The organism is Pseudomonas sp. FME51, assembly GCF_014897305.1.
Window position 1 is genome coordinate 115343 of record NZ_JABUYN010000002.1, and the last position, 115343, is coordinate 230685.

General features: G+C 59.4%; 99 protein-coding genes, 1 tRNA gene, 2 pseudogenes and 1 riboswitch (2 of these 103 running past the window's edge). Of the genes and pseudogenes, 59 read left to right on the forward strand and 43 right to left on the reverse strand.

From position 1 onward, the window contains the following. Together INT39_RS04970 and INT39_RS04975 are read left to right on the forward strand one after the other, a co-directional pair. Positions 1-2441 carry the 3' portion of a transglycosylase domain-containing protein gene (locus INT39_RS04970; RefSeq protein WP_193072236.1) on the forward strand. 532 nt of this gene lie to the left of the window's left edge, so only the last 2441 of its 2973 coding nucleotides appear in the window; its start codon lies off the left edge, out of view; the stop codon is at positions 2439-2441. Between the two features lie 176 nt (positions 2442-2617). Beyond that, on the forward strand, positions 2618-3763 hold the full coding sequence (locus tag INT39_RS04975) for a CBS domain-containing protein (protein ID WP_226944560.1): 1146 nt from the start codon (positions 2618-2620) through the stop codon (positions 3761-3763). 16 nt (positions 3764-3779) lie between these two features. On the opposite strand, the gene INT39_RS04980 is transcribed toward INT39_RS04975, so the two are convergent. Together INT39_RS04980 and INT39_RS04985 are read right to left on the reverse strand one after the other, a co-directional pair. Next, positions 3780-4643 (reverse strand): LysR family transcriptional regulator, encoded by an 864-nt coding sequence (locus tag INT39_RS04980; RefSeq protein WP_193072238.1) that lies wholly within the window; start codon positions 4641-4643, stop codon positions 3780-3782. A 136-nt stretch (positions 4644-4779) separates the two neighbouring features. Beyond that, positions 4780-6138 (reverse strand): DUF1329 domain-containing protein, encoded by a 1359-nt coding sequence (locus INT39_RS04985; protein ID WP_193073027.1) that lies wholly within the window; start codon positions 6136-6138, stop codon positions 4780-4782. A gap of 226 nt (positions 6139-6364) precedes the next feature. On the opposite strand from INT39_RS04985, the gene INT39_RS04990 reads away from it, so the two are divergent. Beyond that, positions 6365-8158, forward strand: coding sequence for an arylsulfatase (locus INT39_RS04990; protein WP_193072242.1), 1794 nt, complete (start codon positions 6365-6367; stop codon positions 8156-8158). On the opposite strand, the gene INT39_RS04995 is transcribed toward INT39_RS04990, so the two are convergent. From INT39_RS04995 to INT39_RS05020, 6 genes are all read right to left on the reverse strand, one after another. Then, positions 8139-8810, reverse strand: a complete 672-nt coding sequence (locus INT39_RS04995; RefSeq protein WP_193072244.1) for a TetR/AcrR family transcriptional regulator — start codon at positions 8808-8810, stop codon at positions 8139-8141. The two genes, INT39_RS04990 and INT39_RS04995, sit on opposite strands and share 20 nt — an antisense overlap. Before the next feature lie 96 nt (positions 8811-8906). Then, a complete protein-coding gene (locus INT39_RS05000) occupies positions 8907-10871 on the reverse strand; it encodes an alkyl/aryl-sulfatase (protein ID WP_193072250.1) in 1965 nt (654 codons plus the stop codon). A 28-nt stretch (positions 10872-10899) separates the two neighbouring features. Then, positions 10900-12489, reverse strand: coding sequence for a GMC family oxidoreductase (locus INT39_RS05005; protein ID WP_193072252.1), 1590 nt, complete (start codon positions 12487-12489; stop codon positions 10900-10902). Between the two features lie 15 nt (positions 12490-12504). Then, a complete protein-coding gene (locus tag INT39_RS05010) occupies positions 12505-13050 on the reverse strand; it encodes a twin-arginine translocation pathway signal protein (RefSeq protein ID WP_193072253.1) in 546 nt (181 codons plus the stop codon). 27 nt (positions 13051-13077) lie between these two features. Beyond that, positions 13078-14496, reverse strand: coding sequence for a coniferyl aldehyde dehydrogenase (locus INT39_RS05015; RefSeq protein WP_193072254.1), 1419 nt, complete (start codon positions 14494-14496; stop codon positions 13078-13080). 304 nt (positions 14497-14800) lie between these two features. Continuing rightward, a tRNA-Met gene (locus tag INT39_RS05020) sits at positions 14801-14877 on the reverse strand. A 215-nt stretch (positions 14878-15092) separates the two neighbouring features. Between INT39_RS05020 and INT39_RS05025 the strand changes: the two genes are divergently transcribed. Further along, entirely contained in the window at positions 15093-16271 is a 1179-nt protein-coding gene (locus INT39_RS05025) for a GGDEF domain-containing protein (RefSeq protein ID WP_193072255.1), read from the forward strand. Between the two features lie 37 nt (positions 16272-16308). Then, on the forward strand, positions 16309-17361 hold the full coding sequence (gene dinB, locus INT39_RS05030; protein WP_193072266.1) for a DNA polymerase IV: 1053 nt from the start codon (positions 16309-16311) through the stop codon (positions 17359-17361). Positions 17362-17366: 5 nt separating this feature from the next. On the opposite strand, the gene INT39_RS05035 is transcribed toward dinB, so the two are convergent. Further along, on the reverse strand, positions 17367-17801 hold the full coding sequence (locus tag INT39_RS05035) for a hypothetical protein (protein ID WP_193072268.1): 435 nt from the start codon (positions 17799-17801) through the stop codon (positions 17367-17369). A 140-nt stretch (positions 17802-17941) separates the two neighbouring features. On the opposite strand from INT39_RS05035, the gene INT39_RS05040 reads away from it, so the two are divergent. Continuing rightward, positions 17942-18724 carry an SDR family oxidoreductase gene (locus tag INT39_RS05040; RefSeq protein WP_193072272.1) on the forward strand — a complete coding sequence of 261 codons (783 nt, stop codon included), beginning with the start codon at positions 17942-17944 and terminating at the stop codon, positions 18722-18724. A 3-nt stretch (positions 18725-18727) separates the two neighbouring features. Here the strand turns inward: INT39_RS05040 and INT39_RS05045 are convergent, their stop codons facing one another. Continuing rightward, positions 18728-19192, reverse strand: a complete 465-nt coding sequence (locus tag INT39_RS05045) for a DUF2489 domain-containing protein (protein WP_193072276.1) — start codon at positions 19190-19192, stop codon at positions 18728-18730. A gap of 1 nt (position 19193) precedes the next feature. After that, a complete protein-coding gene (locus tag INT39_RS05050; RefSeq protein WP_193072287.1) occupies positions 19194-19670 on the reverse strand; it encodes an LEA type 2 family protein in 477 nt (158 codons plus the stop codon). 108 nt (positions 19671-19778) lie between these two features. Between INT39_RS05050 and INT39_RS05055 the strand changes: the two genes are divergently transcribed. Further along, positions 19779-20327: a hypothetical protein gene (locus tag INT39_RS05055; RefSeq protein WP_193072291.1), complete on the forward strand. Its 549-nt coding sequence runs from the start codon at positions 19779-19781 to the stop codon at positions 20325-20327. Positions 20328-20334: 7 nt separating this feature from the next. On the opposite strand, the gene INT39_RS05060 is transcribed toward INT39_RS05055, so the two are convergent. Continuing rightward, positions 20335-20811: a YchJ family protein gene (locus tag INT39_RS05060; RefSeq protein WP_193072295.1), complete on the reverse strand. Its 477-nt coding sequence runs from the start codon at positions 20809-20811 to the stop codon at positions 20335-20337. Positions 20812-20895: 84 nt separating this feature from the next. On the opposite strand from INT39_RS05060, the gene dinG reads away from it, so the two are divergent. From dinG to pdxH, 3 genes are all read left to right on the forward strand, one after another. Beyond that, positions 20896-23028, forward strand: a complete 2133-nt coding sequence (gene dinG / locus INT39_RS05065) for an ATP-dependent DNA helicase DinG (protein WP_193072305.1) — start codon at positions 20896-20898, stop codon at positions 23026-23028. 41 nt (positions 23029-23069) lie between these two features. Next, positions 23070-24242 (forward strand): serine hydrolase domain-containing protein, encoded by a 1173-nt coding sequence (locus INT39_RS05070; protein WP_193072306.1) that lies wholly within the window; start codon positions 23070-23072, stop codon positions 24240-24242. A gap of 77 nt (positions 24243-24319) precedes the next feature. Next, positions 24320-24961, forward strand: a complete 642-nt coding sequence (pdxH, locus tag INT39_RS05075; RefSeq protein ID WP_193072308.1) for a pyridoxamine 5'-phosphate oxidase — start codon at positions 24320-24322, stop codon at positions 24959-24961. Positions 24962-25031: 70 nt separating this feature from the next. Here pdxH and aceF read toward each other — a convergent pair whose 3' ends face one another. Beyond that, on the reverse strand, positions 25032-27011 hold the full coding sequence (aceF, locus tag INT39_RS05080) for a dihydrolipoyllysine-residue acetyltransferase (RefSeq protein ID WP_193072310.1): 1980 nt from the start codon (positions 27009-27011) through the stop codon (positions 25032-25034). 11 nt (positions 27012-27022) lie between these two features. Then, positions 27023-29674, reverse strand: coding sequence for a pyruvate dehydrogenase (acetyl-transferring), homodimeric type (gene aceE, locus INT39_RS05085; RefSeq protein ID WP_193072318.1), 2652 nt, complete (start codon positions 29672-29674; stop codon positions 27023-27025). A 248-nt stretch (positions 29675-29922) separates the two neighbouring features. Here aceE and glnE point away from each other — a divergent pair, with 248 nt between their 5' ends. The 4 genes from glnE (at position 29923) to waaC (ending at position 36159) form a co-directional block, all read left to right on the forward strand. Beyond that, on the forward strand, positions 29923-32865 hold the full coding sequence (gene glnE, locus INT39_RS05090) for a bifunctional [glutamate--ammonia ligase]-adenylyl-L-tyrosine phosphorylase/[glutamate--ammonia-ligase] adenylyltransferase (protein WP_193072320.1): 2943 nt from the start codon (positions 29923-29925) through the stop codon (positions 32863-32865). A gap of 132 nt (positions 32866-32997) precedes the next feature. Further along, the gene (locus tag INT39_RS05095) at positions 32998-33921 is read left to right on the forward strand and encodes a branched-chain amino acid transaminase (RefSeq protein ID WP_193072322.1); all 924 of its coding nucleotides are present in this window, start codon (positions 32998-33000) and stop codon (positions 33919-33921) included. A 112-nt stretch (positions 33922-34033) separates the two neighbouring features. Further along, positions 34034-35080: a lipopolysaccharide heptosyltransferase II gene (waaF, locus tag INT39_RS05100; protein WP_193072325.1), complete on the forward strand. Its 1047-nt coding sequence runs from the start codon at positions 34034-34036 to the stop codon at positions 35078-35080. Between the two features lie 2 nt (positions 35081-35082). Further along, complete coding sequence (waaC, locus tag INT39_RS05105) at positions 35083-36159, forward strand: lipopolysaccharide heptosyltransferase I (protein WP_193072337.1); 1077 nt, start codon at positions 35083-35085, stop codon at positions 36157-36159. Positions 36160-36233: 74 nt separating this feature from the next. Here waaC and INT39_RS05110 read toward each other — a convergent pair whose 3' ends face one another. Beyond that, positions 36234-37490, reverse strand: coding sequence for a TIGR03862 family flavoprotein (locus tag INT39_RS05110; protein ID WP_193072341.1), 1257 nt, complete (start codon positions 37488-37490; stop codon positions 36234-36236). Positions 37491-37667: 177 nt separating this feature from the next. Between INT39_RS05110 and tesB the strand changes: the two genes are divergently transcribed. The 3 genes from tesB to INT39_RS05125 are packed head-to-tail and all read left to right on the forward strand — an operon-like array spanning position 37668 to position 41228. Beyond that, entirely contained in the window at positions 37668-38531 is an 864-nt protein-coding gene (gene tesB, locus INT39_RS05115; RefSeq protein ID WP_193072344.1) for an acyl-CoA thioesterase II, read from the forward strand. Position 38532: 1 nt separating this feature from the next. Further along, the gene (locus INT39_RS05120) at positions 38533-39132 is read left to right on the forward strand and encodes an HAD family hydrolase (protein ID WP_193072346.1); all 600 of its coding nucleotides are present in this window, start codon (positions 38533-38535) and stop codon (positions 39130-39132) included. Between the two features lie 59 nt (positions 39133-39191). Then, positions 39192-41228, forward strand: coding sequence for an LTA synthase family protein (locus INT39_RS05125; protein WP_193072348.1), 2037 nt, complete (start codon positions 39192-39194; stop codon positions 41226-41228). Positions 41229-41297: 69 nt separating this feature from the next. On the opposite strand, the gene nadC is transcribed toward INT39_RS05125, so the two are convergent. Next, positions 41298-42146, reverse strand: coding sequence for a carboxylating nicotinate-nucleotide diphosphorylase (gene nadC, locus INT39_RS05130; RefSeq protein WP_193072352.1), 849 nt, complete (start codon positions 42144-42146; stop codon positions 41298-41300). Positions 42147-42302: 156 nt separating this feature from the next. After that, on the reverse strand, positions 42303-43670 hold the full coding sequence (locus INT39_RS05135; protein WP_193072356.1) for an alanine/glycine:cation symporter family protein: 1368 nt from the start codon (positions 43668-43670) through the stop codon (positions 42303-42305). Between the two features lie 197 nt (positions 43671-43867). Here INT39_RS05135 and INT39_RS05140 point away from each other — a divergent pair, with 197 nt between their 5' ends. From INT39_RS05140 to INT39_RS22955, 5 genes and pseudogenes are all read left to right on the forward strand, one after another. Next, positions 43868-46195 (forward strand): DUF1631 domain-containing protein, encoded by a 2328-nt coding sequence (locus INT39_RS05140; RefSeq protein ID WP_193072357.1) that lies wholly within the window; start codon positions 43868-43870, stop codon positions 46193-46195. 79 nt (positions 46196-46274) lie between these two features. After that, on the forward strand, positions 46275-46850 hold the full coding sequence (gene ampD, locus INT39_RS05145; protein ID WP_193072358.1) for a 1,6-anhydro-N-acetylmuramyl-L-alanine amidase AmpD: 576 nt from the start codon (positions 46275-46277) through the stop codon (positions 46848-46850). Next, positions 46851-47669, forward strand: a complete 819-nt coding sequence (ampE, locus tag INT39_RS05150; RefSeq protein WP_193072359.1) for a regulatory signaling modulator protein AmpE — start codon at positions 46851-46853, stop codon at positions 47667-47669. A gap of 1091 nt (positions 47670-48760) precedes the next feature. Continuing rightward, a pseudogene (locus tag INT39_RS22950) lies at positions 48761-48958 on the forward strand (HAMP domain-containing protein); the annotation flags it as partial. A 153-nt stretch (positions 48959-49111) separates the two neighbouring features. After that, positions 49112-49816, forward strand: a complete 705-nt coding sequence (locus tag INT39_RS22955; protein WP_413468904.1) for a methyl-accepting chemotaxis protein — start codon at positions 49112-49114, stop codon at positions 49814-49816. A 135-nt stretch (positions 49817-49951) separates the two neighbouring features. Here INT39_RS22955 and INT39_RS05160 read toward each other — a convergent pair whose 3' ends face one another. From INT39_RS05160 to INT39_RS05170, 3 genes are all read right to left on the reverse strand, one after another. Then, positions 49952-50518 (reverse strand): cob(I)yrinic acid a,c-diamide adenosyltransferase, encoded by a 567-nt coding sequence (locus INT39_RS05160; RefSeq protein WP_193072370.1) that lies wholly within the window; start codon positions 50516-50518, stop codon positions 49952-49954. Positions 50519-50595: 77 nt separating this feature from the next. Then, the gene (locus INT39_RS05165; protein ID WP_319021323.1) at positions 50596-51522 is read right to left on the reverse strand and encodes a 2-dehydropantoate 2-reductase; all 927 of its coding nucleotides are present in this window, start codon (positions 51520-51522) and stop codon (positions 50596-50598) included. Continuing rightward, positions 51515-52480, reverse strand: a complete 966-nt coding sequence (locus tag INT39_RS05170; protein WP_193072377.1) for a diguanylate cyclase domain-containing protein — start codon at positions 52478-52480, stop codon at positions 51515-51517. The genes INT39_RS05165 and INT39_RS05170 overlap by 8 nt, the downstream gene beginning before the upstream one ends. Before the next feature lie 111 nt (positions 52481-52591). Here INT39_RS05170 and INT39_RS05175 point away from each other — a divergent pair, with 111 nt between their 5' ends. Together INT39_RS05175 and INT39_RS05180 are read left to right on the forward strand one after the other, a co-directional pair. Further along, positions 52592-53077, forward strand: coding sequence for a YajQ family cyclic di-GMP-binding protein (locus INT39_RS05175; protein ID WP_193072380.1), 486 nt, complete (start codon positions 52592-52594; stop codon positions 53075-53077). A 14-nt stretch (positions 53078-53091) separates the two neighbouring features. After that, the gene (locus INT39_RS05180; RefSeq protein WP_193073031.1) at positions 53092-53925 is read left to right on the forward strand and encodes a mechanosensitive ion channel family protein; all 834 of its coding nucleotides are present in this window, start codon (positions 53092-53094) and stop codon (positions 53923-53925) included. Between the two features lie 3 nt (positions 53926-53928). Here the strand turns inward: INT39_RS05180 and INT39_RS05185 are convergent, their stop codons facing one another. Then, a complete protein-coding gene (locus INT39_RS05185; RefSeq protein WP_193072383.1) occupies positions 53929-55290 on the reverse strand; it encodes an AmpG family muropeptide MFS transporter in 1362 nt (453 codons plus the stop codon). Positions 55291-55297: 7 nt separating this feature from the next. Then, positions 55298-55603 carry an MGMT family protein gene (locus tag INT39_RS05190; RefSeq protein ID WP_413468905.1) on the reverse strand — a complete coding sequence of 102 codons (306 nt, stop codon included), beginning with the start codon at positions 55601-55603 and terminating at the stop codon, positions 55298-55300. Between the two features lie 106 nt (positions 55604-55709). On the opposite strand from INT39_RS05190, the gene INT39_RS05195 reads away from it, so the two are divergent. From INT39_RS05195 to groL, 4 genes are all read left to right on the forward strand, one after another. Then, the gene (locus INT39_RS05195) at positions 55710-56720 is read left to right on the forward strand and encodes a DUF481 domain-containing protein (RefSeq protein ID WP_193072385.1); all 1011 of its coding nucleotides are present in this window, start codon (positions 55710-55712) and stop codon (positions 56718-56720) included. A gap of 69 nt (positions 56721-56789) precedes the next feature. Next, entirely contained in the window at positions 56790-57242 is a 453-nt protein-coding gene (locus INT39_RS05200; RefSeq protein WP_193072387.1) for an FxsA family protein, read from the forward strand. A gap of 192 nt (positions 57243-57434) precedes the next feature. Then, positions 57435-57728: a co-chaperone GroES gene (locus INT39_RS05205; RefSeq protein ID WP_036988527.1), complete on the forward strand. Its 294-nt coding sequence runs from the start codon at positions 57435-57437 to the stop codon at positions 57726-57728. A 48-nt stretch (positions 57729-57776) separates the two neighbouring features. After that, a complete protein-coding gene (gene groL / locus INT39_RS05210; protein WP_193072390.1) occupies positions 57777-59420 on the forward strand; it encodes a chaperonin GroEL in 1644 nt (547 codons plus the stop codon). A 260-nt stretch (positions 59421-59680) separates the two neighbouring features. Here the strand turns inward: groL and INT39_RS05215 are convergent, their stop codons facing one another. From INT39_RS05215 to epmB, 3 genes are all read right to left on the reverse strand, one after another. Continuing rightward, the gene (locus tag INT39_RS05215; RefSeq protein WP_193072394.1) at positions 59681-61747 is read right to left on the reverse strand and encodes an EAL domain-containing protein; all 2067 of its coding nucleotides are present in this window, start codon (positions 61745-61747) and stop codon (positions 59681-59683) included. 53 nt (positions 61748-61800) lie between these two features. Beyond that, entirely contained in the window at positions 61801-63582 is a 1782-nt protein-coding gene (locus tag INT39_RS05220; protein ID WP_193072398.1) for a molecular chaperone, read from the reverse strand. Between the two features lie 140 nt (positions 63583-63722). Next, positions 63723-64748: an EF-P beta-lysylation protein EpmB gene (epmB, locus tag INT39_RS05225; protein ID WP_193072404.1), complete on the reverse strand. Its 1026-nt coding sequence runs from the start codon at positions 64746-64748 to the stop codon at positions 63723-63725. 118 nt (positions 64749-64866) lie between these two features. Here epmB and efp point away from each other — a divergent pair, with 118 nt between their 5' ends. The 9 genes from efp to INT39_RS05270 all read left to right on the forward strand — a co-directional run bounded on the left by efp (position 64867) and on the right by INT39_RS05270 (position 74211). Next, positions 64867-65433 (forward strand): elongation factor P, encoded by a 567-nt coding sequence (gene efp, locus INT39_RS05230; protein WP_193072406.1) that lies wholly within the window; start codon positions 64867-64869, stop codon positions 65431-65433. Between the two features lie 319 nt (positions 65434-65752). Then, entirely contained in the window at positions 65753-68476 is a 2724-nt protein-coding gene (gene mbhE / locus INT39_RS05235; RefSeq protein WP_193072417.1) for a hydrogen gas-evolving membrane-bound hydrogenase subunit E, read from the forward strand. Next, positions 68476-68877, forward strand: coding sequence for a sodium:proton antiporter (locus INT39_RS05240; RefSeq protein WP_193072418.1), 402 nt, complete (start codon positions 68476-68478; stop codon positions 68875-68877). The genes mbhE and INT39_RS05240 overlap by 1 nt, the downstream gene beginning before the upstream one ends. Continuing rightward, positions 68874-70364 (forward strand): proton-conducting transporter membrane subunit, encoded by a 1491-nt coding sequence (locus INT39_RS05245; protein ID WP_193072420.1) that lies wholly within the window; start codon positions 68874-68876, stop codon positions 70362-70364. The genes INT39_RS05240 and INT39_RS05245 overlap by 4 nt, the downstream gene beginning before the upstream one ends. Continuing rightward, complete coding sequence (locus INT39_RS05250; protein ID WP_193072423.1) at positions 70361-70849, forward strand: Na+/H+ antiporter subunit E; 489 nt, start codon at positions 70361-70363, stop codon at positions 70847-70849. Before INT39_RS05245 ends, INT39_RS05250 begins: the two co-directional genes overlap by 4 nt. Beyond that, positions 70846-71178: a monovalent cation/H+ antiporter complex subunit F gene (locus INT39_RS05255; protein ID WP_193072427.1), complete on the forward strand. Its 333-nt coding sequence runs from the start codon at positions 70846-70848 to the stop codon at positions 71176-71178. The genes INT39_RS05250 and INT39_RS05255 overlap by 4 nt, the downstream gene beginning before the upstream one ends. Then, positions 71175-71522 carry a monovalent cation/H(+) antiporter subunit G gene (gene mnhG, locus INT39_RS05260; RefSeq protein ID WP_193072437.1) on the forward strand — a complete coding sequence of 116 codons (348 nt, stop codon included), beginning with the start codon at positions 71175-71177 and terminating at the stop codon, positions 71520-71522. The genes INT39_RS05255 and mnhG overlap by 4 nt, the downstream gene beginning before the upstream one ends. Before the next feature lie 145 nt (positions 71523-71667). Continuing rightward, complete coding sequence (gene epmA, locus INT39_RS05265) at positions 71668-72627, forward strand: elongation factor P--(R)-beta-lysine ligase (protein WP_193072448.1); 960 nt, start codon at positions 71668-71670, stop codon at positions 72625-72627. A 111-nt stretch (positions 72628-72738) separates the two neighbouring features. Further along, complete coding sequence (locus tag INT39_RS05270; protein ID WP_193072453.1) at positions 72739-74211, forward strand: DUF3360 family protein; 1473 nt, start codon at positions 72739-72741, stop codon at positions 74209-74211. 48 nt (positions 74212-74259) lie between these two features. Here the strand turns inward: INT39_RS05270 and asd are convergent, their stop codons facing one another. Next, the gene (gene asd / locus INT39_RS05275) at positions 74260-75120 is read right to left on the reverse strand and encodes an archaetidylserine decarboxylase (RefSeq protein ID WP_193072456.1); all 861 of its coding nucleotides are present in this window, start codon (positions 75118-75120) and stop codon (positions 74260-74262) included. Positions 75121-75132: 12 nt separating this feature from the next. Then, on the reverse strand, positions 75133-75942 hold the full coding sequence (locus INT39_RS05280) for a rhodanese-like domain-containing protein (RefSeq protein ID WP_193072458.1): 810 nt from the start codon (positions 75940-75942) through the stop codon (positions 75133-75135). 275 nt (positions 75943-76217) lie between these two features. Here INT39_RS05280 and motA point away from each other — a divergent pair, with 275 nt between their 5' ends. Together motA and motB are read left to right on the forward strand one after the other, a co-directional pair. Continuing rightward, positions 76218-77072: a flagellar motor stator protein MotA gene (gene motA, locus INT39_RS05285; RefSeq protein WP_193072460.1), complete on the forward strand. Its 855-nt coding sequence runs from the start codon at positions 76218-76220 to the stop codon at positions 77070-77072. 3 nt (positions 77073-77075) lie between these two features. Then, a complete protein-coding gene (gene motB / locus INT39_RS05290; RefSeq protein WP_193072470.1) occupies positions 77076-78107 on the forward strand; it encodes a flagellar motor protein MotB in 1032 nt (343 codons plus the stop codon). A gap of 1 nt (position 78108) precedes the next feature. On the opposite strand, the gene rsgA is transcribed toward motB, so the two are convergent. Continuing rightward, positions 78109-79134: a small ribosomal subunit biogenesis GTPase RsgA gene (gene rsgA / locus INT39_RS05295; RefSeq protein WP_193072478.1), complete on the reverse strand. Its 1026-nt coding sequence runs from the start codon at positions 79132-79134 to the stop codon at positions 78109-78111. Between the two features lie 104 nt (positions 79135-79238). Between rsgA and orn the strand changes: the two genes are divergently transcribed. Then, on the forward strand, positions 79239-79781 hold the full coding sequence (gene orn / locus INT39_RS05300; RefSeq protein WP_193072481.1) for an oligoribonuclease: 543 nt from the start codon (positions 79239-79241) through the stop codon (positions 79779-79781). On the opposite strand, the gene queG is transcribed toward orn, so the two are convergent. Further along, a complete protein-coding gene (queG, locus tag INT39_RS05305) occupies positions 79771-80844 on the reverse strand; it encodes a tRNA epoxyqueuosine(34) reductase QueG (protein ID WP_193072483.1) in 1074 nt (357 codons plus the stop codon). The two genes, orn and queG, sit on opposite strands and share 11 nt — an antisense overlap. Positions 80845-80861: 17 nt before the next feature. Here queG and INT39_RS05310 point away from each other — a divergent pair, with 17 nt between their 5' ends. From INT39_RS05310 to INT39_RS05365, 12 genes are all read left to right on the forward strand, one after another. Next, the gene (locus tag INT39_RS05310; protein ID WP_193072485.1) at positions 80862-81776 is read left to right on the forward strand and encodes an NAD(P)H-hydrate dehydratase; all 915 of its coding nucleotides are present in this window, start codon (positions 80862-80864) and stop codon (positions 81774-81776) included. Next, positions 81773-82255: a tRNA (adenosine(37)-N6)-threonylcarbamoyltransferase complex ATPase subunit type 1 TsaE gene (gene tsaE / locus INT39_RS05315; RefSeq protein ID WP_413468900.1), complete on the forward strand. Its 483-nt coding sequence runs from the start codon at positions 81773-81775 to the stop codon at positions 82253-82255. The genes INT39_RS05310 and tsaE overlap by 4 nt, the downstream gene beginning before the upstream one ends. 20 nt (positions 82256-82275) lie before the next feature. After that, positions 82276-83667 carry an N-acetylmuramoyl-L-alanine amidase gene (locus tag INT39_RS05320; RefSeq protein WP_193073034.1) on the forward strand — a complete coding sequence of 464 codons (1392 nt, stop codon included), beginning with the start codon at positions 82276-82278 and terminating at the stop codon, positions 83665-83667. Between the two features lie 20 nt (positions 83668-83687). Continuing rightward, positions 83688-85547 (forward strand): DNA mismatch repair endonuclease MutL, encoded by a 1860-nt coding sequence (mutL, locus tag INT39_RS05325; protein ID WP_193072505.1) that lies wholly within the window; start codon positions 83688-83690, stop codon positions 85545-85547. Then, on the forward strand, positions 85548-86522 hold the full coding sequence (gene miaA, locus INT39_RS05330; RefSeq protein ID WP_193072515.1) for a tRNA (adenosine(37)-N6)-dimethylallyltransferase MiaA: 975 nt from the start codon (positions 85548-85550) through the stop codon (positions 86520-86522). Between the two features lie 62 nt (positions 86523-86584). Further along, positions 86585-86833: an RNA chaperone Hfq gene (gene hfq / locus INT39_RS05335; RefSeq protein WP_193072527.1), complete on the forward strand. Its 249-nt coding sequence runs from the start codon at positions 86585-86587 to the stop codon at positions 86831-86833. 17 nt (positions 86834-86850) lie between these two features. Further along, complete coding sequence (gene hflX / locus INT39_RS05340; protein ID WP_193072540.1) at positions 86851-88152, forward strand: ribosome rescue GTPase HflX; 1302 nt, start codon at positions 86851-86853, stop codon at positions 88150-88152. Positions 88153-88270: 118 nt separating this feature from the next. After that, the gene (gene hflK, locus INT39_RS05345; protein WP_193072547.1) at positions 88271-89473 is read left to right on the forward strand and encodes an FtsH protease activity modulator HflK; all 1203 of its coding nucleotides are present in this window, start codon (positions 88271-88273) and stop codon (positions 89471-89473) included. Further along, positions 89473-90345 (forward strand): protease modulator HflC, encoded by an 873-nt coding sequence (hflC, locus tag INT39_RS05350; RefSeq protein ID WP_193072549.1) that lies wholly within the window; start codon positions 89473-89475, stop codon positions 90343-90345. Before hflK ends, hflC begins: the two co-directional genes overlap by 1 nt. Before the next feature lie 122 nt (positions 90346-90467). After that, positions 90468-90653: a DUF2065 domain-containing protein gene (locus tag INT39_RS05355; RefSeq protein ID WP_193072551.1), complete on the forward strand. Its 186-nt coding sequence runs from the start codon at positions 90468-90470 to the stop codon at positions 90651-90653. Positions 90654-90668: 15 nt separating this feature from the next. Further along, positions 90669-91862 carry an ATP phosphoribosyltransferase regulatory subunit gene (locus INT39_RS05360; RefSeq protein ID WP_193072553.1) on the forward strand — a complete coding sequence of 398 codons (1194 nt, stop codon included), beginning with the start codon at positions 90669-90671 and terminating at the stop codon, positions 91860-91862. A gap of 34 nt (positions 91863-91896) precedes the next feature. Beyond that, positions 91897-93186, forward strand: a complete 1290-nt coding sequence (locus INT39_RS05365; RefSeq protein ID WP_193072555.1) for an adenylosuccinate synthase — start codon at positions 91897-91899, stop codon at positions 93184-93186. Between the two features lie 81 nt (positions 93187-93267). Here the strand turns inward: INT39_RS05365 and INT39_RS05370 are convergent, their stop codons facing one another. The 6 genes and pseudogenes from INT39_RS05370 to INT39_RS05395 all read right to left on the reverse strand — a co-directional run bounded on the left by INT39_RS05370 (position 93268) and on the right by INT39_RS05395 (position 101354). Then, positions 93268-93816, reverse strand: coding sequence for an NADPH-dependent FMN reductase (locus INT39_RS05370; protein ID WP_193072557.1), 549 nt, complete (start codon positions 93814-93816; stop codon positions 93268-93270). Between the two features lie 159 nt (positions 93817-93975). Beyond that, positions 93976-95163 carry a YbfB/YjiJ family MFS transporter gene (locus INT39_RS05375; RefSeq protein WP_193072558.1) on the reverse strand — a complete coding sequence of 396 codons (1188 nt, stop codon included), beginning with the start codon at positions 95161-95163 and terminating at the stop codon, positions 93976-93978. A gap of 218 nt (positions 95164-95381) precedes the next feature. Further along, positions 95382-97406, reverse strand: coding sequence for a carboxylesterase/lipase family protein (locus INT39_RS05380; protein WP_193072560.1), 2025 nt, complete (start codon positions 97404-97406; stop codon positions 95382-95384). Positions 97407-97445: 39 nt separating this feature from the next. Further along, positions 97446-99440: a carboxylesterase/lipase family protein gene (locus tag INT39_RS05385; protein WP_193072561.1), complete on the reverse strand. Its 1995-nt coding sequence runs from the start codon at positions 99438-99440 to the stop codon at positions 97446-97448. 474 nt (positions 99441-99914) lie between these two features. Then, positions 99915-100006: pseudogene (locus INT39_RS22960) on the reverse strand (acyloxyacyl hydrolase); the annotation flags it as partial. Positions 100007-100022: 16 nt separating this feature from the next. After that, complete coding sequence (locus tag INT39_RS05395; protein ID WP_193072574.1) at positions 100023-101354, reverse strand: ferric reductase-like transmembrane domain-containing protein; 1332 nt, start codon at positions 101352-101354, stop codon at positions 100023-100025. Positions 101355-101464: 110 nt separating this feature from the next. Between INT39_RS05395 and INT39_RS05400 the strand changes: the two genes are divergently transcribed. Together INT39_RS05400 and INT39_RS05405 are read left to right on the forward strand one after the other, a co-directional pair. Further along, entirely contained in the window at positions 101465-101977 is a 513-nt protein-coding gene (locus tag INT39_RS05400) for a gluconokinase (protein ID WP_193072577.1), read from the forward strand. Positions 101978-102152: 175 nt separating this feature from the next. Continuing rightward, the gene (locus INT39_RS05405; RefSeq protein WP_193072580.1) at positions 102153-102935 is read left to right on the forward strand and encodes an enoyl-CoA hydratase; all 783 of its coding nucleotides are present in this window, start codon (positions 102153-102155) and stop codon (positions 102933-102935) included. Here the strand turns inward: INT39_RS05405 and INT39_RS05410 are convergent. Next, entirely contained in the window at positions 102932-103639 is a 708-nt protein-coding gene (locus INT39_RS05410) for a succinate dehydrogenase iron-sulfur subunit (protein WP_193072583.1), read from the reverse strand. The two genes, INT39_RS05405 and INT39_RS05410, sit on opposite strands and share 4 nt — an antisense overlap. 115 nt (positions 103640-103754) lie before the next feature. Continuing rightward, positions 103755-104477, reverse strand: a complete 723-nt coding sequence (locus INT39_RS05415) for a tellurite resistance TerB family protein (protein WP_193072586.1) — start codon at positions 104475-104477, stop codon at positions 103755-103757. A 139-nt stretch (positions 104478-104616) separates the two neighbouring features. On the opposite strand from INT39_RS05415, the gene INT39_RS05420 reads away from it, so the two are divergent. Further along, positions 104617-105153 (forward strand): peroxiredoxin, encoded by a 537-nt coding sequence (locus INT39_RS05420; RefSeq protein ID WP_193072590.1) that lies wholly within the window; start codon positions 104617-104619, stop codon positions 105151-105153. A gap of 11 nt (positions 105154-105164) precedes the next feature. Here the strand turns inward: INT39_RS05420 and INT39_RS05425 are convergent, their stop codons facing one another. The 3 genes from INT39_RS05425 to INT39_RS05435 all read right to left on the reverse strand — a co-directional run bounded on the left by INT39_RS05425 (position 105165) and on the right by INT39_RS05435 (position 108651). Continuing rightward, positions 105165-105851: a spermidine synthase gene (locus INT39_RS05425; RefSeq protein WP_193072594.1), complete on the reverse strand. Its 687-nt coding sequence runs from the start codon at positions 105849-105851 to the stop codon at positions 105165-105167. Between the two features lie 40 nt (positions 105852-105891). Then, the gene (locus tag INT39_RS05430) at positions 105892-107091 is read right to left on the reverse strand and encodes a sugar transporter (RefSeq protein ID WP_193072597.1); all 1200 of its coding nucleotides are present in this window, start codon (positions 107089-107091) and stop codon (positions 105892-105894) included. Between the two features lie 204 nt (positions 107092-107295). After that, positions 107296-108651 carry an MFS transporter gene (locus INT39_RS05435; RefSeq protein ID WP_193072600.1) on the reverse strand — a complete coding sequence of 452 codons (1356 nt, stop codon included), beginning with the start codon at positions 108649-108651 and terminating at the stop codon, positions 107296-107298. Positions 108652-108839: 188 nt separating this feature from the next. On the opposite strand from INT39_RS05435, the gene INT39_RS05440 reads away from it, so the two are divergent. Beyond that, positions 108840-109343 carry an acyl-CoA thioesterase gene (locus tag INT39_RS05440; RefSeq protein ID WP_193072602.1) on the forward strand — a complete coding sequence of 168 codons (504 nt, stop codon included), beginning with the start codon at positions 108840-108842 and terminating at the stop codon, positions 109341-109343. Further along, entirely contained in the window at positions 109340-109672 is a 333-nt protein-coding gene (locus INT39_RS05445) for a YnfA family protein (protein WP_193072606.1), read from the forward strand. The genes INT39_RS05440 and INT39_RS05445 overlap by 4 nt, the downstream gene beginning before the upstream one ends. A gap of 68 nt (positions 109673-109740) precedes the next feature. Here INT39_RS05445 and INT39_RS05450 read toward each other — a convergent pair whose 3' ends face one another. From INT39_RS05450 to INT39_RS05460, 3 genes are all read right to left on the reverse strand, one after another. After that, positions 109741-110994 (reverse strand): D-amino acid dehydrogenase, encoded by a 1254-nt coding sequence (locus INT39_RS05450; RefSeq protein ID WP_193072610.1) that lies wholly within the window; start codon positions 110992-110994, stop codon positions 109741-109743. Between the two features lie 160 nt (positions 110995-111154). After that, a riboswitch (glycine riboswitch) is annotated at positions 111155-111250 on the reverse strand. A 145-nt stretch (positions 111251-111395) separates the two neighbouring features. Continuing rightward, on the reverse strand, positions 111396-111923 hold the full coding sequence (gene ppa, locus INT39_RS05455; RefSeq protein WP_193072614.1) for an inorganic diphosphatase: 528 nt from the start codon (positions 111921-111923) through the stop codon (positions 111396-111398). Between the two features lie 171 nt (positions 111924-112094). Further along, the gene (locus tag INT39_RS05460; protein WP_193072616.1) at positions 112095-113354 is read right to left on the reverse strand and encodes a 6-phosphofructokinase; all 1260 of its coding nucleotides are present in this window, start codon (positions 113352-113354) and stop codon (positions 112095-112097) included. 260 nt (positions 113355-113614) lie between these two features. Here INT39_RS05460 and mpl point away from each other — a divergent pair, with 260 nt between their 5' ends. Further along, positions 113615-114976: a UDP-N-acetylmuramate:L-alanyl-gamma-D-glutamyl-meso-diaminopimelate ligase gene (gene mpl, locus INT39_RS05465; protein WP_193072618.1), complete on the forward strand. Its 1362-nt coding sequence runs from the start codon at positions 113615-113617 to the stop codon at positions 114974-114976. Continuing rightward, on the forward strand, positions 114969-115343 hold the 5' portion of the coding sequence (locus tag INT39_RS05470) for a flavin prenyltransferase UbiX (protein WP_193072623.1). It continues 231 nt past the right edge of the window; the window shows 375 of its 606 coding nt (coding positions 1-375); the start codon lies at positions 114969-114971; its stop codon lies beyond the right edge, outside the window. The genes mpl and INT39_RS05470 overlap by 8 nt, the downstream gene beginning before the upstream one ends.

Below are 115343 nucleotides of genomic sequence, written 5' to 3' on the forward strand. Positions count from 1 at the left end.
TGGCCATGGTGGTCGGTTCACTGGGCGGCGATGGCGCCAGCCATGGGGCCAGTACGCTTGCGACCCAGATAGAGAAATATCGGCACTCTTTCGAAGGTCGCACCCAGACGCCGATGGATAAGTTGCGGCAGATGGCATCAGCCAGTGTGCGGGCTTATAACAACGGCCCGCAGACGCTGGAGGTGCGTCGACAGCTGGTGTTGGACTATCTTAATAGCGTACCCCTGACAGCGGCCCCCGGCCATGGTGAAGTGCATGGTTTTGGTGATGCACTGTGGGTTTGGTTTGCCGAGGATGTCGACAATTTTCGCGCCGGTCTCAATGGTGACCGGGGCCTGGACGCTCAGGCTGTAGCCTTGCGCCAGACATTGTCGCTGATCATTGCGCAGCGCCGACCCAGCTGGTACCTGTTGGACGGGCGCGCCGAGTTGGCGGAGCTGGTTGATAGCCATATTCGGCTGCTCATTGGAGATCGGCGTATCGACGACGAATTGGCCGAGGCGGCACTGTCCGAAGCGGTGTCGTTTCGTGATTGGCAAACTCAGCCGCTGCACGAGCAGATCGAGGTGAACAAGGCCGTGCGGGTTACCCGAAACCAACTGGCATCCATGCTCGGCCGCTCACTCTATGATCTGGACCGACTCGACATGAGTGCCAGCAGCAGTCTGGACGCAGGGTTACAACGGGCCGTTAGTGATTTTCTCCAAGGGCTGGCTGACGAAGATACAGCCCGTCAGTTCGGGCTGTTGGGGGAAACCCTGTTGTCCGGTAAGCAAGCCGCGGAGGTGCGTTACAGTTTCACCCTGATGGAGAGAACGGCGACCGGTAACCAGGTCCGAGTGCAAACGGATACCACGGGTCTGCCATTCGATCTCAACCAGGGCAGCAAGTTGGAACTGGGATCTACTGCCAAGCTGCGGGTGTTGACCAGTTATCTTGAAATAATTGCGGAGCTGCATGATGCGTTGGCCAACGTTGATGCTGACACGTTGCGCACCGCTAGGTCAGAGGGGAGTGATCCACTTACCCGCTGGGCCGTGGGCTATCTGAGCGCCAACCCGGGAGCGGACCTGCCGGCGTTGCTCGACGCTGCGTTGCAGCGGCGTTACTCCGCCTCACCCTGGGAAGGTTTTGCCACCGGAGGAGGCGTGCAGCGCTTCGATAACTTCCGCAAGGAAGATAATCGGCGCCGGCCGACAGTACAACAAGCGCTGCAGGAATCCATCAATCTGCCATTTGTACGACTGCTGCGTGATGTCATTCGATATTCCTTGCATGAACGCGTGGAAGATGCCGACAGCCTGCTCACCAACGACCGTGATCCACGCCGCGAAGCCTGGCTGCAGACATTCGCCGATCGTGAGGGTCGGGTCTATCTGCAACGCTTCTGGCGACGTTATGCGGGTATGGACGAGCAGCAGCGGTTTGAGCAATTAATGGATCAACTGCAGCCTATTGCAGCGCGCTTGTCGGTGGTATATCGCAACCTTTATCCGCAGGCAGACTTTGAAACCTTCAGTACATTCCTGGTAAATCGGGTGCGGGTGCCGCAAAAACCGGAGCGCATCGAACGGCTATATGAAGCCTATCGTCCAGGCAAATACAATCTGACTGATCAGGGTTATATTGCTCAGATCCATCCGCTGGAACTATGGCTGCTGGGTTATCTCAAGCGTAACCCTCAGGCGACGCTGAACGAGGTGTTGTCCGCCAGTGCGGTTGAGCGTCAGGAAGTCTACACCTGGCTATTCCGTACGCGTCACGCCAGCGCACGGAATGTCAGAATTCGTACCATGCTGGAGCGCGAGGCGTTTGATTCCCTGCACCAGCGGTGGCAGCGGGTCGGCTATCCATTTCCTCATCTGGTGCCCTCGCTGGGTACGGCTCTGGGGAGCTCCGGTGATCGACCGAGCGCGTTGGCTGAATTGATGGGGATTATTCTCAATGAGGGGCGACGGCTGAAGGTGCGACGCATCAACAGCCTGCACTTCGCCGCCGCTACGCCCTGGGAAACCCGTTTCGAGCCGTTGCCACTTGAGGAAAAACAGGTGCTGCATCCCGAAGTCGCAACAGCGCTGCACAGCGCGCTTTCGGCTGTTGTGCTCGACGGAACCGGGCGCCGATTACAGGGGGTGTTCATGACCGCTGATGGCCAGCCGCTGACGGTTGGTGGGAAAACCGGCACCGGAGACAACCGTATTCATACCATGGCTGCGGGTGGCAGAATCATTTCCAGTGAGGTTATGAATCGCACGGCAACGTTTGTGTTTTTCCTCGGACCCAATCATTTCGGTACCTTGACGGCATTCGTACCGGGCGCCGATGCGGCAGAGTTTCACTTTACTTCGGCGCTGCCAGCGCAGGTGTTGAAAAGCATGGCCCCAGTGCTGACTCCTTACCTCATTACCCCGATCACAACGGTAGCTCAGCGCAAGGATTGATTGGGCAGTGGACTAGGTACTGTCATAAATATAAGTGCACTAAAGCTTAATTATTATTGAATTGTCTATCGCTATGTCGATGGGCAGAATAGCTGACCCTTCTTCCCCTCTTAATTGGTAAATTCCGGTTTCTGATGTGCTCTTGGCCGTCACCTACTGCCGGCAGGAGCATGACGATGTCTGGTCAATTGATGACCCTATCCCGACGCTTGTTCGGTTGGTTACCCCGCACTTTTCAGACCCGCCCTGGGGAATGGCTGCGTGCCGCGGCGGGCGTGGGTGTAGCAGTGGGCTGTACCTTCTGGTTATCAACGCTGCTGTATGGCAGCGACACTGCGATGATTCTGCTGGGGCCGGCAGGTGCATCGGCGGTGCTCCTGTTTGTGGTCTCCTCCGGCGCACTGGCCCAGCCCTGGCCGGTATTGGGCAGTTATCTGCTGGCAGGTCTGGTGGGTATCGCGGCGCTCCATCTGCCTCTGCCGCCGTTGCCACCCGGTGGGCTCTTGGTGGGCGCGGGGAGCAGTGTGGTGCTGGGCATGTCGGTGTTGCGTTGTCTGCATCCGCCCGCCTGCGCCATGGTGCTGGTCATAGTGCTTGCCGGTGACTTGTTGGCGCCGCTGGGAGGATGGCTGCTGCTGCCGGTCATGCTCAATGCCTGCTGTCTGCTGTTCTGCGCGACGCTATATAACAATCTGACCGGCGTGCGTTATCCGAAACAGGCCCCACGTGTCGATCTGCACCAGACTCGCGACATCCTGCCCGGCCAGCGGGTGGGCTTCACCGAAGAGGATCTGGATCGGGCGCTGGATCAGTTCGGTTCTTTTGTCGATATTACCCGTCACGATCTGGAGCAGATCATCCGCGATACCGAAAGCTCCGCGCTCCGGCGCAAGATGGGTGATATCCGCGCCGAACAGATCATGTCTCGGGACATTCGCACCGTAGGACCGGACACCACGGTGATGCAGGCCATCCGACTGTTCCGTCATCATCATGTGAAAACCCTGCCAGTGGTGGATAGCGAAGGGGTGGTACAGGGCATCACCAGCCTGGGTGATCTGCTGGCGCAACTGGATCTGCCGATGGGGAGAATGCTGCCCCCGCGTATCAACCTGTGGCGCGACCAACCGCTACACAAGGTCATGACCACGCCGGTGGTCACCGTAGACGGGCAAACCCATGTGGTTGATATGATTCCGCTGATGTCGAATCAGGGGCTGCATTGCCTGCCGGTGCTGGATAACGGGCAACTGGTTGGCCTGGTGACCCAGACTGATGTGATTGCAGCGCTGCACCGCGATCTGGTCAGCCATCTGGCCTGACCGGACAGGCGCCTATTCAGATCATCGGGTCCCAGCGCTGGGACCAGTCTTGCGGGGTATGGGCCAGTTCGCGCAGTAGCTTCAAGGCCTGATCGAGCATCGCCGATTCGCGCTGGCGCGAATACACCAGATAGGTCGGAAAGCTGAACTCCGGCGCCATGTGTACCGCCTCCAGCAATCCATTATCCAGATAGCTCTGTACCACGCGGCTGCGAAAATAGCCTGTCCCGCCGGCCTCCAATATGTACTGCAAGGCCAGCGGACCAAGGTTGAAACTGACCGAGGCGCGGGCCTTGTCGGGCAGGGCGGCGTCATGTTGGCGTCTGAAGTTCTCGCCCCAATCGATGTATACATAAGGCTCCCGCTGACCGGGCAGGCAGACCTGAACCAGTTTTTCTTCCAGCAGTTCTTCGACCTGCAGGCCGGGCAGATACTCGGGCTGATAAACCAGTGCCGCATCCAGTGAGCCCTGCTCGACACGTTGCATCAGCGTGCTGCTGTCACCGATCTCGGCGCGTACCGAATGCTCGGGGATCTCGCGGCGCAGGGCGCGGACCCAGTCAAGGATCAGCGGGGTACACAGGCTGGCTTCGCCACCGATATGCAGCACATCGCTGAAGCCCTTGAGCAGCGGCAGATCGCGTTGGGCATTGTCCCAGGCCTGGATCATCTGAGTGGCGTGAGTGATGAACGCCTCGCCATCGGCTGTCAGCCGGGCACCGGAGCGGTTGCGGATGAACAGGGTGCAGTTCAGCTGGCTTTCCAGACTCTGGATGCGCGAGGTAATGGCGGCCTGGGTGACATGCAGCCGATCAGCCGCGGCGACGAAGCTGCCGCAGCGGACGATCTCCAGAAAGGTGCGAGCCAGACTGATATCCATATGACCAATTCTCAGGGAGGAAAAGGCCATTCTAGCAAGTCGGGGGAGGGTGGGGTCTATGTTGTCTGGATACGGGCCGGGTCTTCAAGGGGTAGGGAAGCACCTTGAAGACCGGAGCGAGGGAGCGGTTGCTGAATCAGCGCACACCCGCCGCTCTCAAGGCAGCCGGAGTGAACTGGCTGTAGGTAGGCGGAGGACCGTCGAACTGAGGCGCGGAGTTTTCTTCGGTGTACATGCCCAGGGCGATGTAGCGGCCGGCAAAAACGTCATATAACGTTTCCAGCGCATAGCCGGGGATCTGGTATCGGTAGTTGAAGTTCAGGTGCCCTTCGGCTATCCGCCAGAGCGCGCCCCGACCGTCATAATGGTCGGCCAGACTGATCATCCAGGAGTCCTCGTCGATAAAGAAGTTGCGCTGGCTGTAGATATGCCGCTGGCCGTCCTTCACGTTCCCTTGCACTTCCCATACGCGATGCAGTTCGAAGCGGGTATGTTCCGGATTGACGTGTCCGGCCTTGAGCACGTCGGCGTACTTCAGGCCGGGCGTGGTCAACTTGGCGGAATTGTACGGGATATAGACTTCCTTCTTGCCGACCAACTTCCAGTTGTACCGGTCAGGCGCGCCGTTATACATGGAGAAGTTGTCCACGGTCCGCATGCCATCGGAGGCACTGCCCGGGCCGTCGTAGGACACCTGCGGAGCGCGGCGTACACGTCGTTGCCCGGCATTGTAGACCCAGGCCATGCGTGGTTCTTTCAGCTGATCCAGAGTGTCGTGAACCAGCAACACGTTGCCAGCCAGTCGCGCGGGGGCGTTGACCTGCTGTTTGAAGAACAACAGGGTGTTGGGCATGGTGGTCGGGTCGATGTCGGGCATCAATTCCGGGTAGCCGATGACTTCCTCGAACTTGATCAGGGTGTATGAGCCGTTGGTCTGCGGCATGGCCTGCATATACCAGCGATGGGCGTTCAACCGGTAGCGGGTCATGTGGTTCCAGATCACCTCACTGCCGGACTTGGGTATGGGGAATATAAAGGACGAGCCCGGTGTGACGTTCTCGACGCCGTCGCCGCCATTGAGGACTCTGGCCTGACCGGCGGTGTCCTTGACCTGATCATAGACCGATTGCGGATAACCCACGGTGCGCCGGGACTGATAGATGGGCATGCGGAAGGTGTCCGGGTACCGCTCGAACAGGGCCACCTGACCGGGTGTCAGCTTGTCCTTATATTGCTGGTAGTTGTTGGCGGTAATCTCGAATTCGGGTTGTTCATTCCGGAAGGGGTTTTCCAGAAAGTGGTTGGGTAGAGGTTGGCCGGCATCGGTCGGTAACCCGCCGCTCCATTGTGGGATGCTGCCGTCAGCATTCCCGGCTTTCTCCGCGCCTATGGGCGTAAGGTCAGCGCCCAGCTGGTCGATCTCCGCCTGGCTGAGCCCTTGGGCTACTGCGCCCGTAGCCGCGAGACTCAATGCCAGACCGTGGACAAGCGCCATCCACTTCCAGGACTGGTTACTTCTTATCGGGCTGCGGACCTGATTATTCAGGAGGGTATCGTATGGATGCATTTTTCTTCTCCATTTGTTGTTTTTACACACGTGCGTTGGAGCTTTGCAAGAAAGGGCAATTACCCGGTTTCTTTACAAAGTAGAGTAATTGCTCTATACAGTCAACAAAGGCGATTCTTGCTGAGAACAACAACGACAAACGGGATTGCATACCATGCTCCGATTTCCTCTCCTGGCCCGGTTGCTGGGCACTCTGGCGCTGCTGGTGCCATTATCCGGCCAAGCTGACCCGCGCCCCAATATCCTGCTGATCGTCGCCGATGACATGGGATTTTCCGATCCCGGCGTTTATGGCGGGGAGATCAGCACGCCGAACATCGATGCGCTGGCCGCCGAGGGGCTGCAGTTCAGCAACTTCAATGTGGCCGCGACCTGTTCGCCGACCCGAGCGATGCTGCTGACCGGGGTGACCAGTCACAAGGTCGGCATGGGTAATATGAAGGAGATCATGGCCGACAACCAGAAGGGCCAGCCCGGCTATGAAACCTGGCTCAACGATCAGGCCGTGACCTTGCCGACCCTGCTGCAGGATGCTGGCTACCGTACCTATATGGCTGGTAAATGGCACCTGGGCGGTCGCCCGGAAAGCTTACCTAACGCCCGCGGGTTCGACCGTTCGGTGGCGCTGCTGGAAAGCGGGGCAGACAACTGGGAAGCCAAGCACTACCTGCCGGCCGGTACCGCGACCTGGGTGGAGGATGGTCAGCCCATCACACTGCCGGAGGATTTCTATTCGTCGTTCTTTTATGCCGACAAGCTGATCGAGTATCTGGGCAGTGAGCCGGACAGCGACCAGCCCTTCTTCGCCTATCTGGCCTTCCAGGCAGTGCACGCCCCGCACCAAGCACCGGAAGCTTATGTTGAGCAATATGCCGACGCGTATCAGGAGGGATGGGACGTTATCCGCCAGCGCCGCTATGAGCGGCTGACCGAACTTGGCGTATTGCCGCGCACCGCAGAGTCGGTGGTCAGCAGCGATTGGGGTACCTTCTATGATACGCCGACCATCGACTGGGCCAGCCTCATCGATGAAGAACGCGGCTACCGCGCCCGGCAGATGGCGGTGTATGCGGGCATGGCGCAGGCCATGGATGAGAATATCGGGCGGGTTATCAACCACCTCAAGGCCAATGGCGAGTATGACAACACGCTGGTGATCTTCATGAGCGACAACGGCGCCGAGTCCACGGTGCTGACCGAGATCGCGCCGCTGTTTTATCGCCTGCGTTACGACCAGGCCCAGACCGATCTGGGTCGCCCCGGCAGCTGGAGCGAATACGGGCCGGGCTGGGCCTATGCATCCAACTCGCCGTTCTATTCCTACAAGGGTTCACCGTTCAATGGCGGGCTGCGGGTGCCCTTGATCATGCGCTTGCCGGGTGTGATCGAGCCGGGCAAGCGCACCGCCGCCTTTGGCTATGTGACCGATATCGCGCCGACGCTGTTGGAACTGGCCAATACGCGGGCGCCGGAGGGCAAGTACCAAGGCCGCAAGGTGCATAGCATCATGGGTACCAGCATGGCGCCGCTGCTCCGGGGCGAGCGCGAGCGCATCCATGCCGAGGATGAGGTTGTCGTCTATGAACTGGCCGGCGGTATGGCCATCTGGCAGGGCGACTACAAATTGGTGGTATCGAACTCGAGCGCCATTACTTCGCGCTCCGGCAAGTTGCTGTTCAACATGCGCGACGATCCATTGGAGCGCCAGGATCTGGCCGCGCAGCAACCTGAGCGCGTAGCCGAGCTGATGCAGGCCTACCACAGCTTTGTGGCCGAACACGGGTTGGTTGAAGTGCCGGGCGATTACAACGCCTGGAAACAGCTGAACAGCAATGCCAAGGAGCAGTTTCTCGCCCGCCACGGTCTCCAGTTGCTGGTGGGCGCTGTCATTCTGGTGTTGCTGATTGGCTGGGCGCTGCGTGCGTGGCTCAGGCGTCGTCGGCGCTGATATCGTCCAGCGGTACATAAAGCTGGCTGAACAGGGAGGTGACCGCCTCCCGGTACGCCGGGGCTATATAGCCTTCCTCCAGAACGAGTATCTGATAGATACCTCGGCGCAACAGCTGCTCGCTCAGGTTCGCCTGGACACCCCGGGTCGTGCTGAGAAACTGCATCCACGAACTCAGCACAATCCAGACGTTGATGCTCAGGGTCTCCGCCTGTTCTGCGTTGAGCTGCAGAATCCCTGCGTCGGCAAAGGCCAGATAGATTTTCTGGGTGTTGCGCAGGCTGCGTTGGGAAAACTGCCGATAGCGGGCGGCCAGCTCGGGGTCGGATTCGAGCAGATATTCCAGCCCTTGATGCATGAAACGATACTGCCAGAGGATAGCCAGCAGGCTTTCCAGATAGTGGGCCTTGTCTTCCAGATTGACGCTGGCCTGTTCGGGCAGAGTGAAAAAGACCTCCATCTTCCCTTCGAACTCGGTGAAAAGCTCGGCGACTATCGTGGGTTTGTTACGGAAGTGGTAATAGAGGTTGCCGGGTGAAATGCCCAGGTGGCTGGCGATGTGGTTGGTGGTGATGTTGCGCTCGCCCTGGGTGTTGAACAGCTCCAGGCTGGCTTGCAGGATACGCTCTCGGGTGCTTGGCTTTGCAGCCATAGGTTGATCTCTCATTGTCATGCTGGGTACGGGTAACTGCTGTTTGCTTCTCTGGTATCTCCCGGCTCGTTCGGTGGAACGAGCCGGGGTTGCCGCTTATTCTTCGATCGGCTCGATCAGTGCAAAGTCAGGCGTAAAATCATCCATCAGGCTCATCAGTTGAAGAAACGCCTGCGGATTGCCGGTGATGCTGATCTCGCCAGACTTGATGGCGGCGGGGAAGCTGTTTTGCTGGGTCAGAATAGCATCCAGCGTGGCCCGGGTCATGGTAATGCCGGCATCGGCCTGCTCGGCCTGGCGCTCGGGCAGCCAGGTCAGCGTGGCGTTCTGCAGGTTGAGGCGGAACTGCTCATGGGTATCGGTGAAGTGCCAGTTCAGCACCAGATGCTTGCCCGCCGCCTTGGGGCCATTCAGCCGCACGCCCAAGAGATCGAAGAACATCCCGGTATCCAGCGCCTGCAGCAGATCGGTAGCGACGGCGCCGGCGGCGCGCTCGGTAGTGCCGCTGCGCAGCTCCATTGCACCGGACAGATAGACGTTGCGCCACGGACCGGACTCGGCCTGATAACCGAGCTGCTCCAGTGCGGCGGCATTCAGTTCCCGGGCGGCCTGGTTGTCCGGCTCGGCAAACACCGCCTGGCTCATGACCGAGGCCACCCAGCGGTATTCGCCCTGCTCGAAGTCCTGCTGGGCGCGACTGATCACCTGATCGATACCGCCCATGTACTCCATGGCCTTGCGCGCTGCGGTCTGGGCCGGCAGGGGGTTGAGGTTGGCGGGGTTGGCGTCGTACCAACCCAGGTACTTCTGGTAAATGGCGCGTGCGTTGTGCCGCAGGGTGCCGTAGTAGTCCCGGGCGATCCACTGACTGGCGAGGCTGTCCGGTAACTGGATGCGCTCGGCGATTTCACCCGGACGAAAGCCCTTGTTCATCAGTCGCACGCTCTGATCATGGATGTACTTGTACAGGTCCCGTTGCGCGCTGAGGAAGTGTCGGGCTTCGTCCTGACTCCAGACCGGCCAGTGGTGCTGGGCAATCAGGATGTCGGTACGCGGGCCGTATTCTTCCAGCACTTCGTCGATATAACGCGACCAGCGGCTGGCATCACGCACCTCCGCGCCACGCAGAGTGTAGATATTGTGCAACTGGTGCGAAGTGACTTCGGCGGTATTCAATACCCGGCTGGCCGGGAAATACAGCATGAATTCGGACTGCGCCTCGCTGCCCTGGGCCAGATGGAAGTCGATCTCCACACCGTCAATGGTCTGCGGACCATTGCTGGAGATGATGTCGGTGGGCGGAATCAAGGTCAGTGCGCCGATACTCAATGCCTTGCCCAGACCATTATCGATATGCCCGGTGGGGCCGGCCGGCAGACCGGTACCATACATATACATGGCGCGGCGGGTCATGGCATTGCCGGCGATCACGTTCTCGCTTACTGCATGCGCCATGAAGCCTTCGGGGGCATAGATGCGCACCCGTTGCTCACGTATATCCTCGTCACTGACGATACCGCGCACCCCGGCAAAGTGATCCACATGGTTATGGGTGTAGATCACCGCAACCACCGGCTTGTCAGGGCGATGTTGCAGATACAGGTCCAGCGCGGCCCGCGCGGTGGTCGGGGTCAGCAGCGGATCGATGATGATCAGACCGGTCTTGCCCTCGACCACGGTCATATTGGCCAGATCCATGCCGCGGATCTGGTAGATCCCTTCGGTTACTTCGAACAGGCCGTGAATATTATTGAGCTGAGCCTGGCGCCACAGGCTGGGGTTGGCGGTAGCCGGCGCCGGATGCTGGTCGAGAAAGTCATAAGCCGCTCGGTTCCAGGCCGTGCTGCCATCGGGGTTGAGCAGCGGCTCGTCATCAGCGGCGGCGATAAATCCGCGGCGGGCATCCTCAAAAGCCTGGCGATCGCTGAAATCCAGTTGCTTCAGCACCTCGGCATTGACCTGAATGGTTGCTGGTTCCGCGGGCTGGTTGTCAGCCGCGGCGGGGTAGGATAGCCACAGAGTGGCGGCCAGTAATGCGGTCAGACAGGAGGTCTTGTTCATCTTATATGCTCCGGTATGAGGTGGGGGCTTATGCCAGCCGCTCGGCCAGCAGACTCGATAATCGGGCGGTAATGCCATAGATCGACAGTTGCGGGTTGGCACCGATACTGGTGGGAAACAGCGAGCCGTCATGGATCGACAGGTTCTCCAACTGATGATGCCGACCCAGACTGTCGGTGACTGCCCGGCGGGCGTCTTCACCCATGGCGCAGCCGCCCATGACGTGGGCGCTGCCCAGCCGGGTCTTGAAGCGGCGCAGGTCAAGGCTGTCGATCATCTCTCGCGCCTCGGCCATGGTCCGGACCGGACGGGCATCGTTATGTATCGGTGTGACCGTACGTGCACCGGCGGCAAACTGGATGTCGGCCATGCTCAGGTAGGTGCGACGCACCCCATCCCAGGTGTAATCGGTCAATTGGTAGTCCAGCACCGGCGAATCGTCGCTGCGCAATTGCACCGTGCCTTCGGCGCTGTCCGGGTGAAAGCCGTCGCGCAGCAGGGCGATCATCATGTTGCTGTTGGGCAGTTGCTGCATCAGTTCGCTGTTGGCCACGCCGGTGCCGCCCAGGACCGTGGCGCTGAAGCCTGGTTGCAGAGGCGGCACTTCCAGCTTGTAACCCATCGCCCCGCCGGCGCCGTCCTGCCATTGGAAGTGGTCGGAATACACCGATTGCGGTGCGCCATAGAAGGGATTGATCGGCTGTTCGAACTGTGCCCAGGAAAAACTGGTGAGGTGCAGAAAGGTGCGCTTGCCGATCCGTTTGTGCGGGTCAGGCACTTTCGAGCGCAGCAGCAATCCGGGCGTATTGATGCTGCCGCCGGCCAGAATGTAATGCCGGGCGCGAACCTGGATGCGCCGACCGGTCGGCGCCACGCAACGCTCGTCCATAGCCACGCACTCGAGACCGGTCACCCGATCGCCGTCCAGTTGAAGCCGTTCAGCCCGGGCCAGGTAGATAAGCTCGCCATCCTTGTCCAACATCGCGGGAATACTGGTGACCAGCATTGACTGCTTGGCATTGGTCGGGCAGCCCAGCCCACAGTAGCCGAGATTCCAGCAGCCGCGCACGTTACGCGGAATCGGCTGCCAATGCAGCCCCAGCGCATCGCAGCCGCGGCGCAGTACATCGTTGTTGGCATTGGGCGGCATGGTCCAGGGACTGATGCCGAGGCGGTCTTCCAAGCGGGCGAACCAGGGTGCCAGTTCATCGCTGCTGTGACCGCGCACCCCATGCTCGCTGGCCCAATGCGCCAGGGTCGGCTCGGGCGTGCGGAAGCAGGACGTCCAGTTGACCAGCGTTGTGCCGCCGACGGCGCGGCCCTGCAGGATGGTGATGGCGCCGTCCTTGGACATGCGCCCCAGACCTTCCTGATAGAGGGCAGGGTAGGCCTCATCTTCCTGCATCTTGAAATCGCTGCTGGTGAACAGGCCGCCTTCTTCTATCAGCAATACCTTGAAGCCGGCGGTGCTGAGTACCTCGGCGCTGGTCGCACCGCCGGCACCGCTGCCGACGATGGCGATGTCGGCCTCCAGGGTCAGATCCTGCTCCAGCTGTGAGGCGTTGGTGACTTTCCAGTTGCGCTTGAGCCCTTCGGCGAACGGATCCGGAATCGGCATGATAGGTCTCCCTGTTCAGATACGCGGTGGGCCTGGGTAGCTGCATTGCGGCCAGGACGCAGAGCTGCTGTAGCACGACAGCAGAATGAGATTGGTCACCGCGCTCTGGCCCTGTTGCAACAGGGCGAGCGAGCTGTTCTCCCAGCGCTTGAGGAAGGCTTGTACCGCCCCATCACTGGCATTTTCCCAGGAGCCCCAGATGCCCGTCAGCGGGCCGCGGGTTACGCTCAGCGTGAGCAGATCGAACAATTGCAGGACCTGACGATTCAAGCTGGGAGACAGCTGGTTCAGGTTGTTGTCCAGCGCCAGCAATACGCCTTCTACCTCTGCGACCCGTTGCGTCGTCGGCAGTGCTCCGGCCAGTACTGTGGGAATGACCCGGCGCAGCATGGGCAGATCGTCCTCACGCAACTGCTGAAAACCGGGTGCCGAGCTGTCCGCTGCGCAGCCAGAGAGACTGGCAATACCGCCAGCGGTAGCCAGCACAGCCGTGCCGAACAGACCCAGTTTGAGGAGTTGTCGGCGATTCAGGTCGGGCGCATCGGCGATGATGTTGGTCATTGTTATTGTTATCCCATTATTGGCCAGTCAGCGAATAAGCAGCTTGCGGGCGAGTTTCTGCAGCGTGGTGCCATAGGGTGGGTAAAGTACTCTGGTGGCATTGAAGCGCGGTTTGCGCAGCACCCCCTTGGCCTTGCTGAAAGTCAGGAAGCCTTCATGGCCGTGATAATGGCCCATGCCGGAGGGCCCGATGCCGCCAAAGGGCAGATCACATACCGCCACGTGCAGCAGGGTCTCATTCAATCCCACTCCACCGGAATGGGTCCGGTTCACGACTTCCTGTTGCTGATCACGGTCGTAACCGAAATAGTAGAGCGCCAGTGGCCGGGGGCGGGCATTGATATAGGCGATGGCATCATCGATCTGCCGGTAGGGCACTATGGGCAGCAGCGGGCCGAAGATCTCGTCCTGCATCACCAGCATGTCATCGGTCACATCCAGCAAAAGCGTAGGCGGCAGACGCCGCTCCTGAGCCTCGTCGAACAGTGGCAGTAAGCGCGCTCCCTTGGCCTGGGCGTCCTCCAGATAGCTGTTCAGTCGGGCCTGCTGGCGCGGGTTGATGATGCTGGTGTAGTCGGGGTTGTCGGCGAGCTGCGGATAGAACCTGCCGATCACCTGGCGATAGGCAGTGACGAACGCCTCCACGCGGTCTTCCGGCACCAGTACATAGTCGGGCGCCACGCAGGTCTGCCCGGCGTTCATGGTCTTGCCGAAGGCGATGCGTTCAGCGGCATCGCCCAGGGGCACCGTCTCCGACACGATGGCCGGGGATTTGCCGCCCAGTTCCAGAGTTACAGGCGTCAGGTTATCCGCCGCGGCATGCAGAATATGGCGGGCAATGCTGGTGGCACCAGTGAAAAGCAAGTGATCGAAGGGCAGGCGGGAAAAGGCCGCACCCACATCAGCTTCACCCAATACTACAGCGACCTGATCCTCGGGAAAGGCTTTGGCGAGCAATTCCTTCACCAGTTGTGAGGTGGCCGGCGTCGCTTCACTCATCTTGATCATTACCCGGTTGCCTGCCGCCAGCGCTCCGATCAGTGGGCCCATGGCGAGAAAGATCGGATAGTTCCACGGCACTATCACCCCCACCACGCCCAGCGGCTGGTAGACCACCTGCGCCGAGCCCGGCTGAAAGGCAATACCCAGCGGCCGCCGGGAGGGCTTCATCCAGCGGCGCAGGTGGTTGCAGGCATGGTCTATGGATTGCAGGGTAGGAAGTATCTCGGCGAACAGCGTCTCGTCTCGTGAGCGGTTGCCGAAGTCCTGACTCACTGCCTGGATCAATGCTTCCTGTTCGCTCACCAGCAGAGAGCGCAGACGTTTCAGCAAGGTAAGACGAATATCCCGCGATGGCATGGGGTCGGCCTGAAAGGCGCCACGCTGACGGCCCAGGATTGTGGCTAGACGCTCGCTGGTCTCGCTCTGGAAAGAACTGCTATCCATCAGGGTGAAAGCTCCGGGCAATGTTTAGAGTAATTGATCTAATGCTTTTAGAGTAATTGTGGAGTGAGGTCAATAGGGCTGTGGCTGGCTAATAGATGGCAAGCCAGTCTTGCATCAGATCTGACGCTTTCTTGGCGGACACGTGAAAGATCTCTGCGATGGCATTGAGCGAAGAATGGCCGTTGTGAGGAAGATGGGTTGCGAGTCTGCACTTTGAAAAAGGGCAGCGGTCAAACGAAGTGGGACAGAAATCCCAGATGCAAAAATGCCCCGGATGGGTGACCATCCGAGGCATTTTCTATGTTGGTTGCGGGGGCAGGATTTGAACCTACGACCTTCGGGTTATGAGCCCGACGAGCTACCAGACTGCTCCACCCCGCGTCTGATGTCGGCCATTCTACTCATTAACGGGAAGCTGTCAAGCGATTGATGCGAAAAGAATTTTTGCATAGGGAGTCACATGGGGAAAAGCACATTAATTAAGACGGTGCAATGTCTTTGTGCCATTGCTGAGGTGCTCCAGCCAAGGGTGGCTCAGGCTATCCGTAGCGGTAGTTAACATGCTATATGGCGTATGAACAAACAAAGGAATGTCCATGAACAATTCCACGAAACAATACGAGCTCACTGCGCTGGGTGAATTCGCTGATTCTACGGTCGAGCACGCCTATCGTGTGCATATGCAGCCGTTGTTGGCGCGCCATTTGCGGGTTGCCTTGGTGGTATGGGGTAGCTTGGTACTGTTGTTTGGTGTTCTGGACTTGCAGAGTCTGGGTTGGTCTCGAGACTTCTACATCCTGCTTGCTTGTCGGGTCTTGCAGGCAACACTGCTGTTCATCTTCGCTTGCATGCTGAAAAGAAGACCGCAGCTGGTGTCCAGCGGCAGGGTGACCACAGCGCTGGAAACTATCGGGTTTTTCCTGTTCATGCCGATCTATTTTCTGCGTCCAGACATCGCTACCTTTACCGTGGGCGTCATCGGTCTGATGCTGTTGGCGATGTTCCTGTTTGTGCCCAATCGCTTGGTGCTGACACTACTGGCCGCGATGACTGGCGGGGTGTTGGCGTTGGGCTGTATCGCGCTGAATGGGCGGAGTATCGAAGTGCTCATCGGCGCCTTCTTTGTGTTGGCGTTACCGGTGGTTACCGGTTTCTTTGCCTCACAACAGCTGCATATCGTGCAGCGCAAGCAATTTGCGATGTTCAATCGGGCGAACAAGGCAAACCTTGCCCTGGAACAGGAGATAGAGCGGCGCAAGCTGCTGGAGCAGGAGCTCAAGCGCCAAGCTACCACTGACCCTCTGACGGGGTTGTTCAACCGCCGTCAGTACGAGATGTTATTCCGCCGCGAGCGTGAGCGCTGCCGGCGGCAGGGTACCAGTATCTGTCTGGCCATGGCCGATCTGGACTCGTTCAAAAGGCTGAACGACGAACTTGGTCATGATTCCGGTGATACCGCCTTGAAGCACGTTGCGGATCTGTTTACCGCTCAGTTGCGTGAAGGCGATGTGGTCGGGCGTTTTGGTGGTGAAGAGTTCATCATTCTGCTGCCTGATACCGGCGCGATCGAAGCCGAGCGGGTAATCGAGCGGCTGAGAGCGAGGTTGGAAGAGACGCCGGTGATGCTCAAGGGGGAGCCCCGAACCATTACCGCGACCTTCTCTGTGTCTGCCGTGTGGGACGGCGAGACGGATATTCTCGAGACTCTGCGCCGTGTGGATGAGGGACTGTACAGCGGTAAGCGGGCCGGGCGTAATCGGGTAGTGGTGGTCTGATGTACACTATCCGGCGAACCCCGCCGGAAGAATCCTTTTGCGCAAGATCATCCACATTGACTGCGATTGTTTCTACGCCGCTATCGAGATGCGTGATGACCCGAGTCTGCGCAACCGACCGCTGGCCGTCGGCGGTGACCCCGGCAAGCGCGGCGTAATCGCCACCTGCAACTACGAGGCGCGGACCTACGGCGTGCACTCGGCTATGGCCTCGGCTTATGCCAAAAAACTCTGCCCTGATCTGCTGATCGTGCCCGGCCGCATGCAGGTCTACCGGGAAGTCTCCACGGCTATCCAGGCAATCTTTCATGAATACACACCGCTGGTTCAGCCATTGTCATTGGACGAGGCATTTCTCGATGTCACCGACGCGCAGGCGTGCCGTGGCAGTGCGACTCTGATTGCTGAGGAAATCAGACGGCGGGTGCGGGAGACTCAGGGTATTACCGTGTCGGCGGGTGTCGCGCCGAACAAGTTTCTGGCAAAGATTGCCAGCGACTGGAACAAGCCGGACGGTCTCAAGGTGGTTCTCCCCCATGAAATCGATGAATTCGTGCTGGCGCTACCGGTGAATCGTTTGCATGGCGTCGGCAAGGTAACTGCGGCGCGTCTGCACAAGCATGGTGTGGATAACTGCGCTGAGCTGCGTCAGTGGCGCAAACAGGATCTGGCCCGGGAGTTCGGCAGCTTCGGGGAGCGCTTGTGGGAATTGGCGCGGGGAATTGATGAACGACCGGTGGTGGTTGATCGCGCGCGGCAATCGGTCAGTGTGGAGAACACCTACGACCGCGACTTGCCGGACCTGCAGGCCTGTCTCGATGCCTTGCCACCGCTGCTGGACAAGCTGGCCCAGCGTCTGGGCCGGCTCGAAGGCCAATATCGGATCAGCAAGCCCTTCGTCAAACTCAAGTTTCACGACTTTACCCAGACCACGTTGGAGCAAGCTGGTGCGCCGATCACGCCCCAGGGTTTCGAGGCATTGTGCAGCCAGGCCTTCACCCGCGGCGAGCGCCCGGTGCGCCTGATCGGCGTAGGCGTGCGTCTGGACAATGCGCATAGCCCGCTGGGTGAGCAGCTTCTACTGTTCTGACGGGTTCAGTTCTTGGTCGCGCAACGCGGGCAGAGATGGTTGTCGCCGCGCGGCTTCCAGCTCAGCTGGGCAATACGCTGCTCGGCCTTCGCGGTGCGTGTCTGCAGGTTGTCCTTTTCCTGCGCCAGAAACTCGAAGGGCTGTTCCTTGGCGCACTCATCGCAGCGGATCGACCAGCCGAGTACCATCTGCCCGCTCAGGTTCGGGCCGTTGGCGGTGGCTGTCCACTGTCCCGGCGGGTTGATCAGATAGCGGACCTTGCCGACGACCAGTGGCAGGGGTAGGTCCTTGCTGCCCTTGACGGTGCAGATGAGTGTATCGCCTGGCTGAATACCGCCGCCCTGACCGGTGACCTGATACAGCCCGCCCGCGAGTGTGCGGCACTCGATCAGCGTGTGGGATGGGTTGAGCGCTGTGCGCCGGAAGTCGTGTTCAGCCATGGGAGCTCCGCTTATAAGAAGACCCCCATGATAACACTGGTGCAGGACGACATATCACTGTGCTCACTGATGGTCTGTGTCAGCCGTGGCTGGCTATATGATCGGTCATCTGACTGGCGATAAAACAACAAGGAATCATTATGAGCGTAATGCAGCTATTCGATCTGACCGGCAAGGTCGCCCTCATCACCGGTGGTACCAAGGGGCTCGGCCTGCAGATGGCCGAAGCCTTGGGCGAGCAGGGCGCGAAGATCTTCATCAATGCGCGTAACCCTGCTGAAGTGGAAGAGGTGGTTGCCCAGCTGAACGCGCGCGGCATCGAGGCCGGTGGTATTGCCTGCGATCTCGGCAAACCCGATGGCAACCCTGTCGTCACGCTGGTGGATGCAGCTGAAGCGCGCTTCGGTACCGTGGATATTCTGATCAATAACGCCGGCACCACCTGGGGACAGCCCGCGGTTGAGCACAGCTACGCTGGTTGGCAGAAAGTGATGGGCCTGAACGTCGATGTGTGCTTTCTCATGGCCCAGGAAGTGGCGCGCCGTTTCATGATTCCGCGCCGCTCCGGCAAGATCATCAATATCGCCTCGATTGCCGGCCTGAAGGGCAATGGCCCGAATACTGGCATCTTCACTGTGGCATACAACACCAGCAAGGCCGCCGCCATCAACCTGACGCGTGCATTGGCCGGTGAATGGGGTGCTCATAACATTCATGTGAATGCCATCTGCCCGGGATACTTTCCGACCAAGCTGGCCAAGGGACTGGATCACGTCTCCGAGTCGATCATCCGCAACACGCCGCTGGGGCGCGTTGGTGGCGAGGATGACATCAAGGGGCTGGCGCTGTTCTTTGCCAGTGACGCTTCCCGCCATGTGACTGGCCAGGCGATGGCGGTGGACGGTGGCTACTCGGCGGTCTGAGGATTATCGACCGAGTGCCGGTTCTTCCGGACGGAGACCCTGACTCAGCACGCCAGCGACCTGTTGCACTTCGCTGTGGTGCTGGGTTTCGAGGGTTTCCATCTGCCGCTCATGCAGTCTGCGTTGAGCCTTGGGCAAATCTTTCCAGGCCTGGTGAGTCGGAATGTGCGCGGTGGCGTCGTAAATAGTCTCGAAAACCCGAGTATCGAGATCGGCGCGCCGCGGTCCACTGTAATTGTCCAGCAGGACTTTGATCCGTATCGCCCCTTCGATAACGGGCAGCTGGCCGGTTACCAGGCCCTGCGCGAGTATCCGGATATCACCCTCCAGGCGCGAATTGCGCTCGTTCTCCTGCGTGGTCATGAGTTGCTGGTTGTGCCACACCCGACGCCAGAGCACCACCGCGTACAGGGCAAGTGCGAAGATGATGACAAGGCCGAGAATGATCAGCCAATCATTGTTGGTCATGTTAGAAGCTCATATCGGACGGGTCGATGGTGCCTTCTTCCCGCAGTGTCAGTTTGGGTGACAGGAACAGGCCGGTACGAATATGCCCGTCGATCCGGTAATTGACCGGTTGTTGATGCTCGACCAGTTTCACCAGGTCGCTCAGATGGCGCCAGATATTCGAGCGCACGGTTATATCGAAATATTCCGAACCATAAGCCGGTACGTTGAACGCCTTGTCGGTAACACCGGTGGCCAGGCGCATGTTGTTCAGGTAGACCTGATAATGCATGCCGCGGATCGGCAGGTTGCGGCTGTTGGGATTATCCACGCGCAGGCGAAGGCGGAAGGATTGCTCCCAGAGATTGGACTTGAGCATCTCTACGTTGGCCAGACGCACCTCGGGTTCGGTATAGGACCGGTCGAATACGGCGCAGCCGCCAAGACCGAACAGGCCCGCCAACAAGATAATCAACATCAGGCCAGGTGAACGCGTCATCAAGTGGTATCCCTCCGTTATGGCCATGCCCCTCGTTTATTCAGATCTGTTGTCGGCGGCCGGCAGCCTGTTCATACTAACCCGGAATCTACCCAAGGGAGTGACAAGATGGCAGTTTTCGAGGTGGTTTTCCATGGTCAGGTGCGCGCTGACGTGGCACCGGAGCAGGCCAGGGCGCGTATCGGTCAGCTGTTTCAGGTGGCTGACCGGCAACTGGATATGCTGTTTTCCGGGCGGCGGATTGTCATCAAGCAGGGGCTGGATGAGGCCGCTGCGGAGAAGTACCGCCAGGCCATTGAGCGCGCGGGTGCGCTTTGTGAGGTCCAGCCCATGGCAGATAAGCCATCTCAGGTTGTCGCTGAGTCAGCGCCGAAGAGCGCTCCCGAAGCGCCAGTCACTCAACCGGCGCAACGCTCAGCTGCGCCGCGACCGCGAGACGAGTTCATGGCGGCATTCAGCGAGGTCGAAGCGCCTGATTTGCCCATAGCGCCATTGGGTGCGGACATGCAGGAAGCCTATGCTGATCACCGGTCGCTGGATATCAATCTGTCCGCCTACAGTCTGGCACCGCCCGGCAGTGATCTTGCGCAACTGAAAACATCGGCGCTGCCAGTCACTCCGAACATTGCGCATTTGCGGATGCTTGACGAGGAGTGAGGTGCACTCAGTAGCGGCAGCATTGTTTGAACTTGCGACCGGAGCCACAGGGGCAAGGGTCGTTGCGACTGGCAGTGAGCGGATGGTTGGGGTCGATGAAGTACCAGCGCTCGCCGAGTCTGCAGAAGTCCGAACACTCCCGATGGCTGTGTTGACTGCCGTCCGGGTCGGCCCAGCGTGCGCTGAAGGTGACTTGCGTACGGTCGCTGGTGGTATTGGGCTCTTCCTGCTCCACTGTCAGACCCAGCCAGTGGCTGTTGCGGCTCCAGTCGGCCATGGCCTGGCGCTCCGGCTGGGCTTGCTGGGCGGGCAAGGTGGTGGCGACCAGATAGTCGATCAACTCCAGGGTGTAGGCGCTATAACGTGAACGCATCAAGCGTCCCGCGTTTGCGGCCGGCTTGCCCTGATGCAGGGGCTGGCAACATTCGTCGTAGGGCTTGCCGTCGCCGCAGGGGCAGGGCGTTGTGGTAGAGGAAAATGGCATCGTGTCACCTGTCTTGTCCACGGCAGACCCACGCCCGCCGCTGTTCGCTAAATGGTATCATCCGCGCTCTGTTTCGGAGACCGCATGCTCAACGATGACCTCAAAGGCCAGATCCAGACGGCCTATCGCACCTTTCTCGAAAACAAGTCGCTGAAGCCACGATACGGCCAGCGGGTGATGATTGCCGAGGTGGCAAAACTCTTCGGTGGCGTCGAGCTGGACGAGGAAGGGCATCGTGACGGCGGCCCCGCGGTGGCCGTGGTGGAAGCGGGCACCGGTACCGGCAAGACGGTGGCCTACTGTCTGGCCGGGATTCCCATCGCCAAGCACCTGGGCAAGCCTCTGGTCATCTCCACTGCCACGGTGGCGCTGCAGGAACAGATCGTGCTCAAGGATCTACCTGATATCCAGCGCAATGCCGGTCTCAATTTTCATTTCGCCCTGGCCAAGGGGCGCGGTCGCTATGTCTGCTTGTCCAAACTTGATCAGCTGCTGCAGGACAACCAGTCGCTGGCCAGCCAGCAGCAGGGTTTCGCCGATGAAGGCTTCCGGATCGATGTGGATGAGGCCGGACTCAAGCTCTATACCCGCATGGTCGAATCACTCGCTACCAACAAATGGGATGGCGAGCGGGACTCCTGGCCCGAAGCGCTGGAAGACCAGGACTGGTCACGGCTGACCACTGATCATATTCAGTGCACCAACCGTCGCTGCGGGCACTTCAACCAGTGCGTGTTCTACAAGGCCCGCGAGGGCATCCAGAAGATCGACGTGATCGTCACCAACCATGATCTGGTGTTGGCCGATCTGGCGCTGGGTGGCGGGGCGATCCTGCCGGACCCGCGTGATTGCCTCTATGTGTTCGACGAGGGACATCACCTGCCGGACAAGGCGATCGCCCACTTTGCCCATCACACGCGCATGGCAGCGACCGCCGATTGGCTGGAGCAGCTGGACAAGAATCTGTCCAAGTTGCTGGCCCAGCATCCGCTGCCGGGCGACTTCGGTCGCCTGCTGGAGCAGGTGCCGCAGCAGGCACGCGAGCTCAAACCCCATCAGCAGTTCATGAGTCAGGCTCTGGGTGAGGTGGCGGATTTTTCCAGCGCTGAGGATTTCTCGGGCCAGGTGCGGCCGCAGCATCGCTTTGAGCATGGCGTGGTGCCTGAGCACATACGCGAGATGTCGCTGGAGTTGAAGGCCGGCTTCGGGCGCATCACTGATCTGCTGCAGCGCATGGTTGATATGCTCAAGGAAGCCATGGACGGTGAGGTGGTTGGCGTGCATCAGACACAGGCCGAAGAGTGGTATCCGCTGTTCGGTGCATTGCAGGCACGCGCCGAGGGCAATTGGACGCTGTGGACCCAGTTCAGCCTGGTGGACCCCGAAGACAAGCCGCCGACGGCGCGCTGGATGACCCTCACTGAGCAGAATGATCTGGAAGTGCATGTCAGCCCGATACTGGCGGCGGATACCCTGCGTCAGTATCTCTGGCACACCGCTTTCGCTGCGCTGGTGACCTCGGCGACGATCACTGCCCTGGGTCGCTTCGACCGCTACAGTCATCGCGCCGGCCTGCCGAAGAGCGCGGTGTGTACTCTCGCGCCCAGTCCGTTCCGTTATGCGGAGAGCGGCGTGCTGCGGGTGCCAAACCATGGTGCCGATCCCCGGGACAACGCCGGTCACAGCGCTTCCATCATCGAGCATCTGCCGGCCATCCTGGAGCATGAGCCCGGCAGTCTGGTGCTGTTTTCCTCACGGCGGCAGATGCTTGAGGTCTACGCCGGCTTGCCCGCGGATTTCCGTGAGCGGCTGCTGGTGCAAGGTGATCTGTCCAAGCAGGAGCTGATCCGCCAACACCGGGCGCGGGTCGACAAGGGTGAACCCAGTGTGATCTTCGGCCTGGCCAGCTTCGCTGAAGGCGTCGACTTGCCGGGTAAATACTGCGAACACGTGGTGATTGCCAAGATCCCCTTCGCGGTACCGGATGATCCGGTCGAAGCGGCGCTGTCGGAATGGATCGAACGCAACGGCGGTAACCCATTCATGGAAATCGCCGTGCCTGACGCCTGTCTGCGGTTGGTGCAGGCCTGCGGCCGACTGCTGCGTACCGAGCAGGATACCGGCACTATCACTCTGCTGGATCGACGTTTGGTCACCCAGCGGTACGGCAAGGCGATCCTGAATGCGCTGCCGCCGTTTCGTCGGGAAATCGATTGAGACAAACTGCACCAAGACTGTATAAACAAAAGAGAACGCCCATGAGTCAGCCCCAAGGTTACTTCGATCCTCGCTTTGAATCCGTGCGTGAACTGTTTGCGCAACAGCAGACCGATCCGCAGGCACGTGGCTCGGCGCTATGCGTTACCGTGGGTGGCGAGACCGTGCTGGATTTGTGGCAAGGCGTCATGGACAAGGACAACAGCCAGGTCTGGGAGCAGGATACGCTGATCAACGTGTTTTCCTGCACCAAGCCATTGGGCGCGGTGGCCTTGCTGCAGCAGGTCGAAGCGGACCGGATCGGCTTGGATGACCGAGTGGCTGAGGTCTGGCCGGAGTTCGCTCAGGCGGGCAAACAGCAGATCACCCTGCGACAGCTTCTCAGCCACCGGGCCGGGTTGTCTGCCATCAGCGAACCGCTGGATCCAGAGGCGCTGTTTGACTGGCAGGCGATGACCAGGGCTGTTGCTGCTCAGCAGCCCTGGTGGACTCCCGGAGACTCACATGGTTACGCCCCGCTGACCTACGCCTGGCTGCTGGGTGAGCCGTTGCGGCGGTTGACCGAGCAGATGCCGGGAGATTATCTGCGTGATCACGTCTGTGCTCCACTGGGTATGGATTTCCATGTCGGCGTTGCCGATGCGGACTTGCCGCGCATCGCCCATGTTTCGCGTTTACGCAACCAGCAGGGTGATCAGTATGCCCGGGATCTGTTCGCGGCCATGGGTGATCCCCAGGGGTTGGCGTGGAAGGCCTTCGGCAACCCGAGTAGCCTGCAGACCAGCACCAACAAGCCAGCCTGGCAGCAGGCCCAGATCCTGTCCGCCAACGGCACCGGCAATGCCCGCTCGCTGGCGCGTTTCTGGCAGGTCATGGCCCACGGTGGCAGTCTTGACGGAACACAGCTGCTGGATACCGAACTGGTTGCGCTGATGCGCCGGGAGCACAGCGTCGGTATGGACCGCACGCTCCGCTGCCCAACCCGTTTCGGGCTGGGTGTCATGCTGGAGCAGGAATGGCAGGGCGGTAGTTTCGGTATGGGCGCCAACGCCTTCGGCCATCCGGGTGCCGGTGGTGCTATGGGTTTTGCCGATCCGGATGCCCAGGTCGGGTTTGGTTATGTGACCAATACCATGGGGCCTTATGTGCTGACCGATCCGCGTGCCGGTGAGCTGAGCCGGGAAGTATATCGCTGCCTGCGCGAGCGCGATTGAGCGATCTTGTCCGAGGTCAATGGTTGCCACGCAGCAGCGGTGCTAGGCTTGTGTCATCACCTTTCAGGAGTACATGAATGAAGCTCAGCATCGCCGATATGCGCCGCAACTACACCCGTGATGGTCTGCTGGAGAGCCAGGCAGCGGATGATCCCATTGTCCAGTTCGGGACCTGGTTCAGTCAGGCGGTGGACGTCGAGCCAAACGAGCCGAACGCTATGATGCTGGCCACCGTCGATGTCGACGGTCAGCCGCATCTGCGTACGTTGCTGCTCAAGGGCTTTGACGAGCGGGGCTTCGTGTTCTTCACCAACTACCAGAGTGCTAAGGGTGAGCAGCTGTTGGCACACCCGCATGCCGCCATGACCTTCTGGTGGCACGATCTGGAACGTCAGGTGCGTATCGAGGGTGCGGTTGAACAGGTGAGTGGCGAGGAGTCGGATGTCTACTATCACAGCCGGCCATTGGGTAGCCGGCTCGGTGCCTGGACGTCGCCGCAGAGTCAGGTGATCAGTGGCCGTGAGGTGCTGGAGCAGCGCCTTGCCGCAGTCGAGGCAACCTATGCTGAGGTGCAGCCACCACGCCCTTCGCATTGGGGTGGCTTCCGTCTGGTTCCGCAGATGATCGAATTCTGGCAGGGGCGTCCAAGCCGTCTGCATGATCGTTTGCGCTATTGTCTGGAAGGTGGGAGCTGGCGACGGGAACGGCTGGCGCCATAACAATCGCTGGAGGAAAGTGGGGTTTGAAAGACAAAAACGGCTGGCAACCTGAGTTGCCAGCCGTTTTGCATTACAGCAGCATTGACCGAATATCACCCAGCAGTTCACCCAGACGCTTGGTGAACAGGGCTGCGGCAGCGCCATTGACGGCGCGGTGGTCGTAGGACAGGGACAACGGCAACATCAGGCGTGGCTCGAAAGCCTTGCCGTCCCACACCGGTTGCATCGTCGCACGGCTGACACCGAGGATGGCGACTTCCGGCGTGTTGACGATCGGTGTGAAGTAGGTGCCACCGATGTGCCCCAGGCTGGAGATGGTGAAGCAGGCACCTTGCATGTCGTTGGCCGACAGCTTCTTGTTGCGGGCCTTGTCCGCCAGCTCTGCGGCTTCGGCTGCCAGTTCCAGAAGACTCTTCTTGTCCACGTCACGGATCACCGCGACCAGCAGACCGTCCGGGGTGTCCACGGCAAAGCCGATGTGCACGTAGTTCTTCTGGATCAGCTGCTTGCCGTTGGGCGCCAGCGAGACGTTGAAGTTCGCCTGTTCGCGCAACAGGTGAGCACAGGCCTTGAGCAGGAACGGCAGCACGGTCAGCTTGACGCCGGCCTTTTCTGCAACGGCTTTCTGCGCCTTGCGGAAGTCTTCCAGCTCGCTGATGTCGGCCAGGTCGAACTGAGTGACGTGCGGCACGTTCAGCCAGCTGCGATGCAGGTTACTGGCACCGATCTGCTGCAGACGCGTCATGTCTTTCAGTTCCACTTCGCCGAAGCGGCTGAAGTCGACCTCCGGCACCTGCGGAATGCCCGCGCCACCGGTGGCGGCAGCGGCGTTGCCGGTTTCCTTGCTCTTGCGCATCACGTTCTGCACAAAGCTCTGCACGTCTTCCTTGAGGATGCGATTGCGCGGACCGTTACCGGTGATCTCGGTCAGATCCACGCCGAACTCTCGGGCCAGCTTACGCACGGCAGGGCCGGCATGGACTTTCTTGTTGCCGCGGCTGGGCGCACCAACCGGGGCTGGAGCGGACTGCTTGGCGGCAGGTGCCGGAGCACGTTCTTCCTTGGCCGGAGCTGCAGCTACCTCTTCTTTCGCTGGCTGAGAGGCTGCGGGAGTCGGCTCGGCTTCTTCAGCTTCACCTTCCACACGCATGCGCAGCATCAGATCGCCGGTCTGCACTTCCTGCTCCAGCTTCACTTCGATGGCTTCGATCACCCCTGCTGCCGGCGACGGAATTTCCATGCTGGCCTTGTCTGATTCCAGCGTCAGCAGGCTCTGCTCGGCCTCCACGGTGTCACCCACCTGGACCATCAGCTCGATAACCCGAGCGCTGCCGTCGCCGATATCCGGGATATTGAACGACTGCGTGCTGCTTTCAGCTTTCTTCGGCGCCGGTTTCTCGGCCGGAGCCGGAGCCGGGGCTGCCGCTTCTTGCTTGGCTGGCTCTTCGGCTGCTTCAGCTTCCGAGGCCGCGCCTTCAACCCGGATGTGGATCATCAGGTCGCCGGTCTGCACTTCCTGATCCATCTGTACATCGATGGACTCGATAACACCGGCGGCCGGCGCGGGAATTTCCATGCTGGCCTTGTCGGACTCCAGAGTCAGCAGGCTCTGCTCAGCCTCGATGCGATCGCCCTTGGCAACCATGATCTCGATGACCCGAGCAGCGCCGTCGCCGATATCCGGGACCTTGAACGATTGCACGCTGCTTTCGGCCTTCGCTGCGGGCTTTTGCGCCGCAGCGGGTGCTGCTTCCTGCTTGGCAGGCGCTTCGGCCTTGGACTCCTCGGCAGGCTGCTCCTGGCTCGGCGCGTCTTCGGCGCCGGCCACGTCCAGCTCGATCAGGTCGTCGCCTTCCTTGAGCGTGTCACCCATATTGATCTTGATGGCTTTCACCACCCCGGCTTTGGGGGAGGGGATTTCCATGCTGGCCTTGTCAGACTCCAGTGTGACCAGACTCTGCTCGGCTTCGACGCTGTCACCCACCTTAACCAGGATTTCAATGACCTCACCTTCGCCGCCGATGCCCGGTACTTTGATTACTTCACTCATGGCATCTCTCCTCAGCAGTCCAGTGGGTTGGGTTTGTTCGGGTCCAGACCGAAGGTGGCCTGCGCTTCAACCAGTACTTCAGGTTGCAGCTCGCCATTCTCGACCAGTGCCGACAGCGTGGAGTAGACGATCCAGCGGCGGTCGACCTCAAAGAAGTCGCGCAGTTTGCGGCGGGTATCGCTGCGTCCGAAACCGTCGGTGCCCAACACCTTGAAGGTGCCTGGTACCCACTGGCGGATCTGCTCGGCGTACAGCTTCATGTAGTCGGTAGCCGCGATCACCGGCCCGCTGCGCTCGGCCAGATTCTGCTCGACAAAGCTCAAGCGCGGGCTGTCGGACGGATGCAGGCGGTTCCAGCGTTCGACATCCAGGCCGTCGCGGCGCAGTTCGTTGAAACTGGTCACGCTCCAGATGTCTGCGCTGACACCGTAGTTGTTGCGCAGGATCTCAGCTGCTTCGCGCACTTCGCGCAGAATGGTGCCGCTGCCCATCAGCTGGACGTGCTGTTTGCCTTTTTCCTTGGCTTCATCCAGCAGATACATGCCGCGGATGATGCCGTCTTCCACGCCTTCGGGCATGGCTGGCTGGGCGTAAGCCTCGTTCATCACGGTCAGGTAGTAGAAGACGTTTTCCTGCTCTTCCATCATGCGACGTGAACCTTCGCGGATGATCACCGCCAGCTCGTAGCCGTAGGTCGGATCATAGGAGCGGCAGTTCGGAATGGTCGACGACAGAATGTGGCTGTGACCATCTTCATGCTGCAGACCTTCACCGTTCAGGGTGGTGCGGCCGGCGGTGCCACCGATAAGGAAGCCCTTGGCGCGGCTATCGCCAGCGGCCCAGGCCAGGTCACCGATACGCTGGAAGCCGAACATCGAGTAGAAGATGTAGAACGGCAGCATCGGCTGGTTGTAGGTGCTGTAGGCGGTCGCGGCGGCAATCCAGCTGGACATGGCGCCTGCCTCGTTGATGCCTTCGTTGAGGATCTGACCTTTCTTGTCCTCGCGGTAGAACATCAGCTGGTCCTTGTCGACTGGCTCATAGAGCTGACCGACGGACGAGTAGATGCCCAGCTGGCGGAACATGCCTTCCATACCGAAGGTACGGGCTTCGTCCGGTACGATGGGGACGATGCGCTGACCCAGCTCCTTGTCCTTCAGCATCTGCGCGAGGATACGCACGAACGCCATGGTGGTGGAAATCTCGCGCTCACCTGTGCCGTCGAGGATGGCTTTGAGGGTGTCCAGGGGCGGGATCGGTATCGGGCGGCTGGTGGTCCGGCGCTGGGGCATGTAACCGCCCAGGGCCTCACGGCGCGAGTGCAGGTACTTGTACTCGGGCGTGCCTTCCTCAGGACGGTAGAAGGGCAGCTTCTCCAGTTCTGAGTCATTGAGCGGAATGCCGAAGCGGTCGCGGAAGGTCTTCAGACTCTCTACGTCGACCTTCTTGGTGTTGTGCGCGGTATTCTGCCCCTGGCCTGCGCCGGTACCATAACCTTTGATGGTCTTGGCCAGAATGACGGTAGGCTGACCTTCGTGATGGACAGCTTCGTGGTAGGCCGCATACACCTTGTACGGGTCATGACCGCCGCGGTTGAGCTTCCACACTTCCTCGTCGGTCATGTTCTCGACCATCTTCTTCAGTTCCGGGCGAGTGCCGAAGAAGTGTTCGCGTACGTAAGCGCCGTCGTTGGCCTTGTAGTTCTGATAGTCGCCGTCCACGGCTTCTTCCATGCGTTCCTGCAGCAGGCCGTCGATATCCTTGGCCAGCAGCGGATCCCACAGACGGCCCCAGATGACCTTGATCACGTGCCAGTCGGCACCGCGGAAGTTACCTTCCAGTTCCTGGATGATCTTGCCGTTACCACGCACCGGCCCGTCGAGACGCTGCAGGTTGCAGTTGATGACGAAGATCAGGTTGTCGAGTTTTTCACGGCCGGCCAGGGAGATGGCACCCAGGGACTCCGGCTCGTCGCACTCGCCGTCGCCCAGGAAGCACCAGACCTTCTGTTTGCCCGGCTCGATGAAGCCGCGGCTTTCCAGGTACTTCATGAAGCGTGCCTGATAAATGGCCTGAATCGGCCCCAGACCCATGGACACGGTGGGGAACTGCCAGAAGTCGGGCATCAGCCAGGGATGCGGGTACGAGGACAGGCCGTTGCCGTCCACTTCCTGGCGGAAGTTGGTCATCTGCTCTTCGCTGATGCGACCTTCGAGGAACGCGCGGGCGTAGATGCCCGGTGAAGCGTGACCCTGGAAGAAAACCAGGTCGCCGCCATGTTCTTCGGTGGGTGCCTTGAAGAAGTAGTTGAAGCCGATGTCATACAGAGTGGCGCTGGAAGCAAAGGTGGAAATATGACCACCCAGATCCGGGTCCTGCAGGTTGGTGCGCATGACCATGGCCAGCGCGTTCCAACGTACCATGGAGCGGATGCGGCGTTCCATGAACAGGTCGCCGGGCATCACGGTTTCATGATCGACCGGGATAGTGTTGCGATAGGGGGTGGTGATGGCATACGGCAGACGGGTGCCAGTGCGGCTTGCCAGTTCGCCCATACGCTTGATCAGATACTCCGCCCGACCTTCGCCCTCGGCATCGAGAACGGATTCCAGGGCATCGAGCCATTCCTGGGTTTCGAGTGGATCGATATCATCATGCTTCATATTGTTCTCCAGACCTTGTGGGTCCCATAGTGGAAAAGCAATTGCATTGCCGGAGCGGGGTGATGAGGCTCGGAATGCAATGGTCAACGGTGCGTGTAGTTTTACTACAAAATGAACAAAAAAACTATCCATGCACGCGAATTTCTGTAGTGAAACTACAATGATGCCCCAGGCTTTTGTGGCTGTGCTCTTTTCCGTAAACCTCAGGCATGGCAATCTGCATCTTTCGAATGTCTTCAGGATAGACCATGTCTCTTTCGTTGCTGCCTACATTACCAGACGTCCTCCAGCGACTGGTGGATCACCATCTGGCGCAGTGGCGGCTTGCCGTCCGGGAAGCCGGGTTGGAAGCTGACCTGGTGCAGTTGGGGGACACTTTCATTACCGAGTTGCAGCAGGTACTGGCAGGCAGTGATTTCGTGGCCGAGCAGCTGCGTCGTGATCCGCACATGGCCTGGCGACTGGTTGAAGATCAGCGCCTGTGGCGATCTCTGGCAGCCGGCGAAATGGCCGGGCTGCTGGCCGAGACTCTGGCACCGGCGACAACCGAGGAGGAGTTGGCACGGCTGTTGCGCCGTTTCCGTCAGCAACACCAGGTGCGCATCATATGGCGTGATGTGCTGCTTCACGCGCCGACTCTGGAAACCACCCGCGATTTGTCAGATATGGCCGACGTTTGCCTGGAGCAAGGCTATCGCTGGCTCTACCGGCAGCTGAGCGAAACGTTGGGTACGCCTTGCGATGCCGCTGGTCAGCAGCAGCACCTGGTGGTGCTGGGTATGGGCAAGCTGGGCGCCCATGAATTGAATCTGTCCTCGGATATCGACCTGATCTTCGCCTATCCGAGTTCCGGTGAAACTCAGGGCGGGCGGCGCAGCCTGTCCAATCAGGAGTTCTTCACACGCATCGGCCAGCGCCTGATCAAGCTGCTGGATGAGGTGACGGTGGATGGCTTCGTGTTCCGTGTGGACATGCGCCTGCGCCCCTACGGTGACAGCGGCGCACTGGTGTTCAGCTTCAACGCCCTGGAACAGTACTACCAGAGCCAGGGCCGTGACTGGGAACGCTACGCGATGATCAAGGCGCGGGTGGTGGCGGGCGACCAGCAGGCCGGTGCCGAGCTGCTGTTGATGCTCAAACCCTTCGTCTATCGGCGTTATCTGGATTTTGCCGCCATTGAAGCATTGCGCAATCTCAAACTGATGATCCAGCGTGAAGTTAAGCGCAAGGGGCTGGAGGACAACGTCAAGTTGGGTTCAGGGGGCATTCGTGAAGTGGAGTTCATTGGTCAGGCTTTTCAGCTGATCCATGGCGGGCGAGACCGCAGCCTGCAGCAACGGCCGATCCTGCCAGTGCTGGATGTGTTGGCCACTAACGTCTATCTGCCAGATGAAGCGGTGGACGAGCTCAAGGGCGCCTATCTGTTCCTGCGCGATACAGAGCATGCTCTGCAGGCGATCGATGACCGGCAGACGCAGATGCTGCCGACCGATGCGCTGGGCCGGGCGCGCGTAGCGCTGATCATGGGGTTTGACTCCTGGGATGAATATCTCGTCCAGCTGGATCTGCAGCGCAGCAAGGTTGCCAGGCATTTTGCCGGGGTGATTGCCGACCCGGATGACGACGAGGATCAGCCGCAGGCGGACTATGCGGAATGGATACTCCTGTGGGATGACCTGCCCGAAGCGGAAGAGACGCAGGAGCAGCTGGCCGAGGGCGGCTTCAAGGACCCGGTCCGTGCCTGGAGCCTGTTAAGCAATCTGATGAGTTCGACGCGAGTGCGGGCCATGCAGCGCATGAGCCGCGAGCGGCTCGACATCTTCATGCCGCGGCTGTTGGGCATGGCATGCGAACAGGAAGATCCGGATCTGGCGCTGGAGCGCGTCATGCCGTTGGTCGAAGCGGTGGCCAGACGCTCCGCCTACCTGGTATTGCTGACGGAAAACCCCGGCGCCTTGCATGAGTTGCTGGTGCTGTGTTCCGCCAGTTCGTTGGTTGCAGAACAGATTACCCGTTACCCGGTGGTGCTGGATGAGTTGCTGAACTCCGGACGCCTGTATCGCCCCCCGGAAATCGCCGAGCTGGTGGACGAATTGCGCCAGGAACTGGTGCGCATTCCCGAGGATGATCTGGAGCAGCAGATGGAAGTGCTGCGCTACTTCAAACGCGCCCACTTGCTGCGTGTTACCGCTTCCGAAATCGGTGGCGGTCTGCCGCTGATGAAAGTCAGTGATTATCTGACCTGGATTGCCGAGGCGATCCTGCAGCAGGTGCTGGAGCTGGCCTGGAGTGACATGGTCCGGCGTCACGGTGTGCCGCGGCGGCATGACGGCAGCCCCTGTGAGCTGGATTTCATCATTGTTGGGTACGGGAAGGTCGGCGGTATCGAATTGGCTCACGGGTCAGATCTGGATCTGGTGTTTATTCATGACGGTGACACTGATGCGGAGACCGATGGGCCGCGCCCACTGGACGGCGGCCGTTTCTATACCCGGCTGGGCCAGCGCATCATCCACATCCTCACTGCTCAGACCATGTCCGGTGCGCTCTATGATGTGGACATGCGCCTGCGCCCCTCCGGCGATGCCGGTCTGCTGGTGACCTCGCTGGACGCTTTTGCCCGTTATCAGCGGGAGGAGGCTTGGACCTGGGAGCACCAGGCTCTGGTGCGCGCACGCCCATTGGCGGGTTGCCCGCGCCTGGGTGACAAGTTCATTGCCCTGCGCGCCGATGTGCTGGGGGGCGAGCGGGATGCGGACAAGCTGCGTCAGGATGTGCTGATGATGCGTCAGAAAATGCGCGACAACCTGGCCACACAGGCGACCAGAGGCGGTTTTGACGCTGCCGCCTTCACTGCTGAGGCCCAGTTTGACCTCAAGCAGGACGCGGGAGGTATCGTTGATATCGAATTTATGGTGCAATATGCGGTTCTGGCCTGGTCGTGCCGGTACCCCGAGTTACTGCGCTTTACGGATAACATCAGAATATTGGACGGGCTGCGTGACGCCGGATTGATCGCCGGCGAGGACGTTCAGCGTTTGCAGGAGGCTTACAAAGCCTACCGGGCAGCGGCCCATCGCCTGGCTTTGCAGAAGCAGCCGGGGAAAACACCTGGCGACCAGTTTCATGACTACCGACATGACATCATCCGACTCTGGCAGCAATGGCTGCCGGACGCCGCGGGTGCCTGAATAAGGCTAATATTCAGTCAGTGCGGCAGGCATGATCAGGCCGGAAAACGATAGGAAAGCGCCGCCGGGCCTCCCCGCAAGCGGACGCGGATTCCTGAACCCTAGATAGATATATGAATGGAGCTGGCTGTTATGTCGATGGCTGATCGTGATGGTGTTATCTGGTTTGATGGTCAAATGGTTCCCTGGCGCGATGCCAACGTACATGTGCTGACCCACTCGCTGCACTATGGCATGGGCGTGTTCGAAGGCATCCGTGCCTACAACACCGACCAGGGCACCGCCATCTTCCGTCTGCAGGCGCATACCGACCGTCTGTTTGACTCTGCCCACATCATGGGTATGAAGATTCCCTACACCAAAGAAGAAATCAACGAGGCGTGCCGCGCCGCGGTGCGTGACAACAATCTGGAAACCGCCTACGTGCGCCCGCTGGTGTTCTACGGTTCCGAAGGCATGGGTATTCGTGCTGACAACCTCAAGGTGCACGTTGTTATTGCTGCTTGGTATTGGGGTGCCTATATGGGGGACGAGGCTCTGGAGAAGGGTATCAAAATCCGCACCAGCTCCTTTACCCGTCACCACGTCAACATCACCATGACCCGTGCCAAATCCACCGGTGCCTACATGAACTCCATGCTGGCGCTTCAGGAAGCGGTTTCGGCCGGTGCTGACGAAGCACTGCTGCTGGACCCGGAAGGTTACGTCGCAGAAGGCTCCGGCGAGAATATCTTCATCGTCAAGGACGGTGTCATCATCACCCCGGAAGTCACTGCCTGCCTGAACGGCATCACCCGTGGTACCGTGCTGGCGCTGGCTGAGGAGATGGGCATCAAGGTGATCGAGAAGCGCATTACCCGAGACGAAGTCTATATCGCTGATGAAGCCTTCTTCACTGGTACCGCCGCTGAAGTCACCCCGATCCGGGAAGTGGATTGCCGTCAGATCGGTATCGGTAGCCGCGGCCCGATCACCGCGAAGCTGCAGAAAGCCTATTTCGATCTGGTCAATGGCAAGGACAGCGCGCGCAGTGAATGGCTGACGCTGGTCAAATGACCGTGACAGACTGCAAGGGGCACATGGCAAGCTGTGAGCGGTTGCTCGCCGTTTGCCATCCGATACCGGCCGTTTGCAGTTTGTCGTTTGCAGCCTGGCGTTTGCAGAGCTTATGAGAATTCTTATTGTTGGTCCCAGCTGGGTCGGTGACATGGTCATGGCGCAAACGCTGTTTGCCTGCCTGAAGCTGCGTCACGGCCCGGACTGTCTCATTGACGTTCTGGCCCCGGAATGGAGTCGGCCGATCCTTGAGCGCATGCCCGAGGTCAATCAGGCGCTGAGTTTTCCACTGGGCCATGGGGTACTGGATATTGCCAGCCGCCGACGTATCGGCAAGAGCCTGGCTGGTCAATACGACCAAGCTATCCTGTTGCCCAATTCCCTGAAATCGGCCTTGGTGCCGTTTTTTGCCGGTATTCCCCAGCGCACCGGTTGGCGCGGGGAAATGCGCTATGGATTGCTGAACGATATCCGGGTGCTCGACAAGCAAGAGCACCCGCTGATGATCGAGCGGTTCATGGCGTTGGCATGGGAGCGCGACCATCAGCTGACGCGCCCCTATCCTCGCCCGACGTTACAGATCGATCCGACCAGCCGAGCAGAGGCATTGGCCCGTTTTGGCTTGGAGCTGGATCGTCCGGTCCTGGCGCTGTGCCCGGGTGCCGAGTTCGGCGAGTCCAAACGCTGGCCATCCGAGCACTACGCTGCGGTGGCGGACCAGAAGATCCGTCAGGGCTGGCAGGTCTGGCTGTTCGGTTCGAAGAAGGATCATCCGGTTGGTGAGCAGATCCGTGATCGCCTGATCCCCGGCCTGCGCGAAGAGTCCAGCAATCTTGCTGGTGAAACCAGTCTGGCCGAGGCGATCGATCTGATGTCCTGTGCCACGGCCGTGGTCAGCAATGATTCGGGGTTGATGCATGTGGCTGCGGCGCTGAATCGCCCATTGGTAGCGGTATATGGCTCGACCTCGCCGGATTTCACCCCGCCGCTGGCCGAGCAAGTGGAGGTGGTGCGGCTGGGGCTGGACTGCAGTCCATGCTTCGACCGCACCTGCCGTTTCGGCCATTACAATTGTCTGCGTGACCTTGAGCCGCAGCGGGTAATTGGCGCGCTGGATCGTCTGGTCGGCGATCCGCTGGCCGACCCCCAGAGTCTGTGATCATGCGTGTCCTGCTGATCAAGACCTCTTCGATGGGGGACGTCATTCACACCCTGCCGGCGCTGACTGATGCGCAGGCGGCGATTCCCGGTATCCGTTTTGATTGGGTGGTGGAGGAGAATTTTTCGGAGATCCCACTCTGGCATCCAGCAGTGGCCGAGGTGATTCCCGTGGCCATCCGGCGCTGGCGCAAGAGCCCGCTGAAAACGCTGCGTTCCGGCGAGTGGCAGCGCTTCAAGCAACGCTTGAAGAACCATAAATACGATCTGGTTATCGATGCGCAGGGCTTGCTGAAAAGCGCCTTGCTGACACGCTACGCTAAGGCGCCGGTGGCGGGTCTGGATAGTGACTCGGCCCGTGAGCCGCTGGCCAGTCGGCTGTATGATCAGCGTATCAATGTGCCTTGGGGTCAGCATGCGGTGGAGCGGGTACGGCAACTCTTTGCCCAGGTGCTGGGCTATCAGGTGCCAGCCGGTACCGGGCATTACGGCCTGAACCATGCTTACCTGGCCGGAGAGCAATCGACCGAGAACTATGTCGTGTTTCTGCACGGTACCACTTGGGTCACCAAGCATTGGCCGGAGCTGTACTGGAAACGTCTGGCGCAGCTGACGGTGGAGCAGGGCGTTCAGGTCAGGCTGCCCTGGGGTAATGACGCCGAAAGAGCCCGGGCCGAGCGCATAGCCGACGGCATCGAAAGTGTGCAGGTATTACCCAGAATGCCGTTGGCCGGCATGGCGCGGATACTCGCGGGTGCGCGTGCCTGCGTTGCCGTCGATACCGGGCTGGGGCATCTTGCTGCTGCCTTGGATGTGCCGACCATTTCACTGTTCGGACCGACCAATCCCGGCTTTACCGGTGCCTATGGTGCGGTACAGATTCACTTGGCCAGCGACTTTCCCTGCGCACCCTGCATGAGCAAGACCTGTCAGTACCAGCCGACGCCAGCCGATGCGAAGCAGTTTGATTTGCGCCAGGAGTTGCCGCTGTGCTTTACCCGACTGCAGCCCGAGCGGGTGATGACGCAACTGGAAGGTCTGCTTCTGGAATCTGCCGGCACTGACGGCCGCCGCTGCTGACCCAAGCTCTGCGTGGGAACGCCTGCTGGGACGCTCTGCGTCCCGATTCTGGCGCTGTGCTGGCTGGTCGCGGGCTACTTGGCGATGATAGCGCCGCCTAGCCAGTCAATCAAACCTTCGGCCGCCACATGGCCGCTGGCGAAACAGGCGGTGAGCAGGTAGCCACCGGTTGGCGCTTCCCAGTCGAGCATTTCTCCGGCGCAGAACACGCCGGGCATGTTCTTCAGCATCAATTGGTCATTCAGCGCTGGGGCTGCGACGCCGCCGGCGCTGCTGATGGCTTCATCCAGTGGTCGGGTGCCGGTCAGGCGAACGGGCAGTGACTTGATGCCTGCTGCCAATTGCTCGGGATCAGCCAGCTGGCTTTTGCTCAGGCATTCATGCAGCAGGGCGGTTTTCAGCGGATCGAGCCCGGCACGTTTGCGCAGCACTGCAGACAGGGATTGGCCTCTACGCGGCTGCGTGAGTAGCATCGCCAGTTGCTGCTGGCTGCGGTCAGGTGCCAGATCCAGTTGCAGTTCGGCATGTCCCTGGCGGCAGATGAGGTCGCGCAGATCAGCGGAGAGCGCATATATCAGGCTGCCTTCAAGACCGCCGTCAGTCAGGATGCATTCGCCCCGTTTTTCGTGACATTGTTCCTTGCTGTCCGTGACCCGCGCGATCACCTGTTTCAGCGGCTGCCCGGCAAAACGCTGGCGCAGATGCTCGCTCCAGTCGGCGGTGAAGCCGCAGTTGGCCGGCAGCAGGCTGCGGACCTCAATATCATGATCGCGCAACCACGGCACCCAGGCGCCATCCGAGCCCAGGCGCGCCCAACTGCCGCCGCCCAGGGCGAGCACCACCGCATCGGCTGTCACCTGTACCTGACCTTGAGGCGTGTCGAACACCAGTTGCTGTTCGGACCAGCCTTGCCAGCGGTGCCGGGTATGCAGGGTGACGCCGGACTCGCGCAGGCGCTTGAGCCAGGCGCGCAACAGCGGGGCGGCCTTCATGTCGGTGGGGAAGATCCGGCCCGAGGAGCCGATGAAGGTATCGATTCCCAGGCCATGGATCCATTCGCGCAACGCCGGGCCATCCAGCTTCCGCAGCCACTGCCCAACCCAGGGTGCGGCTTCCCGGTAACGGCCGACGAACGGCTCGGAAGGTTCGGAGTGGGTGATATTCATGCCGCCGATGCCGGCCAGCAGAAACTTGCGCCCCACCGACGGCATGGCGTCGTAGACCCCGACGGTGAGACCAGCCCGAGCCAGCCTTTCGGCGGCCATCAGCCCGCTGGGGCCGCCGCCAATGACCGCAACAACCGCTGCGCTGGAGGAAGGTGATGAGGGCATAGGTGAATACCATGACGAAATGCGCGGCAGTTTAGCGTGATTTCCCGCGAAGATGAGCAAAAAGCTGTAACAATAGGCCGCTCAGGTTTAAAATCTTCGGCCTTTTCGGTGCGTCGCGTTGTCGCGCATTCGGAGTCGTACAATCCGGTCTTGCCGGTGTTGAGTTGAGGAATGGTCATGACCCACATGCTGGATAGTCTGGTTCGCCTGCTGGCGCTGGAAAAGATCGAGGAAAACCTGTTCCGTGGCGTAAGCGAGGACCTGGGCTTCCGCCAGCTGTTTGGTGGTCAGGTGCTGGGTCAGGCGTTGTCGGCAGCCAGCCAGACCGTAGCGCCCGAGCGAAACGTGCACTCGGTACACGGGTACTTTCTGCGCCCCGGTGACGCTTCCCTGCCCATCGTCTATCAGGTGGAATCGCCGCGTGACGGCGGCAGCTTCACCACGCGCACGGTCAGCGCCATCCAGAAGGGACGGGCTATTTTCACCTTGATGGCATCCTTCCATGGCGAGGAGCCGGGAGTGTCACATCAATCAATGATGCCCGAGGTGCCGGGACCCGAAGGCTTGAAGAGCGAACAGCAAGTGGCTCTGGAAAACCAGCACCTGCTACCCGAAGCGGTGCGCGACAGCGTATTGAGTGCCAAGCCGATCGAGATCCGCCGGGTCAATGGTTACAACCCATTCAAACCCAAGCCTGCCGAGCCGGTTCAGTACACCTGGTTCCGCGCCGACGGGCAGCTGCCGGATGACGACCATCTGCACCGCTACCTGTTTGCCTACGCCTCGGACTTCAACCTGTTGAGCACGGCAGCGCTGCCGCATGGCATCTCCACCTGGGCTCCGCATATGCAGGTCGCCAGTCTTGATCATGCTGTCTGGTTCCATCGCCCGCTGCGTATGGATGACTGGCTGCTGTATGCCATGGACAGTCCCTCAGCCAGCGGCGCCAGAGGCTTGTCACGCGGGCAGGTATTCAACCGTGCCGGTGAGCTGGTGGCTTCGGTGGCACAGGAATCGCTGATGCGCGATCGGCGCAGCTGATATGCACCAGATACGTGGCTGGATCTTCGATCTCGATGGTACTCTGACGGTTGCCCAGCACGACTTCCCGGCGATCCGGCGGGAGTTGGGCATCCCTGCTGATGAAGACATTCTCACTCATCTGGGGCGTCTGCCGATTGCTGAGCGCCAGCGCTTGAATGATGAGCTCAATGCCATCGAGTTGCGCCTGGCGGCTGATGTCGTCCCCGCGCCAGGGGCGGCCGACCTGGTGCGCGAGCTGCATCGCAGTGGTCGGCATCTGGGGATTCTCACGCGCAATCTGCGCAGCGTGGCAATGGCCTCGCTGCGGCGCATCGGGGTACTCGACTGCTTTGCGCCAGAGCATATTCTCGGTCGCGATGAAGCACCACCCAAGCCGGCCCCCGATGGCATTCACCAGCTGCTTGCTGATTGGCAGCTCAGCCATACCGAGGCGGTGATGGTAGGCGACTTCCACTTTGACCTGGCAGCGGGCAGAGCGGCGGGCTGCCGGACCTGTCTGGTATTTCCCGACAACGCCTGGCCGGAACTGACGGATCTGCATGTTGCTGACTGTCATTCGTTACTGGCGCAGCTGCACACGACGGATGCCCCGGCTTGAATCACCTACCGTCAGCATCGCTGAATCATTGAATGAAACATCTTCCAAGGAGTACCCGTATGGCCTGGCTGCAATCCCGACGTCTGCATTATTTCGTAGGCGGGGTGGCCATTCTTTTTGGGCTGCTGGTCGCGCTGCGCGCGGTTTTTCTGTTTGGCTTTTCCTCGGTAAGCGGCGGCGAGAGTCACCCCTGGTTACTGGTACTGGAAACGCTGGGCGTCGGTGTTCGCTTCGACCTGCGTCTGGCTGTGTTGTTGATGTTGCCGGCCATGCTGTTGGCCTGGCTACCGGGTTGGAACAGTGTGCGCAGCGGATTGCTGCGGGGGCTCTCCCGTCTCTGGCTGGTGCTGGCAGTGGCGGTCGTGCTGCTGATGTACTTCATCGACTTCGGACATTACGCCTATCTCGGGGTGCGCTTGAATGCTTCGGCCCTCAAGTTCCTCGGTGATGTGCAGATTTCCCAACAGATGCTCTGGGAAAGTTACCCCGTGGTATGGATCTCGCTGGGTTGGCTTGCCTTGTTGGGGCTGTCGATAGTGGGTCTGTTCCGGCTTGAGCGGCGCACACTCGACCGCCGTCCCCGGCCCATCGCGCTCTGGTCGCGGGTCTGGGGCAGTGCAGCGATGGTGGTCGTGGTGTTCTTCGTGTTGCTCGGCCGGACCAGCAACGTGAACCTGGAAAACCCGGTACCGCTGCGCTGGAACGATGCTTTCTTTGCTGGTGACAGCCAACTGGGTGCGTTGGGGCTTAATCCGGTGCTGTTCTTCTACGACACATTGAAGGTGCCGCAGGAGCGCTATGACGAGGCGCAGGTGCGTCAGTATTATCCCCAGGTCAGTGCTTACCTGGGCGTCACCAGTCCTGATGCCGAGCAACTCGACTTTTCGCGCAGTGTGCCGGTCCAGCCGCAACGGCTGACGGGGGAGGCTCCGAATGTCGTGTTCATCATGCTGGAGTCTCTGGGCACCACGGCGGTGGGCGCCTATGGCAACCCACTGAATCCCACACCCAATCTGGACCGCATGGCCAAGGACAGCTGGTTCTTCCGGCATTTTTATGTGCCGGTGACCGGGACTGCGAAAACCGTATGGGCGAGTATTTCCGGGGTGCCCGACGTGTCACGTTCGGAGACCGCCACGCGCAATCCGCTGATCACCAATCAGCGCACCCTGATCAATGATCTGCAGGGCTACCAGAAGATCTATACCATCGGCGGTAACTCGGGTTGGGCCAACATGAATGCGCTGGTACGTCAGAGCATCGATGGTATCAAGATCTATGAGGAGGGTTACTGGGAGGCGAAGAACGTTGATGTCTGGGGCATTTCCGATCTGGACCTGTTCAAGGAAACCGACCAGCTGCTGCGTGAGCTGCCCCAGGATCAGCCGTTCTTTGCCTACATCCAGACCGCGGCTAATCACCGTCCCTTTACCATTCCAGCGGAAAACGACGGCTTCGAGGTGATCGAGCGTCCACTGGAAGAGGTGCAGGCTGCCGGCTCGCGCAGTCTGGAGCAATACAATGCCGCACGGCTGCTGGATTTCAATATCGGTCGCTTCATGGAGATGGCCAAGGCGAGCGGCTATTATGACAACACGATTTTCGTGCTGTTTGGTGATCACAATACGCGTATCGCCCATATCGATTACATGAAGCCGGCGTTCGATCAGCTGGGTCTGGAGAGCAACAACGTCCCCCTGCTGATTCACGCACCGGGGCTGCTTGAGCCGCGTGAGTTCGATGAGGCTGTGGGTCTGGCCGATTTGCTGCCGACCATTGCCGGGCTTCTGGGTATCGAATACGAAACGCGCAGCATGGGGCGTGACCTGCTGACCCCGCCGCCGGAAGGGGAACGGGTGGTACCACTGGTGCTGCGTGAAGGAACCTTCCCGCTCATCGGGGCGGTGACGCAGGATTTCCTGTTGCAGATGAACCATGACGGCAGCGAGCCAAGTCTGCACGATCTGCACTCGGATACGCCGCTGGACAACGTTGCTGAACAGTACCCCGAGGAATACCAGCGTCTGCTGCCGCTGACCAGAGGGCTGCACGAAACGGCCCGTTACATGCTGTACGACAATGTGCGCGAGCAATAACGCGCCGCCCACAAGTCTGGTGGTGTGACCGATGGCCGTGGATAGACCTCGGCCTTGTCGGTGGGGTAGTTACATCGCCAGACGCATGGACAGATCGACGGCCTTGATGTCTTTGGTCATGCTGCCAATGGAGATGTAGTCAACGCCGGTTTCCGCGACGGAGCGCAGCGTGGTCTCATTGATCCCACCAGACGCTTCCAGCTTGGCCTTGCCTGCGGTGATCTGTACGGCGCGGCGCATGTCATCGTTGCTCAGTTCGTCGAGCATGATGATGTCGGCGCCTGCCTCCAGTGCCTGGCGTAACTCCTCCAGACTTTCCACCTCCACTTCCACCGACTTGCCCGGGCTCAGAGCTCTGGCCTGGGATACCGCTGCACGGATACTGCCGCAGGCTGCAATGTGGTTTTCCTTGATCAGGAAGGCGTCGAACAGACCGATACGGTGATTGTGGCAACCGCCGCAGGTGACCGCGTATTTCTGTGCCAGGCGCAGCCCCGGGAGGGTTTTGCGGGTGTCGAGCAGCTTGACGCCGGTGCCTTCCACCATATCGGAAAAATACCGACTGCGGGTTGCGGTAGCGGACAGGGTCTGAATGAAGTTCAATGCGCAGCGCTCGCCAGTCAGCAGGCCGCGAGCCGGGCCGCTCATCGTGCAGAAGGGCTGATTCGGTTCGAGCCGGTCGCCATCGGCGGCCAACCATTGCACGCTGATCCGTGGGTCCACCTGACGGAGTACCTCATCGGCCCACGCCGTACCACAGAGTATCGCTGACTCACGGGAGATGATGGTGGCCTGAGCCTGCCGGTCTGCCGGTATCAGGGTTGCGGTGATATCACCATCGCCAACGTCCTCGGCAAGCGCACGACGCACTTGGTCCTGAAGGGAGGATTGCAGACTGTCCAGGGTGATATTCGGCATGGGGTGCTCCACAGCGGGTCGGATGGAAACCCCGAAGTATACCCGATGGCACATTCGGCTGGGGGCAGGTTGAGGGCACATGGAGGGGAGATGTAGGCCCCGGCAGGCGGTTCGCTGCCAGGGCCGATCAGGCGCCAAAGCGCCAGGCGAATGGAATCAGTCGGCGTCCTGCAGCGTTCTGGGCTGACTGAAATAGGTGCGGGTCAGTTTGAATACCACCGGGCTCAGCAGCAACAGGGCCAGCAGGTTGGGAATGGCCATCATCGCGTTGAGCGTATCGGCCACCAGCCACAGACTGCCGAGGTTGATCACGGGTAAGGTGCCCAGCGGTACGGCAATGATCCAGATGATACGAAACGGCATTATGGAGCGCTCGCCGAACAGGAACTGGGTGCATTTCTCACTATAGAAACTCCAGCCCAGGATGGTAGTGAACGCAAAGGTGGCCAGGCCGATACTGACGATGTATTCACCCCAGCCTGGCAGACCCAGATTGAACGCGTGTACCGACAGTGACGCCCCGTTTTCACCGCTCTGCCAGGCGCCGGTGACGACAATCACCAGCCCGGTGATGGTGCAGATGATGATGGTGTCGATGAAGGTGCCGAGCATGGCCACGGTACCCTGGCGGATCGGGTTGTTGGTTTTGGCCGTAGCGTGCGCGATCGGCGCGCTGCCCAGTCCGGCCTCGTTGGAAAAAACGCCCCGGGCGACACCAAAACGAATGGCAGCCCAGACGGTGGCACCGGCAAAACCGCCCGCTGCAGAAGTGGGGTTGAATGCATGGTGCAGGATCAGGCCGAACGCAGCGGGTACTTCAGCGGCGTTGATGATCAGAATGGCCAGTCCACCGCCGACATAGAAAATCGCCATCAGCGGAACCAGCTTGCCGGCGACTTCACCAATGCGCTTGATGCCACCAATCAACACCAGTGCGACCAGCACAGCGATCACCAGGCCGGTGACCACCGGATTGATGTTGAAGGTGCTTTGCATGGCGTCGGCAACCGAGTTGGACTGGATGGTATTGCCGATACCAAAGCCGGCGAGCATGCCGAAGATCGCGAATAACACGCCGAGCCATTTCCAGTTTTTGCCCAGGCCGTTGCGGATATAGTACATCGGGCCGCCAACGTAGTTGCCGAAGGCGTCTTTCTCACGAAAATGCACCGCCAGTACGGCTTCGCTGAACTTCGTTGCCATGCCGATCAATGCGATCAGCCACATCCAGAACAGCGCGCCGGGTCCGCCAAAGAAAATGGCCGTGGCGACACCGGCGATGTTACCGGTACCAACGGTTGCGGAAAGTGCGGTCATCAGAGCATTGAAGGGGCTGAGATCGCCATCTTCATCTGTTTTCTTGCGGCCGCGCCAGAGCATGCCGAAACCGTAAATCAGCTTGCGCTGGGGGATGAGTCGCAATCCCAGTGCCAGGTAGATCCCCGTGCCGGCAAGCAGCGCCAGCATGAAAGGCCCCCATACCCAGCCATTTACTGTACTGATGAAATCGATCAAATTATCCATTTTGTTCTCCACGCCTGTGGGTTGGTTTTTGTTTTCAATTCCCTTGTATTGCAAACTGTGAGCTGCAGCAAGTAAAAAGAAGAGGAAGGCTGTCGGACGACTCAAATTATGTATACTTGCGGTAATTTGACGCCAGAAATTCGTCATTGGCGCATGGATACGATGTTCGCGCCGGACTGATTCCCCGGAGAGATGGCATGTCCCAGGATTACAAGGTAGTTTCCATTGCCTCGGTTGCATCTGGCAAACGGCGGACTGATGCCGAGCGTGCCGCGCACTTGCCAGCCCCCCTCGCTGCGGTGCGGGATCGTACGCTGACCTATTTGAGAGTAGGGTTGAGCGAGCTGTTTGATAACGCCGACGACACCCTGTTTGAAAAAGCTGATCGTGCCGGGAGCAATGCTGATCAAAGCCTGTTCTTTGATGCCATGCGTTTACTGCGGTTGAAGCGCCACGTTATCGAAAAGGCCTGCTGCGACGGCTTGGATAATGAATTCGCCACGTTGCAGAATGGCCGACCGACCGTCCCCCACGACACTACCTCCTTTAATCTCGATACTCTGAGTCTGGTTCAGCCAGATGAACTGGAGCAGACCGTTGCGCTCAACGGCATGGTGGGTCGGGTCAATGCGCGCAACCAGCTGGGCCTGTCTCATTTGACCCTGCGCCTGCGCAGTCTGGTTGGCGGCACGGTGAGCGATGCGAGCAACCCGCTGGCGCCGAACTGCCTGGTTCAGCTTTTTTCAGATAGCTGCGTGCCCCTGGATCTTGATATCAAGGTGCGACTGATTATCTTCAAGATGTTCGAGCGCCACGTCTTCAATTCAATCGATTCACTGTACGCCGATGCCAATGGCTTGTTGAAGAACGCCGGCGTTCTACCGGACCTGAAGCAGGACGGTCTGCCAGTACGGCCGCGAAGCCCGACGGCTGCGAGCCAAGAGCTGAAGAGCGGTACAGCCGCCACGACGGAAGGGGCCGACGCGCAGGTGCTGTCGCTGTTCAGCGAGCTGATCAGCAGTTGGCGTCATGCCAGCGGTGATATCGCACTCAGTGCTCTGGGCGCGCCATCGGCGCCGCCGGTACCCAGTGATGAACTGCTCAACATGTTGAGCAGTTTTGCTGGGGGCCAGGAAGCCAGCCAGGGGGCGACGCTCAAGGATCTGCGCGGGCACATCAATCGGCAACTGGGAGAGCAGCTCAGGCAGACCGGCGAAGTACGCAGACTTGATCGCGTGGACGATGACGTCATCAGTCTGGTCTCGATGTTGTTTGATGTCGTGCTGGACGATGCTCACTTGCCGGCAGCCTTGAAAGCCTTGATCGGTCGCATGCAGTTGCCGATCCTGCGTGTTGCCATTGCCGACAAGAGTTTGTTCAATCGCTCCTCTCATCCGGCTCGGCGCCTGCTCAACGAGCTGGCCCGGGCAACCATGGGTTGGAGCGATCATGACGATCTGCAACGCGACCAGTTGCACACCTTGCTCGAACGCATGGTTGAGCGGATGCACGGTGAGCAGATGGCGGACGCGGCGTTTTTTGAGCAGATGCACGAGGAGCTCGCCGGCTTTGTTCACATCGAACAGCGACGGGCCGAGCGTCTTGAACAGCGCACGCGGGATGCCGAAGAGGGGCGCGCACGAGTCGAAGCGGCACGAGGCCAGTCTGCGCAAGTATTGAATACCTTGCTGCTGGGGCGAACGTTACCGGTATTTGTTGTGGACCTGCTGCGTGAAACCTGGAGTCAGGTACTGCAGATGGTCTGTCTGCGCGAAGGGGGAAACTCCACCGCCTGGCGTAACGCGGTCACGGTTGCCGAGCGACTGGTGCAAAGTGTCGAGCGTCCCCTGCAGGGGGGCACAGGCCAGCGTCTGGCATTGAATGACAGTGTCTGCCGGGCGCTGTGTAAAGGCTTGCGCCTGATCGGTGAAGATAGCCCCGAGGATTCGCCCAAGGTGGCTCAGCTGCGGAATCTGCAGCGGGCGGCTTTGCGGGATGCAGCTCCGCCTGAGCAGCCATCGTCCCTTCAACAGCACGCACCGTTGGACATGGGAAATGGTGACCTTCAGGGTCGCGACGAAATCGCTGAGCCTGAGTCACAGCACCAGGTGCATGCAGGCCCACTGGAAAGCGACGGCATACCGGTTCTGACCGAGATGGTGCTGGTTGACGCACCCGTCATGCCCGCCGGTGATGTTGCCGCGGAAGCCGAACTGATTGAGGATCTGCCCAGCGTCGCCGCAACCAGCTGGGTGGAAAGTCTGAATGCCGGCAGTTGGTTCGAGTTGTCCGGGGTGGGTGACAAGCCCATGCAGCGTTGCAAGCTGGCGGCGATCATCAGTTTCAGTGGCAAATATATCTTCGTGAACCGCACGGGCACGAAAGTTGCCGAGTTTACCCGCGCTGCGCTGACCAGCCATTACGAGCAGGGTCTGGTTCAATTGGTGGCCGATGATCAACTTTTTGATCGAGCACTGGAGTCGGTCATCGGCAACCTGCGCCAGTTGCGCTCGACCAGAGACTGAGCGCCCGGTTGGGCGCACACGGCTTGCGATGCGACCTCGGCAGACCCTAACATGGCTGTTTTACTGTCAGGGTAGTTTTATGCAGATTGACGCAGCCAGCGGTTGGCTCAACGGAATACACCTTTGCCCGTCGGCACATTTCAATGCCCGCCCCGACGGCGTCGATATTTCCCTGTTGGTTATTCACAATATCAGCCTGCCGCCAGGCCAGTTCGGTACTGGCTGTGTGCACGCGTTCTTCTCCGGTACGCTCGATAGCAATGCACATCCTTATTTTGCCGAGATTGCCGATCTGCGGGTATCCGCACATTTTCTTATCGAACGTGATGGCTGCGTTACCCAGTTCGTTTCCTGTCTGGCACGCGCCTGGCACGCTGGTCAGTCCTGTTTCGAAGGGCGTGATAACTGCAACGACTATTCCCTTGGCATCGAACTGGAAGGGACCGACGAGCACCCTTTTACCGACCTGCAATATGCCAGCCTGATCACGCTTACCCGCACTCTGCAACAGGCCTTTCCGCTGATCGGTCGCAGCCGGATCACCGGGCATGAACATATTGCACCGGGGCGCAAGACCGATCCGGGCCCCTGTTTCGACTGGCCGCGTTACCTTGATCAATTGACCGACACTGCACTGATGGATGGGGAGCTGTAAATGAAATTTCTGGTATTGCTGCTGGTGGCGCTGATTCTGCTCTGGACGCCTTGGCGCACCGGTTATCCGCGGGATTTCCTCATGCTATGGGTAGAACGTACAGGGCGGCTGGGGCGCGAGTGGGTTGCGCTGATCGCCGTGCTGATGCTGTTGCTGCCGCTTGGTTTGCTCCTCTGGTGGCTGGAAGGCATCGCCTATGGCCTGTTTACCCTGTTGTTGCATGTTGGCGTGTTGCTGTTGTGTGTCGGCCGTCAAGACCCTCTGGGGCGTATGACGGATGACTTCATGGCCGCCTGGCAGCGTGATGATCTGGCAGCCGCAGGGCTGGTTGCCGAACAACAACTGGATGTATCTGCGGAACAGGCTGATGAGTTGCCGGCGCTGGTCCGGGGCAGGGTGGTTGCAGCCAGTCTGCAGGATTATTTCGCTCCGGCATTCTGGTATCTGTTGCTTGGTCCTCTGGGCGCGCTTGCCTGGCGACTGCTGTTGCTGTTGAGTCAACGCAGTCCGCTAACCGCTGCGTGTCCCGCCGCCATGCTGGTTCACGCGTTGGAATGGATACCCGCCCGCTTGTTGAGCTTGAGCTTCGCTCTGGTAGGTCAATTCGACAGCACGCTGCGCACTTTGCGCGGCCTGGCAACCGACTGGGATTTGCCTGGCAGCGAGCTGGTTGCTCGATGCGCCCAGGCAGCCCTGCCTGAGACTGTGCTTGAGCCGATACTGGCACCAGAGAATATCCTCGCCGATACCCGGCAGCTGGTAATCCGCGCGATTCTGACCTGGGCGGTAGTAGTGGCCTTTTTGTCCATGCTGAGCTGAAATACTTAAAGAAGTCTCCTGTCAGGCCGATAGAGCAACGATGAAGCCACTGTCCGGGATTGGATGATGGCGATAACAACTATTGCGATTCGGCCCCGTGGTGCAGCACGGGATTGGACAAGGAGATGCATGTGAACACTCTGTTGGCACCCGCCATGGCACTGATGAACAGACTTGGCTACGCCATGAAATTCTGCCTGATCAGTGCGCTGTGTTTTGTGCCGTTGGTCGTGGTCGGTGGGATGCTGGTGAGCCAGGCGTGGGATCGGGTTCAGGTCTCCCGTCATGCGCTGGATTCCATGCAGTTGATGGAGCAAGTGTCCCAGCTGCTGATTGATGCTGAAACCCTGCGCGGTCTCGACATCCTCGCGTTCCATCTGGGGGCGGGTGAACAGGGGCCGATTCTTGATCAGCGCAGCAGCGAAACTATCCAGCGTTTGGTGACGGGGCTGGAAAACCTGCCACTGAACCCGGCTGACCCGAACGCGGCAGAGCTGATCAACAAACGTGATGAGTTGCTGGTGGAATATGCAGACATCCGCAGTGGATCACTGCGCAATCGCGGGCAGATGTCGACCCAGGCCCACGTAGGTATCGTTTCACTGTTCAGTTTCAGTGCTGCATACAGTGGGCTGCCCCATGATTATGATCGTACCGTACGTCAGCTGACCGACCTGTTGGTCAACCATTCCCCGCAGATTACCTCGGCTCTGGGGCTGGGTCGGGCCACAGGCTCTTATTCCATCGGGCTGGGCTACCTCAATTCCGATGCCAGCAGAGACATGGATCGTTATCTGGAAGAGGTTGAGCGCCTGGCGGTCAACTACACCCAGGCGCAGACTTTCCTGCAACAGCCGGAGCTGCACGCGTTGCAGGCGCCGGTGGCTGCCAGCAACGAGTCTCTGGACAGAGTGCTGCGAATTTTCGAAGACGAAATCATTCTCGCGTCCAGCTATGACGACACTTGGGACGGCTACTTTCGACGTCTCAGTACCGAGATGGCAAAAACCCACGCATTTAATGAAGCGATTCTGAGCTTTCTCAGTGAGGGGCTGACTCAGCGAGTGAGTGATGGCAATCGGTCGATGCTGATGCTGGTGACAGCCCTGGTGGTCATTCTGTTGGCGATCATCTGGCTGTACCTGGCCTTTTACGTTGCGACCCAGCGCACCATCCGTGCATTGTCCGAGACCATGGAGCACGTGGCGGCAGGCAATATGACGGCACGTGTCACAGTTACCAGTCGAGATGAGCTGGGCAAACTGGCGGGTGAGTTCAATGGCAGCATCGAACGTATTCAGGGGCTTATCCGGCACGTCAGCAAAACGTCGAACCTGGTCAGCGACCAATCGCAACAGGTCGTCGAAATTTCCAGCGAGAGCAGTCAGGCGGTGGAGAGCCAGCGCACGCAGATCGAGCAGGTCGCCACTGCCATGAACGAAATGTCAGCGACCTCCCAAGAAGTGGCTCGCAGTGCAGCCTTGGCGGTAACCAATGCCGAGCAGGTCAACCAAGAGACTATCAGCGGTCGACGCATGGTCGAAGCATCGGTGGATGGTATCGAGAAGCTGGCCATTGAAATCGAGAACTCGGTGAAGGTCATCAACAATCTGGCTGATGACAGCGCGTCCATCAGCCGCGTGCTGGATGTTATCAAGGGCGTGGCCGAACAGACCAACCTGCTGGCACTCAACGCGGCAATCGAAGCTGCTCGAGCAGGCGAGCAGGGCCGGGGCTTTGCGGTGGTGGCCGATGAGGTACGGACACTGGCGCAGCGCACGCAGCAGTCGACCCAGGAGATCGAGCAAATGATCGATCGCCTGCAAGGTGGGGTTGGCGCTGCGGTAAAGGCAATGGGGCAGAGTCACAGCATGACTGGCGAAGCCGTGGACTCTTCCATCAAGGTGCAATCAGCGCTGGATAATATCCTGCGGGCGGTTACCCAGATTGTTGATCAGAGTCAGCAGATAGCCACGGCTGCCGAGGAGCAGACTGCGGTGAGTCATGATATCGATCAGAACATAGTGCAGATCAACCACTCCGGCGAGCGCACAGCTGATGGTGCGCGGCGCGCAGAAGAAGCCAGTGCACGGATGGGTAAACTGGTTGGCGAGCTGCAACAGGTCATCAGTTCTTTCCGAGTCTGATCACTTCAGATCGAGCTGGCGCCATGGTTTGGGAGCGCTTCTGGGGGAGTGACTTTTGTGGGAGCGGTCTTGACCGCGAATGCTGGCTGCAGAAAAACCTCGCGGCAAGCCCACTCTCACACGCTCTCTTCCCGGCTATTCAGCTGGTTTGGGTTTCGGCTGCCAGAGTACTTCAGGCGTGTTTTCCAGCCGCGCTATGCTGCGTGCCACGACAAACAGCAGGTCGGAGAGCCGGTTCAGGTAGGCCTGTGCCTGTGGGTTCACTGCTTGCTGGTCGGCCAGTGTCAGGTAACGACGTTCGGCACGGCGGCAGATGCTCCGGGCCAGATGAGCCTGAGCGATCAAAGGGGAACCACCGGGGAGGATGAACTCCTTCAAGGGCGGTACCTGGGCGTTGAACAGATCGATCTGCTCTTCCAGTTCGGTAACGTCTGCGCTGTCGATGATGTTGACGCCGGGAATCGCCAGTTCGCCACCGACATCGAATAGCCGGTGCTGCACCGGCGCTAAGGCCGTCTGTACCGGCTGCAGAGCATCATTGAGCAGCCCGGCGAGCAGCACGCCGAGGCAACTATTCAGTTCATCCACATCTCCCATGGCCTCGATGCGCGGGCTGTCCTTGGGGACGCGGCTGCCATCGGCCAGGCCAGTGGTGCCGGCATCGCCGGTGCGGGTATAGAGTTTGCTCAAACGGTAGCCCATGCTGTTCTCCTGTAAATAGGGGGGCAGCCTAGCCCATCTGTCAGCCTCAATCCATAAGACCCTGACGTTCTGCCGCGCTAGTCCTGTGGCAGGCCGAGCGTGGCGAGGTATCGCTGCAGTTGCCGATGCAGTTCATCCAGTACCGGCGTGAGGAGGCCGGCTTGGCGGGCGGTGCGACAGGCATGGCCGAGGATGAAATCGATTTCGGTGCGTCGCTGGGCATGCACGTCCTGGCGCATGGATGAACTGTTGCTGGCGGTGGCCTGGATTACCGCTCTAACCCGTTGCGTCAGCTCAGGCAGTGACAGGACGACACCCTGACTGGTGAGCAATGCCTGCAGTTCAGCCAGCAGTGGATTGAACATCGCGCCGGCATGCTCGAGCACCTGCCCGTTGGGGCAATCATGCAACGCCGTGACCGGGTTGATGGCACAGTTGATCGCCAGTTTTATCCAGAGCACTGACAGGATGTCCTGCTCCCAGCGCCAGTCGATGTCGGCTCGGGGCAGCAGCGTCAGCCAGTCAGGTGCGCAACGCTGTTGCGGATCGCCCAGCAGCGTCTGCCCGACACCGGCCCAGATGACCTGATTGGCGTTGCGCTTCCAGGCACCGTCGGTAACACTGGCATAGAGCACACGCTGCGCGGGGAAGCGTCTGCGGGCAGCCTGTTGGCTGCCCAGGCCGTTTTGCAGCAAGATCAGTTCGCTGCCAGCGTGCAGTCGCTGCGCTACGCTTTCCAGCGCCTCGGCCACGGCCCAGGCTTTGGTAGTGACGATCAATCTATGGATCGGCTCCTGGCTGCTGTCGGCCAGCTCGGCAGCTACTCTGACCGTCTGCAGGTCCCCTGGTCGTTCGAGCAGCAGAGTGTTTTCGCGGCTCTGCCAGTCCTGTAGAGCCTGGGGGGTGTGCAGGATCAATCGGCAGTCGATGCCGGCGAGGGAGCAGCGACTGGCCCATAACAGGCCCAGACTGCCCGCGCCGAGTATATGCAGGACCTCAGACACGTTGTGGTATCCGCACTTCGGTGATCAGGTTGGTCGCATAGGCCTGGCTCAGATGCTGTTCGACGTGCTGCAGCATGCTGTCGGCAGAGGCGATCGGATCATCTTTCTCGATTCTGCTCAGAGACATGCCGGCCCGCACCGAAAGATAACCTTCGCTGGTCTTGAACGCCTTGAGGTTGAGGCCATCGTGCAGCCGGCGGAAGCTGCTGGGTTTGCAGTCGTCAGTGCTGTCTCCAACGGTGCAGATGGCGAACGTGTTATTGCCGGTGCGTGCGATCACGTCCATGGGGCGGACCAGCTGTTGCAGTCTGCGAGCGATACCCCTGAGCAGCTCCTGTTGCACGGTTTCGCCGAAACGGCTGCCTACTTCATCGAAATTCTGAATGCCCAGTACCAGCAGTGAGCAGAACCCGCCGCGCGATTCCACTCGCTGCAGAGCTTCCTCCAGACGTTGCTGCAGGTAACGACGATTACCGAGGGCGGTCAGGCTGTCGACCAGATTATGCTCTTCGAGCTGCGCGTTGTTGCTGGCCAGCAGGCGATTCTCTTCCATCAGACGATTGATCAGCTGACTGATCCGGTCCGCTGCATAGATGCGCGGCAGCAGTTGTTCGTTCATGGCGGACTTGCTGATGAAATCATCCACGCCCCGATCGAAGGCCTCGCCGAGCACGTTGTCACCTTCCCGGGCAGTCAACAACATGACGTAGGTGTAATGGTCAGTCTGTTCATCACGCTGGCGGATGCGCGTAGTCAGTTGTAGCCCGTCCATCTCCGGCATCAACCAATCGGCAACCATGACGCTGGCGGCGCGTTCCTCGTGCATGGCCAGTGCAGCCATGGCCGAGCTGGCAAAGCGGATATCCGTGTAACCCGCCTGGGATAATGTATGGCCTATGACGGCACTGCTGAACTTGGTATCGTCCACCACCATTATGCTGAGTTGGGGGTTGGGCATGTCTGAGCTCCCTGCTGCATGTTTTAGGACTGATGTCGGTATAATGCCACGTCATCAGCCCAATGTTTTGCCACACCGTTCACAAATCTCATATTTAATCGAGGTCAAGCCATGCCGTCTTTTGATGTGGTGTCCGAACTGGACAAGCATGAAGTAACCAACGCTGTCGATAATGCCATGAAAGAGCTGGATCGACGCTATGACTTGAAGGGTAAGGGCAGTTTTGAGTTCAAGGAAAAAGAGCTCACCGTGGCGATTACCGCCGAGGCTGAATTCCAGCTTGAGCAGTTGTTGGATATCCTGCGACTGAGCCTGACCAAGCGCAAGATTGACGTGCAGTGCATGGAAGTGAAAACGCCTTACGCTTCGGGTAAGGAGATGAAGCAGGATGTCGTGCTGCGCGAAGGTATCGACCAGGCGCTGGCGAAGAAGATCGTTGTGAGGATCAAGGAAGCCAAGCTCAAGGTGCAGGCCGCCATTCAGGGCGAGCAGGTGCGGGTAACCGGCAAGAAGCGGGATGATCTGCAGGAAGCCATGGCGTTGCTGCGGACTGCGGAGCTCGATCTGCCGCTGCAATTCAATAATTTTCGCGATTGAGAGGGGGTGTAATGATGGAGGCGTTTATGGGCACATTGGATGGCTGGCAGGATCAATTGCTGCCGATGGTGGTTAATTACGGCAGCCAGTTGTTATTAGCGTTGGTTACGCTGCTGGCCGGGTGGTGGATCATCGGCCGCATCACTCGGGCTGTCCAGGCATTGCTGCAACGTCGCAATGTGGATCCCACCCTGCACAGTTTCATCGGCACTCTGGTCAATATCGGCCTGAAGGCGCTGCTGCTGGTCAGCGTCGCCGGTATGGTGGGGATCGAGACTACGTCATTTATCGCGCTGATCGGTGCGGCAGGTCTGGCAGTGGGGTTGGCGTTGCAGGGCAGTCTGGCGAACTTTGCCGGCGGCATCCTGATTCTGGTGCTGCGCCCATTCCGAGTCGGCGAATACATTCAGGCTCAGGGCGTGGAAGGCACGGTCGATAACATCCAGATCTTCCACACCTTGCTTAAAACCGCTGACAACAAGACAGTGATAGTGCCCAACGGCACTTTATCCAACGGTAATATCATCAACTTCTCCCGGCAGCCGACCCGCCGGGTGAGTATCGATCTGCGCATCAGTTATGGGGACAACGTCAAGCATGCTCGCAAAGTGTTGCTGCAGTTGGCGCACGCTGATAGTCGGGTGCTGAAGGATCCGGCACCCGCGGTATGGTTGGCCACGCTGGGTGAAAGCTCGGTCGATCTGTCCCTGCGGGTCTGGACGAAGACGGACGACTACTGGGGTGTGTTCTGGGGACTCCAGGAGCAGGCCAAAGAAGTCTTCGAAATCGAAGGTATCACCATTCCCTACCCGCAGCGCACCATGCATCAGGTCCAGCCGCTGGACTGACGCTCAATCGATCCCCGGTCGGTGCATTCGGTCGGGGTGGGCGTGTTTCAGCAGCATAGCTGCCAGCACTATGGCCGGCAGCCCGGTCAGGGCGGTCGCCATGAAGAAGCTCACCCAGCCAACGTTAGCTGCCAGTACACCGGTGAAGCCCGCGGCAAACTGCCCCGGCAGGGTCATCAGCGAGCTGAACAATGCATATTGCGTCGCTGTATAGGCGGTGTTGGTCAGACTCGACAGGTAAGCTATGAACACTGAAATGGCCAGCCCCCCGGTAATGTTGTCGGCAATGATCGCCACTACCAGTCCGTAGGTCTCTGGTCCGATGAAGGCCAGCCAGGCAAAGGCCAGATTGGTTGCCGGCGCCATGAAGGCCGTTAACAGCAGAATCGGTGCAATGCCGAAACGTGCGACCAGCAAACCACCCAATCCCGCACCGAGCAGGGTCATGCCCAGACCGAAGGCTGCCGCAATATTGGCAATCTGCGCCTTGCTGAAACCCAGGTCGAGATAGAAGGGGTTGGCCATCACGCCCATGAAGATGTCGCTGATCCGGAAGGTGGCAATGAAAGCCAGTATCAGCAGGGCAGCTTTGCCGTAGCGCTGGAAGAACTCGGCAAAAGGACAGACCATGGCGCCGATGAACCACGCCGTGAGATGGCGCCGCCAGCTGCTGTGGCGGGTCTGGGCCAGATAGTCGGCGACACGCTGCTCGAAGTGCAGGGTGGTGCTGGTTACCGAGACGGCCGGTTCAGCGATAACCAGGGTGGTGACGACGCCTACGCCCATCAACAGGGCCATGCTGCCGTAAGCCAGCATCCAACTATCGATGGAGGCCAGGTGCAATGCGCCGGCGCCCGCCGCGAGAACTGCCACCCGATAGCCGGTGACATAGGTGGCCGCCATGGCGGCCTGCCGATGACGGGCTTCGGCTTCGACTCGGTAGGCGTCAATGGCGACATCCTGGGTGGCGGAACCGAATGCCGCCAGGACTGCCCACAGTGCGACCAGAGTGAGATTCTCCCGTGGGTCGGTGAGTGCCATGCCCAGCAAGGCGACGGCAATCACCAGCTGAGCCAGCAGCATCCAGGCCCGGCGCCGGCCCAGCAACCGACTGAGCAGAGGCAGCGGAGCGCGGTCAATAAGCGGCGCCCACAATACCTTGATCGAATGGGCCATGCCGACCCAGCTGAGAAAGCCGATGGCGGCCAGCTCGATACCCAGATCGCGCAGCCAGGCGCTGAAGGTGCCGCCGACCAGCAGCAACGGCAGCCCGGCGGAAAAGCCGAGAAACAGCATCCCCAGCACGCGGGGTTTGAGGTAGACCTTCCAGCCCTCACGGTCTGGTACTGCTGGGGTGTCGTTCATTGAGTGGTCACTTGTCGCCTGTGTGCAGATCCGGCCAGCCGTAACGGGTCATGCTAACCCGCCGGTTGCGGATGATGACACCTTCGGCCATCAGTCGCTGATATTGTTCCTGTCCGGAAGCACTGTCCGCTGGCAGCGACAACTGGCCCTGGCTGTTCAGCACCCGGTGCCAGGGCAGGTTGGTGTCGTCCGGCAGCTGCCCCAACCAGCGTCCGACCAGCCGTGCACCGCGGCCCAGGCCGGCCAACTGCGCCAGTCGACCGTAGCTGCTCACGCGCCCCGCTGGAATGGCTGCCAGCACCTGCCAGAGCATCTGCTTGCGCTCATCCGCAATAGGGGCGGAAGCAGATGCCCGGGAACCTTCTCTCATGGATAATGCCTCTTCCTTTGTCTCTTTCAGATAGTCCAGGCTGGTTTTCATGTTGATGTCACGTTGTCTGCTGTTGCTTTCCCTGCTGTGCGCACTTCCCGCGGTCGCCGATACCATCTGGCTGGATAACGGTGACCGGCTGACTGGCCGCGTCGAGCTCATGGAAGGCAACAAGCTGGTCATTCAAACCGATTTTGCCGGTCAGGTGGCGGTCAATGTCAATCGCATACGCACATTGGAGAGCGACAGAACACTGTTGATCAAGACTCGCGACAATACTCAGCACGCGCGGCGCATTCAACCGTCCGAGCAGCCAGGGGAGATATGGCTGATCAATGGCGAGCCGGAACCGCAGTCTTTCAGACTTGATCAGCTGCAACAGATGATGGAGCCGCAGCCCTTGATCGAGGATTGGGTCTGGGATGGTCGGGTGGATCTGTCGCTGGAGCTGGAGAACACCGAGTCAAAAAAACGCGATCTCGATGTGGATATATCAACCGAAGCCCGACATGGCGATTGGCGACATGCCTTCACCGGGGATTTCGAGCGCGACTACCGGGACGATATCAAGACCCGCCATTGGTGGGAGTCGGATTACACCCTGAGCTGGTTCTTCGCTGACAAATGGTTCTGGCAGAACCGGATCAGCTATCAGCGTGATCATCTGGGTGAAGTGAAGCGGCAGATCCAGGCGGGTTCTGGCCCGGGTTACGAGTGGTGGAACAATGCCTTCGGCCGCTTCGAGACCTCTGCGCGTCTCGAGCATCTGCGTATGGATGCACGGGACGGGGATAGCAGTCGGAGCAATGGCCTGGGCTTGGCCTGGGATTATCGACGATACCTGTTCGGTAAGCGCTTTCAGCTGGTTCACAATGCTGAAACCCTCATCCCCAATGATGACGAGGTGAGCTATATCGTCGATGCTGAGCTGGGGCTACGCTACCTGTTGAACAGCTGGGCCTCGCTGAGCTTCATGACCGAATGGGATTACACCGACAGTTCGGACGATAAGAGCCGCAACGAGACCCGCTACAAGGTCGGCTTAGGCGTCAACTGGTGACGCCGGGCGGACTTGAAACTGACCTGTCCAACCCCATATAAGAACTTTGAAACCATTCTTGAGGTTGTCATGCCATTGTTGCGCATATTGTTGTTGGCGCTGCCGCTGATCGAGCTGGCGAGCCTGATCCTGCTGGGACAGGCGGTCGGGGTTGGCTGGACTCTATTGTGGGTGCTGTTCACCGGCGTCGCCGGGTTGATGCTGATTCAGCGTAACGGCTGGGGCATGCTGCAACGTCTGCAACAGCAGATGGCCAGTAACCGTAGCCCCTTCCATGTACTGAAATCAGGCATGTGGGGTGTGCTCGCCGGTGTGTTGATTGCCTTTCCGGGGCTGGTCACCGATGTGCTGGCCATTCCGTGTCTGATCATGGCTCTGCTGCACCGCAGCGGCGGTTCCGGCCCGGATGATCAAAACGGTCCGCGTATGTACCGGCAGGGTGAGCACACCATCATCGAAGGCGAGTGGGAGGCTGATCACTCCACGCCCGGTGCGGATGACTCGCGACTGAACCGGCCGTGAAAATTTTGTGGCCCGGCCCTTGAAAAGGTTTTGCCGGGCCCCATAAACAATGCACCAGTTTTGCAAGGGCCCATAGAAGGGAACTTGCGTTGGACAGGGACGCAGCTTCGGCACGTCCTTCAGGCCGCAGGCCTGGTTAACTTGAAATGCCGGCATGCCGGCCTTTGACACTCATTTGGGAGACTCACAACGATGAAAATCCGTCCGTTACACGACCGCGTAGTCGTTCGTCGCAGCGAAGAAGAAACAAAAACCGCTGGCGGTATCGTTCTGCCGGGCTCTGCAGCAGAAAAGCCGAATACCGGTGTGGTTCTGGCTGTTGGGACCGGGCGTCTGCTGGACAATGGCGAAGTGCGTCCGCTGGCCGTCAAAGAAGGCGACAAGGTTGTTTTCGGGCCCTACTCCGGCAGCAGCACCATCAAGATCGATGGCGAAGAGCTGCTGATGATGAGCGAATCCGAGATCTACGGTGTTCTGGAAGGTTGAGACTCCACCGCCCGATCCCTTAACGAATTCATTTGAAGGAAAGTGAAAATGGCTGCTAAAGAAGTATTGTTTGATATTGCCGCACGCAACAAGATGCTGGAAGGCGTCAATGTTCTGGCCGATGCCGTCAAGGCAACTCTGGGGCCGAAGGGCCGCAACGTTCTGATCGAGCGCAGCTTCGGCGCGCCGCTGATCACCAAGGACGGCGTTTCCGTTGCCAAGGAAATCGAGCTGAAAGACCGCTTCGAGAACATGGGCGCTCAGCTGGTCAAAGATGTTGCCTCGCGTGCCAATGATGACGCTGGTGATGGTACTACCACCGCGACTGTTCTGGCTCAGGCTATCGTCACTGAGGGTCTGAAGGCCGTTGCTGCCGGCATGAACCCGATGGATCTGAAGCGCGGCATCGACAAGGCCACTGTGGCCGTTGTTGCCGAGCTGAAGAACCTGGCCAAGCCCTGTGCCGACTCCAAGGCCATTGCCCAGGTAGGTACCATCTCCGCCAACTCCGACGACTCCATCGGCAACATCATTGCTGAAGCCATGGATCGCGTTGGCAAGGAAGGCGTGATCACCGTTGAGGAAGGTTCCGGCCTGGACAACGAACTGTCCGTCGTTGAAGGCATGCAGTTCGATCGCGGCTACCTGTCTCCGTACTTCGTCAACAAGCCGGAAACCATGTCCGCTGAGCTGGACAACCCGTACATCCTGCTGGTCGACAAGAAGATCTCCAACATCCGCGAAATGCTGCCGGTGCTGGAAGCTGTTGCCAAGGCCGGTCGTCCGCTGATGATTGTTGCTGAAGACGTTGAAGGCGAAGCGCTGGCTACTCTGGTCGTCAACAACATGCGCGGCATCGTCAAGGTTGCTGCGGTCAAGGCTCCTGGTTTTGGCGATCGCCGCAAGGCCATGCTGGAAGACATCGCTATCCTCACCGGCGGTACCGTGATCAGCGAAGAAGTCGGCATGAGCCTGGAAACCACTACCCTGGAGCACCTGGGTCAGGCCAAGCGTATTCAGATCAACAAGGACAACTCCACTGTCATCGACGGTGCTGGTGCCCAGGCTGATATCGAAGCTCGCGTTGCCCAGATCCGCAAGCAGGTTGACGACACCACCTCCGATTACGACCGTGAAAAACTGCAAGAGCGTCTGGCCAAGTTGGCTGGCGGTGTTGCAGTAATCAAGGTCGGTGCTGCTACCGAAGTGGAAATGAAAGAGAAGAAGCACCGCGTTGAAGACGCACTGCACGCTACCCGTGCTGCTGTCGAAGAAGGCGTGGTACCTGGCGGTGGTGTTGCGCTGGTGCGCACTCTGGTGGCCTTCGAGAACCTGAAAGGTGACAACGAAGATCAGAACGTCGGTATCAACCTGCTGCGCCGTGCCATCGAAGCGCCGCTGCGTCAGATCGTTACCAACGCCGGTGAAGAAGCTGCTGTCGTGCTGCAGGCTGTTCGTGCAGGTGAAGGCAACTACGGTTACAACGCTGCCACTGGCGAGTACGGCGACATGATCGAAATGGGTATTCTGGATCCGGCCAAGGTCACGCGTAGCGCTCTGCAGGCTGCTGCGTCCGTAGCCAGCCTGATGATCACTACCCAGGCCATGATTGCCGAGCTGCCCGACGACAAGGGCTCCATGCCTGATATGAGCGGTATGGGTGGCATGGGCGGTATGGGCGGTATGATGTAATTCGACGAAAGTCGCTCAGTCAGCCAGTCTGGCGGGGTGCATCACAGAGCGGTACCGGCTTGCAGCCGGTGTCGCTCAAGCCTCGCTGAAATGGTAATTGAGAAATCCGATATCCGGGCTGATGTTCAGTCCGGATATTTTTTTGCCCAAGCAGTAGTTCTTCAGATATGGGTAGAAGCCCGTACTCCCGCCTTATCCCGTCTTCCAGAAAAAATATACCGGTTGCAGCGAACCTCACGCGAGGTGCGTTAGATACCTGCTCATTCGTTGGAAAAGTCGAAGCTCATGCTGTCGGCAGGCGGCTGCAGATAGTCACCCTGAATATAGTTGACTCCTGCTTGCCAGAGCGTAGGCATCATGGTTGCACTGTTGACGCCGGAAACCACGGTCAACTTGCCCTGATTGTGCAGCGTGGCTACCATTTCCTTGAGACGCTCTACTGCTTCAGGATCAGTCAGATCGCTGCTGAAGGAATCATCGATCTTCACATAATCCACAGGCAGATGTTTGAGCACGGCATAGGGGTTGAGAGCCCCACCGAAATGACTGAGGGCAATCCGCGAATGGATTGAGTGCAGTGCTTCGGCCAGCACCTTGGCATGTTTCAGGTAATTGTTGGCGTCGGCGTCGTTGAACTGGAAAATCAGCGCATCGGCGGGCAGCCGGGCTGCCTTGAGCAGGTTGGAGATCCACTGAACGATTTCTGGATCCTGCAGACTGGCGCTGCTCAGGTTGAGGATCAGATGGATGTTCGCTCCCTTGCTGCGCTGTTGGGCCAGCAGCCCCACGGCCCGCGTAATCAGCCAGCGATCAATCTCGGTGGCGAGACCTGATTCCAGGGCGGCCTTGTGGAATTCCGCGGCTGGAATTTCTTCACCTTGACTGTTGAACAGTCTGAGAAAGGTTTCGTAATGTTCTGAGTTGTCACCACGTAAACTGATGACGGGCTGGAACTGCAGATTGAAACCACTGGTTTCCAGCTTGTGGCGAATCAAGGCGATGATATTGCCCCGGTTGGCCATATGTTCGAGCTCTTCGAGCGGGTTGAATATCTTTATGGCGTTGCCACCTTTCTGGCTGATCTGCTCGGCGAGGCGGTGAGCGCGTTCGATGGCCTGGGTTGGCTCTGGATGAGTCTCGCTGATGCAGGAGACGCCCATGCTGACGGTGATCTGGATAGTGCGACCATTGGCCTCGAACAGATTGCCTTCGATCTGCTTCAGCAGGGTCGCCAGCTGCGCGGCGACAGGGTCGGGCTCGGTGCCTTCGATCAGCACGCTGCAGGCATCATCGCTGAAGCGGGCGAGTAGCGTGTTTTCCGGGAAGAAGCGCCGCAGAATTTGCGCCAGGTCGGCAAGAATCAGATCCGAGCCGCCGATGCCGATGTCGGTTTGCAGCGTGTTGAAGTTGTCAATGCTGATGTACACCAGCGTGCTTGGTTGACTGTTGTGCACCGCCTGCTCGCTGACGCTATCCAGTTGCTCCTGAAACCAGGAGCGGTTGAACAGTCCGGTGACCAGGTCGTGACTGGCCATGGCCTTGAGCTTCTGTTCGAACTCGGCACTGGCGGTTTCAGCGCGGATAACCACCTGGGTACAGGGCTCGCCATCGTAGTGTGCCGGCGAAAAGCTGAGCATGATGGGGAATTCTTTCCCTTCGCTGTCCACCGCGTTGCAGCGCATCTCGCTTTGGTCGCCACGGCTGGCGTAATGTCGCAGGAAGTCCTTGAAGCTGTCCTGATCCCTGGCAGCAATCAGGCCGACCACGGGCTCGGCGGCAAGATCATCGGGATCGTCATAACCGAACAGGCGGATATAGGAGCGGTTGGCATAGATATGCATACCATCCAGCACATAGGCAATGGCGTCGACAGAGCTGTCCAGCAGCAACTGACAGCGCTTCTCCGTTTCGCGCAGGGACTGTTCGGCGATGCGCCGCTTGCGGCGGGCGGTCAGGTTGGTCAGTTCACGCTTGACCACCAGGGCGATCAAGCTGTCGGCGCTGGCCGGTACGGTATCTTGCATGCCACAACGCAGAGCATCAGTGCGCGTATCGGCGTCGCTCTGATCAGTCAGCAGGATGAAGGGTACGTCATGGGAGTGGCTGATGATCTGACAGGCTTCCAGCGCGGTCATGACGCTGGTTTCAGGGCAGGCAAGACAAAGATCCCAGGTCTGCTGAAGCGACTCGTGCAAATCTTCGCGCGAGGTTATCCGGTGGGCTCGGGTAGCATGCCCAGCGTTGCGTAAAATACTCACCAGACGCTCCGCATTGTTTTGCGAGTCGTCCAGAATCAGCAGCCTTATAGCGTGTGCGTCAGTGCCCATGGCATTCCGTTAGTTCCCAAGCGATCCGTCCCTGAGGGGCCAAGTGACTGAATTTACAGAGACTTCCACAGCGAGTCAAAGTCATCCTCGGTACTGATGGTGAAACTTGTGCTGTCGGTCTCGGTTTGGTTGCCGGTTTTTTTCATCTGATCCAATACATGATGCTCGAATTGGCTGAAGCTGCCGGTGGCGGTGATGCGATCCACCAACTGGGCGCGAAGCTCCTGACCGTCGAGATACAGCATTACCTTGTTGTTCAGCTGGAAGGGCAGGCGAGGGGTAAGCAATGTCGGAGGACGATCGATCGAGGTGACTTCCGGCACCATCAATGCGCGAAGATAGCGGCTCGGCTGCTCGGTCTTGCGCAGTAGCTTGATGGCAGAGGGTGTGCAGTGCGGCGCGATCAGCTCAATGCCCATCTGGGTGCCACCGCCGCGTACCTGGCGAATCCACCGTACCACCGCCAGGCTCCAACCCTGATCGACGTCTTCCTGCACACCGAGTAACTCGCCAGCCTGGAGTTGTTTGGGGACTTCGCGGGGCCAGGTCAGACAGAAGCCACCGGGGCTGTGGTTGATGATGCGTAAACTATGCACCGGGTAGCTCTCGGCATTTTCCTCATCGCTGGGTTCGGTCGGGCTGTTGTAGTCTATTTTTTCCACATCCCTGGGAGCCCAGTCGATGCTATGGTCGCCGTCGAATGCATTGCTCCAGCCTTCCTGGGCAGCACGCCGGTTCGCCTCGGAAAAGGGATTGTTGTCGTCGGTATTGAGGAAACGCGAGAAGCTCTTGCCGGCGACCTGAAAGTGCGTGGCGCTCATGCCGATGGTGACATTCAGTTCCCCTCGACCCGGCATGCGATTGAACGTGCGTTCCGCGAGGTCTCCCCAGGATTGGCTGATATGCTGCAGCAACTCCACGCCCAGACCTTCGGGTACCTGTAGCCGATTGCGGGCCGGCTCGCTGTCCAGTAGGTACTGTTTGATGGTGTCGACCAGCTGGCGGGTGTCCAGACCGAGGCTGCCAGTCAGGTCTTCATCAAGTACCTGCGATCGGTAGCGGGGCGAGCAATCCATGTCCAGGTTGATGATGAACAGCGCATCGACGGACTCGGGCTCCACCAGAACAACCAGGTTGCTCCAGTCTTCGAGTCGGGCGAACAGCTTGGCCATGGTGGTCTGGCGGATCTGATTGGGGCGTGCGGCGCCCATCAGCAGCACGGCCAGGTAGGCCTGCTCGATACTGAGTGTTTTGCCGCTGAGGCTTTCCGGATCTTTTACCGGTATCTGGTGCTGGTTGCGCTTGCGCGCCAGAAGATAAAGTTGGTGAATTTCCAGCCAGATGCCGTCAGCGACCGGACAATACAATTGATAGGCGCGCAACAGCGGGCCGCACAGGGCACGGATGGCGCGCTGGATGGCCTGCATGACGAGCTCCGTGCGCCCACGGCTTTTCATCTCATGCTCATGCGCAACCACTATCTTGTAGCCGTTGGCCAGATGGTTCTGTAGGGATTGCGAGAGGTTGGCGACCTTGCGCGGTCGGTCTTCCAGAACAATGGACTGGCCCAGATAATAGCGTGCCAGGGACGAGCAGACGTAATGAACTTGCGGGCGAATCTGTTCCAGCATGGCCAGACGCTTTTCCGGCGACACCTGCAACTGATTGAGTTCGATCACCCCCTGATAGAGCTGCCGAGCGGTTTCGCCGATATTCGCCTTGGGTAGATTGGCAATCCAGTCAGTGATGCCTTTTTCACTACTGTCGGCAAAGCTGAGGGACGTCAGTGTTTGCTGAGGCACCCGCAAGTTGAGTGTATGCGCTGTGTTATCCATAACATTTTTCTTCCGCTGCAGCCTTTTCAGGCTAAATCGAGAACGAATCAATCTGGAGTTCCATACATGCGTCATACCAAGATGAGTCTTTATGATCAAAATGTAGCAGCTGGCTCACACCCACGCGAAGGGCGGGCCCATCACTGACTGATCAATTCGGGCGGCAGTGGTGTTTTACTGGCTGCCCCTGCGATCTCCCGGACCAGGCGTGGCACCAGGAAACCCGGCAACTGTGCCAGCATCTCCCCGGCCAGTCGCCTGGCGGCCTCATCGTCCACATGAAAATGCTGCGCTCCCTTCACGTGATCCAGTACGTGAAGATAATAGGGCATAATGCCATGATCGCCTAGCGCTTCGCTGAGCGCGAGCTGGTCCTCGATTCGATCATTGACGCCTTTGAGCAAGACCGCCTGGTTCAACAGCATCACGCCAGCACGTCGCAGGGTCTGGATAGCACTGCCCAGCTGATCATCCAGCTCGTTGGCATGGTTGCAGTGCAGCACCATGGTCACCGGCAGGCGGGTACCACACAAAGCTTCTATCAGGCTGTCGGTGACCCGCTGGGGGATGACCACGGGCAGCCGGGTATGTACTCGCAGCCGCTTTACATGGGGGATATCGGCAATCTCGCGAGTCAGCCACGACAAGCGTTTGTCGTTGGCGGCCAGAGGGTCGCCGCCGCTGTAGATAACCTCGCGGATGCTCTCATCCTGGCGGATGTAATCCAGGGCCTGCTGCCATTCGTCGGTGCTCAGTGCGTTGTCGCCGTAGGGGAAATGTCGGCGGAAGCAATAGCGGCAATTAACCGCACAGCCGGCACTCACGATCAGCAGCAAGCGCCCCTGATATTTATGAATGATGCCCGGACGGGCATTGGTATGCTGCTCGCCAAGGGGGTCAAGCACGAAATCCGGGTGTTCCAGCAGCTCCTCGCCCACCGGCAGAACCTGGCGCAACAAGGGGTCCTGGGGATTGCCACGCTGCATGCGGCTCAGGTAGGGTTCGGGGACTCTCAGCGGAAAGTCGGCGCTGGCAGCGTGAGCTGGGCCGAGCAGTGCCGGATCCAGATCAAGGCGGCTTAATAGTATTCTGGGGTCGGTAATACTCTGAGACAGCAGGTTTTGCCAGCTGACAGACTCAACAGCGGCTGAAGTTCCATGTATCATTGCGTTTTTCCGCGCATGGGTGGCAGGGCATCCGTCAGACGTTGCATGCTACGTCAGGCAGTGACCATCGGTCGGCGCGATTTCGGATGTATCCGTTCAAACTGTAAGTGGGAAATGTATGGCCAACTATTCTACCAACGAATTCAAGTCGGGTCTCAAAGTGATGCTCGACGGCGATCCTTGTGCGATTCTCGAGAACGAGTTCGTCAAGCCGGGCAAAGGGCAGGCCTTCAACCGGGTCAAGGTCCGTAACCTGAAGACCGGTCGGGTCAACGAGCGTACCTTCAAATCAGGCGAGACGCTGGAAGGCGCCGATGTGATGGATCGGGAGATGGAGTACTTGTATGCCGATGGTGAGTTCTGGCACTTCATGGCAACGGATGGCTCTTTCGAGCAATTTGCCGCAGACGAGAAAGCCGTGGGCGACTCGTCCAACTGGTTGAAAGAACAGGTCATCTACACCATCACCCTGTACAACGGTGCGCCGATTGCAGTTACCCCGCCGAACTTCGTCGAACTGGAAGTAGCCGAGACTGACCCGGGGATGCGTGGTGATACCTCCGGTGGCGGTAACAAACCGGCCAAGCTGGTCACCGGTGCCGTGGTCAAGGTGCCGCTGTTCATCAACGTGGGCGACGTGCTCAAGGTTGATACCCGCACTGCCGATTACGTTGGGCGCGCCTGATAGTATCAGGCTGCTATGCTGCGGCCATTTCTGTGGCCGATAGCAATTCACTTCCGCTGTGTTTAGCGCCCCGCTTCAGAGACTGCCAGCTGAGGCGGGCGCGATATCTTCAGTTTCCCATGGCAATTTGATTCAAATTGCTACAGGACGCGTCCTTGCTCTTCTTATTTATCTGACTTTCGCACTGGCCGGGAAGTGCTGGCATTCCCGGGGTTTTCAGATTTCCCTGTATGGCTGAAATGTGTAAATTGTGAGCTCATGATTTAACGGAGCGCAGCCAACCGATGCCCGTCCTTTTTCCAGCGAGATCGAACTGACCATGCTGGTCAGCCTGTTAGCCATTCTTATCAATGGACTCTGCGCGCCCTTTGTTTGGCGTGTTGCCCAGCGTCACGCCGGTCTGCTTCTCGCGCTGGTTCCGGCTGCCAGCTTCGTCTGGTTTTCCTTGCAGATATCCGAGGTGGCGGGGGGCGGGGTGTTGTTCGAAAGTCTGGCCTGGGTTCCCTCGCTGGATGTGGCGCTGGGCTTGCGACTGGATGGGCTGGCTCTGTTGTTCGCGTTGCTGATTACCGGGATTGGCGCGCTGATCGTGATGTATTCCGGGGCTTATCTGCGCGGCCATCCGCAGCTGGGTCGTTTTTATATCTACCTGCTGGTATTCATGATGGCCATGCTCGGGCTGGTGCTGGCTGATGACCTGATTGCCTTGTTCGTATTCTGGGAGCTGACCAGTATCGCGAGCTACCTGCTGATCAGTTTCAATCATGAGAAGGCCGAATCGCGCCGCGCCGCTCTGCAGGCGCTGCTCATTACTGCCGGTGGCGGTCTGGCATTGCTGGCGGGGCTGGTGCTGCTGGGCATCGCTGCGGACAGCTGGCAACTGTCCCAGCTGCAGGCTGATGTGGTGCAGGCCCATGCGCTGTTTCCGGCGATCATGGTGCTGGTATTGATTGGCTGTTTTACCAAGTCGGCGCAGTTTCCCTTCCATCTCTGGTTGCCCAATGCAATGAACGCGCCCACGCCGGTCTCCGCGTATCTGCATTCCGCCACCATGGTCAAGGCCGGTATCTATCTGCTTGCCCGTCTCAATCCCACGCTGGGTGGCGGTATGGGTTGGAGCACGGTGCTGATCACTCTTGGAGCGCTGACGGCACTACTGGGCGCCGTTCTGGCGATCCGCCAATATGATCTCAAGCGCATGCTGGCCTATACCACCGTCACGGTACTCGGCCAATTGACCATGCTTATCGGTACCAACACCAGCTATGGTCTGCAGGCGTTTGTGCTCTATCTAGTGGCGCATTCCTTTTACAAAGGCGCCTTGTTCATGGCTGTAGGGGCTATCGATCACGCCACCGGTACGCGGGATATCCGGCGTCTTAGCGGCTTGTTCACGCTGATGCCACTTACCGGCGTCGCCGTCGGGCTGGCAGCCTTTTCCAATGCCGGCCTGCCACCATTCTTCGGCTTCATTGCCAAGGAGTTCAAGTACGCCGGGCTTATCGAAATGGGCTCGATTGGCTGGACGGTCACTGTGGTGATGATCCTGACCAATGCGCTTTTGGTCGCTGCCGCCGGCCTGATCTTCTTCAAGACATTTCTGGGCACGCCCGGCAAACTGAACCGCAATCCCCATGAGGTCAGCCCGTTGATGTGGGTCGGTCCGCTGCTGCTGGCCGTGGGCGGCTTGGGCCTGGGCGCCTGGAATCAGTGGCCGGAAGTCTGGCTGATCAACACCGCCGTGCAGGCCGTCGCCAGCGAGGCAGTGGACGTGAGACTCTACCTGTGGGGCGGAATTACCCCGGCGTTGATTGCCAGCGCTCTGACGCTGGGGCTTGGCACGATATTCTATTTCAATGCCAACGCCATTCGTGCCCTGGCAAACCAATTGGGGAGCCTGTGGAAATTCAGCGGAGATCTGCTCTGGGACAAGCTGCTCAAACGCCTGTTCCAGTTTGCTGGCGCAGTGGCCGGGTTGTTCCAGCATGGTTCCCTGCGTTTGCATATGGCGCTGATGACGCTGGTGGTCAGCCTCTGTGTGCTGAGCGGTGTGCTGATGATGGACACCACAGCCTTTGAGCATCAGGCATTGTCAGAGGTGACCGTGCCGGGAGTGCTCGGCTGCCTGCTGGCATTGGGCGGCGCCGTGGGCGCTGCGTTCATGGCTGGTCGTCTTGCGCTGGTTGCGTCTCTCGGTGCCAGTGGTCTGGGTCTGGCGCTGTTCTTCGTATCGATCAATGCGCCGGATGTGGCGTTGACCCAGTTGATGGTCGAGACCCTGACCGTGGTCTTTCTGGCGATGGTGTTGCGGCGGATGCCGGCGGTGCCGGCCAGCGGCGGAAGTGGGGCGGGTGCGAATATCTGGCATGCCGTCGTGGCAGTGCTTTTCGGACTGGCAGTGACCCTGCTGATCATGACCGCGGTCAGTCAACCGTTGCCGGGTGATCTGGCCGACTGGTTTCTGACCAATAGTCTGCCGAACGGATACGGCAGCAATGTGGTGAACGTCATTCTGGTCGATTTTCGGGCTGTCGATACGCTGGGCGAGATTCTGGTTGTGGCTATTGCCGCGCTGGCCGCGTCGACGCTGCTGGGCGCAGGGCAATTGCCCGACCTCAAGCCTCGGGGCCTGCCGGAATTCGGCTCGTTGATGTTGCGTCAGAGCATGCGCCCATTGGCGACGGTCCTGCTGGTGGTGTCGCTGGCGATTCTCTGGCGGGGGCATAACCTGCCGGGTGGCGGTTTCATCGGCGGGCTGGTCGCAGCGACCGGGTTCACCTTGTTGATAGTGACATTCGGACGCGGCATGCAGCGCGGGCTGGCGCGGATTGCGCCGCCTACCATTATCGGGATCGGGCTGGCCTGTGCGGTGAGTGCTGGGCTATTCGGTCTGGTGGCCGAACTGTCTTTCATGACCGGGCTGTGGATTGAGCTTCTCGGCGTGAAGCTGGGAACACCGTTGCTATTCGATGTCGGGGTGTTTCTGACGGTCTTCGGTTCAGTCATGCACATGCTGCGCAATCTGCTCGGGAGGACTGCCTGATGGAGTGGATCGGTGCTGTCACTGCCGGCATCATGGCCGCTTTGGGTGTGTGGATGATGCTGAATCGGCATCTGATGCGCGTGGTGCTGGGGATCGCCGTGCTGGGCAATGCCATCAACGTGGGGGTGTTGACGGCAGGCCGCTTTGCCGGCAGCGAGGCAGCTTTCACCTTCTCTGGTCAGGATGTGCTGGACTCGGCCAACCCGTTGCCCCAGGCACTGGTGCTCACTGCCATCGTGATCGGTTTTGCGCTCTTCGTGTTTGCGCTCTCGGTACTCAAGCGTACCCATGAATTGCATGGCGACAAGAACACCGATCGTGTCAGCCAGGTGACAGAGCAGCCTGCCCCGGACGAAGACGAAGAGCAAGCCTGTCCTCCAGTTGGGGAGGGCAAGCCATGAATGTACTGATTGTACTGCCCATTCTCATTCCGCTGTCGACCCTGCTGCTCGCGTTGCTGGTCAGGCGCCGTCATGCCTGGGTCACCGCCATCAGCATGACGGGCGCCGCCCTGTTACTGCTCGTCGGTCTTTATCTGGTGGCCCTCGCTGCCGAGGGCAGGGTGCTCAGTGCCCAGATGGGCGGGTGGGCCGCGCCGTACGGGATCAGTCTGGTGATAGACCGGCTGTCTGCGGTGATGGTCGCGATTACCGGGGTGATCGGGTTGGCTACGCTGGTCTATTGCTTCCGCCAGCCGATGCCAGCCGATTTTCTGCGCGATACCCATCTATTCACCCAAGGGCTGCTGGTCGGCATCTGTGGGGCGTTCATCACCGCTGACGTATTCAATCTGTACGTCTGGTTCGAGGTCCTGCTGATCGGGTCGTTCGCTCTGATTGCCTTGGGCGGCGGTGAGCGGCGCTTGTCGGGTGCCATGACCTATCTGCTGCTGAACATGCTGGCGACACTGCTGTTTCTGCTCGCTGCCGGGCTGGTATATGGGGCGACCGGAACGTTGAACATGGGCGAGCTGGCGCTACTCTTTCGCGCCGATCAGGCCAGCTCGGGAGCCTGGCTGGGCGTTGTGCTGATGTTGGTTTCGTTCTCGATAAAGGCTGCGCTTTTCCCCCTCTTCGGTTGGCTTCCGGCCAGCTATCACGTGGCCTGGACGCCAGTCTCCGCCTTGTTCGCCGGGCTACTGACCAAGGTCGGTGTATACGCTCTGATTCGCCTGGTGACCTTGCTCTGGCCGGAGTCCGGTGTGGTCCATTCGGTGTTGCTGTGGGTAGCCTGTGCGACCATGATCATCGGTGTGCTGGGTGCTGCTGCGCAGACCGAAGTACGACGCATATTGTCATTTCATATCGTCAGCCAGGTGGGATACATGGTGCTCGGACTGGCGCTGGCTACGCCGCTGGCATTGGCAGGGGCGGTCTTCTATCTGATTCACCACATCGTGGTGAAGGCCAATCTGTTCTTCGTCGGCGGTATCGCTGCACGGCTGACCGGCTCCGAGCGTCTGGCGGCGATGGGTGGGTTATATGCTCGGGCGCCCCTGTTGGCTATTCTCTTTGCCATACCCGCACTGTCCTTGGCAGGCATACCACCATTGTCGGGATTCTGGGCCAAGTTCGTACTGGTCAAGGCCAGCCTGGACGCTGGAATCTGGATGGCAGCATTCTTCGCCTTGTTTACCGGTATTTTCACCTTGTTATCGATGAGCAAGATCTGGAATGAAACCTTTCTCAAGGCACATCCTGATCCGCAGAAAATGGGTATGGCGGGCAATGGGCCGCGTGCCGCCTGGTTTACGATCGCTGCGTTGGCGCTGATCACGGTGATGATCGGTCTGGGCGCCGGCCCGGTGATGAACTACGCCATCGCCGCGTCGGCCCAGTTGATAGAGGCGCCAGCCTATCTACAGCTGTTGAACAGAGAGGGCGAATGATGTTGTATCTGCATCTGCTGCTCGCGACGGTGCTGGCCATGCTAATGGCTCAGGCGAGCCCGCTCTACTGGATACTGGCGTTTGCGGCTTTGTACCCGTTATTTCGGCTGTGTGGACTGGCACATGGGCCCAGTCGCTTGTATGCGATGCGCATCGAAGCCGGCGCGATATTCGTACCCTGGTTTACCTATCAGGTATTTCATGCGTCGCTGGACGTGGCGAAGATCGTATTGAATCCGTGTCGGCAGATTGAATCTGCTGTGGTTCGCGTGCCTGTTCAGACGCAGGACAAGCGGTTGATCACGCTGATTGGCTGCTTGCTTTCTTTGACCCCGGGCACACTGGCGCTGGACTACCAGCCGCGCACAGGAGAGATGTTCGTGCATGTTCTGGATACTCGCTCGATAGAGTCCATCAGCGGAGCCATCGCCGAGATAGAGCGGCGTCTCATGCGCTGGGTGCGACCCCTGGGAGGTGGCCGGTGAATGTGGTCCTGGCGGGTCAGGCCTGGGTGCTGCCGCTGGCTGGCGGCATGCTGATTCTCAGCACATTGTTGATAATGTGGCGCCTGCTGGTGGGGCCGAGCAGGCCGGATCGGGCTGTCGCCATCGATGCGTTAACCATGATAGGCGTGGCAGGGGGGGCTGTTCTGGCGCTGATGAGGGAGCAGCAAGTGCTGTTGGATGTGGCCATCATACTGGCGATTGTCAGTTTCCTGGGCAGTGTCGCCTTTGCGTTACTGTTCCTGGGCTCTCACCACAGTGATGACTCACAGGCTCGGCTGGAACAGCGGAATCAGAAGGACAGCGAATGAATGACCTTATCGCCTTTGCCGGCTCGGTCCTGGTGCTGCTTGGAGCGTTGTTCAGTCTGCTGGGAGCGCTCGGCGTATGGCTACTGCCTGATGCCTACAGTCGGATGCATTCAGCAAGCAAGGCGGGCGCCCTGGGGGCAATTCTGATCTTGCTGGGGACGCTGTTTGCTACGGCAGGCCATGCCTGGTTGTTCATTCTGGTGGCGATTGTGGTGTTGCTGCTCACCGCGCCGATGGCAGCTCATGCCATCTCGCGTGCCGGCCATCTGGCGGGCGTACGGCCAAAAGTCGGCCCGCTCGGTGATGCCCTGCAGCGTGACAGGGACCGCAACATCGATCAGTGAGTGGCATAATGCAGCCCCAGATTCGTCCATTGACGCCCACTTCAGATCACAGGCTGCGCAAGCAGATAATCGACATGTACATCAGAGAAATATCAGACAGGCGCCGTGCGCGACGCGCAACGGATTGTCGTTTGCGGGGCCTCGCATGAACGACTGGCACCCGACAGCACCCTTGAACAATCTGCGCCGCCGTGCCGAGATCATCAATGGCATTCGGCGCTTTTTTGCCGAGCGTGGCGTGCTGGAGGTGGAAACCCCCAGCTTATCCGCAGCGGCGGTGAGTGACCCGCACCTGTTTCCCTTTGCCACCGACTATGTTCCCGAAGGTGGGGGGCGGGCGCAGACACTGTATCTGCATACCTCACCGGAATATCCGATGAAGCGTCTGTTGGCTGCCGGCAGTGGTTGCATCTGGCAGCTGTGCCGTGTCTATCGCAACGGGGAGGTCGGTCGTCGCCATAATCCTGAATTCAGCATGCTGGAATGGTATCGCGTAGGCTTTGATCATCATCAGCTGATGGATGAGATTGATGATCTGGTTGACGCTGTGCTGGGGTGTGGACGTTCCCGGCGAGTGACCTACGCTGCGTTGTTTACTGAACATCTGGATGTGGATATCCATGCGTGCGATGAGACGGTATTGGCGGAGCTGGGCGTCAGGCTGTGCGACTTTCGTGGCGAGCTGGATCGTGATGGCTGGCTCAATCTGCTGTTCTCCCACTGTATTGAGCCACAACTGCGGGAGCCGACCATGGTCTACGCTTTCCCCGCGTCCCAGGCGGCGCTGGCCCAAGTCGTGGAAGGTGATGATCGGATACCCGCAGCGGCCCGCTTTGAATTGTTCATTGAGGGTATGGAGCTGGCGAACGGGTACTTCGAATTGACCGACTGGGCTGAGCAGCAACGCCGCTTTGCCGCTGATCAGGAGCAGCGGCAAAGCCTGGAGCGGCCTGTTCTGCCGGTGGATGAGCGCCTGATTCAAGCCATGCAGCAAGGTTTGCCGGCCTGCGCCGGGGTCGCGTTGGGTGTGGACAGGTTGGTGATGCTGGCGCTGGGTGCAGAGCGTATTGATGAGGTCATCGCCTTTCCCTTGCCTCGTGCCTGAAGGCAGGGGCGTCTAGCACAGGGTTCGATGCTCTTCAATAGTTTGAAGGTCTGGAAGCCGGATAGTGGTTCTGTCTGTATCTTTGGCCGACATTTTCTGGATGTCGGCAATATGAATAACAATGAACCGAGTTATCAGGAGCAGCACCGGCCCAGCCGGGAGTTTGCGACCCGCGCGCAGTATCTTGACCATGAGCTGGAAATTCTCGCGCCGCGCCGCTGGCGTGCCAACCTGCCGTTTCGCGATTATCGTTTCGAGTTTGAGGACTGGGTTCCCGCCATGGCGGCGACCATCGGCAAGATTGTCATGGTTGCTGCTATCGTTGGCGCCTTCGCCGGGCCGCTGGGGTTGTCCAGTGAGTTCGTCATCGAAAACGCCCGTTACGAGATGATCATCGCAGCAGTGCTTTTCGTTATTCTGTTTTCCGGCTTCCTGATACCGACCGCCAACCTCGCGGGCACTCATGGGCCGTTGATTCCCATGATTCCGCTGATTGTGGCCTCCGGTGGACACCCCATGGCACTGGGGATTCTGGTCGGCGTATTCGGGCTGGCGCTGGCATTGCTGCGCGGCGGCAGTCTGTTGGCGCGGCTGACCAGTGACGGTGTCTGTGGCGGCTTGCTGTTGTATCTAGGCTTTATCGGAGTCATCGCGCAGATCAAGGTCTTGTTCAGTTGGGCGGAAGGCTTCGGTATGGGGCATATCGCCTTTGTCGTGGTATTTTCCACCATCATCATGTACGCCCTGCTGGAGCATTGGCGGCTGCGTTGGCTGGCCATTCCGCTGGGCTGCATCATGGCCGCTTGTATCGCTCTGGCATTGGGTGCGCCATTCGAATTCACGACCGAGCCGGGAATTCCGAACATGAATCCGGCCTACTGGTGGGGTGAGGAGACCGGTTGGCAGGTCGGGCTGCCGGAACTGCATCATTTCATTGCGGTGGCGCCTTTTGCCGTACTGGCCGTGGCCATGTGGTCGCCGGACTTTCTCGGCCATCGAATCTTCCAGCAGCTCAATTATCCGCCCAAGGCACAGAAAGCCCTGATGAATATTGACGACACCATGCGTGTGGCGTCGATCCGCCAAGTGGTGGGTACCACACTGGGCGGCGGCAACCTGGCCTCTTCCTGGGGTACCTTCATGGTGCCGGCAGCCATTGCCAAGCGCCCGATTCCTGCGGGTGCGGTGCTCACCGGCGTGCTCTGCATAGTGGCAGCTGTCTGGGGTTATCCGATGGATCTGGCGGTCTGGCCGCCAGTGTTGAGCGTGGCGTTGCTGGTGGGGGTTTTTCTGCCGTTGCTGGAAGCCGGCATGCAGATGACCCGTGAGGGCAAGACCTCGCAGTCAGCCGCTATCGTGGTGTTTTCGTCCGCGCTGGTGAATCCGGTATTCGGCTGGTCGCTGACCATGCTGCTCGACAATATGGGCTTCATTGGCGATCGCGAGCGTGGCCAGGGTCTTTGCCGACTGGACCGCTGGGTGATTCCCTCGATGATGTTCGCCGGGCTATGCGCAGTGATGCTGGCTATCGGCATGCTTCCTGGTATACCGGCCATGCTCGAATCGTTCCGCGTACTGGATTGATCTTCTAATGGCCCCGCTTGCAAGGAGCGGGGCCATTGGTGGGTTGCTTCAGGTGGATGGCTCGAGCCGCTCACCCATTTTCTGGCCCATGCGTACCAGACTTCCGGCGGTAAGACTTTCATCCCATCGAGCATGCCCGGGAGCGAACAGCACGATGGCCGTGGAGCCGAGTTTGAAACGGCCCATCTCCGCACCGCGTTCCAGCTCTGGCGCACTGTTACCATAGGCCTCGCTGCGCAGTTGACGTTGTGGCGGAGCGACCAGCCCAGCCCATACGGTTTCCACCGAGGCTACAATCATTGCACCCACCAATACCACGGCCATGGGGCCAGCATCGGTATCGAACAGGCAGACGACGCGTTCGTTGCGTGCGAACAGTTCCGGCACGTTCTCTGCGGTGGTCTGGTTCACTGAAAACAGTTTTCCCGGAACATAAACCATTTCCCGCAATGTGCCACCCAATGGCATATGTACGCGGTGGTAGTCGCTGGGCGACAGATAGACGGTCGCAAACTCGCCACCTTGAAACTGCTCGGCATGTAGCGGGTTACCGCCAAGCAGCTCCAGCACACTGAAACTCTGTCCCTTGGCCTGAAAGATACGGCCATGCTCGATACGACCAAGCTGGCTGATGGCGCCATCAGCGGGGCACAGGATGCTGTTCGCACCCTCATCCAGCGGACGGGCGTCGGGCAACAGGGCGCGGGTGAAGAAGTCATTGAAGCAGCGATAGGCGGTCGGATTCGGCTCGACGGCCTGGCTCATGTCGACCTGGTAGCGTCTGACGAACCAGTTGATAAAGGGGTTTTTGACCCAGCTCCAGGTACAGTTGGCCAGCCCGCCGGCAAGGCGCGATAACAGGTGTTGCGGCAGCAGATACTGCGAAGTGATGAACAAACGATTGCGCATGCGGTAACAGCCTCAGAATTCAACGGGAGTGTCGGGGTGGTTGCCCCATTCGGACCAGGAGCCGGCGTAGGCCTTGACCCGTGGATAGCCAAGGATCTTGGCCGCCAGATAAGTGAAGCCGGAACGGTGGTGAGTCTGACAATGGGTGACCACCTCCCGGTCAGGGGTAATACCCAGCGCCGATAGCTGTTCGGCGAGATCGGAACGTAGACGCAGGCCGCGCTGGGAGTCCATGCCTGCTGTCCATTCGAAATTGATCGCGCCGGGAATGTGCCCGCCCTTGGCAGCCAGCACTTTCTCGCCGCGGTACTCCGCCGGCGAGCGGGCATCCCAGATGATCCGATCCGGATGATCAGGCTCCGCCATCAGCGTTTGTGCCGTCACCGAATGCTCGTTATTGAGCACCAGGGTGGGCTGGGTCGGTTCGGCCTGATGGACTTCCTGTTCCAGTGGGCGATCTTCAGCCTGCCAGGCTTTCAGGCCGCCATTGAGATAGCTGTAACGGGTGTGACCGATACTGTCGAGAATCCAGATGAAGCGTCCGGCCCAACCACCGCCTTCGTCGTCATAGACAATATAATGCAGCTCGGAATGATGGCCCAGCGCCCCGAAAATCTGCTGCAGACTGGTCACATCAGGCAGAAAGCCCGGCGTCGGCGCAGGAGTGGTGATGCTATTGGGTGGCAGATGCACGGCGCCGGGGATATGACCGGCCAGGTACTGCTCTGATTTGCTCAGATCCACCAGCCGGAACAGGCTTGGCTCAAGCTGACTCGGCAGCTGGCTCGGCTCCAGCAGTAAAGGTAATGAGGGCGTGGTCATGGTTTTTCCAATTTCCAGGGAGTTCCTTTTGTTTGTTGAAAAGGATTATACAGAGCAAAAACAACAAAACCGGAATCCAACCTGAAATACCCATGCGATGAATGGCATTATTAGGTTACGAACTGCGCTCAGGATTGCGAGCCGGTCGCCGATATACTACGCAGTGGCTGGAATCGGTCTGCTTTGCGACTCGGCTGACCATAACGCGAACATGGTTATTTCGCTGGGCTGACAGTACGCCAGACAGAATATGTTTATTGGGGATCGCAGTTTTTATGCTGAAAATAGCGGGTTATGTGGTGGTGCTGGTCAGTGTGCTGGGTGGATTCATGATGTCTGGAGGGAAACTGGCCGCATTGTGGCACCCGTTCGAGATCGTGATCATCCTCGGCGCCGCGCTGGGTGCTTTTCTGGTTGCGAACAACATGGCGACGGTTAAGGCGGTGTTTCGCAAGATCCCGATCATCTTCTTCGGACACCGCTTCAATAAGCCTTTCTATCTTGATGTGCTCGGGCTGCTCTATGAAATCCTCAACAAGAGCCGCCGTGAGGGCATGATGGCGATCGAAGTGGATATCGAGGAGCCGCAGGAAAGTCTGATTTTCGCGAAATATCCGGCCATTCTCAAGGATGCCCATATGACCGCCTTCATTTGTGACTACCTGCGGATCATGTCCACCGGCACCATGGCGCCGCATGAGCTGGAGGCGCTGTTCGATGTGGAAATCTCCACGCTCACCGAAGAGCTGAGCGAGCCGTCGCATGCGGTGAATCGGGTCGCTGATGCGCTGCCGGGTTTTGGTATCGTCGCCGCCGTGCTGGGTATCGTTATCACTATGAGCATTCTTGGCGAGGCGGATAACGCATTGATCGGCGAGAAGGTGGGGACGGCGCTGGTGGGTACCTTTCTTGGTATCCTGGCGGCCTACGGTTTTGTCGGCCCATTCAGTGCCGCAATGCAGCATGAAGCCACTGAGGAAGCCAATACCTATGAAGCGATCAAGATGTGTCTGGTAGCCAGCGCGCAGGGTTTGCCGCCGGCGCTGGCGGTAGAGTTCGGTCGCAAATCATTGCTGCCCGATCAGCGCCCCAGCTTTGCCGAGCTGGAAGCCTCGGTCAAGGGGCGCTGATCGGTGAGTAATAACGACCAGCCGATTATCGTCAAGCGGGTCAGCCGCAAGGCCGCAGGACATCACGGTGGCTCCTGGAAGATCGCTTTTGCCGACTTCGCGATCGCCATGATGGCGTTCTTTCTGGTGATGTGGCTGGTGACCGTGGCCACGCCGGAGCAGCTGAAAATGGTCTCTGCGTACTTCAAGGACCCGATCAATTTCGATGGCGGCAGTCCGCATCCGATTGATCTGGGTGGATCACCGGTCCCGGCGCCGCAACGTACCCTCAACGAGATGGTTGCCGATGTCGAGCCGCCTCCGCTGCCGGCGGAACCGGAGGTTGACTCATTGCCAGACAAGATGGAGCTGCGCGAGCTGGATCTGTTATTGCAGGAATTGCAGAACAAGATCGACTCCGAGCCGGTTCTGCAGCGCTTCCGTGACCAGATTCTGATGGAGTTCACTCTGGAAGGATTGCGCATCCAGATAGTCGATGCAGAAAACCGGCCGATGTTCGCCAGTGGCAGTCCTGAGCTGCAACCCTATTTCGAAGAGATTCTGCTGACGCTGACCGACACCATTGCCAAGGTGCCGAAAAAGATCAGCATCAGTGGCCATACGGATGCCATGCCTTATACCGGGCACCCGGACTACGGCAATTGGGAGCTATCGACTCAGAGGGCGAATGCCGCGCGACGTACGCTATTGATCGCCGGCTATCCCGAGCATCAGGTGGCGCGGGTGGTGGGGTATGCCGATTCGGCACTGTTCGATCCGGGCAATCCACTGAACCCGATCAATCGACGGATCGATATTGTGGTCATGAACAAGCGTGCGGAGCAGGATATGGCCCGCCAGGCGGGTGCTACAGCGGTAGAAACGGACCCGGAGCAGGAACGCCCCACGGCGGAGCCGGCGTCTGCCGCCGAGGGGGTGCCGGAACCCCGGGAAGAACCGGCCGTGGAGTCTGATCAACCTCCGCTATTGCCAGCGCAGCCTCCGCGTAACCTGTTTGAGGATGCGGACCAGCCACTGCAGCTGATCGGCCAGTAGGTCAGTTGCTGCCGAGGCTGGTGAGAATATGCCGATAGCTTTGTATCCGGCTGGCCGAGATTTCTCCGCTGGCCACGGCCTCAAGCAAGGCGCAGCCCGGTTCGTGCTTATGCTGGCAGTCGCGAAAGCGGCAATGCCCCAGAAACGGCCGAAACTCGATAAAGCCTTCCAGCAGGTCATCGGAACTGATATGGGTCAGACCGAATTCGCGGATACCGGGAGAGTCGATCAGATCCCCGCCGGCAGGAAAGTGGAACAGTCTTGCGGTGGTGGTGGTGTGCATGCCCTTGCCGGTCATTTCCGACAGCGCACCAACGCGCAGATCCACATCCGGCAGCAGCGCATTGATCAGGGATGATTTGCCGACCCCTGACTGACCGACCAGTACGTTGACGTGATCGCGCAGCTCTTCGCGCAAGCCGTCCAGCCCTTCACCGGAGCCCGCCGACAGACACAGCGTGCGGTAGCCCAGGCGGGCGTAGTCATCCAGCCAGGCGCGAATGTGCGCGTAATCGCCCTCATCCAGCAAGTCAGCCTTGTTCAATACCAATAGCGGTTCCAGCCCAGCCTGTTCGGCTGCGACCAGATAACGGTCGATCAGATTGCTGTGCGGAGTGGGCAAAGGAGCAAAGACGATGACCAGGCGGTCAACGTTGGCAGCCACCGGCTTCAACTGGCCGCGATGATCGGGGCGGTACAGTTCGGTACGTCGCGGCTGCAGTGCGACAATCACGCCGCCCTGCTGATTGTCGGCGCGCCAGACAATGCGGTCACCGGTGACCAGTGCCGGCAGGTTGGCCCTTCGATGGCAGCGTCGGATCTGGCCTTGCAGCGGACCAGACGAGGCTTCGACATCCACCTGCACACCGAAATGCGCGATGACCTGACCTTCCTGTTCGGGCCCCAGGTCGCCGCCGAGTAGCGTTTCTTCCGCAATGTCTGCGCGCCTCGTGGCGCGCGCGCTGCGCTCGTCCTGGACTTTCTGAATCCGCCAGCTCTGGCGTCGTGTGAGATGTCGCTTGGCCATGTGTTATTGCATCTTGAGAATCCGCCGCAGTGTAGCACGGGGCGCGTATACTGAATCTACTCGGGAATGCGGTAAAACAGCATCCATAACAGATAGGAGTGAATATGAAACACCCGGACAACCTGATCTGGATTGACCTGGAAATGACGGGTCTTGATTCGGACAAGGACGTGATCATCGAGATTGCCACTATCATCACTGATGCCCAGCTGAACGTATTGGCCGAGGGGCCTGCGTTGGCAGTCAAGCAGCCTGACGCGCTGCTGGATGGGATGGATGAGTGGAATACCCGTCAGCATAATCAGTCAGGCTTGGTTCAGCGGGTCAAGGACAGCGTCATCAGCCCGGCTGAAGCCGAACAGATGACCCTGGAGTTCCTCTGCAAATGGGTGCCGGCAGGGCGCTCACCCATGTGTGGCAACAGCATCTGTCAGGATCGACGCTTCCTGTACCGGGGCATGCCGAGCCTGGAACAGTTCTTCCATTATCGTAACCTTGACGTGTCCACGCTCAAGGAGCTGGCCGCACGTTGGGCGCCGACGGTGCGTGATGGCTTCACCAAGGAAAGCAGCCATCTGGCGATGGACGACATCCGCGACTCGATCGCCGAACTGCAGTACTACCGCGAGCATTTCATCAAGGTGTGACCGCGGCTCCATGCTGTGTCAATGCCCATTGCACATGCTCACGTACCAGCTCGGAAGGGTGGTCGAGCCGGCTGTTCAGTGCGTCGATCACCGGGATGCTGGTATGTGCATTGCCCAACCCGATGGCCAGGTTGCGTAGCCATCGTTCGTGACCGATGCGCCGCAGCGGCGAGCCTTCGGTATTCTTCAGGTATTGCTCTTCATCCCAGCGGAACAGACTGATCAGCTCGGCTTGGTCCAGTTGATGGCGTGGACTGAAATCCGGTTCGCCGGTGGGTTTGGCGAATTTATTCCAGGGGCAGACCAGCTGACAGTCATCACAACCGAACACCCGATTGCCCATCAGCGGGCGCAGTTCCTCGGGAACGGCTCCCTTGAGTTCGATGGTCAGATAGGAAATGCAGCGCCGGGCATCCAGTACGTGGGGGCCGATGAAAGCATCCGTCGGGCACTTGCTCAGACAGGCGGTGCAACTACCACAGTGCTCTTGCTCATAGGCTTCATCGGTGGGCAGCGGGAGGTCGGTATACAGTTCGCCAAGGAAGAAGAAACTGCCGGCCTTGCGATTCAGCAGCATAGTGTTCTTACCGATCCAGCCCAGCCCGGCGCGCGTCGCCAGTGCGCGTTCCATGACGGGGGCGCTGTCGACAAAGGCACGAAAGCCGAACGGACCGATCAGCTCCTGGATGCGTTCTGCCAGTTGCTGCAGGCGGCGTCGGATCAACTTGTGATAGTCGCGTCCCAGAGCGTAGCGGGAAATATACGCCGCGTCGCGATTGGCCAGGCGCTTGGCCATCCGGGTATCGGTGGGCAGATAATCCATGCGTACCGAGATGACCCGCTGTGTGCCCGGCACCAGCTCAGCCGGCTGTGTGCGCTTGCTGCCATGGCTGGCCATCCACGCCATCTCGCCGTGGTAGCCGGCATCCAGCCATTGTTGTAACCGCTGCTCATGGGTGCCGATATCCGGATCACTGATGCCCAGCTGCTGGAACCCCAGCTCGGTGGCAATGTCGCGGATCTGTGCGGCGAGCAGTACATAGTCGGCGGTGGTATCGGGCATGGGGCTGGGGTCTATGCTTGAGTGAACGTATAATTCTGCCAGACATTGGCCCGGGTGACATGTCCATGCGTCCTGACTCACTGCCTTCTCAGCTGGAACGGTTGGATCTTGCAGCATATCAACAGCACCTCCCGGCACGCCCGCGGGACGCGCACAAGGGTATGTTCGGTCATTTGCTGGTAATTGGCGGCAACCATGGCATGGGCGGCGCTATCATGCTGGCGGCAGAAACCGCGCTGCGCTGTGGTGCCGGCAAAGTCAGCGTGGCCACTCGCAGTGAACATGTAGTATCTATGCTGGCCCGCTGCCCGGAAGTGATGGCGCACGGGGTGGATGATCCGGCACAATTGGCACCGCTGCTTGGGCAGGCCAGTGCGGTGGTGCTGGGGCCGGGGCTGGGTCGTGATGCCTGGGCTGAGCGGATGCTGACGCAGGTGTTGAAGCATGATGTGCCGCGGATTCTTGATGCGGATGCGCTGAACAGTATCGCCAACATGCCACGGCCGGTCCGGCTGGGCAGGCAGACGGTAATCACGCCGCACCCCGCTGAAGCAGCCCGATTGCTGGCCTGCCATACCATCGATATCCAAGCTGATCGGCTGGCAGCGGTTGAGCAGTTGGCGGAACGCTTCGCCTGTGCAGCTGTCCTCAAGGGTGTGGACTCGCTGGTGGCAGGTCCTGGAAAAGAGCGGCTGCCGGGATTGTGCCCATACGGCAATCCGGGTATGGCCAGCGCCGGCATGGGGGATGTGTTGTCCGGCGTGATCGGCGCACTGCTGGCGCAGCATCTGGACGCTGGGACCGCAGCGCGTTACGCGGTGCTGCTGCATGCTCTGGCCGGTGATCGAGTGGCAGGGCAGGACGGCCTGCTGGGTATGCTGGCCAGTGATTTAATTTCATCCATACGTTACTACCTGAACCGGAATATTTGATGACCCTGGAATTGTATGCACAAGGTGATCAGGCCATGGAGCGCCTGGGCGCGGCTATTGGTAAGGCTCTTGACTGGCGCGGCAGCGTCTGGCTGGTGGGCGATCTCGGCGCGGGCAAGACGACCCTCAGCCGCGGCCTGATCCGCGCTGCCGGTCATGTTGGCGCAGTAAAAAGCCCGACCTTTACCTTGGTAGAGCCTTATGAACTGGGCCAGCACACTATCTACCATTTTGATCTGTACCGACTGGCTGACCCCGAAGAACTGGAGTTTCTCGGCATTCGCGACTACTTTTCGGACAATAGCCTGTGTCTGATAGAATGGCCCGCGAAGGGACAGGGCATGTTGCCGCAGCCGGATCTGGTCATCAATATCATGATTGACGGTGATGGTAGACGGTTGCAGATTGACGGGCAGGGGGAACGGGGCCTGGCTGCTGGCCAAAATCTGTACAGCACAAGAGGCGAAGCAACGCCGTGATGACAATAAAAGCAATGACGATGCGTATCGTGACGGTATTGCTGACGACACTCAGCATGCTGTTTGGTGGTCTGCTGCACGCAGCCCAGATCGAGAGCGTGCGACTCTGGCGAGCGCCGGACAACACGCGGCTGGTCTTCGATCTCACCGGGCCGGCCGATCACAAACTATTTACTCTCTCCAGTCCTGAACGCATTGTCATCGACATCTCCGGTGCCAGCTTCTCGGCCAGCACCAGCGATCTACCGCTGCAGGATACGCCCTTGACCGGGGTGCGCTCCGCTGCCCGGGATGGCAGTGATCTGCGTGTGGTGCTGGATCTGTCTCGCGAGGTCAAACCCAAGAGTTTTTCATTGCCGCCGAACCAGCAGTATGGCCACCGGTTGGTGATCGACCTCTACGATAACGAGCCACAACGGAAGCTACCGGCTACCGCAGAACCGAGTGCTTCTCCCTTGCCGCAGACCCCGAGCCGTTCCGTGGCGGAAGCGGGGCAGCGTGACATTGTCGTCGCCCTGGACGCTGGGCATGGCGGGGAAGATCCCGGCGCCATTGGTCATAACAAGGCGTTGGAAAAGAACGTGGTACTGGCCATCGCCAAGGATCTGAAGGGCATGATCGATGCCGAGCCGGGATTCAAGGCGGTACTGGTGCGCACCGGGGACTATTTCATCCCGCTGCGCAAGCGTACCGAAATCGCCCGCAAGCACAGTGCTGATCTGTTCGTGTCCATTCATGCCGACGCCTTTACTCGGCCCAGTGCATTCGGTGCGTCAGTATTCGCCCTGTCCGATCGCGGCGCTACCTCGGAAACTGCCCGTCTGCTGGCTGATCGGGAAAACCGCTCCGACTTGATCGGTGGAGTGGGTGGGGTGAGTCTGGACAACAAGGACCAGGTGCTGGCCAGTGTGCTTCTGGACTTGTCGATGACGGCCACCCTGTCCGCCAGCCTCGATGTAGGGCAACAGGTGTTGAGCTCTATCAGCAAGCTGACGCCGCTGCACAAGCGTCGGGTCGAGCAGGCCGGTTTCATGGTGCTCAAGTCGCCGGATATCCCTTCGATCCTGGTGGAAACCGGCTTCATTTCCAACCCCGGTGAGGCCAGGAAGCTGGTCACACGCAGTCATCAGCAGGGGTTGGCGCGAGCCATGCACAGCGGCATTCTCGGCTATTTCCATCGTAACCCGCCGCCCGGTACCCGTATCGCTGCCTTGAAAAACAGTGGCCAGTTGGCCCAGGGACCGCGTGAGCATACCGTGACCCGGGGTGATACCCTGTCGATGATCGCCACTCGCTATGAAGTCAGCCTGGCCAGTTTGCGCCAAGCCAACCGGCTGGGCGGCGATCAGATCCGCGTCGGCCAGGTGCTCAAGGTGCCGGCTGGCAATATGCTGGTCAAGAATGACCCCTGATACCGCCATTGAAGCCTGATATGCCCCGAATACAATTGTTGAATCCGCGACTGGCTAACCAGATCGCGGCCGGTGAAGTTGTCGAGCGCCCCTCATCGGTGATCAAGGAGTTACTGGAAAACAGCCTGGACGCCGGCGCCACGCGTGTCGATATCGAGGTCGAGCAGGGCGGCGTGAAGCTGCTGCGGGTGCGTGATGACGGCTGCGGTATTGATGAAAGCGACCTGCCGCTGGCGCTGTCACGGCATGCCACCAGCAAGATCATGGACCTGGATGACCTGGAGCGCGTGGCGACCCTGGGCTTTAGGGGCGAGGCCCTGGCCTCTGTGGCCTCGGTATCGCGGCTGATGCTGACGTCTTGCGCCGAAGCGGCGGACCAGGCCTGGCAGGTGGAAACCGAAGGCCGCGACATGAATCCGCGGGTACAGCCGGCAGCGCATCCACGCGGTACCACCGTGGAAGTGCGTGACCTGTTCTTCAATACGCCGGCGCGACGAAAATTCCTGCGTACGGAAAAAACCGAATTCGGCCATCTGGAGGAAGTCGTCAAGCGCTTGGCATTGTCGCGTTTCGATGTGGCTTTCAACCTGCGCCATAACGGCCGCTCGGTGCTCAGCCTGCGCCCGGCGCATACTGAGCAAGAGGCGCAGCGGCGGGTTGCCAGCATCTGTGGCCCGGCGTTTGTCGAGCAGTCTCTGACCATCGATCATGAGCGCAGTGGGCTGCGCTTATGGGGTTGGGTCGGCTTGCCGACCTTTTCTCGCAGTCAGGCTGATCTGCAGTATTTTTGCGTCAACGGTCGCCTGATTCGCGACAAGCTGGTGGCCCACGCGGTGCGCCAGGCCTATCGTGACGTGCTGTTCAATGGTCGTCATCCGACGTTTGTGCTGTTTCTCGAAGTGGATCCCGCCGTGGTGGATGTGAACGTGCATCCGACCAAGCATGAGGTGCGCTTTCGTGACGGCCGTATGGTGCATGACTTCCTGTTCAGTACCCTGTACCGCGCACTGGCGGATCAGCGGCCGGACTCGCAAGGTCCGGCTGTGGATGAATCGGCCGGCAGCGATGTGTTGCAGCCCGCGGCCATGCCCACTGTGAGTGGGCTGAGTGCCGGGGTATTCTCCGGGCAGACGCATATGCCGCTCAACGAGCCGGCCGCGGCCTGGACGAGCGTGCCTACCGCCTTGGAGCGACCCTCACCTCAGGCACTGGCGAGCGCCCGTCAGGGTTATGCCGGGCTCTATGGTGAGGCAGGCAGTCAACCTCAGATGCCGGCAGCGGAAGAGGTTGGCGAGATTCCGCCGCTGGGCTATGCATTGGCGCAGTTGCATGGTGTGTTCATCCTTGCAGAAAACGCTGAGGGCCTGGTGGTGGTGGATATGCACGCTGCCCACGAACGCATCACCTATGAGCGCTTGAAGCAGGCGATGGAACTGGAGGGGCTACGCAGCCAGCCACTGCTGGTACCCGAATCCATGGCGGTGAGTCAGAGTCAGGCCGATTGCGCCGAGGAACATGCTGCCTGGTTTGCCCGGTTGGGCTTTGCCCTGCAGCGCATGGGGCCGGAGACGCTGGCGATCCGCGAGATCCCGGCGCTGCTGCGTCAGGCCGATGCCGCCCAGCTGGTGCAGGACGTGCTGTCCGACCTGATGGAGTTCGGTACCAGTGACCGTATCGAGGCGCACCGCAACGAGCTGCTGGCAACCATGGCGTGCCATGGCTCGGTGCGCGCCAACCGACGTCTGACCCTGGCGGAAATGAATGGGCTGTTGCGTGACATGGAACAGACTGAACGCAGCGGCCAGTGCAACCACGGGCGCCCGACCTGGACGCGCATGAGCATGGCTGAGCTGGACAAGCTGTTTTTGCGAGGTCGCTAGATGAGCCATCCTGTTGTACCCACGGTGATCTGCCTGATGGGGCCGACCGCGGCGGGCAAGACCGATATGGCATTGCATCTGGCTGATCGCCTGCCCTGCGAGTTGATCAGCGTGGACTCGGCGTTGGTCTATCGCGGTATGGATATAGGTACTGCCAAGCCCGATGCCGCCACCCTGGCCCGCTATCCGCACCACCTGGTGGATATTCTCGATCCGGCGGAAGCTTACTCCGCTGCGCGTTTTCGCACTGATGCCCAGCAGTTGATCACCGATATCATTGCGCGCGGCCGCATTCCGGTGCTGGTTGGCGGTACCATGTTGTATTACAAGGCGCTGGCTGGTGGGCTGGCGCAAATGCCCGCCGCCGATCCGGCAGTACGTCAGCGCATCGAGTTCATGGCGCTGGAGCAGGGCTGGGAGGCGGTTCACACCGAGCTTGCGAAGGTCGATCCGGTCTCCGCTACGCGTATTCACCCCAATGACCCGCAACGTATTCAACGCGCCTATGAAGTGTTTCTGCTGAGCGGCGTGACGCTGACCGATTGGCACGCCCGTCAGGCACTGGAAAATGCCGAAAGCAAGGCGACTGGCGGGGCTAATATGTCCTATACTACGCGCTATGTGGCTGTGGCTCCCCGCGAGCGGCATATCCTCCATGAACGTATTGCCTTGCGCTTTTCGCTGATGCTTGAACAGGGGTTCATTGCAGAAGTGCAGGCCTTGCATGCGCGGGGGGATCTGGATGTGTCGATGCCGTCGGTTCGCGCAGTGGGGTACCGGCAGGCGTGGGACTATCTCGAAGGGAAACTCTCCCTCGAGGAAATGGTCGAACGCGGTGTGATTGCCACCCGGCAGTTGGCAAAGCGGCAGTTTACCTGGTTGCGCGGTTGGCATGAGGATATTGAATGGTTCGACAGCCTGGATCCGAAAAGATCGGACAAGCTCTTGAAACACCTCGGGTCAATCGCCATATAGTCTTTTCATATGTTTTTAATTTATAAGCGGTTCCCATAATGGTTTCCATAAGGAGTGAGGCAATGTCAAAAGGGCATTCACTACAAGACCCTTACCTGAACGTTCTGCGTAAGGAACGTGTTCCGGTATCCATCTACCTGGTCAACGGCATCAAGTTGCAGGGCCAGATCGAATCTTTCGACCAGTTCGTCATTCTGCTGAAGAACACTGTCAGCCAGATGGTCTACAAACATGCGATTTCGACAGTAGTTCCGGGCCGTCCGGTACGTTTGCCGATGCCTGGTGATGAAGTCGAGGCTGAGAATCCTTGATAGTACGGGAGGCCTGATTGTTCTTTGAACGTCATGAGGGGGGTGAGCGCGCAGTACTCGTTCACCTGGAAGGCCAGGATGAGCAGAACCGTGAAGACCCTCATGAGTTTCTCGAACTGGTGCGCTCGGCAGGGGCAGAGGTCACTGACTTTTTGACCGTCAGCCGTTACCAGCCCAGTCCTCGCTTTCTGATCGGTGCGGGCAAGGTCGATGAGTTGCGCGGCCTGGTCAGCTCCGGTGAGAGTGATCTGGTCATTTTCAACCACGTGCTGACTCCCAGTCAGGAGCGCAACCTCGAGCGTGAGCTTGAATGTCGGGTGATTGACCGCACCGGTCTGATCCTGGATATCTTTGCTCAACGTGCCCGTACCCATGAGGGCAAGCTGCAGGTCGAGCTTGCCCAGTTGGATCATCTGAGTACCCGTCTGGTCCGTGGCTGGACTCACCTTGAGCGTCAAAAGGGCGGTATTGGTCTGCGCGGTCCGGGGGAAACCCAGTTGGAAACAGACCGTCGCCTGTTGCGTGCGCGCATCAAGCAGATCACCAAACGTCTGGAAAAGGTGCGCGGTCAGCGTGAGCAGGCGCGTCGTGCGCGGCGTCGCGCCGAAATCCCCGTCGTCTCGCTGGTCGGTTATACCAACGCTGGCAAATCCACGCTGTTCAATATGCTTACTGAATCCGCGGTGTACGCTGCCGATCAACTGTTCGCCACGCTCGACCCTACCTTGCGTCGAGTTGAGCTGGATGACATAGGTCCGGTGATCGTGGCGGACACGGTCGGGTTCATTCGTCATCTGCCACACAAATTGATCGAAGCGTTTCGTGCCACGCTGGAGGAATCCAGCCAGGCCGACCTGCTGCTGCACGTGATCGACGCGGCAGATGCGGAGCGGATGTCGAATATCGAACAGGTGAACCTGGTACTGGACGAGATCGGAGCCAGTGCGCTGCCGACGCTGGAGGTCTACAACAAGATCGATCTGCTGGAGCACTTTGAGCCGCAGATCCAGCGTGATGGCAATGGTGTGGCGGTCCGGGTCTGGTTGTCTGCGCGCGACGGTGTCGGGATGGATCTGCTGGCTCAGGCCATTGCTGAGCGTCTGTCGGAAGATGTCGTGCAGCAAAGCATTGTGCTGGGACATGACGAGGCCCGGCTGCGGGCGCAGTTTTACGCTGTCGGCGCGGTCACTGCAGAGCGTATTGCGGAAGATGGCCGGCAGGAACTGGATCTGCGTTTGCAGCGTAGCGATTTTAATCGCCTGCTCAAGCGTGAAGGTTGGCAGCTGGAAAGATTTCTCGAACAACACACTTTGCAATAATGGATAGCGGTTGCGGTTCGCGCAGCGGTCCGCATTTGCTGTAGGATTGCGGAAATGACTGCGCCGGCCATCCACGCCGGCAGAGGCAGTTTCATGGTTTTGGACAACGGAGAACGCTATGGCGTGGAATGAGCCTGGTGGCGGTAACAATTCGAATAACCAGGATCCCTGGGGAAGTGGTGGTAACCGCGGCGGCGATAACCGTGGCGGCAAGCAGGGACCGCCCGATCTGGATGAGGCACTGCGCAAACTGCAGGACAGCTTGAACGGCATTTTTGGCAACAAGAAACGCGGCAGTGGTGACGGTGGCAGCGGTCGCCGGGTCGGTGGTGGTCAGGGCATTCCCAAGGGATTGTGGGTCATCGGCGTTCTGATTCTGTTCGTTTTCTGGCTGTTCAGTGCCGTCTACAAGGTCGACGAGCAGGAGCAGGCGGTCGTGCTGCGTTTCGGTGAGTACAACCGTACCGTTGAGTCCGGTCTGCATATCTATTTCCCGCCGATCGAGAAGAAGTTTCAGCGCAACGTTACTCAGGTTCGTTCCTATCGTCAGGAAGGTCAGATGCTGACCGAAGACGAGAACATCGTTGAAGTGCCGCTGGCGGTGCAATACCGGATATCCAATCTGGAAAACTTTGTACTGAAAGTCGAAGATCCGGAAGTCAGTTTGCGCCATGCTACCGAGAGTGCTCTGCGTCACGTGGTGGGTTCTACCCCCATGCACCAGGTGCTGACCGAAGGTCGTGAGCAGATGGGTATCGAGACCACCGAGCGTCTGCAGCGCTATCTGGATGCTTATCAGACCGGCATCACTGTGGTTCAGGTGAACATCGAGAGCGCCCGGGCACCCGCTGAGGTTCAGGACGCGTTTGATGACGTGATTCGTGCTCGGGAAGATGAGGTGCGTGAGCGTAACCAGGCCGAATCCTACGCCAACGGCGTGATTCCGGAAGCTCGTGGTCAAGCTCAGCGCCTGCTGGAGGAAGCCAGTGGTTACCGTCAGGCCATGGTCGCCAGGGCAGAGGGTGAGGCGGAACGCTTCAATCTGTTGATTGCCGAATACCGTCAGGCTCCGGAAGTGATGCGCGAGCGGATGTTTATCGAGTCGATGCAGGAAGTGCTGAGTAATACCAGCAAGATCATGGTATCAGGCGATGGCAGCAACAATCTCCTGTACCTGCCGATCGACAAGTTGATGCAGCAGGGTAGTGGGGGCTCGTCCTCGTCGTCTTCCTCTGCTTCGTCTACCACCGGAGCGGACGCTTCGACACGTCTGCCGGTGCAATTGCAGCAGCGCGATCTGCGTACAAGGGAGACCCGCTGATGAGTAACAAGTCGATATTCGGACTCATAGCCGCGCTGGTAGTGATCGTGGTTGGTTTGAACAGTTTCTTCATCGTCGAGCAGACCCAGCGTGGCCTGGTGCTGCAGTTTGGTAAGGTCGTACGTGATGACGTCCCTCCGGGGCTGCACTTCAAACTGCCCTTTGTGCAGGAAGCCAAACTGTTCGACGGCCGTCTGCTGACGCTGGATACCGCTACCCAGCGTTATCTGACGCTGGAGAAGAAGGCGTTGATGGTGGACTCCTTTGCCAAGTGGCGAATTGCCAATGTGCAGCGGTATTACACCGCTACCTCCGGCGTTCGCTCCATTGCCGAAGAACGCCTGTCGCGTCAGCTCGAGTCGGGTCTGCGCAACGAAGTGGCGCGCCGCACCTTGCATGAAGTCGTGGCAGGTGAGCGTGATCAGCTGATGGCCGACATCACTGGCGACCTGAATGCCAGCGCAAGCCGCGAATTGGGTATTGAGGTGGTCGATGTGCGGGTCAAGGGCATGGATCTGCCGCGCGAGGTCAACCGCAGTGTATTCGAGCGGATGAGTTCAGAGCGTGAGCGTGAAGCCCGTGAGCACCGCGCCAAGGGTCGCGAGCTGGCCGAAGGTATTCGCGCCGATGCTGATCGTCAACAGCGAGTGATCCTCGCCGAGGCCTTCCGTGAAGCCGAGGAGATCCGAGGTCAGGGCGATGCCGAGGCCGCCGCAATCTATGCAGATGCATATAACAAGGATCCGCAGTTCTATTCCTTCTATCGCAGTCTGCAGGCTTATCGGGAAAGTTTTTCCAGCAAGTCCGACGTGCTGGTGCTTGACCCACAGAGTGATTTCTTCAAGTTTTTCAAGGGTTCGCAACAACCTTGAGTCGCCACTGACCACGCTCGTCCGCTGGACGGGTGTGGTTACGCAAAAACATGCTACAATCGCGCAGCCGGGTCATCCCCGGCTTTTTTGTGACCGGCAGTTCCGGGAAGAGGTTTGAGTAGATGTGGCAGAGTCTGGCAGCGGCGCTGTGTCTGGTGCTGGTTCTGGAAGGCCTGATGCCATTTCTGGCTCCCCGCCTGTGGAAGCGAATGCTGTCTGAAGTAAGCGGTATGAGCGACCGTCAATTGCGCATTGCCGGACTGCTGAGCATGCTGACGGGTACCGCCTGTCTATACCTGATCCGCTAGATAAAGGTTGTGAAGATGCCTACTGTTGATCGCTGGCTGTTGCCTGACGGGATCGAAGAAGTGCTGCCTGAAGAGGCCGCACGAACCGAAGCAGCCCGCCGGCAATTGCTGGATCTGTTCTCCCGTTGGGGGTATGACCTGGTCATCACCCCACACATTGAGTACCTCGAATCTCTCCTGACCGGCTCCGGTCATGATCTGGAATTGCAAACCTTCAAGATGATCGACCAGCTGTCCGGGCGCATGCTCGGTCTGCGTGCCGACATTACCCCTCAGGTGGCGCGCATTGATGCGCACACCTTGGGTGCCGAAGGCCCCAGTCGTCTATGCTATTGCGGTAGTGTTCTACACACCTTGCCGCGCCCACTGTCCACATCCCGTAGCCTGATTCAGCTGGGTGCCGAACTCTATGGTGATGCCTCCAGTGCCAGTGACATCGAAGTCATAGCGCTGATGCTTGAAACCCTGGCAGCCAGCCGCGTCGAAGGCGTTCATCTGGATATCGGTCACGTTGGCATCTACCGTGGCTTGGTGCAGGCCGCGGGCCTGGACGGGCCTGCCGAGCGCGCATTGTTCGATGCATTGCAACGCAAGGCGGTGGACGAGGTGCGTGAATTGACCTCGCGTATCGAACAAACATCCCTGGCCGCCATGCTGTGCAGCCTTGCGGAGCTGTCCGGTGGTGTTGAAGTGCTGGAACGTGCCCATGTCATGCTGGACGGCGCCCCGGAAGCAATCATGGCAGCGCTTGATGAGCTGGCGGAAATCGCCCAGGTGATCTCTCGACGCTATCCTGAGGTACCGCTGTATTTCGACCTGGCGGAGCTGCGTGGTTACCACTACCACACAGGCGTGAGTTTTGCCGCCTTCGTCGCCGGGACCGGGCAAAGTATTGCTCAGGGCGGTCGCTACGATGAGATCGGTCGGGACTTCGGACGCGCGCGTCCGGCCACCGGCTTCTCCACCGACCTGCGTCTGCTGGTCGCTTGTGGTCAGATCGACGTTGGCGGTCGCGAGCATGGCATCTGGGCACCGAATGCGAACCAATCCGGCCTGCAGGACAAGGTCATGCAACTGCGCCATGAAGGCGAGCGGGTAATAGTTGCACTGCCCGGCCAGCTTGATTCTGAAGCGGCAGATTTCGGTTGTGACCGGATCTTGCGCTTTGAAAATGATGGTTGGCAGGTAAAAGAAATTTCCATGGCCTAGGGCCAGTTCCTAACAAGTGAGGCAAGAGCTGAACATGGGTAAGAATGTTGTCATCCTGGGCACCCAATGGGGCGATGAAGGCAAGGGCAAGATCGTCGATCTGCTGACCGAGCAGGTTTCCGCTGTGGTGCGTTATCAGGGCGGACACAATGCCGGGCATACGCTGGTGATCGATGGTGAGAAGACCGTCCTGCACCTGATTCCCTCCGGAATTCTGCGCGAGAATGTGATGTGCTACATCGGCAACGGTGTAGTCCTGTCCCCTGAGGCGTTGCTCAAGGAATTGAACGGCCTGGAAGCGAAAGGCGTGCCAGTGCGCGAGCGCCTGCGCATCAGCCCCGCTTGCCCGCTGATTCTGCCTTACCACGTCGCGTTGGATCAGGCGCGTGAATTGGCGCGAGGGGAAGACAAGATCGGCACAACCGGCCGTGGGATCGGGCCTGCTTATGAGGACAAGGTTTCCCGCCGTGGTCTGCGCGTGGGTGATCTGTTCAACCCTGAACGCTTTGCCGTCAAGCTGGCCGAGGTGCTGGAATACCACAACTTCGCCCTGCAGCATTATTACAAGGTCGAGCCGATCGATTTCCAGAAAACGCTTGATGAGGCCATGGGTTACGCCGAGTGGCTCAAGCCTTTGATGGAAGACGTAACCGCGCGTTTGCATGTGCTGCGTCGCGAAGGGGTCAACATCATGTTCGAGGGTGCCCAGGGCTCCCTGCTGGACATTGATCACGGCACCTACCCCTATGTCACCAGCTCCAACACCACCGCCGGTGGTACCGCCACGGGTTCCGGTTTTGGCCCACTGTATCTGGATTACGTACTGGGTATCACCAAGGCCTATACCACTCGGGTTGGTTCGGGTCCGTTCCCGACTGAACTCTTCGATGACATCGGTGCGCGTCTGGCCGAGCGTGGTCATGAGTTTGGTTCCACCACGGGTCGTGCGCGCCGCTGTGGCTGGTTTGATGCGGTCATCCTGCGTCGCGCCATCGAAATCAACAGCATTACTGGTCTGTGTCTGACCAAGCTGGACGTGCTTGATGGTCTGGATGTGATTCAGATTTGCGTTGGCTATCGCAACGCCGCCGGCGAAGTGCTGGAAGCGCCGAGCGACGCGGACAGTTACATCGGGTTGGAGCCGGTGTACGAGGAAGTACCGGGCTGGAGCGAGTCGACTCTGGGTATCCAGTCGCTGGATGAGCTGCCGGCTAATGCGCAGGCTTATATTGCACGGATCGAGGAGCTGGTCGGTGCGCCGGTCGCCATGATCTCCACTGGCCCTGATCGTAACGAAACCATCATCCAGCAGCAGATCTTCTGATCAAGGTTGCTTCTTAAAGATCCTTCCTGATTACTCCCACGCTCAGCGTGGGAGTAATCAGCGGGCGGACCGCAACGGTCCTCAGCCCTTCAGTGTCTCCGCCAACGATACGAAACGATCCATATACGCCTGGAGGAAGTCACGGCTATTGGGGCCGATCTGGCCTTCGCTGGTGATCAGGTCTGGCTTGAACTGGATGTAGGCTTCACCGCCCAACACCACCGAACCAAGAATGCCCATGATCTGCCGCAGATGCTGTTGCGCCAGCGCCGCGCCCATGGCGCCCGGTGAAGTGCCGGTGATGGCGACGGGCTTGTTGAACCAGACGTTCTTTTCCATTGGCTTGGAGCCCCAGTCGATGGCGTTCTTCAGCACCGCAGGCAATGAACGGTTATGTTCTGGCGTGACAATCAGCACTGCGTCTGCAGCGCCGATTTCGCTGGTAAAGCGGTTTACGCTGGCGGCGCGTTCGCCTTCAAGATCCAGACTGTACATCGGCAGGTCATCTATCTGCGGGTAGCTGACGCTGAAGTGGGCTGGCAGCAGTTTGGCCAAGGCCTGTGCGTATTGACGGTTGATGGATTCACGGTTGTTGCTGCCTACGACGATTGCCAGATGTATCTTGCTCATGGACTCTCTCCCAAATGGTCATGCTTTGTCATGACGAAACTGACTTTGATGGATTTGATTATTGATCACCGAAACAGATGTATAAAGCGCGAATTTTGCGGAATTAATATCGAATAAATCGATGTTATCTGAAAATTGGTGGATATTCGGGCAACTTCATCACAGACCTTGCGGTGGTCGGTCTGGCTGGAAGTGCCCGCTGATAATGACCAGCAGCATACCAACAGCGAGTAGGGCACTGCCCAGCGCAAACAACGGTTGGTAACTGCCCAATAGCGTATACAGACCGGCCATGGAATAACCTGACGCGGCCTGCAGGACAGCAAAGCCGGCGGTAGCGTAGCCCCACAGACGTTTGTGTTCCGCTGGGCCGCCCAGTTCTGCCAGTCGCCCGGACGTCAGCGCTACCAGGCCAGGCACCATGGCGCCGACCAGAAAGGAAGATACCGAGTTGCCAAGAAATCCGCTGGCGAACAGCGGCAGGGCAATAGCCAGACATTTGATCAGATAGGCGCTTGTCAGACTGCGGTGCCAGCCCAGACGACTTGCCAGCAGCCCCGCGAGCAGCGGGCCGACAGTTGCGCCAGCACCGAAGATGGCCCATTGCGCAGCTGCTGCGGCGCTACTGTAACCTTGTTCTCGAACCAGGTAGTCGACCCAGAACACGGTATGTGGAATGAAGCCGGCGGCGTCCATGGCATAGGCAAGAATGACCAGCACCACGCCGACGCCGGCCAGCCGGGATGAGGTGGCCGGTTCCAGGCTTGGAGAAGTGGACACAGGAGGCGGCAGGCGTATCAGGCCCTGATCGCAGACAAGCCAGGCCAGCAACGACAGTCCGCCCAATGTCAGCCAACTCCACATCAGGTTGAACTGGATGAGCAGCGGCAGCAGGGTGGCCGAGAGTAATGCCCCCAAACCCACACCGCAAAACACTAATGAACCGACCACAGTGCGGCGCGTAATGGGGGCGCGGGTCAGCGCCAATGATGGCCCGACCACAACCAGAATGGCCCCACTGATCCCGGCGACCAGGCGCCAGACAAAGAACCAGGCAAAGCTGGCGGGCGCTGCGCTGCAGATAAAGCTGAGGGCGATGCTGATAAAGCAGGCAGCGAGTAGCTGCCGTATACCGACGCGTTCGGATAGCCGGTGTGCAATCAGTGCACCCACCAGATAACCCAGCAGATTGGCGGCGCCCAGATAGATCGCCGCGCTGGCGTCGAACCAGCCTTGCAGGACCAATACGGGTATCAGGGGAGTATAAGCGAAGCGGGCAAGGCCGATGCCGACCAGGGTCGCCATCATGCCGGTCAGCAGTGGCGGGATGTCGTTACGCTGGATCATCGAAATGTCTCATGCGTTCCTCAGGCGGCATTCTTGGGGCATGCACATATCCAGCTGAATGAAGGCGCCATCTTATCATCAAGGTCGCAGGGATTGGTTTACCTGTTGAGAAAAGCTGAAGGACAGGGCAGCCTGCAGGCTGCCCTTGATTTGCTCCTGATGCTGAAAGTGAATAGACAGATACTCACCTTATTGGCTTCACCTGCGGCCCTGCGCTATTACCTGACAGCGTCTGCCAGCCCGGTTTCCACCGTCGTCTCGGTCTCAGGTCCGACGTCGACGAAAGTGTCGTTGGCCAGGGTATAGGCCGGCCACTCCAGACTTTCCGTGCTGGGGTTGCCGGTCTTGGCGAAGTTGGTCCACATCAGCATCATCTGCTCGCCAATGGCGGCATCCTTGGAGCCCCAGGCCATGGAAGCATAGACGTCTGCCACATCCCCTTGGCTGCCGCTCACCCCATTGCCATTCAGGTCGCCAATTGGCGGGCGACCACCTTCCGGCGTCGTCACCAGGCCGAGCTGGAAGTTCTGCACCATACCTGCCGGGTGATTGAACAGGTAGGGCAGTTCACAGCCGTGGCAGCTTTCCAGTCCCATCTCCGCCCAGCCATCGGGTACTCGGCTGAACTTGTAGATGTATTGGTCCGACCGATAGGCGTCCGAACGTTGCTCCAGCCAGACCGGCAGAGCCGCTCGCAGCTCGGGGTAATCACCCGAAGTTACCCCCGCCATCAAGGGGATATCGCTCGGCATGCCATCCATCACGTTCTGGTAGTAGGTGCTGGGTTGGTAATGATAATCGACGTTTGGTCGGTAAGTCTGACGCGGGATGTTGTTCGCTTTATCCGCTTCGGCGAACGCCGTCCAGGGTAATGCGCGGGCTTCCTCCAGACTGCTGACCCCGACCCGGTCGAATAAGGCACTGCCGATGGCCTCGGACAATGCCAGCGAATCGCTCGGTTCGCTGGCCGTATCCAGTGGCGATGCGCCACTTTGCACAATGGCCTTGTGGAACAGCCCGGCTGCCTGGGGAGAGTTCATCAATGAATAGGTCTTGCCACCGCCGCCAGATTGGCCGAACAGGGTGACATTGGCGGGATCACCGCCGAACTCGGCGATGTTGTCCCGTACCCATTTCAGCGCCATGACCAGATCCATCTGGCCGTAGTTGCCGGACCCGCCATATCCACTTTCCTCACTCAACAGGGGATGAGCGATATAGCCGAAGGGCCCTAGGCGATGGTTTACCGTGACCAGCACTACGCCTTTGTTGGTCAGGCTGTCGGGGTTGTTGTATTGCCTGGAGTTTGCGGAAAGGATGGCGAAGGAGCCGCCATGGAACCACACCATGACCGGCAAAGCGTCGGCGTTCTTGGGGGCGGTGATATTGAGATAGAGCGAGTCCTCGCTCATGCCGCCTTCGTTGATGGCCTCCAGTGCCATGTCCTGTGCGGACTGGTCCGCCCAGGCGACGGCATCGCGAATACCTGACCAAGGTGCTGGCGGCTCTGGTGCCCGCCAGCGCAGGTCGTCCAGCGGCGGGGTGGCATAGGGGATGCCGAGAAACTGCCAGGTGTCCTCGTTCGCCTCGAAGCCGCGCAGCTCCCCGCCTGTGGTGGTAACTGTTATTCGCGGACTGGTTGTGCGCTGAAAGTGGGCCAGCGCATCTGCTGCAGCGGTAACGCTGCGTGGACGGGGGTCGGTATCGGAAAAGACGCCAGCATCCTCCAGGGTCTCCACCAGCCCTGCCAAGGCAGTACGGAAATCAGTCGGCGGCTGGTCGAAATCGATATCGGCCGCCTGCAGAGAGAGCTCGGTGCGGATGGCATCGGTAATCTGGATACCATTATTGAGATTCCCGTCGGCGTCGAGGGTCTGCAACAGGATCAGCTTGTTGTGGACTCGTTGGTCCTGCGCCGAGCTGGCGCCCTCGGTAATGCTCAGTGGTGTCAGGACTTCCGCTCCCTCGGCGGCGCCCAGTTCCAGCTCGCCGATGGCGAAGGAAAGGGTTTCTCCCGGAACATAGCGAAACTGGCCGCTCTCATCCGTGCTGCTGGCAGCGGTGCGGCTGCCTTGATAGTCCAGTCCGGAAACAGCGCTATCGACAAAGGTTCCGGTTCGCACCTTGGGATCTGAAGACGAGGAGGACGAGCCATCGAAACAGCCTGCCAGCAGCAGCGTCATCGTGGCCGGAATAATGCCGGCCAATGTTGCACGGCGATGGCTGGGATAGTGAGTAGTCATGCGAACTCCTTTTTGCTTTGCTTATTGTTGGGAAGCGCATCATTCATCGGTAAATACATCCGAAATCCAGGTCTTCACCTCGGCTTCGGCGCCCAATTCGACATAGCGCTGAGCCTGCGCGTCGTACAGGGGGAATTCCAGTTCATCAGTAATGCTCGGGTCGCCGGTCCGGGCGAAGTTGCTCCACATGGTCATCATCTGCTCGATCACCGCATCATCGGTGGCATTGAAGCCCGCCGAGGCGAAGATGTCTGCCGGATCGCCCTGGGAGCCAGTGACGCCATTGCCGTTCAGATCACCGATCACCAATGACTGACCGGTGGCCGGGTCGATGACCAGCCCCAGCAGGTAGTGGGTGATGACGCTTTCCGGCATGTTGAACAGATAGGCCAGCTCCGCCGCGTGGTAGGCAGTGACGCCTTGGGCCTTCCAGCCGGCGGGCTGCTGGCTGAAGTGCATGGCGTACTGCGGCGCTGTATTCAGGCCCGCCATCCAGGGAAATACCTCGAGCACGGTCGCGATGGGCTCTTCGGTGTCGTTGGTGTTGATCAGGAACATGAAAGGCACATCGTTCTGCCGGGCGCTTTCGAAGGCTTCCCGTTCGCTGTAAGGCTGGTAGTGGCTGTCGATATTGGTGTAGGGCACCAGCGCCGCCCCGGCCTGCATCACCTGTAGCCAACTGCGTTCGCGCATCTCTTCCAGGGAGGAGGCTTGCAATCGTTGCTGGAGCTGCACACCGATGGCCTCGGCGCTGGCCTGGGTGCGGGTATCCGGATGCAGAGTACCGCTCTGACTGATGGCCCGGTGGAACAGCCCGGCGGCCTGGGGTGAGGACATCAGCGACAGGACCTTGCGACCGCCACCGGACTCGCCAAAGATGGTCACGTTAGCCGGATCACCGCCGAATGCCTCGATATTGGCCTGCACCCACTTCAATGCGGCAACCAGATCCATCTGGCCGTAATTGCCGGAACCACCATAACCGCTTTCTGCGCTCAGATCGGGGTGGGCGATATAGCCGAACGGTCCGAGCCGATGGTTGACCGAGACCTGGACTATGCCCTTGCTCGCCAGCGCCTTGGGGTTGTTGAAGGGTTTGGTGTTGCTGGTCAGCGAAGTGAAGCCTCCGCCGTGGAACCACACCATGACCGGCAGGCCCTCGGCATCCTTGGGTGCTGTGACATTGAGATAGAGCGAGTCTTCACTCATGCCGCCTTCGCCGAAGCGTTCCAGACCCGGGTTCTGAGCGGCCTGGTCACTCCAGGCGACGGCATCCCGGGTGCCGTTCCAGGGCTCAGCCGGCTGCGGCGCACGCCACCGCAGATCGCCCAGGGGTGGTTGGGCATAAGGAATGCCGAGAAACTGCCAGGTATTCTCGTCGGCTTCGAAACCACTCAATTCACCGCCGGCGGTCTGTACCAGATGGCGCGGGCTGGTGGCGCGGGTGAAGTGCTCCAGAGCAGCATCGGCGGCGGTGACGGTGCGTGGTCGCGGGTCGGTATCGCTGAAGGCACCGGCAGCCTCAAGTTCCTCCAGCAGTGGAGTCAGGCTGGCGCGGAAAGCGGCCGGCGTCTGATCGAAATCGATCTGCGCAGCCTGCAGGGACACCGCATCGCGGATGGCATCGGTGAGCTGAATGCCATTGTTTAGCTGCCCATCGGCATCCAGCGACTGCAACAGGATGAGCTTGTTGGTTACTCGTTGATCGGTTGCTGATTCCGCGCCCTCGGTAATGCTCAGCGGAGTGAGTACGTGCGCCCCCTTGGCAGAACCCAGCGACAGATCGCCGATGGCAAAGCCGATGGTTTCGCCTGCTCGGTAATGGAATTCACCTTGTTCATCTGTGGTTGCCGCGGCGGTCTCGCTACCTTGGTAATCCAGCCCGGAAACAGCGCTGTCGATAAAGCTGCCGGTGAGCACATCGGGTTTCGAGGAGGAGGAGGACGAGCCACCGAAGCAGCCAGCCAGTGCCAGGGGCAACAGGGAAACGGCCAATACAATCGAAGGATTGCCTGGTTTGAACATGCAATACATGAGATTTAACTCCATTATTATTTTTTTAAGCCTTTCGAGCATTCTCCTTCTGCGGGAGCCTGCTGCGAGTTCACATCTACTGTCTAACGAAAGGGTACTTCGTCCCTGATCGGGGACGCAGGACAGTATAGGAGTGAGGTTTGAGACGCAACCAGGATTAGTTGTTGGTTGGGGTTGTTTGTGTAATTGTGTTGATTGTCGGGGGGGAATTAATATATTCGCATTAGCGAGACAGATTTTATATATGTCTTTGTTGGTGTAGAGCGCTTGCCGCTACTTTTTTCTGACGAAATTGAATCATCGCCTGGCAGAAGATTGCCGCTCCGGATGTGACTGCTGATTCAGATTGGGAATGAACAGTCATTTTTATTGTGACTATCGCAAATCGGATTTCAATCGGGTTAGAAGAGCTGGCAAGATTGGATGCAGAGAAGGTGTCTCGCTCAGGTACTGCAGAGTGAGACAAGCAGAGGATCAAAAACGCTGAGTATAAAACAGCGCATAGTTTCGATGCCTTCGTTGGGTTGTTTGATACCGGCATTGGAGTAATGGATCGCCGGTACACCGAGTCGGCCTTTTTGTTCAACGCATAGCGAACAGCTCCTGGTGGAAGTGCTGATGCACCGGGAAACCCTGCGCGGCAAAATCCCGCCGCAATGCCTCACCAAAGCCTGCCGGGCCGCAGAACCAGATGCTTGCCTCGCGCCATTCCGGAACGCTGGTGCGGATACGTTCTGCAGTCAGATAACCATCGCGGGCATTAACCAGTACGTGCAAACGCACCTCCGCATGGCTGGCATCGTCGACCAGTTTGGCCAATGCCTGTTCATCTACTTCTGCAGTGCTATGGAAAAAGTCCACCGGCTGAGCGTTATCCGGGTGGCTGGTCAGGTACTGCATGCGGGCGATGAAGGGCGTCACACCAATGCCACCGGCGATCCAGATCTGTCGTGGACGGAAATCAGCAAAGGTGAAGCAGCCGTAGGGTCCCTCAACCGTTACGGATTGACCGATTTTCAAACGCTGATGCAAGGTGCGGGTATGGTCCCCCAACTCCTTGACTGCAAAACTGATACGCGGATCACTAGGGTGCCAGACTGAAGCAATGGTGTAGGGGTGAAAACCTTCTTTTGCATCTGAGGTGACAAAGGCAAATTGGCCAGGCTGGTGTCCCGGCCAGTCAGGCACACGGGTCTCCACCGCCAGCGTCTTGACGCCGGCATAGTAATGCAAGCCGGCAATGTAGCCCTGCACCTGCCGTTGTGCGCCCACCCGACCCAGCAGCACGATCACCGCAGACCAGCTGCCGGCAGCGAGCAGCAGGGCCGTCAGCCATCCGACCGGCGAGCCCCAGTAGCTGAACTTGAGCAGCACCAGAGTGTGTGCCACCAATACCAGATAGATGGCCGCCAGCAGGCGGTGTGTCAGATAGAACAGACGATAGGGAAAGCGCTTGACCAATGCCAGCGCGATCAATAACACGGCACCATAAAAGGCCCACTCGCCGAGACTTTCAGCGAGCCCACGCTGGCTGGTCAGAAATGCCTGCAACGGCTGCTCCAGAACACCGGCACCTTTCTGCGGACGCTCAAGCCAGCCCCAGCCCACCGCCCATTTCGGCCCTTTGGCCGCCAGCCAATGTATAACAGAGATCACCAGCGCGCCGATGCCAAGCCATTTATGCAGCCGGTACATCTTGTCGAGCCCGTCCAGTCGAGACTCCAGCCAGCGGTGCCGCAGGGCCAGCAGCATGGCGATGCTCATGCAAGCCATGGCCAATACGCCCGTCAACTGTACTAGCGTATTGCGCCAGGGGAAGAACCCGGTCCGCCCGAACAGGCCAGGCTCGGCAACCAGCCAGAGGACGGCAAGTAGCACTAGAGTCAGCCAGAACACCCATTTCAGTTTACGCATATCAGCCCCCTGCTGAATCAGATCTTTGAGTCACTGTATTAAACTCCACCGGCGAGCATCGCGCCCTGATACGCATCAACTAGACTGAAGGCAGGCTCGAGGGGAAATATATGCAGGAAGGTATAAGCGCTTTGGTGGTCATGGGAGTGACCGCCTGCGGCAAGAGCACCATTGCCGAGGCCATCGCCCAAGGCGCTGGCGGTGTCCACATCGAAGGCGATCTATTCCATAGCGCCGCCAGCATCGAGAAGATGCGCAGTGGTATTGCTCTGGATGATGATGATCGTGCGGAGTGGTTGCAGCAGCTCGGTGAATTGCTGGCTCGCGCGGTGGCAGCAGGGCAGAAGCCGGTGTTAAGTTGCTCTGCATTGAAAAGTCGCTACCGGGATCAGCTACGGGCAGCGGTTCCTGGCTTGGGGTTTGTATTTCTGGATATTGATCAGACTGAAGTGCAGCGCCGTGCTGCTCTGCGCAAGGGGCATTTCATGTCCCTGACATTGATCAGCAGCCAGTTCTCCACGCTGCAGAGGCCGGATAACGAACCCGGGGTATTGACGGTGGATGCGACGCTGCCGGTAGCGGAAATCAGTCGCCAGGCGGTTGAATGGTGGAAGGCCAGCTAGAACCAACAGGCGCGGAGTCTGCCGGCGACCCCCGGACACCGCCGGGGCTCATTCACCAGGCCGATGTCGTCGGCACAAGGTTGTTGATTCATCAGGCTTTATCTGGACGTTGCGCGATTCGCACGGCTACTCTCGGGCTCTTGATAAAAACCACAATATTTCTCAGGAGCAACCGATGAGCGAAGTGACTACCGAATTGAGTGGCGGCGTACTCACGATTACCATCTCCCGTCCGGAAAAGAAGAACGCACTGACCAACACCATGTATGAGGCGCTGGCCGATGCGCTGGAGCGGGTTGAAGCGCAGGCTGATATCCGGGTTGCTGTCATTCAGGCGGATGGCGAAATCTTTTCCGCCGGTAATGATCTGGGTGAGTTCACCCAACAGTCCACCGGCAACGGCCCGGTGGTGCGTCATGTTGAGCGGTTCCTGCGCAATATCGTTACAGCCAGAAAACCGGTAATCGCTGCAGTGCAGGGCAAGGCGGTCGGCGTGGGCACCACCATGCTGCTGCACTGCGACATGGTATTACTGGCCGACGACGCCCAGCTGATCGCTCCTTTCATCAACCTCGCGTTGGTGCCTGAGGCCAGCTCCAGTCTGCTTATGCCGCTGCGCATAGGCCACGTACGGGCCTTCGAGATGTTCGCGCTCGGTGAGCCCATAGGGGCGGCGGACGCACTGGCCTGGGGACTGGCTAACCGTGTGGTCAGCCGTGACCAGTTGCGCACGGAGACCCAGCGTCTGGCAGCCCTGGTAGCGAGCAAACCAGCCGGTGCACTGGCACTGGCCAAGGGGCTGATGCGTAACACCGAACAGGTGCTCGAGCATATGGGGCGGGAAAGTCGTATCTTCTCTTCTCAGCTGCGCAGCGAAGAGGCCAAGGAAGCGTTTCTGGCGTTCGCTGAGAAGCGCCAACCGGATTTCAGCCGGGTGAGTAAAGCTGAGGAAGTCTAGGTTCCTTTCTGCAACAGCTCCAGGCGAATCTTGCCAATCGCCGCCATGGGATTGAGCCCCTTGGGACAGACCCAGGCGCAGTTGCCGATGGTGCGGCAGCGGAAGAGGCTGAAGGGATCTTCCAGCCGTTCCAGCCGCTGCATGGTGGCTTGGTCGCGACTGTCGACGATGAAGCGCCAGGCCTGCAGCAGGCCGGCCGGGCCAACGTATTTCTCCGGATTCCACCACCACGACGGGCACTGGGAAGAACAGCAGCCGCAGAGGATGCATTCATAGAGCCCATCCAGTTTGGCGCGTTCTTCGGGGGACTGAAGATGTTCCATGGTGGGTGCGGGGTCATGATTGATCAGCCAGGGCTGGATGCTGCGGTATTGCTCGAAGAACAGCCGCTGATCCACCACCAGATCGCGGATCACCGGCATGCCGGGCAAAGGACGGATGATCAGCTTGCTGTTGCCATTCACCACCTCAGATACCGGCGTGACGCAGGACAGCATGTTCTTGCCATTGATATTCATGCCATCCGAGCCGCACACCCCCTCTCGACAGGAGCGGCGGAACACCAGGGTCTGATCGGTTTCGTGCAGATGCTCCAGCACATCCAGCACCATGCGAGCCCGGAACTCGTCAGGCACCGAAAACGATTGCATCCAGGGCTGCCGCTCTTCTTCGGGGTGATAGCGATAGATCTGCACATCGATCATGGCTGATGTTCCTCGGCGAGTTGAAGAGGGCACCACTTCTGATAGCCCCGGTTCTACTTGAGTATAGACCGGAGCCACCCGTTGCCGACACGCAGCGGTTTGCAGTATGGCGCTCTCAGCGCAAGGCGATCTGCGCCTGGGTTTCCAGCTCGGCTTTCAGCGCCGGCTCGAGTTGCAGCTGGCGTGCCAGCTCGTCGAGATAGGCGCGCTCCATATAGCTTTCTTCATCGGCCATGATGATGCTGGCCAGATACATTTCCGCGGCGATTTCCGGCGTCTTGGCTGATTGCGCAATATCGGCGGGATCCAATGGCTTGCGCAGTTCCTGATCGAACCACTGCTTGAGCTGCGGGTCGCCGGTCAGCTTGGCGACTTCGCCATCGATCAGTTCTCGCTCACGATCATCGATATGGCCGTCGGCCTTGGCTGCGCCGATGATGGCACGCAGGATCGCCTGACTGTGTTGTTCCACCTCGATGGCCGGCACACGGTCGACGGTCCGTGGTGTGTCTTCGATAGCCGGTACGCCGGGCTGATTCTGATTCTGCTTCTGGGTCTGCCAATTGCTGTAGGCTTTGTATGCCACCACGCCGAGTGCTGCCAGGCCACCATAGGTAACCACCTTGCCACCCATCTTGCGCGCCTTCTTGCTGCCCAGCAGCAGACTGACCGCGCCACCGCCCAGTGCGCCACCGCCGATGCTGCCAAGCAATCCGCCCAGTGGGGAACCGGTGGCTGGTGGAGCTGTCGGATTGGCTCTGCTGGTACTCTGGTTCTGGTTCTGCAATAGATCCTTTCCTGCGTTGAGCAATTGATCAAGCAGACTGCGTGTGTTCATGGCTACCTCTACTGAATGGGCGCGTTATGGTATTTTCATCGTGCTGAAGCTAATGTTGGTACACGTTGGCAATGTATGGTTCCCCTGCGCCGGGGCATACCAGCCTACACTTCTTCAGAAACGAGCAGGAGCAGAATTCATGTTCAATTATGTCAAACGGCTGTTGCCGGGCGTGGGGCTGGCGCTCGCTGCGCTATCGGCCAATGCGCTGGAAGTGGGTGACCTGGCGCCGAATTTTGAATTGCCTGGTTCGGATGGCGAAATCCATCGTCTGGCAGATTACCGGGACAAGCAGGCAGTGGTACTGGCCTGGTTCCCGCGAGCTTATACCTCCGGCTGCACCATCGAATGCAAATCGCTTGCGGAGAACGGTCATCTGATTCGTGAGTATGACGTCAGCTACTTCATGGCCAGCGTCGATCCCTTGAGCAAGAACAAGGGCTTCGCTGCCGAGACCGGCGCCGATTTTCCGCTGCTCAGCGATGAGGATAAATCGGTAGCCAAGGCCTATGGCGTACTGCACCCGTTGGGCTTTGCCAGACGACACACCATTTATATCGGTGCCGACGGGCGGGTGTTGAAGATAGATACGGATGTGGAGCCGGCCACCTCGGCTGAGGATATGGCCGCGACCCTGGGTGAACTTGGTGTTGATCGACGCGAGACCGCGCAATAACGCTGCAGAGTCTAGGCTGACTTCAGCTCACAGATCCAGATGGTATGGCGTGCGCCGCGATTACCGTGGGCGAACACCTGCACTTCTTCAGCTTTGAAGCCGGCCTTGCCGAGCCGGTTGGAAAACTGCCGGTCGGCGGTCGCGGACCAGACGGCGAGAATGCCCTTGGGTCTCAGCGCGCGAGCGCAGGCGGTCAACCCATCAAGGGAGTACAGCCAGTTGTTGTTGCTGTGGGTAAGGCCTTCGGGACCATTGTCCACATCCAGCATGATGGCATCGAACCCCCTGGGCTCGGCCTGCAGGATTTTCGCCACGTCCTCATTCAGCACCCTGGCGCGAGCATCCTGCATCGGATTGCCGGCCTTGGCACCGAGCGGCCCGCGGTTCCATTCGATCACCCCTGGCACCAGCTCCGCCACCTGTACCTCGGCGTCCTTGTTCAGATGCTGCAACGCCGACGCCAGGGTGAATCCCATGCCCAGACCGCCGATTAACACGCGTGCGTTGGGGCGCGCAGCAATCCTCTTGCAAGGAATGGCAGCCAGCGCATCTTCGGAGCCGTGCATGCGCGTGTTCATCAGCTGTCCGCCCTTGCCGCCCTCCAGCTTGATGACGAAGTCCTCGCCGTACTCGAACAGGCACAGGGCACCGCCGTTATTCGGAATGGGCGCGGTATCAAGCAGTATGTAACGTTTCATGGTGATCTCGGGTCGACGATAAAGGTGACAGTATGCCTGTTCAGGTGGCGGCTCTTGGCGTCACCGGCATCTGCGGAGCCAGACGCCACATGGCAGTGAGGCATAGCAGAAGGGCGCCCAACGCTAATGCCCCACCTACCAGTCCGATATTGGCCAGCCCCATTTGAATGGTGATCTGGCTGCCCAACAGGGCACCGGCACCGATACCAACGTTGTAGAGGCCCGAGAACAGCGCCATCGCCACATCGGTGGCGTCGGAAGCCATCTTCAACACCCGCGATTGCAGCGCAAGAGTGAAACAGAGGATGGCGATACCCCAGACAAAACAGACCATGCCCAGCCCCCAGAACGTATCGGCCGAGTACAGAAGCAGCAGCATGCACAGAGCCAATGCGAGCAAGGTGCCCACCAGCACGCTGCGCGGATAGAAGGGGCTGTAACGGCTGAACAGCAGGGCGCCGAACAGCCCTGCACCGCCGAACAACAGCAGCAGTCCGGTGATCTGGTTGCCGATCAGACCGCCTATTTCGCGGGCGAAAGGTTCGATATAGCTATAGGCGGTAAAGTGCGCCGTGACACCCAAGACGACCAGCACATAGACAGCCATCAGTGCAGGGCGTTTGAGTAACATCGGCAGGCTCCTGAGTGATCCGGCGTTCTGGCTGGGCAACAGGGGCAGCATGCGCATCAGGCATACCATGGTCAGTAATGCGACCACAGCAACACCCAGGAAGGTGACACGCCAGCCCACCAACTGGCCTACCAGCCGGCCCAGGGGAATACCCAGCACCATGGCCAGCGTTGTGCCGGTAGCCAGCAGGCCGAGAGCTTGTGCTTCTCTGCCCGGCGGTGCTACGCGCACCGCGAGGGAGGCGGTGATCGACCAGAACACCGCGTGGGCCAGAGCGATGCCTGCACGACTGAGCACCAGCACGTCATAGCTCCAAGCCACATAGGACAGGAGATGGCAGACGATAAACAGCAGGAATACGCCGACCAGCAGCCGGCGACGCTCTATATTGCGCGTCAGCAGCATCAGCGGCAGTGACGCCAGAGCCACCAGCCAGGCGTATACCGTCAGCATCAGGCCGACTTGTTCCGGCAGCATGTCGAAGCTGGCGCCGATGTCGCTGAGCAGCGCCACGGGCGCGAATTCCGTGGTATTGAAAATGAAAGCGGCCAGGGCCAGCGCAACCACACTGAGCCAGTTGCCCTGAGGGGCGGTATCCGACGTTGTCATGAAGAGTGAAACCAGAGTAGGAGAGGAGCCGGATGCTTACCAGTGAGGAGCACTGGTTGCCGGGTGACAGCTATTTTAAAAGCCTGGCGGATAAAGCGCAAATTGGGTCCGCTGGGCGGTGTGCTGATTAGCCTCGCTATTCGGCTCAATAGGGATGATCGGGGCTTGCGATGATACTGCAAGCCCCGATCTGATCCTGCCGCGTCAGTTATTGATATCGACGTTCTTGGTCTCTTTGCCCACCACCAGCGCAATCAGCGTGATGAATGCCATGCTGGCAAGATACACCCCGACCAGGAAAGGACTGCCATCGCCCACACTCCACAGCCAGACGGCGATGAAGGGCGCAACGGCAGCGCCGAGGATGGACGATACGTTGTAGGAAATACCCGACCCGGTATAACGCACGTTGGTGGGAAACAGCTCTGGGAGCAGAGCGCCCATCGGCCCGAAAGTCATGCCCATCAGGCTGAAACCGAGGATCAGCCAGGCCATTACACCGACAAAGCCCATACTGAGCAGCGGCACCCACAACAGACTGAATACAATGATGCCCAGCGTAACCAGGATCAGCGTCTTGCGTCGCCCCAGTCGGTCGGCCATGAGGCCGGACAGCAGTGTGAATATGCCGAAGAACACTACGCCGACAATCAGCATCAACACGAAATTGTTATAACTGTAACCCAACCCGGACAGCTGGCCTGCTGCCGGTGCGACCGGAGCGCGGCCATAGCTCAATGAGAAGGTGGTCATCAGATAGAACAGCACGTAAGTCGCGAGCATATAGAAGGTGCCGAGAATCAGTTCACGCCAGTTCTTGCGCATCACTTCACCCAACGGCAGCTTGACCACTTTGCCGGCGGAGACGGTTTTCGAGAAGGTTGTGCTTTCCACCAGGTTCAGACGAATCCACAGACCGATGATCACCATCACCGCAGAGAACAGGAAGGGAATGCGCCAGCCCCAATCGAGAAATGCCTCGGACGGCCGCGATGGATCATCCGACGGCAAGGCGGCGGCGACGATCAGAAATAACCCGTTGGCTATGATGAATCCCAGCGGCGCACCCAGCTGCGGGAAGGTGCCGAACAGAGCCCGTTTGCCTGCTGGAGCGTTCTCTGTGGCGACCAGCGCGGCGCCTGACCACTCTCCACCAATGGCAAAACCTTGTGCCAGACGCATGATCACCAGCAACAAGGGAGCCCACCAGCCAATCGAATGGTAGGTCGGCAGCAAGCCGATCAGAAAGGTGGCGATACCCATGGTGAACAGGGCGTAAATCAGGGTTTTCTTGCGCCCGACCTTGTCACCCAGATGTCCGAAAAACACAGCCCCGAGCGGGCGGGCGATCATTGCTGCACCAAAAATGGCGAAGGAGGCCAGCAGCGCTGTGGTTTCGTTGCCAGGTGGAAAGAACAGATGGGGAAAGACCAGTACCGCAGCCGTCGCGTAAACGTAGAAGTCATAGAACTCGATGGTGGTACCGACGAGACTGGCGAGCATGACGCGAGAGCGGGAGTTGGCTGGAGCTTCTTGGCTGGAGACAATATTTTCGGGCATGGGCGGCGGGCATTTTTTTAATGAATGAGCTGTCACGTAAACAGCGGCGGGGCCGACTGTGACGAATGAGACAGGGTGGGGCGTTATCTTCGCTGATCTGAGGCGACAGTGGTAGCTTTGCTGCTGATTATGGCAGGCTGCTGCAGAAAGCATTAAAGTGGCGGCCCCAAAACTGCAGAGCGAATGCCATGCTGGCCCACAGCGCAGAACTGACCATGACCGTCCTTATGACACCGGACAAAGCAAATTTTTCCGGCAACGTGCATGGTGGTGCTTTGCTCAAGTACCTGGATGAAGTCGCCTACGCCTGTGCCAGCCGCTACGCGGGGCATTATGTAGTGACCATGTCCGTGGACCAGGTTAACTTCCGCCAGCCTATTCAGGTGGGTGAGCTGGTGACCTTCCTGGCTTCGGTCAATTACACGGGGACGACTTCGATGGAGATCGGTATCAAGGTCATCACTGAAGACATTCGCGCCAAGACGGTTCGCCACACCAATAGCTGCTTTTTTACCATGGTCGCGGTGGATGATAACGGCAAGCCTACCTCTGTCCCGCCGCTGGAGCAGGTTACCTCCGAGCAGAAGCGCAGGTTCTTCCAGGCCGGGCAGCGCAGGCAGATTCGCCGTGAGTTGGAGCAGCGCTATCAGGCAATGAAAGCGACCGACTTCAATGTGGATAGCTCAGCATGACCAAGACATTCGCTCTATTCGCGCTCACCGCTGTGGCTGAAATTGTGGGCTGCTATCTGCCATACCTCTGGTTAAAACAAGGCAAGAGTGTGCTGCTGTTGATCCCTGCAGCGGCATCGCTGGCGCTATTCGCATGGCTCCTCTCGCTTCACCCAACGGCTGCTGGCCGGGTCTATGCGGCCTATGGAGGTGTCTATATCGGCACGGCCATTATCTGGCTCTGGTTGGTGGACGGCATCAAGCCGACAATCTGGGACCTGGTTGGGTCAGCTGTGGCCATTCTGGGAATGGCGATCATCATGTTTGCGCCCAGGGGGGCGTCTATCTGAAGCGGCGCAGGCTTGCTGTATTCTGGACATAATAAAAAGCCGACCTTGTGGGTCGGCTTTTCTCATACTCAAGCCGGCTGTGCGACTTCAGCAGCTATATTGCTCCCCAGCGTCTGCTCAACAACACCACCGACCATGTCCGCTGTGACGGCGCTCAGGGTCCAGCCCAGGTGACCGTGACCGGTGTTGTAGAACACGCATGGTGATTTGCCGCGTCCGACCTTGGGCATCATGTTTGGCATCATTGGGCGTAAACCGGCCCATGGCACCACGCTCCGGGTGTTGACGCCCGGGAAGCACTGGTTCACCCAGTCCACCAGTGGACGAATGCGGTCAGCGCGAATGTCACGGTTATAACCATTGAATTCGGCGGTGCCGGCCACTCGGAAGCGATCATTGCCCAGACGGCTGCTCACCAGTTTGGTCTCGTCGTCCAGCAGACTGACGTTCGGTGCCGAAGCGCGACTGATCTCGTCGGTCAGGTTGACGGTGATGGAGTAGCCCTTGACCGGATAGATATTTACCCGATCGCCCAGTTGTGCAGCCAGGTCGCGGCTCGCGGTACCGGCGCAGATGACTATGCCGTCGAAGTGCTGCACCTCGTCGCCCGTGGTACTACCAACGGTCACGCTGGCCCGCTGGCCATCGGTCGCTACCGCTTTCACATCCTGATTATAAAGACAGCGCACACCCAGGCGATCGATGGCAGCCGCCAGGCCGTGGGTGAATTTGTGGATATCCCCGGTGGAGTCACATTCGGTGAAATAGCCGCCGTAGTACTGGCCGGCCAAGGTCGGCTCAATGGCGCGCATTTCCTCCAGGGTCACGGCTCGGCGGGGTAGACCGCCTTCGGCCAGCAACCGGGAAACCTGCCCGGCGTGCTCGAAGCCGGCCTTGTCGCGGTAGATGTGCAGGATGCCTTGCTTCTTCAGGTCGAAGTCGATGCCCTCTGCCTCGGCCCAGGAAAAAAGATGCTCACGCGCGGCGACCGCCAGACGGGCTGTTTCAATGGTGTTCTGGCGATAGTGGGGAATCGAGCCGATGAACTCGGCGAACCAGGAGAGCTTGTGCCAGCTGGGTTTTGGGTTGACCAGCAGTGGTGCATCACTCTTGAGCATCCACTTCAGGCCCTTGACGATAGTTGACCAGTGATTCCAGACCTCGGCGTTCGAGGCGGATAGCTGGCCGCCGTTGGCAAAGGAGGTTTCCATTGCGGCGTAGCGGTGTTTCTCGAACAGTGTGACCGAGAAGCCGCGCTTGGCCAGGGCATAGGCAGTAGTGACGCCGGTGATTCCGCCACCAATGACAGCGATTTTTTTCATTGTTGTCGCTCCAGATACGTCAGGGTTCGAGCCCGCGCGCACCAATGCGCAGCGAGCGCCCCCTCTGTCCTGGACCTGAGAGTTTCACGGGGCGCTCACGCGCTTCCGCTTGCTCCTTCGGTGCGCCCGCTGACGATTGCGGACGACTCTTCAGAGTTCACCGGTGATAGCGGTCCTTTTTGCCTGAGAGTTTCCGGGGCGGTTGCTCCTTCGGCGCTGCGGCGATCACGCCGGCAGTCTCTCCCGATATCACTTCGATCTTCACCAGTCCGCCATGCAGCAAGCCGGTGTAATCATGGCAACTACCCTGCCAGAAAAAATCGCCGTTGTAACCTTAAACTTTCGGATGAGCAGGCATAAAAAAGCCCGGCTTGTGGCCGGGCTCCTATTCGGCAAAACGCTTATTTTTGGTAAGCGTTTACTGCCTTTACAATTTCCGCACGGGCTTCGTCAGCATTGCCCCAGCGGTCGATCTTGACCCACTTGCCGGCTTCCAGATCTTTGTAGTTTTCAAAGAAATGCTGGATCTGCTGGATCAGCAGCTCGGGCAGGTCGGTGTGTTCCTTGATGTCCTTGTACAGCACGGAGAGTTTGTCGTGCGGGACAGCAATCAGTTTGGCATCGCCACCACCATCGTCGGTCATGTGCAGCACGCCGACCGGACGGCAGCGGATGACTGCACCAGGAGCAACCGGGTGAGGGGTGACTACCAGCACGTCCAGCGGATCGCCATCGTCGGCCAGGGTATTCGGAATGAAACCATAGTTGGCCGGGTAGAACATCGGTGTCGCCATGAAGCGGTCGACGAACAGTGCGTTGCTATCCTTGTCGATCTCGTACTTGATGGGCGCATGGTTGGCCGGGATTTCGATGGCGACATAGATGTCGTTGGGGACGTCTTTGCCTGCTGGGATCTGGTCGTAGCTCATGGGTTACCTGATGCGGGACACGGTGAAATGGGATGAACGTCTGTGTAGCTGACGCCATGAAAAATATGGGCGGAGATTATAGGCGCTTGGGCAGGGTTTACCAAGTTAAACCTTAATCCAGCACATCACTGTGCCCGCCGTCCTGTGGATTGGCGGGCACAGTGATCAGTTTCAAACGTCGAACGGGGGCAGCTTGCGCTCAACCGGCAGGTTCTGCAGGCGCACATAATCCGGCAGGCCATTCTTGAACGGCGGAGTGTCTTCGCCCTGAATCAGCGGCGACAGGTACTCACGGCAAGCGTCGGTGATATGGAAGCCGTCCTCGGTAATGAACTCGCGCGGCATGAACTTCTCGACGTTGGCCACTTCGCTCAGTGGCGCTTCGATGATGTCCCAGCGGTAGGGCGCGTCTTCGAGGCGGCGAATCGCCGGCATGATGGCATTCTTGCCTTCCAGGGCGATACGCACGGCTGCCTGACCCAGGGCATAGGCCTGATCCACGTCGACTTTGGAAGCGATGTGACGAGCGGCACGCTGCAGGTAATCGGCGACCGCCCAGTGATATTTGTAGCCGAGCTTGTCGCGCACCAGGTTGGCAATGGTTGGCGCAACGCCGCCCAGTTGCGCATGGCCGAAGGCGTCTGTCAGGCCTGTTTCGGAAAGGAACTTGCCTTCGCCGTTCTTGATGCCTTCGGAAACGCCAATCACGCAATAGCCGTGGGTCTTTACACATTCATCGACACGGGCCAGGAAGGTGGCTTCGTCGAACTCGATTTCGGGGAACAGCAGGATGTGCGGCGCCTCGCCTTCGGCTTCGCTGGCCAGGCCGCAAGCGGCGGTGATCCAGCCGGCGTGACGGCCCATGACTTCGAGGATGAACACCTTGGTCGAGGTGGCGCACATGGAGGCCACGTCATAGCCCGCCTCGCGGATGGAGGTGGCAACATACTTGGCGACCGAACCAAAACCGGGGCTGCAGTCGGTGATCGGCAGATCGTTGTCGACTGTCTTCGGCACATGAATGGCCTGAATCGGGTAGCCCATGGTTTCCGCCAGCTGGGAAATCTTCAGGCAGGTGTCTGCAGAATCGCCGCCGCCGTTATAGAAGAAGTAACCAATATCATGGGCCTTGAATACGTCGATCAGACGCTCGTATTCAGCGCGGTTGGCTTCCAGACTTTTCAGCTTGTAACGGCAAGAGCCGAAAGCACCGGAAGGGGTGTGGCGCAGGGCAGCGATATTTTCCGCTGACTCGAGGCTGGTATCGATCAGGTCCTCGGTCAGGGCGCCAATAATGCCATTGCGACCAGCATAGACTTTACCGATGCGGTCCGGATGCTGGCGCGCAGCTTCAATCACCCCGGCAGCGGAGGCGTTGATGACTGCGGTTACTCCGCCTGATTGGGCATAAAAGGCATTTTTGACGGTCATGCTGACTCCATGATGTGTGGGCTGATGCCAGATACGACAACCGACTACCGAAACGGTTGCACGAGGTCTGTCACTGACTGCAGAACGATGGTTGGCGAAAGAATGGCGCGCATGATAGCTGAATGGACGCCATTTTGCATGATTGCCTGTCGGGTAGTGTCAGCCCTTCTTCCCAGCGGCATACCAGATGCGAGGACTGGGGGGAGGGGGCAGCCCATGTTAGTATCGGCCGCTTGACAGATTGACTACAGGGTTGGCCGATGCATCTGCACATTCTCGGTATTTGCGGTACGTTCATGGGGTCGCTGGCCCTGCTGGCGCGGGATCTCGGACATCAGGTCAGCGGCTCCGACGCCAACGTCTATCCGCCCATGAGTACTCAGCTGGAAGCCCAGGGCATTCAGTTGATGGAAGGATATGACGCCGCGCATCTGGACCCTGCACCGGACATGGTGGTCATCGGCAATGCCCTGTCGCGTGGTAACCCGGCAGTGGAGTACGTGCTGGACAAGGGTATTCCCTACGCCTCCGGCCCCGAATGGCTGGCTCGCTATGTGCTGCAGGACCGCTGGGTGCTGGCAGTCGCCGGAACCCACGGCAAGACCACCACCTCCAGCCTGCTGGCCTGGATTCTCGAAGATGCCGGCATGGCGCCCGGATTTCTGATTGGCGGAGTTCCGCAGAACTTTGGCATTTCCGCCCGTCTGGGCGACACGCCATTCTTTGTAGTGGAGGCAGACGAATACGACAGTGCCTTCTTCGATAAGCGCTCGAAGTTCGTCCATTACCGCCCGCGCACTGCCATTCTGAACAATCTCGAATTTGATCACGCCGACATATTCCCCGACCTGCCCGCCATTGAACGGCAGTTTCACCATCTGGTGCGCACCATTCCCTCCAGTGGATTGATCATCTATCCGCAACAGGAGCAGGCGTTGCAACGGGTAGTCGACATGGGCTGCTGGACGCCTTGCCAGACGACCGGAGAGGACGGCAACTGGCAGGCCAGATTGCTGGCAGCCGACGGCTCGCGCTTTGAAGTCTGGCTCGATGGCGTATTGCAGGGCGTTGCCGAATGGCAGCAGACGGGCGCGCACAGCGTAGCCAATGCACTGACTGCCCTGGCGGCAGCGCGGCATGTCGGCGTTACACCACAACAAGGCATCGCCGCGCTCGCTGGCTTTGCCAGCCCCAAGCGGCGCATGGAGAAACTGGCCGAGATCAACGGCATCACCTTGTACGACGACTTCGCCCACCATCCCACCGCCATAGCAACCACCCTCGCCGGATTGCGCGCACAGATTGGTGGCGAGCAGCTTGTTGCCGTGATCGAGCCACGCTCCAACACCATGCGTTTGGGCAGCCACATGGCCGCTTTGCCGGCCAGTGTGAAAGACGCCAGCGAGGTTGTCTGGTATCAGCCGGCAGGCCTGGACTGGTCGCTGGACGGCGTGGTCGAACAAAGCCCGGTTCCGGCACAGGTCATGACCGATATCGATGCCATCATTGATCAGGTGGTGGCCCGCGCCGCGCCCGGTACACGCATCGTGATCATGAGTAACGGCGGCTTTGGCGGCATCCATCAACGCATGAAGCAAGCGCTGGAGATCAAGCATGGCTGAGCGGAGAGTGACACTGGCAGTAACCGGTGCATCCGGCGCGCAATATGCGCTGCGCCTGTTGGAGTGTCTGGTCCAGGCCGAGGTGCAGGTGCTGTTTCTCATCTCGCAGGCTGCCCAGCTGGTCGTGGCCACCGAGACCGACATGCAGTTGCCACCCAAGCCCCAGGCGCTGGAGCAGTTTCTTACCGAACAATACAATGCCAGACCAGGGCAGATTCGCGTCTACGGTAAACAGGATTGGATGGCCCCGGTCGCCTCCGGCTCTGGCGCGCCCTCAGCCATGGTCGTCTGCCCGTGCAGCACCGGCACTTTGTCAGCCATCGCCAGCGGCGCCAGCAACAACCTGATCGAACGCGCCGCTGACGTG

Excerpts from the sequence above, each read along its gene's own strand:
- INT39_RS05135 (WP_193072356.1), bottom strand. The coding sequence starts at position 43,670 with ATGGATAATTTGATCGATTTCATCAGTACAGTAAATGGCTGGGTATGG.
- INT39_RS05015 (WP_193072254.1), bottom strand. The coding sequence starts at position 14,496 with ATGGATAGCAGTTCTTTCCAGAGCGAGACCAGCGAGCGTCTAGCCACA.
- ampE (WP_193072359.1), top strand. The coding sequence starts at position 46,851 with ATGAAATTTCTGGTATTGCTGCTGGTGGCGCTGATTCTGCTCTGGACG.
- mutL (WP_193072505.1), top strand. The coding sequence starts at position 83,688 with ATGCCCCGAATACAATTGTTGAATCCGCGACTGGCTAACCAGATCGCG.
- orn (WP_193072481.1), top strand. The coding sequence starts at position 79,239 with ATGAAACACCCGGACAACCTGATCTGGATTGACCTGGAAATGACGGGT.
- INT39_RS05355 (WP_193072551.1), top strand. The coding sequence starts at position 90,468 with ATGTGGCAGAGTCTGGCAGCGGCGCTGTGTCTGGTGCTGGTTCTGGAA.
- INT39_RS04975 (WP_226944560.1), top strand. The coding sequence starts at position 2,618 with ATGTCTGGTCAATTGATGACCCTATCCCGACGCTTGTTCGGTTGGTTA.
- INT39_RS05280 (WP_193072458.1), bottom strand. The coding sequence starts at position 75,942 with ATGACCACGCCCTCATTACCTTTACTGCTGGAGCCGAGCCAGCTGCCG.
- INT39_RS05185 (WP_193072383.1), bottom strand. The coding sequence starts at position 55,290 with ATGAACGACACCCCAGCAGTACCAGACCGTGAGGGCTGGAAGGTCTAC.
- INT39_RS05270 (WP_193072453.1), top strand. The coding sequence starts at position 72,739 with ATGAATAACAATGAACCGAGTTATCAGGAGCAGCACCGGCCCAGCCGG.
- ampD (WP_193072358.1), top strand. The coding sequence starts at position 46,275 with ATGCAGATTGACGCAGCCAGCGGTTGGCTCAACGGAATACACCTTTGC.
- INT39_RS05240 (WP_193072418.1), top strand. The coding sequence starts at position 68,476 with ATGGAGTGGATCGGTGCTGTCACTGCCGGCATCATGGCCGCTTTGGGT.
- INT39_RS05250 (WP_193072423.1), top strand. The coding sequence starts at position 70,361 with ATGATGTTGTATCTGCATCTGCTGCTCGCGACGGTGCTGGCCATGCTA.
- INT39_RS05180 (WP_193073031.1), top strand. The coding sequence starts at position 53,092 with ATGGAGGCGTTTATGGGCACATTGGATGGCTGGCAGGATCAATTGCTG.
- mbhE (WP_193072417.1), top strand. The coding sequence starts at position 65,753 with ATGCTGGTCAGCCTGTTAGCCATTCTTATCAATGGACTCTGCGCGCCC.
- INT39_RS05120 (WP_193072346.1), top strand. The coding sequence starts at position 38,533 with ATGCACCAGATACGTGGCTGGATCTTCGATCTCGATGGTACTCTGACG.
- INT39_RS04985 (WP_193073027.1), bottom strand. The coding sequence starts at position 6,138 with ATGGCGCTTGTCCACGGTCTGGCATTGAGTCTCGCGGCTACGGGCGCA.
- INT39_RS05005 (WP_193072252.1), bottom strand. The coding sequence starts at position 12,489 with ATGCCGATTCCGGATCCGTTCGCCGAAGGGCTCAAGCGCAACTGGAAA.
- groL (WP_193072390.1), top strand. The coding sequence starts at position 57,777 with ATGGCTGCTAAAGAAGTATTGTTTGATATTGCCGCACGCAACAAGATG.
- INT39_RS05415 (WP_193072586.1), bottom strand. The coding sequence starts at position 104,477 with ATGAACACACGCAGTCTGCTTGATCAATTGCTCAACGCAGGAAAGGAT.
- INT39_RS05460 (WP_193072616.1), bottom strand. The coding sequence starts at position 113,354 with ATGACCGTCAAAAATGCCTTTTATGCCCAATCAGGCGGAGTAACCGCA.
- INT39_RS05200 (WP_193072387.1), top strand. The coding sequence starts at position 56,790 with ATGCCATTGTTGCGCATATTGTTGTTGGCGCTGCCGCTGATCGAGCTG.
- INT39_RS05435 (WP_193072600.1), bottom strand. The coding sequence starts at position 108,651 with ATGCCCGAAAATATTGTCTCCAGCCAAGAAGCTCCAGCCAACTCCCGC.
- nadC (WP_193072352.1), bottom strand. The coding sequence starts at position 42,146 with ATGCCGAATATCACCCTGGACAGTCTGCAATCCTCCCTTCAGGACCAA.
- hflC (WP_193072549.1), top strand. The coding sequence starts at position 89,473 with ATGAGTAACAAGTCGATATTCGGACTCATAGCCGCGCTGGTAGTGATC.
- INT39_RS05035 (WP_193072268.1), bottom strand. The coding sequence starts at position 17,801 with ATGGCTGAACACGACTTCCGGCGCACAGCGCTCAACCCATCCCACACG.
- waaF (WP_193072325.1), top strand. The coding sequence starts at position 34,034 with ATGAGAATTCTTATTGTTGGTCCCAGCTGGGTCGGTGACATGGTCATG.
- INT39_RS05370 (WP_193072557.1), bottom strand. The coding sequence starts at position 93,816 with ATGAGCAAGATACATCTGGCAATCGTCGTAGGCAGCAACAACCGTGAA.
- INT39_RS05195 (WP_193072385.1), top strand. The coding sequence starts at position 55,710 with ATGTTGATGTCACGTTGTCTGCTGTTGCTTTCCCTGCTGTGCGCACTT.
- INT39_RS05050 (WP_193072287.1), bottom strand. The coding sequence starts at position 19,670 with ATGACGCGTTCACCTGGCCTGATGTTGATTATCTTGTTGGCGGGCCTG.
- INT39_RS05385 (WP_193072561.1), bottom strand. The coding sequence starts at position 99,440 with ATGTATTGCATGTTCAAACCAGGCAATCCTTCGATTGTATTGGCCGTT.
- INT39_RS05245 (WP_193072420.1), top strand. The coding sequence starts at position 68,874 with ATGAATGTACTGATTGTACTGCCCATTCTCATTCCGCTGTCGACCCTG.
- INT39_RS05000 (WP_193072250.1), bottom strand. The coding sequence starts at position 10,871 with ATGAACAAGACCTCCTGTCTGACCGCATTACTGGCCGCCACTCTGTGG.
- miaA (WP_193072515.1), top strand. The coding sequence starts at position 85,548 with ATGAGCCATCCTGTTGTACCCACGGTGATCTGCCTGATGGGGCCGACC.
- rsgA (WP_193072478.1), bottom strand. The coding sequence starts at position 79,134 with ATGGCCAAGCGACATCTCACACGACGCCAGAGCTGGCGGATTCAGAAA.
- waaC (WP_193072337.1), top strand. The coding sequence starts at position 35,083 with ATGCGTGTCCTGCTGATCAAGACCTCTTCGATGGGGGACGTCATTCAC.
- hflK (WP_193072547.1), top strand. The coding sequence starts at position 88,271 with ATGGCGTGGAATGAGCCTGGTGGCGGTAACAATTCGAATAACCAGGAT.
- INT39_RS05395 (WP_193072574.1), bottom strand. The coding sequence starts at position 101,354 with ATGCGTAAACTGAAATGGGTGTTCTGGCTGACTCTAGTGCTACTTGCC.
- INT39_RS05320 (WP_193073034.1), top strand. The coding sequence starts at position 82,276 with ATGCGTATCGTGACGGTATTGCTGACGACACTCAGCATGCTGTTTGGT.
- INT39_RS05360 (WP_193072553.1), top strand. The coding sequence starts at position 90,669 with ATGCCTACTGTTGATCGCTGGCTGTTGCCTGACGGGATCGAAGAAGTG.
- INT39_RS05045 (WP_193072276.1), bottom strand. The coding sequence starts at position 19,192 with ATGACCAACAATGATTGGCTGATCATTCTCGGCCTTGTCATCATCTTC.
- asd (WP_193072456.1), bottom strand. The coding sequence starts at position 75,120 with ATGCGCAATCGTTTGTTCATCACTTCGCAGTATCTGCTGCCGCAACAC.
- INT39_RS05450 (WP_193072610.1), bottom strand. The coding sequence starts at position 110,994 with ATGAAAAAAATCGCTGTCATTGGTGGCGGAATCACCGGCGTCACTACT.
- INT39_RS05430 (WP_193072597.1), bottom strand. The coding sequence starts at position 107,091 with ATGACAACGTCGGATACCGCCCCTCAGGGCAACTGGCTCAGTGTGGTT.
- efp (WP_193072406.1), top strand. The coding sequence starts at position 64,867 with ATGGCCAACTATTCTACCAACGAATTCAAGTCGGGTCTCAAAGTGATG.
- dinG (WP_193072305.1), top strand. The coding sequence starts at position 20,896 with ATGCTCAACGATGACCTCAAAGGCCAGATCCAGACGGCCTATCGCACC.
- mnhG (WP_193072437.1), top strand. The coding sequence starts at position 71,175 with ATGAATGACCTTATCGCCTTTGCCGGCTCGGTCCTGGTGCTGCTTGGA.
- mpl (WP_193072618.1), top strand. The coding sequence starts at position 113,615 with ATGCATCTGCACATTCTCGGTATTTGCGGTACGTTCATGGGGTCGCTG.
- INT39_RS05170 (WP_193072377.1), bottom strand. The coding sequence starts at position 52,480 with ATGCCCAACCCCCAACTCAGCATAATGGTGGTGGACGATACCAAGTTC.
- INT39_RS05365 (WP_193072555.1), top strand. The coding sequence starts at position 91,897 with ATGGGTAAGAATGTTGTCATCCTGGGCACCCAATGGGGCGATGAAGGC.
- queG (WP_193072483.1), bottom strand. The coding sequence starts at position 80,844 with ATGCCCGATACCACCGCCGACTATGTACTGCTCGCCGCACAGATCCGC.
- INT39_RS04995 (WP_193072244.1), bottom strand. The coding sequence starts at position 8,810 with ATGGCTGCAAAGCCAAGCACCCGAGAGCGTATCCTGCAAGCCAGCCTG.
- INT39_RS05215 (WP_193072394.1), bottom strand. The coding sequence starts at position 61,747 with ATGGGCACTGACGCACACGCTATAAGGCTGCTGATTCTGGACGACTCG.
- aceE (WP_193072318.1), bottom strand. The coding sequence starts at position 29,674 with ATGAAGCATGATGATATCGATCCACTCGAAACCCAGGAATGGCTCGAT.
- INT39_RS05410 (WP_193072583.1), bottom strand. The coding sequence starts at position 103,639 with ATGATCGATGTGCAGATCTATCGCTATCACCCCGAAGAAGAGCGGCAG.
- hfq (WP_193072527.1), top strand. The coding sequence starts at position 86,585 with ATGTCAAAAGGGCATTCACTACAAGACCCTTACCTGAACGTTCTGCGT.
- INT39_RS05175 (WP_193072380.1), top strand. The coding sequence starts at position 52,592 with ATGCCGTCTTTTGATGTGGTGTCCGAACTGGACAAGCATGAAGTAACC.
- aceF (WP_193072310.1), bottom strand. The coding sequence starts at position 27,011 with ATGAGTGAAGTAATCAAAGTACCGGGCATCGGCGGCGAAGGTGAGGTC.
- INT39_RS05160 (WP_193072370.1), bottom strand. The coding sequence starts at position 50,518 with ATGGGCTACCGTTTGAGCAAACTCTATACCCGCACCGGCGATGCCGGC.
- INT39_RS05110 (WP_193072341.1), bottom strand. The coding sequence starts at position 37,490 with ATGCCCTCATCACCTTCCTCCAGCGCAGCGGTTGTTGCGGTCATTGGC.
- INT39_RS05190 (WP_413468905.1), bottom strand. The coding sequence starts at position 55,603 with ATGCTCTGGCAGGTGCTGGCAGCCATTCCAGCGGGGCGCGTGAGCAGC.
- INT39_RS05010 (WP_193072253.1), bottom strand. The coding sequence starts at position 13,050 with ATGACCAACATCATCGCCGATGCGCCCGACCTGAATCGCCGACAACTC.
- INT39_RS05055 (WP_193072291.1), top strand. The coding sequence starts at position 19,779 with ATGGCAGTTTTCGAGGTGGTTTTCCATGGTCAGGTGCGCGCTGACGTG.
- epmA (WP_193072448.1), top strand. The coding sequence starts at position 71,668 with ATGAACGACTGGCACCCGACAGCACCCTTGAACAATCTGCGCCGCCGT.
- pdxH (WP_193072308.1), top strand. The coding sequence starts at position 24,320 with ATGAAGCTCAGCATCGCCGATATGCGCCGCAACTACACCCGTGATGGT.
- INT39_RS05220 (WP_193072398.1), bottom strand. The coding sequence starts at position 63,582 with ATGGATAACACAGCGCATACACTCAACTTGCGGGTGCCTCAGCAAACA.
- epmB (WP_193072404.1), bottom strand. The coding sequence starts at position 64,748 with ATGATACATGGAACTTCAGCCGCTGTTGAGTCTGTCAGCTGGCAAAAC.
- INT39_RS05140 (WP_193072357.1), top strand. The coding sequence starts at position 43,868 with ATGTCCCAGGATTACAAGGTAGTTTCCATTGCCTCGGTTGCATCTGGC.
- INT39_RS05420 (WP_193072590.1), top strand. The coding sequence starts at position 104,617 with ATGTTCAATTATGTCAAACGGCTGTTGCCGGGCGTGGGGCTGGCGCTC.
- INT39_RS05060 (WP_193072295.1), bottom strand. The coding sequence starts at position 20,811 with ATGCCATTTTCCTCTACCACAACGCCCTGCCCCTGCGGCGACGGCAAG.
- ppa (WP_193072614.1), bottom strand. The coding sequence starts at position 111,923 with ATGAGCTACGACCAGATCCCAGCAGGCAAAGACGTCCCCAACGACATC.
- INT39_RS05040 (WP_193072272.1), top strand. The coding sequence starts at position 17,942 with ATGAGCGTAATGCAGCTATTCGATCTGACCGGCAAGGTCGCCCTCATC.
- INT39_RS05380 (WP_193072560.1), bottom strand. The coding sequence starts at position 97,406 with ATGACTACTCACTATCCCAGCCATCGCCGTGCAACATTGGCCGGCATT.
- INT39_RS05440 (WP_193072602.1), top strand. The coding sequence starts at position 108,840 with ATGCTGGCCCACAGCGCAGAACTGACCATGACCGTCCTTATGACACCG.
- INT39_RS05025 (WP_193072255.1), top strand. The coding sequence starts at position 15,093 with ATGAACAATTCCACGAAACAATACGAGCTCACTGCGCTGGGTGAATTC.
- motA (WP_193072460.1), top strand. The coding sequence starts at position 76,218 with ATGCTGAAAATAGCGGGTTATGTGGTGGTGCTGGTCAGTGTGCTGGGT.
- INT39_RS05425 (WP_193072594.1), bottom strand. The coding sequence starts at position 105,851 with ATGAAACGTTACATACTGCTTGATACCGCGCCCATTCCGAATAACGGC.
- INT39_RS05405 (WP_193072580.1), top strand. The coding sequence starts at position 102,153 with ATGAGCGAAGTGACTACCGAATTGAGTGGCGGCGTACTCACGATTACC.
- INT39_RS04990 (WP_193072242.1), top strand. The coding sequence starts at position 6,365 with ATGCTCCGATTTCCTCTCCTGGCCCGGTTGCTGGGCACTCTGGCGCTG.
- INT39_RS04980 (WP_193072238.1), bottom strand. The coding sequence starts at position 4,643 with ATGGATATCAGTCTGGCTCGCACCTTTCTGGAGATCGTCCGCTGCGGC.
- INT39_RS05375 (WP_193072558.1), bottom strand. The coding sequence starts at position 95,163 with ATGATCCAGCGTAACGACATCCCGCCACTGCTGACCGGCATGATGGCG.
- INT39_RS05205 (WP_036988527.1), top strand. The coding sequence starts at position 57,435 with ATGAAAATCCGTCCGTTACACGACCGCGTAGTCGTTCGTCGCAGCGAA.
- INT39_RS05095 (WP_193072322.1), top strand. The coding sequence starts at position 32,998 with ATGTCGATGGCTGATCGTGATGGTGTTATCTGGTTTGATGGTCAAATG.
- INT39_RS05445 (WP_193072606.1), top strand. The coding sequence starts at position 109,340 with ATGACCAAGACATTCGCTCTATTCGCGCTCACCGCTGTGGCTGAAATT.
- glnE (WP_193072320.1), top strand. The coding sequence starts at position 29,923 with ATGTCTCTTTCGTTGCTGCCTACATTACCAGACGTCCTCCAGCGACTG.
- INT39_RS05125 (WP_193072348.1), top strand. The coding sequence starts at position 39,192 with ATGGCCTGGCTGCAATCCCGACGTCTGCATTATTTCGTAGGCGGGGTG.
- INT39_RS05070 (WP_193072306.1), top strand. The coding sequence starts at position 23,070 with ATGAGTCAGCCCCAAGGTTACTTCGATCCTCGCTTTGAATCCGTGCGT.
- INT39_RS22955 (WP_413468904.1), top strand. The coding sequence starts at position 49,112 with ATGTCAGCGACCTCCCAAGAAGTGGCTCGCAGTGCAGCCTTGGCGGTA.
- tesB (WP_193072344.1), top strand. The coding sequence starts at position 37,668 with ATGACCCACATGCTGGATAGTCTGGTTCGCCTGCTGGCGCTGGAAAAG.
- INT39_RS05400 (WP_193072577.1), top strand. The coding sequence starts at position 101,465 with ATGCAGGAAGGTATAAGCGCTTTGGTGGTCATGGGAGTGACCGCCTGC.